General features: G+C 70.9%; 103 protein-coding genes, 5 pseudogenes and 1 riboswitch (1 of these 109 cut by a window edge). Of the genes and pseudogenes, 49 read left to right on the top strand and 59 right to left on the bottom strand.

Translation table 11 applies throughout. The features are described 5' to 3' along the window. Window positions 1-113: 113 nt before the first annotated feature. Both ACWDAG_RS29795 and ACWDAG_RS29790 read right to left on the bottom strand, forming a co-directional pair. Entirely contained in the window at window positions 114-680 is a 567-nt protein-coding gene (locus ACWDAG_RS29795; protein WP_450698637.1) for an SMI1/KNR4 family protein, read from the bottom strand. Then, window positions 677-1,591 (bottom strand): IS5 family transposase, encoded by a 915-nt coding sequence (locus tag ACWDAG_RS29790; protein WP_450698643.1) that lies wholly within the window; start codon window positions 1,589-1,591, stop codon window positions 677-679. The genes ACWDAG_RS29795 and ACWDAG_RS29790 overlap by 4 nt, the downstream gene beginning before the upstream one ends. A 230-nt stretch (window positions 1,592-1,821) precedes the next feature. Here ACWDAG_RS29790 and ACWDAG_RS29785 point away from each other — a divergent pair, with 230 nt between their 5' ends. Together ACWDAG_RS29785 and ACWDAG_RS29780 are read left to right on the top strand one after the other, a co-directional pair. Further along, on the top strand, window positions 1,822-2,985 hold the full coding sequence (locus ACWDAG_RS29785; RefSeq protein WP_450698636.1) for an exonuclease SbcCD subunit D: 1,164 nt from the start codon (window positions 1,822-1,824) through the stop codon (window positions 2,983-2,985). Then, on the top strand, window positions 2,982-6,359 hold the full coding sequence (locus ACWDAG_RS29780; protein WP_450698635.1) for an AAA family ATPase: 3,378 nt from the start codon (window positions 2,982-2,984) through the stop codon (window positions 6,357-6,359). The genes ACWDAG_RS29785 and ACWDAG_RS29780 overlap by 4 nt, the downstream gene beginning before the upstream one ends. Here ACWDAG_RS29780 and ACWDAG_RS29775 read toward each other — a convergent pair. Beyond that, window positions 6,353-6,799, bottom strand: coding sequence for an Lrp/AsnC family transcriptional regulator (locus ACWDAG_RS29775; RefSeq protein ID WP_450698634.1), 447 nt, complete (start codon window positions 6,797-6,799; stop codon window positions 6,353-6,355). The two genes, ACWDAG_RS29780 and ACWDAG_RS29775, sit on opposite strands and share 7 nt — an antisense overlap. 127 nt (window positions 6,800-6,926) lie before the next feature. Here ACWDAG_RS29775 and ACWDAG_RS29770 point away from each other — a divergent pair, with 127 nt between their 5' ends. The 3 genes and pseudogenes from ACWDAG_RS29770 to ACWDAG_RS29760 all read left to right on the top strand — a co-directional run. Next, window positions 6,927-7,409 carry a rhodanese-like domain-containing protein gene (locus tag ACWDAG_RS29770; RefSeq protein WP_450698633.1) on the top strand — a complete coding sequence of 161 codons (483 nt, stop codon included), beginning with the start codon at window positions 6,927-6,929 and terminating at the stop codon, window positions 7,407-7,409. A gap of 71 nt (window positions 7,410-7,480) precedes the next feature. Further along, entirely contained in the window at window positions 7,481-7,999 is a 519-nt protein-coding gene (locus ACWDAG_RS29765) for an immunity 21 family protein (RefSeq protein ID WP_450698632.1), read from the top strand. A gap of 181 nt (window positions 8,000-8,180) precedes the next feature. Then, window positions 8,181-8,333 (top strand): annotated as a pseudogene (locus ACWDAG_RS29760) (SDR family oxidoreductase); the annotation flags it as partial. Between the two features lie 11 nt (window positions 8,334-8,344). Here ACWDAG_RS29760 and ACWDAG_RS29755 read toward each other — a convergent pair. The 4 genes from ACWDAG_RS29755 to pdxR all read right to left on the bottom strand — a co-directional run bounded on the left by ACWDAG_RS29755 (window position 8,345) and on the right by pdxR (window position 15,026). Further along, window positions 8,345-10,036: a DUF885 domain-containing protein gene (locus ACWDAG_RS29755; protein ID WP_450698631.1), complete on the bottom strand. Its 1,692-nt coding sequence runs from the start codon at window positions 10,034-10,036 to the stop codon at window positions 8,345-8,347. Between the two features lie 140 nt (window positions 10,037-10,176). After that, window positions 10,177-11,613: a GNAT family N-acetyltransferase gene (locus ACWDAG_RS29750; protein ID WP_450698630.1), complete on the bottom strand. Its 1,437-nt coding sequence runs from the start codon at window positions 11,611-11,613 to the stop codon at window positions 10,177-10,179. A 196-nt stretch (window positions 11,614-11,809) separates the two neighbouring features. Then, window positions 11,810-13,390 (bottom strand): alkaline phosphatase D family protein, encoded by a 1,581-nt coding sequence (locus tag ACWDAG_RS29745; RefSeq protein WP_450698629.1) that lies wholly within the window; start codon window positions 13,388-13,390, stop codon window positions 11,810-11,812. 172 nt (window positions 13,391-13,562) lie between these two features. Further along, window positions 13,563-15,026, bottom strand: a complete 1,464-nt coding sequence (gene pdxR, locus ACWDAG_RS29740) for a MocR-like pyridoxine biosynthesis transcription factor PdxR (protein ID WP_450698628.1) — start codon at window positions 15,024-15,026, stop codon at window positions 13,563-13,565. On the opposite strand from pdxR, the pseudogene ACWDAG_RS29735 reads away from it, so the two are divergent. Beyond that, window positions 15,017-15,430: pseudogene (locus ACWDAG_RS29735) on the top strand (hypothetical protein); the annotation flags it as partial. The gene pdxR and the pseudogene ACWDAG_RS29735 sit on opposite strands and share 10 nt — an antisense overlap. Window positions 15,431-15,955: 525 nt before the next feature. Here ACWDAG_RS29735 and ACWDAG_RS29730 read toward each other — a convergent pair. Further along, window positions 15,956-16,786, bottom strand: coding sequence for an alpha/beta fold hydrolase (locus ACWDAG_RS29730; protein WP_450698627.1), 831 nt, complete (start codon window positions 16,784-16,786; stop codon window positions 15,956-15,958). A 112-nt stretch (window positions 16,787-16,898) separates the two neighbouring features. Continuing rightward, a complete protein-coding gene (locus ACWDAG_RS29725) occupies window positions 16,899-17,552 on the bottom strand; it encodes an NADPH-dependent F420 reductase (RefSeq protein WP_450698626.1) in 654 nt (217 codons plus the stop codon). A 112-nt stretch (window positions 17,553-17,664) separates the two neighbouring features. Here ACWDAG_RS29725 and ACWDAG_RS29720 point away from each other — a divergent pair, with 112 nt between their 5' ends. Both ACWDAG_RS29720 and ACWDAG_RS29715 read left to right on the top strand, forming a co-directional pair. Continuing rightward, window positions 17,665-18,549: an RNA polymerase sigma-70 factor gene (locus tag ACWDAG_RS29720; RefSeq protein ID WP_450698625.1), complete on the top strand. Its 885-nt coding sequence runs from the start codon at window positions 17,665-17,667 to the stop codon at window positions 18,547-18,549. Between the two features lie 190 nt (window positions 18,550-18,739). Beyond that, window positions 18,740-19,501, top strand: a complete 762-nt coding sequence (locus ACWDAG_RS29715; protein ID WP_450698624.1) for a GntR family transcriptional regulator — start codon at window positions 18,740-18,742, stop codon at window positions 19,499-19,501. Between the two features lie 70 nt (window positions 19,502-19,571). Here ACWDAG_RS29715 and ACWDAG_RS29710 read toward each other — a convergent pair whose 3' ends face one another. The 3 genes from ACWDAG_RS29710 to ACWDAG_RS29700 all read right to left on the bottom strand — a co-directional run bounded on the left by ACWDAG_RS29710 (window position 19,572) and on the right by ACWDAG_RS29700 (window position 22,723). Beyond that, the gene (locus ACWDAG_RS29710) at window positions 19,572-20,729 is read right to left on the bottom strand and encodes an ROK family transcriptional regulator (RefSeq protein WP_450698623.1); all 1,158 of its coding nucleotides are present in this window, start codon (window positions 20,727-20,729) and stop codon (window positions 19,572-19,574) included. A 159-nt stretch (window positions 20,730-20,888) separates the two neighbouring features. Beyond that, a complete protein-coding gene (locus ACWDAG_RS29705; protein ID WP_450698622.1) occupies window positions 20,889-21,551 on the bottom strand; it encodes a response regulator in 663 nt (220 codons plus the stop codon). Window positions 21,552-21,565: 14 nt separating this feature from the next. Continuing rightward, a complete protein-coding gene (locus ACWDAG_RS29700; protein ID WP_450698621.1) occupies window positions 21,566-22,723 on the bottom strand; it encodes a sensor histidine kinase in 1,158 nt (385 codons plus the stop codon). 108 nt (window positions 22,724-22,831) lie between these two features. On the opposite strand from ACWDAG_RS29700, the gene ACWDAG_RS29695 reads away from it, so the two are divergent. From ACWDAG_RS29695 to ACWDAG_RS29685, 3 genes are read left to right on the top strand one after another with little or no spacing between them, the layout of a single operon-like run. Then, a complete protein-coding gene (locus ACWDAG_RS29695) occupies window positions 22,832-23,752 on the top strand; it encodes an ABC transporter ATP-binding protein (protein WP_450698620.1) in 921 nt (306 codons plus the stop codon). A 2-nt stretch (window positions 23,753-23,754) separates the two neighbouring features. After that, window positions 23,755-24,477 (top strand): ABC transporter permease, encoded by a 723-nt coding sequence (locus ACWDAG_RS29690; protein ID WP_450698619.1) that lies wholly within the window; start codon window positions 23,755-23,757, stop codon window positions 24,475-24,477. A 41-nt stretch (window positions 24,478-24,518) separates the two neighbouring features. Continuing rightward, on the top strand, window positions 24,519-24,914 hold the full coding sequence (locus ACWDAG_RS29685; RefSeq protein ID WP_450698618.1) for a hypothetical protein: 396 nt from the start codon (window positions 24,519-24,521) through the stop codon (window positions 24,912-24,914). Between the two features lie 4 nt (window positions 24,915-24,918). Here ACWDAG_RS29685 and mug read toward each other — a convergent pair whose 3' ends face one another. The 8 genes from mug to ACWDAG_RS29645 form a co-directional block, all read right to left on the bottom strand. Then, window positions 24,919-25,464 carry a G/U mismatch-specific DNA glycosylase gene (gene mug / locus ACWDAG_RS29680; RefSeq protein ID WP_450698642.1) on the bottom strand — a complete coding sequence of 182 codons (546 nt, stop codon included), beginning with the start codon at window positions 25,462-25,464 and terminating at the stop codon, window positions 24,919-24,921. Further along, complete coding sequence (purB, locus tag ACWDAG_RS29675) at window positions 25,461-26,903, bottom strand: adenylosuccinate lyase (RefSeq protein ID WP_450698617.1); 1,443 nt, start codon at window positions 26,901-26,903, stop codon at window positions 25,461-25,463. Before purB ends, mug begins: the two co-directional genes overlap by 4 nt. Window positions 26,904-27,187: 284 nt before the next feature. Further along, a complete protein-coding gene (locus ACWDAG_RS29670; protein WP_450698616.1) occupies window positions 27,188-27,970 on the bottom strand; it encodes an SGNH/GDSL hydrolase family protein in 783 nt (260 codons plus the stop codon). Between the two features lie 67 nt (window positions 27,971-28,037). Then, window positions 28,038-29,060: a hemolysin family protein gene (locus ACWDAG_RS29665; RefSeq protein ID WP_450698615.1), complete on the bottom strand. Its 1,023-nt coding sequence runs from the start codon at window positions 29,058-29,060 to the stop codon at window positions 28,038-28,040. Further along, window positions 29,057-30,403: a hemolysin family protein gene (locus ACWDAG_RS29660; RefSeq protein ID WP_450698614.1), complete on the bottom strand. Its 1,347-nt coding sequence runs from the start codon at window positions 30,401-30,403 to the stop codon at window positions 29,057-29,059. The genes ACWDAG_RS29665 and ACWDAG_RS29660 overlap by 4 nt, the downstream gene beginning before the upstream one ends. 168 nt (window positions 30,404-30,571) lie before the next feature. Continuing rightward, entirely contained in the window at window positions 30,572-31,060 is a 489-nt protein-coding gene (locus ACWDAG_RS29655) for a GNAT family N-acetyltransferase (RefSeq protein WP_450698613.1), read from the bottom strand. 50 nt (window positions 31,061-31,110) lie between these two features. Next, window positions 31,111-32,763, bottom strand: coding sequence for a serine/threonine-protein kinase (locus ACWDAG_RS29650; RefSeq protein WP_450698612.1), 1,653 nt, complete (start codon window positions 32,761-32,763; stop codon window positions 31,111-31,113). Between the two features lie 151 nt (window positions 32,764-32,914). Continuing rightward, entirely contained in the window at window positions 32,915-34,000 is a 1,086-nt protein-coding gene (locus ACWDAG_RS29645; protein ID WP_450698611.1) for a DUF5937 family protein, read from the bottom strand. A 102-nt stretch (window positions 34,001-34,102) separates the two neighbouring features. Between ACWDAG_RS29645 and ACWDAG_RS29640 the strand changes: the two genes are divergently transcribed. After that, window positions 34,103-35,338: an MFS transporter gene (locus ACWDAG_RS29640; protein ID WP_450698610.1), complete on the top strand. Its 1,236-nt coding sequence runs from the start codon at window positions 34,103-34,105 to the stop codon at window positions 35,336-35,338. Between the two features lie 158 nt (window positions 35,339-35,496). Then, entirely contained in the window at window positions 35,497-36,462 is a 966-nt protein-coding gene (locus ACWDAG_RS29635; RefSeq protein WP_450698609.1) for a hypothetical protein, read from the top strand. Between the two features lie 40 nt (window positions 36,463-36,502). On the opposite strand, the gene ACWDAG_RS29630 is transcribed toward ACWDAG_RS29635, so the two are convergent. From ACWDAG_RS29630 to ACWDAG_RS29615, 4 genes and pseudogenes are all read right to left on the bottom strand, one after another. Then, the gene (locus ACWDAG_RS29630; protein WP_450698608.1) at window positions 36,503-37,144 is read right to left on the bottom strand and encodes a hypothetical protein; all 642 of its coding nucleotides are present in this window, start codon (window positions 37,142-37,144) and stop codon (window positions 36,503-36,505) included. 137 nt (window positions 37,145-37,281) lie between these two features. Then, window positions 37,282-37,431: pseudogene (locus ACWDAG_RS29625) on the bottom strand (LLM class F420-dependent oxidoreductase); the annotation flags it as partial. Between the two features lie 110 nt (window positions 37,432-37,541). Continuing rightward, window positions 37,542-40,109, bottom strand: a complete 2,568-nt coding sequence (locus ACWDAG_RS29620) for an ABC transporter permease (protein ID WP_450698607.1) — start codon at window positions 40,107-40,109, stop codon at window positions 37,542-37,544. A gap of 4 nt (window positions 40,110-40,113) precedes the next feature. Beyond that, window positions 40,114-40,899, bottom strand: a complete 786-nt coding sequence (locus tag ACWDAG_RS29615; RefSeq protein ID WP_450698606.1) for an ABC transporter ATP-binding protein — start codon at window positions 40,897-40,899, stop codon at window positions 40,114-40,116. 205 nt (window positions 40,900-41,104) lie between these two features. Here ACWDAG_RS29615 and ACWDAG_RS29610 point away from each other — a divergent pair, with 205 nt between their 5' ends. Both ACWDAG_RS29610 and ACWDAG_RS29605 read left to right on the top strand, forming a co-directional pair. Next, window positions 41,105-41,344, top strand: a complete 240-nt coding sequence (locus tag ACWDAG_RS29610) for a toxin-antitoxin system HicB family antitoxin (RefSeq protein ID WP_450698605.1) — start codon at window positions 41,105-41,107, stop codon at window positions 41,342-41,344. A 4-nt stretch (window positions 41,345-41,348) separates the two neighbouring features. Beyond that, window positions 41,349-41,723 (top strand): fic family toxin-antitoxin system, toxin component, encoded by a 375-nt coding sequence (locus ACWDAG_RS29605; protein WP_450698604.1) that lies wholly within the window; start codon window positions 41,349-41,351, stop codon window positions 41,721-41,723. 9 nt (window positions 41,724-41,732) lie between these two features. On the opposite strand, the gene ACWDAG_RS29600 is transcribed toward ACWDAG_RS29605, so the two are convergent. Both ACWDAG_RS29600 and ACWDAG_RS29595 read right to left on the bottom strand, forming a co-directional pair. Beyond that, the gene (locus ACWDAG_RS29600; RefSeq protein WP_450698603.1) at window positions 41,733-42,428 is read right to left on the bottom strand and encodes a class I SAM-dependent methyltransferase; all 696 of its coding nucleotides are present in this window, start codon (window positions 42,426-42,428) and stop codon (window positions 41,733-41,735) included. A 91-nt stretch (window positions 42,429-42,519) separates the two neighbouring features. Further along, a complete protein-coding gene (locus ACWDAG_RS29595) occupies window positions 42,520-43,206 on the bottom strand; it encodes an esterase/lipase family protein (RefSeq protein WP_450698602.1) in 687 nt (228 codons plus the stop codon). 115 nt (window positions 43,207-43,321) lie between these two features. Between ACWDAG_RS29595 and ACWDAG_RS29590 the strand changes: the two genes are divergently transcribed. The 9 genes from ACWDAG_RS29590 (at window position 43,322) to ACWDAG_RS29550 (ending at window position 50,844) form a co-directional block, all read left to right on the top strand. Next, entirely contained in the window at window positions 43,322-43,834 is a 513-nt protein-coding gene (locus ACWDAG_RS29590) for a hypothetical protein (RefSeq protein WP_450698601.1), read from the top strand. A 127-nt stretch (window positions 43,835-43,961) separates the two neighbouring features. Beyond that, a complete protein-coding gene (locus tag ACWDAG_RS29585; protein WP_450698600.1) occupies window positions 43,962-45,713 on the top strand; it encodes a LuxR C-terminal-related transcriptional regulator in 1,752 nt (583 codons plus the stop codon). A gap of 214 nt (window positions 45,714-45,927) precedes the next feature. Further along, window positions 45,928-47,067 carry a PQQ-dependent sugar dehydrogenase gene (locus ACWDAG_RS29580; RefSeq protein ID WP_450698599.1) on the top strand — a complete coding sequence of 380 codons (1,140 nt, stop codon included), beginning with the start codon at window positions 45,928-45,930 and terminating at the stop codon, window positions 47,065-47,067. Between the two features lie 46 nt (window positions 47,068-47,113). Beyond that, window positions 47,114-47,254 carry a pyrroloquinoline quinone precursor peptide PqqA gene (gene pqqA / locus ACWDAG_RS29575; protein WP_450698598.1) on the top strand — a complete coding sequence of 47 codons (141 nt, stop codon included), beginning with the start codon at window positions 47,114-47,116 and terminating at the stop codon, window positions 47,252-47,254. Window positions 47,255-47,262: 8 nt separating this feature from the next. After that, window positions 47,263-48,162, top strand: coding sequence for a pyrroloquinoline quinone biosynthesis protein PqqB (gene pqqB / locus ACWDAG_RS29570; RefSeq protein WP_450698597.1), 900 nt, complete (start codon window positions 47,263-47,265; stop codon window positions 48,160-48,162). Then, the gene (pqqC, locus tag ACWDAG_RS29565; RefSeq protein ID WP_450698596.1) at window positions 48,159-48,926 is read left to right on the top strand and encodes a pyrroloquinoline-quinone synthase PqqC; all 768 of its coding nucleotides are present in this window, start codon (window positions 48,159-48,161) and stop codon (window positions 48,924-48,926) included. Before pqqB ends, pqqC begins: the two co-directional genes overlap by 4 nt. Continuing rightward, window positions 48,923-49,195, top strand: coding sequence for a pyrroloquinoline quinone biosynthesis peptide chaperone PqqD (gene pqqD, locus ACWDAG_RS29560; RefSeq protein WP_450698595.1), 273 nt, complete (start codon window positions 48,923-48,925; stop codon window positions 49,193-49,195). The genes pqqC and pqqD overlap by 4 nt, the downstream gene beginning before the upstream one ends. Continuing rightward, window positions 49,192-50,346, top strand: coding sequence for a pyrroloquinoline quinone biosynthesis protein PqqE (pqqE, locus tag ACWDAG_RS29555; RefSeq protein ID WP_450698594.1), 1,155 nt, complete (start codon window positions 49,192-49,194; stop codon window positions 50,344-50,346). The genes pqqD and pqqE overlap by 4 nt, the downstream gene beginning before the upstream one ends. Before the next feature lie 27 nt (window positions 50,347-50,373). Then, window positions 50,374-50,844: an SRPBCC domain-containing protein gene (locus ACWDAG_RS29550; RefSeq protein WP_450698593.1), complete on the top strand. Its 471-nt coding sequence runs from the start codon at window positions 50,374-50,376 to the stop codon at window positions 50,842-50,844. Between the two features lie 18 nt (window positions 50,845-50,862). On the opposite strand, the gene bioD is transcribed toward ACWDAG_RS29550, so the two are convergent. From bioD to bioB, 3 genes are read right to left on the bottom strand one after another with little or no spacing between them, the layout of a single operon-like run. Then, a complete protein-coding gene (bioD, locus tag ACWDAG_RS29545; RefSeq protein ID WP_450698592.1) occupies window positions 50,863-51,579 on the bottom strand; it encodes a dethiobiotin synthase in 717 nt (238 codons plus the stop codon). Between the two features lie 7 nt (window positions 51,580-51,586). Continuing rightward, window positions 51,587-52,867, bottom strand: coding sequence for an adenosylmethionine--8-amino-7-oxononanoate transaminase (locus tag ACWDAG_RS29540; protein ID WP_450698591.1), 1,281 nt, complete (start codon window positions 52,865-52,867; stop codon window positions 51,587-51,589). Further along, window positions 52,860-54,053, bottom strand: a complete 1,194-nt coding sequence (gene bioB / locus ACWDAG_RS29535) for a biotin synthase BioB (RefSeq protein WP_450698590.1) — start codon at window positions 54,051-54,053, stop codon at window positions 52,860-52,862. The genes ACWDAG_RS29540 and bioB overlap by 8 nt, the downstream gene beginning before the upstream one ends. Before the next feature lie 147 nt (window positions 54,054-54,200). Here bioB and ACWDAG_RS29530 point away from each other — a divergent pair, with 147 nt between their 5' ends. After that, entirely contained in the window at window positions 54,201-55,337 is a 1,137-nt protein-coding gene (locus ACWDAG_RS29530) for an 8-amino-7-oxononanoate synthase (RefSeq protein ID WP_450698589.1), read from the top strand. Between the two features lie 90 nt (window positions 55,338-55,427). On the opposite strand, the gene ACWDAG_RS29525 is transcribed toward ACWDAG_RS29530, so the two are convergent. Next, window positions 55,428-55,655, bottom strand: a complete 228-nt coding sequence (locus tag ACWDAG_RS29525; protein WP_450698588.1) for a DUF397 domain-containing protein — start codon at window positions 55,653-55,655, stop codon at window positions 55,428-55,430. Between the two features lie 9 nt (window positions 55,656-55,664). Further along, window positions 55,665-56,525, bottom strand: coding sequence for a helix-turn-helix domain-containing protein (locus ACWDAG_RS29520; RefSeq protein ID WP_450698587.1), 861 nt, complete (start codon window positions 56,523-56,525; stop codon window positions 55,665-55,667). Between the two features lie 213 nt (window positions 56,526-56,738). Here ACWDAG_RS29520 and ACWDAG_RS29515 point away from each other — a divergent pair, with 213 nt between their 5' ends. After that, window positions 56,739-57,197 (top strand): ATP-binding protein, encoded by a 459-nt coding sequence (locus ACWDAG_RS29515; RefSeq protein WP_450698586.1) that lies wholly within the window; start codon window positions 56,739-56,741, stop codon window positions 57,195-57,197. Window positions 57,198-57,331: 134 nt separating this feature from the next. Here the strand turns inward: ACWDAG_RS29515 and ACWDAG_RS29510 are convergent, their stop codons facing one another. The 3 genes from ACWDAG_RS29510 to ACWDAG_RS29500 all read right to left on the bottom strand — a co-directional run bounded on the left by ACWDAG_RS29510 (window position 57,332) and on the right by ACWDAG_RS29500 (window position 59,310). Next, entirely contained in the window at window positions 57,332-57,805 is a 474-nt protein-coding gene (locus tag ACWDAG_RS29510; RefSeq protein WP_450698585.1) for a C40 family peptidase, read from the bottom strand. A gap of 3 nt (window positions 57,806-57,808) precedes the next feature. Then, a riboswitch (cyclic di-AMP (ydaO/yuaA leader) is annotated at window positions 57,809-57,942 on the bottom strand. A gap of 416 nt (window positions 57,943-58,358) precedes the next feature. Next, the gene (locus tag ACWDAG_RS29505) at window positions 58,359-58,667 is read right to left on the bottom strand and encodes a hypothetical protein (protein ID WP_099927190.1); all 309 of its coding nucleotides are present in this window, start codon (window positions 58,665-58,667) and stop codon (window positions 58,359-58,361) included. 7 nt (window positions 58,668-58,674) lie between these two features. Beyond that, window positions 58,675-59,310 carry an ATP-dependent Clp protease proteolytic subunit gene (locus ACWDAG_RS29500; RefSeq protein ID WP_450698584.1) on the bottom strand — a complete coding sequence of 212 codons (636 nt, stop codon included), beginning with the start codon at window positions 59,308-59,310 and terminating at the stop codon, window positions 58,675-58,677. 270 nt (window positions 59,311-59,580) lie between these two features. Between ACWDAG_RS29500 and ACWDAG_RS29495 the strand changes: the two are divergent. Further along, window positions 59,581-60,121 (top strand): annotated as a pseudogene (locus tag ACWDAG_RS29495) (transposase); the annotation flags it as partial. A gap of 632 nt (window positions 60,122-60,753) precedes the next feature. On the opposite strand, the gene ACWDAG_RS29490 reads toward ACWDAG_RS29495, so the two are convergent. The 3 genes from ACWDAG_RS29490 to dacB form a co-directional block, all read right to left on the bottom strand. Continuing rightward, window positions 60,754-61,029, bottom strand: coding sequence for a hypothetical protein (locus tag ACWDAG_RS29490; protein ID WP_450698583.1), 276 nt, complete (start codon window positions 61,027-61,029; stop codon window positions 60,754-60,756). A gap of 39 nt (window positions 61,030-61,068) precedes the next feature. Then, window positions 61,069-61,434: a hypothetical protein gene (locus tag ACWDAG_RS29485; RefSeq protein WP_450698582.1), complete on the bottom strand. Its 366-nt coding sequence runs from the start codon at window positions 61,432-61,434 to the stop codon at window positions 61,069-61,071. Between the two features lie 517 nt (window positions 61,435-61,951). Further along, window positions 61,952-63,280, bottom strand: coding sequence for a D-alanyl-D-alanine carboxypeptidase/D-alanyl-D-alanine endopeptidase (gene dacB, locus ACWDAG_RS29480; protein WP_450698581.1), 1,329 nt, complete (start codon window positions 63,278-63,280; stop codon window positions 61,952-61,954). A gap of 1,249 nt (window positions 63,281-64,529) precedes the next feature. Here dacB and ACWDAG_RS29475 point away from each other — a divergent pair. Next, a protein-coding gene (locus tag ACWDAG_RS29475; protein WP_450698580.1) for an IS630 family transposase occupies window positions 64,530-65,596 on the top strand; the annotation gives its coding sequence in 2 pieces (ribosomal slippage) (window positions 64,530-64,973 and window positions 64,976-65,596; 1,065 coding nt in all). Between the two features lie 28 nt (window positions 65,597-65,624). Here ACWDAG_RS29475 and ACWDAG_RS29470 read toward each other — a convergent pair. Then, window positions 65,625-66,497, bottom strand: a complete 873-nt coding sequence (locus ACWDAG_RS29470; RefSeq protein WP_450698579.1) for an SDR family oxidoreductase — start codon at window positions 66,495-66,497, stop codon at window positions 65,625-65,627. Between the two features lie 144 nt (window positions 66,498-66,641). On the opposite strand from ACWDAG_RS29470, the gene ACWDAG_RS29465 reads away from it, so the two are divergent. Continuing rightward, window positions 66,642-67,046 carry a winged helix-turn-helix transcriptional regulator gene (locus ACWDAG_RS29465; RefSeq protein ID WP_067253666.1) on the top strand — a complete coding sequence of 135 codons (405 nt, stop codon included), beginning with the start codon at window positions 66,642-66,644 and terminating at the stop codon, window positions 67,044-67,046. Between the two features lie 101 nt (window positions 67,047-67,147). On the opposite strand, the gene ACWDAG_RS29460 is transcribed toward ACWDAG_RS29465, so the two are convergent. Further along, a complete protein-coding gene (locus ACWDAG_RS29460) occupies window positions 67,148-67,351 on the bottom strand; it encodes a hypothetical protein (protein WP_450698644.1) in 204 nt (67 codons plus the stop codon). A gap of 69 nt (window positions 67,352-67,420) precedes the next feature. Between ACWDAG_RS29460 and ACWDAG_RS29455 the strand changes: the two are divergent. From ACWDAG_RS29455 to ACWDAG_RS29435, 5 genes and pseudogenes are all read left to right on the top strand, one after another. After that, window positions 67,421-67,577, top strand: a pseudogene (locus ACWDAG_RS29455) (IS30 family transposase); the annotation flags it as partial. Between the two features lie 438 nt (window positions 67,578-68,015). Next, window positions 68,016-68,189, top strand: coding sequence for a hypothetical protein (locus tag ACWDAG_RS29450; RefSeq protein WP_450698578.1), 174 nt, complete (start codon window positions 68,016-68,018; stop codon window positions 68,187-68,189). Window positions 68,190-68,600: 411 nt separating this feature from the next. Then, on the top strand, window positions 68,601-69,542 hold the full coding sequence (locus tag ACWDAG_RS29445; RefSeq protein WP_450698577.1) for a terpene synthase family protein: 942 nt from the start codon (window positions 68,601-68,603) through the stop codon (window positions 69,540-69,542). A 60-nt stretch (window positions 69,543-69,602) separates the two neighbouring features. Beyond that, a complete protein-coding gene (locus tag ACWDAG_RS29440) occupies window positions 69,603-69,815 on the top strand; it encodes a hypothetical protein (RefSeq protein WP_450698576.1) in 213 nt (70 codons plus the stop codon). A 174-nt stretch (window positions 69,816-69,989) separates the two neighbouring features. Further along, complete coding sequence (locus ACWDAG_RS29435; RefSeq protein WP_450698575.1) at window positions 69,990-70,277, top strand: type II toxin-antitoxin system Phd/YefM family antitoxin; 288 nt, start codon at window positions 69,990-69,992, stop codon at window positions 70,275-70,277. Window positions 70,278-70,346: 69 nt separating this feature from the next. On the opposite strand, the gene ACWDAG_RS29430 is transcribed toward ACWDAG_RS29435, so the two are convergent. Further along, window positions 70,347-71,360: an ABC transporter permease gene (locus ACWDAG_RS29430; protein ID WP_450698574.1), complete on the bottom strand. Its 1,014-nt coding sequence runs from the start codon at window positions 71,358-71,360 to the stop codon at window positions 70,347-70,349. A gap of 115 nt (window positions 71,361-71,475) precedes the next feature. Between ACWDAG_RS29430 and ACWDAG_RS29425 the strand changes: the two genes are divergently transcribed. From ACWDAG_RS29425 to ACWDAG_RS29390, 8 genes are all read left to right on the top strand, one after another. Further along, complete coding sequence (locus ACWDAG_RS29425; RefSeq protein ID WP_450698573.1) at window positions 71,476-72,126, top strand: TetR/AcrR family transcriptional regulator; 651 nt, start codon at window positions 71,476-71,478, stop codon at window positions 72,124-72,126. Between the two features lie 87 nt (window positions 72,127-72,213). Continuing rightward, entirely contained in the window at window positions 72,214-72,516 is a 303-nt protein-coding gene (locus ACWDAG_RS29420; protein WP_010355509.1) for an urease subunit gamma, read from the top strand. A 10-nt stretch (window positions 72,517-72,526) separates the two neighbouring features. Then, the gene (locus ACWDAG_RS29415) at window positions 72,527-72,838 is read left to right on the top strand and encodes an urease subunit beta (RefSeq protein WP_450698572.1); all 312 of its coding nucleotides are present in this window, start codon (window positions 72,527-72,529) and stop codon (window positions 72,836-72,838) included. Further along, entirely contained in the window at window positions 72,831-74,552 is a 1,722-nt protein-coding gene (locus ACWDAG_RS29410; RefSeq protein WP_450698571.1) for an urease subunit alpha, read from the top strand. Before ACWDAG_RS29415 ends, ACWDAG_RS29410 begins: the two co-directional genes overlap by 8 nt. Before the next feature lie 43 nt (window positions 74,553-74,595). Beyond that, entirely contained in the window at window positions 74,596-75,270 is a 675-nt protein-coding gene (locus tag ACWDAG_RS29405) for an urease accessory protein UreF (RefSeq protein ID WP_450698641.1), read from the top strand. A gap of 165 nt (window positions 75,271-75,435) precedes the next feature. Next, complete coding sequence (gene ureG, locus ACWDAG_RS29400; protein WP_450698570.1) at window positions 75,436-76,113, top strand: urease accessory protein UreG; 678 nt, start codon at window positions 75,436-75,438, stop codon at window positions 76,111-76,113. Beyond that, the gene (locus tag ACWDAG_RS29395; protein WP_450698569.1) at window positions 76,101-76,868 is read left to right on the top strand and encodes an urease accessory protein UreD; all 768 of its coding nucleotides are present in this window, start codon (window positions 76,101-76,103) and stop codon (window positions 76,866-76,868) included. Before ureG ends, ACWDAG_RS29395 begins: the two co-directional genes overlap by 13 nt. A gap of 130 nt (window positions 76,869-76,998) precedes the next feature. Then, window positions 76,999-78,603 carry an alpha/beta hydrolase gene (locus tag ACWDAG_RS29390; protein WP_450698568.1) on the top strand — a complete coding sequence of 535 codons (1,605 nt, stop codon included), beginning with the start codon at window positions 76,999-77,001 and terminating at the stop codon, window positions 78,601-78,603. A gap of 75 nt (window positions 78,604-78,678) precedes the next feature. Here ACWDAG_RS29390 and ACWDAG_RS29385 read toward each other — a convergent pair whose 3' ends face one another. From ACWDAG_RS29385 to ACWDAG_RS29360, 6 genes are all read right to left on the bottom strand, one after another. After that, entirely contained in the window at window positions 78,679-79,410 is a 732-nt protein-coding gene (locus ACWDAG_RS29385; protein WP_450698567.1) for a lysophospholipid acyltransferase family protein, read from the bottom strand. Window positions 79,411-79,670: 260 nt separating this feature from the next. Continuing rightward, complete coding sequence (locus ACWDAG_RS29380) at window positions 79,671-80,900, bottom strand: PP2C family protein-serine/threonine phosphatase (protein ID WP_450698566.1); 1,230 nt, start codon at window positions 80,898-80,900, stop codon at window positions 79,671-79,673. A gap of 69 nt (window positions 80,901-80,969) precedes the next feature. After that, window positions 80,970-83,432 carry a SpoIIE family protein phosphatase gene (locus ACWDAG_RS29375; RefSeq protein ID WP_450698565.1) on the bottom strand — a complete coding sequence of 821 codons (2,463 nt, stop codon included), beginning with the start codon at window positions 83,430-83,432 and terminating at the stop codon, window positions 80,970-80,972. Between the two features lie 120 nt (window positions 83,433-83,552). Beyond that, the gene (gene rocD / locus ACWDAG_RS29370; protein ID WP_450698564.1) at window positions 83,553-84,773 is read right to left on the bottom strand and encodes an ornithine--oxo-acid transaminase; all 1,221 of its coding nucleotides are present in this window, start codon (window positions 84,771-84,773) and stop codon (window positions 83,553-83,555) included. Next, window positions 84,770-85,582: a dimethylargininase gene (gene ddaH / locus ACWDAG_RS29365; protein ID WP_450698563.1), complete on the bottom strand. Its 813-nt coding sequence runs from the start codon at window positions 85,580-85,582 to the stop codon at window positions 84,770-84,772. Before ddaH ends, rocD begins: the two co-directional genes overlap by 4 nt. A 154-nt stretch (window positions 85,583-85,736) precedes the next feature. Then, window positions 85,737-86,222 (bottom strand): Lrp/AsnC family transcriptional regulator, encoded by a 486-nt coding sequence (locus tag ACWDAG_RS29360; RefSeq protein ID WP_450698562.1) that lies wholly within the window; start codon window positions 86,220-86,222, stop codon window positions 85,737-85,739. 78 nt (window positions 86,223-86,300) lie between these two features. Here ACWDAG_RS29360 and ACWDAG_RS29355 point away from each other — a divergent pair, with 78 nt between their 5' ends. The 4 genes from ACWDAG_RS29355 to ACWDAG_RS29340 all read left to right on the top strand — a co-directional run bounded on the left by ACWDAG_RS29355 (window position 86,301) and on the right by ACWDAG_RS29340 (window position 90,475). Beyond that, window positions 86,301-87,050, top strand: a complete 750-nt coding sequence (locus ACWDAG_RS29355) for a LytR/AlgR family response regulator transcription factor (protein WP_450698561.1) — start codon at window positions 86,301-86,303, stop codon at window positions 87,048-87,050. A gap of 2 nt (window positions 87,051-87,052) precedes the next feature. After that, entirely contained in the window at window positions 87,053-87,415 is a 363-nt protein-coding gene (locus tag ACWDAG_RS29350) for a hypothetical protein (RefSeq protein ID WP_450698560.1), read from the top strand. After that, on the top strand, window positions 87,412-89,139 hold the full coding sequence (locus tag ACWDAG_RS29345; RefSeq protein ID WP_450698559.1) for a sodium/solute symporter: 1,728 nt from the start codon (window positions 87,412-87,414) through the stop codon (window positions 89,137-89,139). Before ACWDAG_RS29350 ends, ACWDAG_RS29345 begins: the two co-directional genes overlap by 4 nt. A gap of 121 nt (window positions 89,140-89,260) precedes the next feature. Then, complete coding sequence (locus tag ACWDAG_RS29340; RefSeq protein WP_450698558.1) at window positions 89,261-90,475, top strand: sensor histidine kinase; 1,215 nt, start codon at window positions 89,261-89,263, stop codon at window positions 90,473-90,475. Window positions 90,476-90,496: 21 nt separating this feature from the next. On the opposite strand, the gene ACWDAG_RS29335 is transcribed toward ACWDAG_RS29340, so the two are convergent. From ACWDAG_RS29335 to ACWDAG_RS29305, 7 genes are all read right to left on the bottom strand, one after another. Next, window positions 90,497-90,667 carry a hypothetical protein gene (locus tag ACWDAG_RS29335; RefSeq protein WP_030928253.1) on the bottom strand — a complete coding sequence of 57 codons (171 nt, stop codon included), beginning with the start codon at window positions 90,665-90,667 and terminating at the stop codon, window positions 90,497-90,499. A 13-nt stretch (window positions 90,668-90,680) separates the two neighbouring features. Beyond that, window positions 90,681-92,522, bottom strand: a complete 1,842-nt coding sequence (locus ACWDAG_RS29330) for a protein kinase domain-containing protein (RefSeq protein WP_450698557.1) — start codon at window positions 92,520-92,522, stop codon at window positions 90,681-90,683. 28 nt (window positions 92,523-92,550) lie between these two features. Continuing rightward, window positions 92,551-93,930 carry a DUF6777 domain-containing protein gene (locus tag ACWDAG_RS29325; protein ID WP_450698640.1) on the bottom strand — a complete coding sequence of 460 codons (1,380 nt, stop codon included), beginning with the start codon at window positions 93,928-93,930 and terminating at the stop codon, window positions 92,551-92,553. 85 nt (window positions 93,931-94,015) lie between these two features. Next, window positions 94,016-94,966, bottom strand: a complete 951-nt coding sequence (locus tag ACWDAG_RS29320; protein ID WP_450698556.1) for a cytochrome c oxidase assembly protein — start codon at window positions 94,964-94,966, stop codon at window positions 94,016-94,018. A 121-nt stretch (window positions 94,967-95,087) separates the two neighbouring features. Continuing rightward, complete coding sequence (locus tag ACWDAG_RS29315) at window positions 95,088-96,113, bottom strand: 6-phosphofructokinase (protein ID WP_450698555.1); 1,026 nt, start codon at window positions 96,111-96,113, stop codon at window positions 95,088-95,090. A gap of 180 nt (window positions 96,114-96,293) precedes the next feature. Beyond that, entirely contained in the window at window positions 96,294-97,022 is a 729-nt protein-coding gene (locus ACWDAG_RS29310) for a type 1 glutamine amidotransferase (RefSeq protein ID WP_450698554.1), read from the bottom strand. Between the two features lie 16 nt (window positions 97,023-97,038). Beyond that, window positions 97,039-98,277, bottom strand: coding sequence for a MurT ligase domain-containing protein (locus ACWDAG_RS29305; protein ID WP_450698553.1), 1,239 nt, complete (start codon window positions 98,275-98,277; stop codon window positions 97,039-97,041). Between the two features lie 113 nt (window positions 98,278-98,390). Here ACWDAG_RS29305 and def point away from each other — a divergent pair, with 113 nt between their 5' ends. Further along, entirely contained in the window at window positions 98,391-98,945 is a 555-nt protein-coding gene (gene def / locus ACWDAG_RS29300; protein WP_450698552.1) for a peptide deformylase, read from the top strand. 80 nt (window positions 98,946-99,025) lie between these two features. On the opposite strand, the gene ACWDAG_RS29295 is transcribed toward def, so the two are convergent. Beyond that, on the bottom strand, window positions 99,026-99,670 hold the full coding sequence (locus ACWDAG_RS29295; protein ID WP_099927154.1) for a TetR family transcriptional regulator: 645 nt from the start codon (window positions 99,668-99,670) through the stop codon (window positions 99,026-99,028). A 175-nt stretch (window positions 99,671-99,845) separates the two neighbouring features. Between ACWDAG_RS29295 and ACWDAG_RS29290 the strand changes: the two genes are divergently transcribed. Further along, window positions 99,846-101,075 (top strand): acyl-CoA dehydrogenase family protein, encoded by a 1,230-nt coding sequence (locus ACWDAG_RS29290; protein WP_450698551.1) that lies wholly within the window; start codon window positions 99,846-99,848, stop codon window positions 101,073-101,075. Between the two features lie 67 nt (window positions 101,076-101,142). Here ACWDAG_RS29290 and ACWDAG_RS29285 read toward each other — a convergent pair whose 3' ends face one another. Genes ACWDAG_RS29285 through ACWDAG_RS29275 form a run of 3 tightly spaced genes read right to left on the bottom strand, consistent with a single transcriptional unit; the run spans window position 101,143 to window position 104,018 of the window. Further along, window positions 101,143-101,664, bottom strand: coding sequence for a cupin domain-containing protein (locus tag ACWDAG_RS29285; protein ID WP_450698550.1), 522 nt, complete (start codon window positions 101,662-101,664; stop codon window positions 101,143-101,145). A 7-nt stretch (window positions 101,665-101,671) separates the two neighbouring features. After that, window positions 101,672-102,886, bottom strand: a complete 1,215-nt coding sequence (locus tag ACWDAG_RS29280; protein ID WP_450698549.1) for a cytochrome P450 — start codon at window positions 102,884-102,886, stop codon at window positions 101,672-101,674. Between the two features lie 7 nt (window positions 102,887-102,893). Then, window positions 102,894-104,018 (bottom strand): type III polyketide synthase, encoded by a 1,125-nt coding sequence (locus tag ACWDAG_RS29275; protein ID WP_450698548.1) that lies wholly within the window; start codon window positions 104,016-104,018, stop codon window positions 102,894-102,896. A 124-nt stretch (window positions 104,019-104,142) separates the two neighbouring features. Between ACWDAG_RS29275 and ACWDAG_RS29270 the strand changes: the two genes are divergently transcribed. Further along, window positions 104,143-104,805, top strand: coding sequence for a thiaminase II/PqqC family protein (locus ACWDAG_RS29270; protein ID WP_450698547.1), 663 nt, complete (start codon window positions 104,143-104,145; stop codon window positions 104,803-104,805). 89 nt (window positions 104,806-104,894) lie between these two features. Here the strand turns inward: ACWDAG_RS29270 and ACWDAG_RS29265 are convergent, their stop codons facing one another. Beyond that, a complete protein-coding gene (locus ACWDAG_RS29265; RefSeq protein ID WP_450698546.1) occupies window positions 104,895-105,131 on the bottom strand; it encodes a DUF6213 family protein in 237 nt (78 codons plus the stop codon). Window positions 105,132-105,156: 25 nt separating this feature from the next. Next, a protein-coding gene (locus ACWDAG_RS29260) for an NADP-dependent succinic semialdehyde dehydrogenase (RefSeq protein WP_450698545.1) crosses the window boundary here: on the bottom strand, window positions 105,157-105,443 show its 3' portion. Its footprint extends 1,108 nt past the window's final position; the window shows 287 of its 1,395 coding nt (coding positions 1,109-1,395); its start codon lies off the right edge, out of view — the gene reads right to left on this strand; its stop codon occupies window positions 105,157-105,159.

The raw sequence follows: 105,443 nt of genomic DNA, 5'->3' as shown, positions 1-105,443 counted from the left end.
TTCACGCGCCCACAACCCGACACCAGCGTGGCCCCCACCCATAACCAGACCAACGAGCGAACTGGCCAACAGTCACGACAAGCACCGTTGCAGTATTAGACCGTGTTTGAGATCTACTGGGATGCCAGCCATGCGGTGTACCACTCGCGAAAGTCTGGTCCTGGGGTCAGACCACCCCACACGCGGTCATCAAGCCATACTTGTCCGGCATTGCTCCCCGTGATGACCAGGCGGGAGAAGGTGCCGCAGCCAGACTCGCCGAGGACTAGTGTCCCTGCGACGGAGTAGTCAGCGTTGCCTTCCCGGCCTGGTCCCGGCCATTCGGTGGTGTGCACGAACGCGCTTGCCAGGAAGCCCACATGCAGACACGCTGCCCGAAGGTCGTGCAGGGCCTCTTCCTCGTCTACTTCTTCTGCCAGGCCCAAGAGCCCGTAGTCCGGCCCTGCTCCACCACCGGCGACGGTACTCAGGAAGCTTCGGTAGGCAGCAGGAAGAGTGATGCCGTGCAGCTGCTCGAAGTGTCGGATCGTCTCCTCCGCCAGGGGCGCGTGAAGCCGGTACCCGTGGTGCGAAGCGCCGAAGCGGCGACGCTCGGGGTCTTCCAGGGCCATCGCGGCAACACGCGAGCGCACCGAGGCGCCGTTCCAGGTCCCCCTTGGGGCAGCAGCATCACTGGTCACGCCTGGACAGTACCGGTGTACGGCCTCACCTGGATCAACGGCTTGGGGCCAGGCCGCGCGGCGGGACAGCCGCGGGTGAGTCGGCGGACCATGATGCCGATCATCGCCCAGCGGATCATCGTCTCCGAGTGGGCAGGGCTGGTCTCGTAATCCCTGGCGAGGCGCCGGTGAGCGGTAAGCCACGCGAAGGTGCGTTCCACCGCCCAGCGCTTGGGCTGAACCTGGAAGCCGCGCTGGTCAGGATCCTTGCGGACGATCTCCAGCTCGCGGCCGAGGATTTGGGTGGCCCAGTCGACCAGACGGCCGGCGAAGCCCTGGTCTGCCCAGACCTTACGGACCCCGGGGTGGTCGAGCCTGGTCCACAGCAGCGGCCGCTTCGCGCCGTCGCGGTCCTGGACGCTCGCCGCGACGACGTGAACGGCCAGGAGCAGGCCGAGGGTGTCGGTGACGATGAACCTCTTGCGGCCCTTGACCTTCTTGCCCGCGTCGAAGCCCCTGGTGGCGGCGGGGACGGTATCCGCGGTGCGGACGGACTGGGAATCGATCAGGCCCGCGCTCGGCTCCGCGTCGCGGCCGTCAGCTTCACGGATCTTGCTGCGCAGGGCGTCATGGACGCGCTCGACGGCGCCGTCGTCGTGCCACCACGTGAAGTACCAGTACACCGTCGGCCACGGCGCGAAGTCCTTCGGCAGCTGCCGCCAGGAACACCCGGTCCGCACCACGTAGAAGATCGCGTCGAGGATCCGCCGTCGCGGGTGCTTCTCCCGTCGACCACCTTTCGGGCCCACCCGCGCTGGCGGGAGCAACGGCTCCACCAGTGCCCACTGCTCATCCGTCAGGTCCGACGGATACCCACCCCCAACACTGCTCACCGCGAGCTCAACGAGCGCCTCAGTAACGAGACACGGCAGATCTCAAACACGGTCTTAGCTCGTCAGTGGCCTCGCAAGGCGAGAACTTCCGGGACGTCAGCAACGAGCGAAGGTCCATTTCCGCCACCCTTTCCTTCCGCCGCCCGACTCGCGGTACCGGACTGGAGAGCGGCATGCGTTAGCGTGGCGGGTGTTAACGGCGAGCCCGTGCTGGTTCGTGCTGGTTTTTGAGGTGCAGTGGGGGTAGACGTGCAGGTCAGAGCGATTTCATGAAATTGCTGCACACTTCCGACTGGCATCTGGGCCGGGCGTTCCATCGGGTGAACATGCTCGGGGCCCAGGCCGAGTTCATCGGTCACCTCGTCACGACCGTGCGTGAGCGCGCTGTGGACGCGGTGGTCGTGTCGGGGGACGTGTACGACCGGGCGGTGCCGCCGCTGGCCGCGGTCGAGTTGTACGACGACGCGCTGCACCGCCTCGCCGACCTGGGCGTGCCCACGGTGATGATCTCCGGGAACCACGACTCGGCCCGCCGGCTGGGCGTCGGCGCCGGCCTCATCGGGCGGGCCGGCATCCATCTGCGGACCGAGCCGTCGGCGTGCGGGACACCGGTGGTGCTCTCCGACGCCCACGGTGACGTGGCCTTCTACGGGCTGCCGTATCTCGAACCGGCCCTGGTCAAGGACGAGTTCGGCGTGGAGAAGGCGGGACACGAGGCGGTGCTCGCAGCCGCCATGAACCGGGTCCGCGCCGACCTCGCGACACGCGCGCGGGGCACGCGTTCCGTCGTCCTCGCGCACGCCTTCGTCACCGGCGGCGAGGCCAGCGACAGCGAGCGGGACATCACCGTCGGCGGGGTCGCCGCCGTGCCCGCCGGGGTCTTCGACGGTGTGGATTACGCAGCACTCGGCCATCTGCACGGCTGCCAGACGATCACCGAGCGGGTGCGCTACTCCGGCTCCCCGCTGCCGTACTCCTTCTCGGAGGCCGACCACCGCAAGACCATGTGGCTCGTCGATCTGGGCGCGGACGGCTCCGTCACAGCCGAGCGCGTCGACTGCCCCGTGCCGCGACCGCTGGCCAGAATCCGGGGCACCCTGGAGGATCTGCTCGGCGATCCCGGGCTCGCACGGCACGAGGAGGCGTGGGTCGAAGCCACTCTCACCGACCCGGTCCGCCCGGCCGATCCCATGGCCCGGCTCACCGAGCGCTTCCCGCACACCCTCAGTCTCGTCTTCGACCCCGAGCGGGCACCGGACGACCCGGACGTGTCGTACGCCAGGCGGCTCGCCGGCCGCAGCGACCAAGAGATCGCCGAGGACTTCGTCGCCCATGTGCGCGGCGCGGGGCCCGACGAACGCGAACAGGCCGTGCTGCGGGACGCTTTCGACGCGGTGCGTGCCGACGAGGCCGTGCGGGAGGTGGCCCGATGAGGCTGCACCGGCTGGACATCACGGCGTTCGGGCCGTTCGGCGGCTCGCAGACCGTCGACTTCGGGGAGCTGTCGGCCGCCGGACTGTTCCTGCTGCACGGACCGACGGGAGCGGGCAAGACGTCCGTCCTCGACGCCGTGTGCTACGCGCTGTACGGCTCCGTCCCCGGCGCCCGCCAGAGCAGCCAGGGCCTGGCCCTGCGCAGCGACCACGCGGCATCCGGTACGCGCACCGGGGTGACCCTCGAACTGACCGTCGCCGGACGCCGATTGGAGGTCACCCGGCAGCCGCCCTGGGAGCGCCCCAAGAAGCGCGGCTCGGGCACGACGCTGGAGAAGGCCCAGAGCTGGCTGCGCGAGTACGACGCGACGGCCGGCGCCTGGAAGGACCTCAGCCGCTCGCACCAGGAGATCGGCGAGGAGATCACCCAGCTGCTCGGCATGAGCCGCGAGCAGTTCTGCCAGGTCGTCCTGCTGCCCCAGGGGGATTTCGCCCGCTTCTTGCGCGCCGACGCCGAGGCGCGCGGCAAGCTGCTGGGCCGCCTCTTCGACACCCAGCGCTTCGCCGAGGTCGAGAAGCGGCTCGCGGAGCGCCGCCGCGCGGCCGAGGCGCAGGTGCGGGAGGGGGACGCCGCACTGCTGGCCGATGCACACCGCATGCAACAGGCGGCGGACGGCGCCCTGGAACTGCCTCAACTGGCGCCGGGGGAGCCGGGGTTGGCGGAGGCAGTCCTCGGTGCCGCGGCCGTCGCCCGCAGCACCGCGCGGGAACAGTTGACCGTCGCCCACTGCCGCCTCACGGCCATGGAATCTGTGCAGGCGGCCGTCGAGCGCACGCTGAGCGACGTACGCGAGGTGGCCCGGCTGCAGCAGCGGTTCGCCGAGGCGCGCGAGCGCGCCGCACGGCTGGAGGAGCGGGCCGTCGCGTATCGGGAGGCACAGGCGCGCATGGAGCGGGCCCGCAAGGCCGAGGCGGTGGCGCCCGCGCTGGAGCTGCGGGAGGCCGCCGAGGCGGAACACCGGCGCGCCGCGCAGGCGGAGACACGCGCGCGTGCACTGCTGCGGGAAGCCCTCGATGCGGGGCACACGGACTTCCGGGCGGGGAGCGCGTGGCCGCGAGATGCCCTCGAAGAGGGCGAAGTGACCGGGCTCGCGGGGCGGCGGGACGACGACGGCGACAGGGGCGCGGGGAACTGCGCGACCAGCCATGACAAGCCCGCACCCGGCACACATCGCGCACTCCCCTCTGCTCCCCCCGATGCGGCCGGGATTGCCGGGCCGCGCGAGGGGTTCGCGACCGGCGATGAGGCCGGTGCTCCGCAGTCGCGACACGCTGTTGCCGAAGCTGCCGCCACCGGACTCGCGGGGCCGCGGGACGCGGTCGCCGAACCCGGCACACGAGAGGAGCTGCCGGGCGCGCGTGGCGACACCGCCCCCCGCGAGGAGCCGTGCGGTGCTCTCGCCGACGCCGCTGCCGCGGGGCTGGCCGCGGCCGCACGCCGGACCGCCGAGGAGCTCGGTGGCCTGGAGTCCGCCCGGCGCGCCGAGCAGCGACTGGCCGAACTCGTCGCGGAGCGTGCCGGCCTGGACCGGCAGGAGCGCGCCGACGAGGACGTACTGCAGGAGGCCGAGGCCTGGCTCGCGGACTGGGAGACGACCCGCGCCGGACTACAGGCCCGTATCGAATCCGCGCAGGAAGCCGCGACCAGGGCCGAGCAACTCGGCGTGCAGCGCGAGCCCGCACAGCGCAGGCTCGGCGCGGCCCGCCAGCGCGACCAGCTCGCCCGCGACACCGACGAGGCTCAGGTGCGCGTGCTCGCCGCCCGCGAAGGTTCCACCGAGGCTCGCGCTCACTGGCTCGACCTCAAGGAACAGCGTCTGAACGGCATCGCGGCCGAGCTGGCCGCGGGCCTCACCGACGGCGAGCCGTGCGCCGTCTGCGGAGCCACCGAACACCCCGCGCCCGCGCGCAAGGTCGCCGGGCACGTCGACCGCGAGGCCGAGGAGCGCGCCCTCGCCGACTTCCAGCGCGCCGACGAACAGCGCGCCGAGGCCGAGCGGCGACTCGGCGTCGTACGAGAGGCACTGGCCGCCGCCACCGCCGAGGCTGGCGACACGCCCACGGCCCGACTCGCCGAAGAGGTGGAGGAGCTGGAGCGGCTGTACGTACAGGTGCGCGGCGCCGCTTCCGACCTGCACCCGGCGAGCGAGCAGCTGCGGCGGGCCGAGCAGGAGCACGAGCGGCGGCGGGCGGTGCGGCAGGAGGCGGCGGTCAGAGTCGCCTCGCGGGTGGGCCACCGCGAGCGGCTCGACCGCGAACGGAGCGACCTGGAAGGGGAGTTGGTACAGGCGCGCGGCACAGCGGGTAGCGTGGCCGCGCGGGCCGCGCAGCTGGAGCGGCAGGTCGCGCTGCTCACCGAGGCCGCCGAGACCGCGCGGGTGGCCGAGGACACCGCCCAGCGGCTCAAGGACGCGGACGCCCGGCTCGCCGACGCCGCCTTCCGCGCCGGCTTCGAGACCCCGCAGGCCGCGGCCGCCGCACTTCTGGACGACGCCGCGCACCGCGAGCTCCAGCACCGCCTCGATGCCTGGCAGTCCGAGGAGGCCGCCGTACGCGCCGTTCTCGCCGAGGCGGACACCGCGGCCGCCGCCCAGCAGCCACCCGCCGACCTCGCCTCGGCGCAACGTGCCGCCGCCGTCGCAGCCCAGCGGCTGCGCGACGCCGCCTCCGCACGCGACACGGCCGCCCGCCGCTGCGCCGAACTCGACCGGCTCTCCGCCCGGTCCACCGCGGGCGTACGACGCCTGGCCCCGCTGCGCGAGGAGTACGACCGGGTGGCGCGCCTGGCCTCCCTCGCCGCGGGCACCTCTGCGGACAACGAGCGGAAGATGCGCCTGGAGTCGTATGTGCTGGCGGCCCGCCTGGAACAGGTGGCCGCCGCCGCGACCGTGCGGCTGCAGCGCATGTCGTCCGGCCGCTACACCCTCGTCCACTCCGACGACCGGACCGGACGCGGCCGCAGTGGTCTGGGACTGCACGTCGTCGACGCATGGACCGGGCGCGAGAGGGACACGGCGACGCTCTCGGGCGGCGAGACGTTCTTCGCCTCCCTGGCGCTCGCCCTCGGTCTCGCGGACGTCGTCACCGACGAGGCCGGCGGAGTCCGCCTGGACACACTCTTCATCGACGAGGGCTTCGGCAGCCTCGACGACCAGACCCTCGACGAGGTCCTCGACGTGCTCGACTCCCTGCGTGAGCGCGACCGCAGCGTCGGCATCGTCAGCCATGTCGCCGACCTGAGACGCCGTATCCACGCACAACTGGAGGTCGTGAAGGGGAGATCGGGCTCGGTGGTCCGGCAGCGAGGTCAGTGACCGAGGGGCCGCCGGGGCAGCGGGGACGAGTAGACGACGCTCGTGGTCACCGAACCGAGCGCGCCGATCTTGCCCGACACCTCCTCCAGGTGGCGCATCGAGCGGGCGGCGACCTTGATGACGAAGCAGTCGTCGCCCGTCACATGGTGGGCTTCCAGGATCTCGGGCGTGACGGCGACGAGGTCGTGGAAGGGCTTGTAGTTGCCGTTCGGATAGCGCAGCCGTACGAACGCGAGGATCGGCAGCCCCAGCCGCTCGGGGTCCACGACGGCCGCGTACCCCTGGATGACGCCCGCCTCCTCCAGGCGGCGCACCCTTTCGGTGACCGCGCTCGGCGACATGGAGACGGCGCGTGCCAGCTCGGCGAAGCTGGCCCGGCCCTCGCGCTGGAGGACGTCGAGGATGCGCCAGTCGGTGGCGTCCGGGGAATACACGGTCATGACGGAGAGATAGCAGGGGAATCCCCGGCCGGGCAAGGAACAGGCCGGGGAATGCCCCTTCTGGGAGGTCATCGGCGGCCATAGATTTCTGGCGGTAGCGACAACGTCGGAGAAAGCAGGCCAGATCATGAGCAGCACCGCGACCACCGTCAGCCCAGTCCTGCGTGTGGCCCCGGCGGCCCCGGCCGAGGCCGCCGCCTACTTCCGCGCGAGCCTCGCCTTCCACGCCGACGTGTCGGACGTCGCCTCCGCACTCGCCTCCGACGGCGACCCCGGCTTCGTCGTCCTGGACTCCCGCTCCACCGAGTCCTGGGACCAGGGCCACATCCCCGGTGCGGTTCACCTGTCGACCGCCCTCATCCCCGAGCAGGCCGAACAGCTCCTCGACAAGTCGGTTCCGGTGGTCACGTACTGCTGGGGCCCCGGCTGCAACGGCGCCGCCCGCGCCGCGCTCGCCCTCGCCGAACTCGGCTACCAGGTCAAGGAGATGCTCGGCGGCTTCGAGTACTGGGTGCGCGAGGGCTTCGAGTACGAGACCTGGCAGGGGCGCGAGCGCCGCCCCGGCGACCCGCTGACGGTCCCGGTGGCGGCGGAGGACTGCGGCTGCTGAGCCGAACCGCCACGGGGAGGGACGGGGGACGGCGGAGTCACGCGTTCCGCAGCCGTGTACGGTTCTGCGACATGGTGCGATACGCGGAACCCGGTGCGCTGGAATGGGTCGAGTCGGGCGGCGGTCCGCTCATTGCGGTGCCGGAGACTGTGCTGCCGTTCTGGGCGGGTGCCGACGGTGAGGAGACCGCCTCCGACTACGACCGGGCCTGCGAGGTCGACGGTTTCGTGGGGCTGCTTCCGGTCGGCGACTCGGCCGCGCTGGTCCTGGGCGACGAACCCGCCTCCACCGCCTTCCTGCCCGAGCACGCCACCTTCATACGGTGGTGGGCGGCGAACTCGGAGGCCGAACTCCTGGCCGGTGTCCCCGCGGCCCTCGCCACGGCGGACTGGGGGCACGAGGTGCGCTGGGAAGTGCCCGGACCGGTCGTGCTGTTCGACTCGGCCTGGCCCGGACCCGAAACCGAGCGGACCGACTGCCTCCGTGTCGCGCTGGAGCCGGGCCGGTACGCCGTGCGCGCGGCCAATGTCCAGCCGGGGCCGGAGACTTGGCTGGGTCTCGTACAGCTGCGGCGTATCGAGCGCGGATAGTCGAGTGCGGGCGGTCGGGCGCGGGCGGTCGGGGTACGGACAAGTGCGTGCGCCGGGTCGAAGCGCTGACCGTCTGGTCATTCGTGCCCTGGCTTCCGCATCCCGCCCGCGAGACCTGGGCCGTGAGTTGCTGCCTCCGTGTGGTCGTGCCGCCCTGGTGACCAGGGCCGGCAGACGTGGCGGCATCGGATACGAGGCGATCGCCTCCCGTTTTCCGTCCAGGCGTTGGGGCATGCCCGGCGACCCCGCCCGCCTCATCGCGTGGCTCGCCACGGACGAGGCGGACTGGACCGCCGGCCAGGTGATCGACTCGGAGAGCGGCTTCCGCCGCTGACCTGCCGGGCGTCAGAGCTGGGCGAGCTCGTCCACCAGGTCGTCCAGGCCGAGCGAGCCCTGCGAGAGTGCCGCCATGTGCCATGCCTTGAGGTCGAACGCGTCGCCGTGCCGCTCGCGTGCCTTCTCGCGGCCCTGCAGCCAGGCCCGTTCGCCGAGCTTGTAGCCGATCGCCTGGCCGGGGATGGTCAGGTAGCGGGTCAGCTCGCTCTCCACGAAGTCCGCGGGCCGGCTGCTGTGGGCGCCGAAGAACTCCTGGGCCAGCTCGGGAGTCCAGCGCTCGCCGGGGTGGAAGGGGGAGTCCGCGGGGATGTCCAGTTCCAGGTGCATGCCGATGTCGACGATGACCCGGGCCGCCCGCATCATCTGTGCGTCGAGGTAGCCGATCCGCTGCTCCGCGTCCGTGAGGTAGCCGAGCTCGTCCATCAGCCGCTCCGCGTACAGCGCCCAGCCCTCGATGTTGGCGCTGACCCCGCCGATGGTGGCCTGGTAGCGGGAGAGGTCCGCGGCGATGTGCGCCCACTGCGCGAGCTGCAGGTGATGACCGGGGACGCCTTCGTGATACCAGGTCGAGACGAGGTCGTAGACCGGGAAGCGGGTCTGCCCCATCGTCGGCAGCCAGGTGCGGCCCGGACGGGAGAAGTCCTCCGACGGGGGCGTGTAGTACGGGGCTGCCGCGCTGCCGGGCGGGGCGATGCAGGACTCCACCTTCCGTACTCGCTCGGCGAGTTCGAAGTGTGTGCCGTCGAGTTCGTCGATCGCCTGGTCCATCAGGCCCTGCAGCCAGTCGCGGACCTCGTCGACGCCGTCGATGTGCTTGCCGTGCTGGTCGAGGTGCGCGAGCGCCACCCAGGGCGTCTCGGCGCCGGGAAGGATCTTCTCGGCCTCCTGCTTCATCTCGCCGAGCAGCCGGTGGAACTCGGCCCAGCCGTACGCGTACGCCTCGTCCAGGTCGAGGTCCATGCCGTTGAAGTAGCGCGTCCAGCGCCCGTACCGCTCACGGCCGACGGTGTTCGGCGCGTCCTCGATCGCCGGCGCGTACACGTCGCGCATCCAGTCGCGCAGCTCCACGACGGCCGCGGTCGCTGCGCGGGCCGCCTCGTCGAGCTCCGCGCGCAGCGATTCCGGGCCCGCCGACGCGAAGTCCTCGAACCAGCCGCGGCCCTTGCCGTCCGTGTCCGACCATTCGGTGAGCTGCTCGACGAACGTGGCCGTGGGACGCGGAGCCGCGTACAGCTTGCGCTCCAGACCGAGGGAGAGGGACTCGCGGTAACCGGCGTACGCGGCCGGCACGGCACGCAGCCGCTCGGCGATCGCCGCCCAGTCCTCCTCCGACTGGTTCGGCGTCACGGTGAACACCTCGCGCACCGAGTGCGCGGGCGTGGCCATGTTCCCGACGCGGCACAGGCCCTCCTCGGCCTCATGCACGGCCAGTTCGGCGGTCAGCCGCTCACGCAGCAGCCGACCGCAGCGGCGCTCGATGTCACTGTCGGCGCCAGGTCGCCGCTCGGCCTCGTCGAGCCGCGCCAGTGTCCGCCGTGCCAGTTCCGCGAGCGCCTCCTGGCCCGCGGGCGAGAGGTCGGGCAGCTTGCTCGAACTCTCCTTCACACCGAGGTACGTACCGGTCACCGGGTCGAGGGCGATGAGCTCGTCGACGTATGCGTCGGCGACCTCGCGGGGCAGCGGGTTCGTGGTCTGTGGCATGCGGTCCATCCTCATACGAGTGGCCGCCGCACGTCACCCGGATTGAGCCGAGGGCGTAGGACGTCCGCCCGGGTGGCATCCCGGAAGCCGGACGGCCCGGCGTTTCCGCCGGGCCGTCCCCAGGTGTCCTGTGCCGGGAGCTAGTCCCGTGCGATCCGCTCGCCGACCTGCTCCTGCGCCGCCTCGTACGGCAGTCGGGAGCCGGCCTGGCCTGCCTGCAGGCGGGCCGTGATGACCAGCGTGCCCTCCTCGATCTGGTAGTCGAGGGGGAGCCCCAGGCCGCGCATCGCCGCGACCATGCCGGTGTTCGAGGCCTGGGTCACGGCGTACACGCTCTCGCAGTTCGCCTCGGTCGCCATCGCCACCAGCCGCTCCAACAGTTCACCGCCGATGCCGCGGCGCTGCCACTTGTCCTCGATGAGCAGCGCGACCTCGGTCTCGTCGCCGTCCCACAGCAGGTGGCCGAGGCCGACGAGGCGTCCCGACGCGGTCTGCACCGCGAGGGTGCGGCCGAATCGCGGGCTGAGCAGATGGTTCAGGTAACGGTCCGCGTCGCCGACCGGCCCGTGGTAGCGCATGCCGAGCGTGCGCGCCGAGCACCGCTCGTGCATCGCCTTCGCGGCTTCCAGGTCGCGTACGTCGGCCCGGCGCACGGTGATCTCGTTGCCCTCGGGCAGCGTCAGCACGTCCTGGCTGTGCGGCACGCGCGGGCCGAGCCGGGCGTCCAGCTCCACCAGCGCCCGCGCCCGGGCGAACTCGGTCGGGGTGAACGGCAGATACGGCCGCTCCACGGTGATCACTCCGCCTTCCGGCGCCCGCAGTCGCATCACGGTGTCCTCCAGCGCCCCCTCCACGGGCACGCCTGCCGGACCGCGGCCACCGCCGACCGGCGTGGCGGGCAGCTGACGGATGGTGCACCGGCCGAGCAACTGCCGTAGCGCGAGAGGCAGTTCGGCCGCGTCCAGGGCGGTGCGGGCGGCCAGGCCCAGGACCCGGGTGGGGGCGTCCACCAGATCGTGGGCGTCGGCCCGCTCGATCCAGGTGTCGGCGCCCCCGGCCAGCGAGACCACCTTGGTGAGCTCGGACGCCATCAGGCCGCCGGGAGCCCGCAGCAGGAACTCGTCCACCGTGCCGTCGGCCAGTGGATGCGTCTGCAGGCTCAGGATGTCGACCTGCCGCCCGGCCAGCGCCGTGCACAGCGCGGCCAGCGACCCCGGTTCGTCCTTCACCGTCGTCCGCATCCGCCACAGCGCGCTCTGACCGGGCACGGTCTCCGGCGTCGCCGACGACTCGGCGGACGGCCCGGCCTGCTGCTCCTGCGGCAGCGACCGGGCGTCGGTATCGCCGGCCGGAGGTGCATGACCGTGGCGGCGTGTCCACCATGTGTGGAACCCCGCGGTGGCGGCGAGGGCGACCGCCGAGATCGCCAGCAGCGCCGGGCCGTCGGGTCCGTGCCCGACCAGGTTCGCCACGCCGTCGGCCACGGCGACGGACGTGAACAGGGCGGCGAGTTCCACGACGTCGCGCCGCCAGTGGTGCACGGGACGGCCGTGCCTCGCACGGGTCACATCAGACATTTCTCGACTCATGCAACCACTGTGGAGGAAACGTGTTGCGTGATCACGAACGCCTTGTGACTGATCGGTAAAGTGTGCTTATGCTCCTTTTGTAGCCGCGTAAACGCTTACGGGGCAGGCGGGCTCGCGGCCTCGGAGCGGCACCGCGCACCGGGGGATGACGCCGGTGCGCGGCCCACGGGAAAGGGTACGGGAGTCACTGGCCGACCCGGCCCGGCTGCAGCACCTGCGTGAACAGTACGGTGCCGTCGTATTCGCGCAGCCGCACCGTCAACTCGCCGCTGTCCCCGTCGATGTCGACCTCGCCGAAGAACTGGTAGCCCTGGGCCGGCGAGACGTTCGCGGTCGTCGGCGCCTTCACGAACACCCGGTCGGGTCCGAACGTGTTGTCGAGAGCGTTGGCCGGGAAGGCGCCGGCGTTGAGCGGGCCGGACACGAACTCCCAGAACGGCGCGAAGTCCTTGAACGCGGCCCGTGACGGGTCGTAGTGCTGGGCGGAGGTGTGGTGCACGTCGGCCGTCAGCCACACGGTGCCGGTGATCCGCCGGTGCTTGATGAACCGCAGCAGTTCGGCGATCTGCAGCTCGCGGCCCAGCGGGGCGCCCGGGTCGCCCTGGGCGACGGCCTCGAAGTTCGGCTTGCCCTCGACGGGGTCGGGCACGACCAGTCCGAGCGGCATGTCGTTGGCGATCACCTTCCACACCGCGCGGGACTTGGCGAGTTCCCGCTTGAGCCACTCCAGCTGCTCGCGGCCGAGGATGCCCACCGGGTCGGTGGTCTGGTTGTCCGGCGAGTTGGCGTTGCGGTAGGTGCGCATGTCGAGCACGAACACGTCCAGCAGCGGGCCGCGGCTGACCTTGCGGTAGATCCGGCCGTCCGGGCGGCCGCTGATGGTGGAGATCGGGAAGTACTCGGAGAAGGCCTGCCGGGAGCGCAGGGCCAGGTCGTCCAGCTTCGTGCCGGCCGGGTAGGGCGTGCCGGTGCCGATGACCTCGCCCGGGTACCAGTTGTTGCGGACCTCGTGGTCGTCCCACTGGATGATGTTCGGCACCTGGGCGTTGAAGCGGCGCAGCGCCTGGTCGAGCAGGTTGTAGCGGAAGTTGCCCCGGTAGTCGTCCAGGGTGGTCGCGACGTGCGACTTCTCCTCGGTGGTGATGTTGCGGTACAGGCTGCCGTCGGGCAGCGCCTGCGTGGCGGAGATGACGCCGTCGGCGTAGATGTTGTCGCCGCTGCACAGGAAGAAGTCCGGGTCGACCTTCGCCATGGCGTCGAAGATCCGGTAGCCGCCGATCGACTCGTTGATGCCCCAGCCCTGTCCGGCCAGGTCGCCGGACCACACGAACTTCACGCCCTGGCGGCGCTTCGCCGGGGCCGTACGGAAGGTGCCGGTCACCGGTTCGCCGGTGCGGCGCGGGTCGTCCGGATCGGCCAGCAGCACGCGGTAGTGGATCTGCTCGCCGGACGGCAGTCCGCGCAGCCGGGTGGTGCCGGTGAAGTCCGAGTCCGCGCCGAGCAGCGGGCCGTGCCATCTGTGCGGGTTGCGGAAGGACTCGGTCGCGGACGTCTCGACGATCATCCGGGCCGGACGGTCGGAGCGCACCCACACCAGACCCGAGTGGCAGGTCACGTCTCCCGCCTGCACACCCCAGTTCGCGCTGGGCCGGCCGGACAGGGCGAACGCCGGTGCCGCGCCGAGGGAGGTGGGCAGGGTCAGGGCCGCGGACGCGGCGAGGGAGCCGCGCAGGACGCTGCGACGACCAGGGAGTGAAAGGGACATAGGGGGCCTCCAGGACGGGATCCGGCCAGTGTGCGGTGCCACAACTACTCGGGCGCCGCAGCGCACACGGAAACCACAAGTGAACAACTGACCACTGAGGCAAGGGAACTGGTGTGCGGTATCAGTGGCTCCGTCGGCGCAAGGGTTGAGCCATCTGCCGGTCAGCCGATGGTCAGACGGCGGTGGCCCGGGCCATCAGTCGTATGCCGTCCTGGATTCGTGCGGGTGGCTGATGCGCGTACCCCAGAACCAGTTGCACGTCCCCGGTCTCGACATGCCTGTGCGTGTAGTCCGCCAGCCCGCGTACGGACACTCCGGCCGCCGTCACCCGATCGAGGAACCGCTCCAGGGGGCCATACCGTTCCGGCAGCCGGGCGATGACGTGGAGTCCCGCCGCGATCCCGGCGACCTCCGCGCCCGGGAAGTGCTCCCGCAGCGCGGCCACGAGCGCATCGCGCCGTTCCCGGTACGCCCGCTGGCAGCGGCGGAGCTGGCGGTCGTAGTCGCCCCGCTCCACGAAGCGGGCGAACAGCGCCTGGTCGATGGTGGGATGGCCGAGGTCCATGGTGCGCTTGCGCTCGACGACCTCCTCGGCCAGCGCCTCGGGCACCAGCAGCCAGCCCAGCCGCAGGCCCGGGGCGAGTGACTTGCTGACCGAGCCCGTGTAGGCCACGTGTTCCGGGTCCAGCCCCTGCAGTGCCCCCACGGGGGCACGGTCGTAGCGGAAGTCCCCGTCGTAGTCGTCCTCCAGGACGAGCCCGTCCACGGACCGCGCCCAGTCGAGCAGTTCGGTGCGGCGGCGCGCGGAGTAGGCGATCCCGGTGGGGAACTGGTGGGAGGGCGTCGTCACCACGGCCCGCACGCCCGAGTCCCGCAGCGCTCCGACGACGATGCCCTCGCCGTCCAGGGGCAGGGGCACGGTGGTGACACCGGCCGAGGCGTACAGGTCGTCGTGCTGGGGGCTGCCGGGATCCTCGACGCCGACCGTGCGCAACCCGCGCGCGTGGAGCGCGAATCCCAGCAACGTCGTCGCCTGCGCCACCCCGGAGACGACCACGATCCGCTCCGGGTCCGCGACCACGCCCCGGCGGCGCGCCAGCAGCTCCGCCAGGGCGGTACGCAGCCGGGGCAGCCCCCGCGGGTCGGGGTAGCCGAGGTCCTGGTGGGGCAGTTCGGCCAGGACCGCGCGCTGCGCCGCGGCCCAGGCGGCGCGCGGGAACAATGACAGATCCGGTGTGCCGGGCACGAAGTCGGCGCGGGCACCGGGAAAGCGCGGGGCGAGATCACGCGCGCGTGGCGGCGCGGCCCGCACGGCACCGCCCACCCAGGTGCCCGCCCCTCGGCCGCTGCGCAGATAGCCCTCCGCCGTCAACTGCTCGTACGCCTCGGTGATCAGCCCCCGCGACACCCCGAGATCGGCGGCGAGATCCCGGCTCGACGGCAGCCGGGTGCCCGGCGCCAGCCTCCCCGTGCGCACCGCCTCGCGCAGCGCCGCCTGCAGCGAACGTCCACGCGTGCGTGCGGGCGCGGAGGCAGCCGGCAGGAGCAGCTCCCAGGCGGGCGAACCCGCGTGACCGGGCCCCGCACCGCCACCCGGCTCAGGAACCCCGTCCCGATTGGTCTCCGATGACGTCATGGAAATGGACCTTAAACCGGACCGCACCGCTGCCTAGCGTCGCTGCCATGAACGCCACCACCACCCGCGCAGCGCTCCTCGCCGCACTCGCCTGTGTCCTCGTCGGTGGGTCCTTCACCGCGAACAGCGTGCTGGGCCACTACCCGTACGCCGGCGGCCAGTTCCTGCGCTACGGCCTCGCCTGTCTGCTGCTGCTCCCACTGACCGGGGCAGGCGCGTCCGGGCGTCTGCGGCTGCTCGCGCCCCGGCAGTGGGCCCGCCTCGCCCTGCTCGCCGCCGTCGGCATGGTCGGCTTCAACCTGGCCGTCATCGCGGCCGAGCGCTCCGCGGAACCGGCGGTACCCGGCGTCTTCGTGGGATGCGCGCCCGTGGTGGTGGCCGTCGTCGTGCCCCTCCTGGAGGGCCGTCGACCTCAACGCCGGGTCCTGTACGGGGCGTTGCTGGTCGCCTGCGGCGCCTTCACGGTTCAGGGGTGGGGGCGTACGGACGGCACGGGGATCGCCTTCTCGGCCTGCGCGCTGGCCGGCGAGGTCGGTTTCGCCGTACTCGCCGTGCCCGTTCTGCCGCCCCTGGGGCCCCGGCTGCTGTCCGCCACGGTGTGCGGCCTGGCCGCGGTCGAGTCCGCGGCGGCCGGACTGCTCGCGGACGGTACGGCGTGGCTGAGGCGTCCCGACACGACCGAGACCGCCGCGCTGCTGTGGCAGGCGGCGGTCGTCACCGTTGTCGGATTCGTGTGCTGGTACATGGGCATGCAGCGGCTCGGCGCCGAGCGCGCCACGCTGTTCTCCGGCCTCATCCCGGTCGCCGCCGCCTGGACGGCCCCGCTCGTCGCAACGGGCTCCTACGGGGCCGTCCAGGCCGTCGGCAGTGCTCTGGTCGGCGCTGGAGTCGCCCTCGGATCGGGCGCGTCGACCTTGAGGCGTGCCGGGTCAGCGGCTGCCGTCGAGGATGACGCGGGCGACCAGCGCCGGGTCGTCGTTCATCGGGCAGTGCCCGCAGCCGGGCAGCCGCACCAGCCGGGCACGGGGGACGATCTGCTTGGCACGCACCCCCTGGCGGCGTACGAGCAGCATGTCCCGGGTTCCCCAGGCCACGGTGACCGGGACGGTGGGGATGTCGTCGGTGAACCGGACGGTGCTGCCGGCCCGGAGGGTCGCATCGAAGCCCGTCGCCTGCGCCAGGGCCAAGGTCTCGGCGACCACCGCCTCGGGTGACCGGCGGCCCGGGCGGGCGTAGATGGTGCTGGTCAGCATGGTGCGCCCGGCCGCCGAGCGGGACAGCCGCTCCACCAGGGGCAGTGGCAGCCGCCGGGAGATGTGCCGCATGGTGAGCAGCACGCCGAAGGCGTAGCGCCGCTCGGCCTCGGACCAGAACCCGGCCGGGGACAGAGCGGTCACCGACCGGGCGAGCCGCTCGTGGCCGAGCTTCAGGGCGAGCAGACCGCCCAGCGAGTTGCCCGCCACATGCGGACGGTCGAGCTCCAGCGCCTCGCAGAACGCGCCGAAGACCGCCGTCGTCGTGGGCAGGTCGTAGGCGAGCCCTTCCGGCAGAGCCGGGGAGGCCCCGAAGCCGGGCAGGTCCACGGCGATCACGTCGCGCTCGGTCGCCAGGATGTCCACCACCGGGTCCCAGGCCTGCCGGTGGTGACCGATGCCGTGCAGCAGGAGCAGCGGTTCGCCGCTGCCCACGCGCGCGTAGGAGACGGTCACGGGCTGCGGGCCGCGTGGAGAGGGGACCTTGAAGGAGACGGTGGCGGACATGGGGGTGCTCCTCGTCTGGGGCTCGCTGACGGACGCCGTGTAGACAGCTTGTCAGCAATTGCTACCGACGGGTAGCCCCTCGGGGGTCGTTCGCCTGGCGGTCGTACGCCTCTCAGTGCCCCCTGCGCACCTCCAGGTTGAAGTCCGCGTGCCCGACATGTCGGAAGAGGTCGAGCCACAGCGGCAGCAGCATCTCCACGCTGCGCGCCGACCGGATGCCGCCCAGGTCGAGCACCCGGTGCGGCGGCCACCCGAACTCCCCGAGCAGAGCGGTGACCTGCTCCTTGGCGCCCGCGTCCGCACCGCACACGAAGACGTGGTGCTCGCCCGGTACCAGCGCGGGATCCACCATCACCTTGCAGTTGACCGTGTTGAGCGTCTTCACCACGCGCGCGTGCGGGAAGGCACGCTGGATCTGCTCGCCCACGCTGTCCGACTCGACGGGGGACAGCCGCATCTCCCCGTCCTCGAACGCCATCGGGTTGGTGACGTCGACGACGACCTTCCCGTCGAGATTCGCCGCCCCGGCCGCCTCCAGCGCGGCGAGCGCCACCCGCCCGCCGACGGCGACCACCACCACCTCGGCGGACGAGGCCGCCTCCGCGAACGTGCCGGCCCGCGCTCCCGCGCCGACGCCGCGCGCCCACTCCAGGGCTGCGGGATTGTCCTTCGTGCGCGAGCCCAACGTCACCTCGTGGCCCAGCTGCGCCAGCCTGCCGCCGAGCGTGCGGCCGACGTCGCCCGTGCCCAGAACCGCGTACCGCATGGCCACCTCCGCATGTCCGGCCGCCGACCGCCGGCGCGCCCGCGGGTCATTCTGCTCCGGGACACGCGGATTTCTCCTAGACATGCCCGGACGCGTCGCATGGGATTAGGGCGTGACCACCGACACCGAGACCGACGTCTTCGAGGAGCACCGCCCCGTCCTGCTGGGCGTCGCCTACCGCATGCTGGGGCGGGTGGCCGACGCGGAGGACGTGGTCCAGGAGGCCTGGTTGCGCTGGTCCGGCGCCGACCGCAGCGACGTGCGCGAACCGCGCGGCTACCTGGTGCGCATCACCACGCGCCTCGCCATCGACCGGCTGCGCCAGGTCAAGGCGCGGGGCGAGACGTACGTCGGCCCGTGGCTGCCCGAGCCCTATGCGACCGACTTCGGGGACACCGTCCCGGACACCGCCGAGCGGGCCGTGCTCGCCGACTCCGTCTCGCTGGCCGTCCTCGTCGTCCTGGAGTCGCTGTCACCCCTGGAGCGGGCGGTGTTCGTGCTCCGCGAGGCCTTCGGCTACCCGTACGCGGACATCGCCGCGATGCTCGATCGCGGTGAGCCGGCGGTGCGCCAGCTCGCCGGGCGGGCCCGCAAGCACGTCGAGGAGCGGCGCCCGCGCTACGAGGTCGATCCCGGCCGGCGCCGGGAGCTGACCGAGCGGTTCCTCGCCGCCGCGGCGGAGGGGGATCTGGAAGGTCTCATGGCGCTGCTCGCGCCCGATGTGCGGCTGGTGGGCGACAGCGGTGGCAAGTCCAGGGCGCCGCTGCGGGTCCTGGAGAGCGCCGACAAGGTGGGCCGCTTCCTCGTCGGCGCGGCCCGGAAGGGCGTGCCGGACCAGTCCTTCCGCTTCATGGAGCTCAACGGCGGTCTCGCGGTCGTCGTCCTGTCCGCGGGCAAGCCCGACAGCGTCTTCCAGGTGGATGTCTTCGAAGGGCGCATCCAGTCGCTCTACATCATCCGCAACCCGGACAAGCTGCGCTCGCTGGACTCCGCGTAGGCGACGAGGACGGTCCCGTACGAACACCTTGTGAACCCTGCGCGGCGAGCGCCCTGTGTCGCGCCCATGGGATCCAGGATTGGTCTTGACCAAGGGTTTGGGCCGCCCTATGGTCGCAGATAAGTGCAACAACCTTTAATAAACAAGGGCGCTAAAACGCCGCCGGACCACGGCGATTGCGGAGGACAGGGTGGGGACCACGCAGTTGGAATCGGTGCCGGAACCGAAGTACTGGCATCTCAAGACCGTGCTCAGCGAGGCACTGGACTCCGAGTTCTCCGTGGGCGAGATCCTGCCCAACGAACGCGACCTGGCCGCCCGCTTCGGCGTCGCGCGTGCCACGCTCCGGCAGGCCCTGGAGCAGCTCGAACTGGAAGGCAGGCTGCAGCGCCGCCGCGGTGTCGGGACGACCGTCGCCCCGCCGCGCGTGGGCGTCGCGGTCGGCACCGAGCAGCAGGACTGGCCGGGGGCCTCCGGGGACGTCTGGCAGGCCGTCGACTGCACGGCCGCGGCCCCGCCCGCGGCGATCGCGGCCGCACTGGAGACGGGCCCGGAGGACACCGTGTACACGGTGCGCCGCTCCCGCGTCTCCCAGGGGCAGCCCGTCGCCGCGGAGCTGCTCTACGTGCCGGAGTCGTCGGTGCCCGAGCTCTCCGCCATAGACGCGCCGTCCGGACCGGCACGCGCGCGTGCCGTGCTGCGTGAGCTGCAGCGCCTGGAGCTGGAGGGCCGGGACAGCGCCGTCGAGCTGGGCTCCGCCCGCGCGGACGACGCCAGGGAACTGGACCGCCTCCCGGGAGCGCCGGTCCTCGTCGTCACGACCCGCTTCCTCGCCGACGGCCGCACGGCGGCGCTCTCCGTCGCCACCTATCGTGCGGACACCTGCCGTCTGACCTTCGGCGACTCGGGCGGCGTGGAGATCCACCAGGGGCCCGAGCGCCAGGCCTCCTGAGCGCCGGCCCCGCCGGACCTGCTGTGCCCCGGAACTCCTCCGGGGCACAGCGCGTTGTGGCGCCGATGGCTCAGCGCCGCGCCGTCACCGTGCCCTCCACCGCGAACAGCTGCTCCTCGACGTGGTCCAGGGCGAGCCGCAGCGCGCCCGTCGCCACCGCCGCCTCGCCCAGCAGTGACAGGGCCACCTTCGGCGGGCGCAGGCAGTAGCGCGCCAACTCGCTGCGCAGGGGCTCCAGCACGCCGTCCAGGCCGGTCGCCCAGCCGCCGACGACGACGAGTTCCGGATCGAGCGCCAGGACCAGGGCGGCCACGTCGTGGACGAGCCGCTGGATGAAGCGGTCGACGGCCGCGCGAGCCCGCTGGTCCCCCTCGCGGGCCTGTGCGAAGACCTCGGCGACGGCCTGTTCGTCGAGCGGGTGCAGCGGCTCGTCCGTGGTGGACAGCAGCGTCTCGGGCGTCACCTCGCGGCCCAGCAGATGCAGCGCGCCGATCTCGCCCGCCGCCCCGCCGTACCCACGGTGCAGCTGCCCGCCGATCAGCGAACCGGCTCCCGGGCTCAGTCCGGCAAGCACGAACACCACGTCGTCGGACTCGGTGGCCGCGCCCTTCCAGTGCTCGGCGACGGCCGCGGCGTTGGCGTCGTTCTCGACCAGCACCGGGCACTTGAAGGACCGGCTCAGTCGCTCGCCGAGACGCAGCCCCGTCCACTCGGGCAGCGCCGCGCACAGCCGCACGGTGCCGTCGGCCTCGACGATGCCGGGGGAGGCGACCCCCACGGCCCGCAGCGAGTCGCGTGCGACCCCGGCGCGGCGCAGCAGTTCGGCCACCGCGGTGCGCAGCCGCTCCAGGCGCTCGTCGGCGGGGGCCGTCTCGTCGACGTCCTTGGCCACCGAGCCCAGCACCCGGCCGTCCAGGTCGGCGAGGAGTGCGGCGACCCGGTGGGAGCCGATGTCCAGGCCCAGCAGATGCCCGGCCTCGGCCCGGAACCGGAAGCGCCGCGCGGGCCGCCCCTGCCGTCGGACCTCGCTCTCGTCGGCTGCCTTCTCGACGACGTAGCCCGCCTCGATGAGCCCCTCGACGACGCCTTCGACGGTCGGCCGGGACAGCCCGGTCACGCGGGTGATCTCCGTCAGTGTCGCCGCGTCCGTGGCACGCAGCGCGTGCAGCACCACCGCGGAGTTGATCCTTCGCAGCAGCGAGGGATCCCCGCCGGTCAGCCGCCCCAACGTCTCGTCCTCCCAGCTCGTGCGCGTGTTGGCCGGATCGTACCGGGTCGCTCCGCTGGGTTGGGCCGCTTGGTAGTGCCGCCATGGGTCGTCTTTTGTCTGGCGCGCCGTCGTGGCCGGTCACGCAGTTCCCCGCGCCCCTTTGGGGGCGCGCTGCGCTCACCCCGGTGCCACGAAACCCGACTCGTACGCTGCGATCACCGCCTGCGTGCGGTCCCGGGCTCCCAGCTTGGCCAGTACAGCGCTGACGTGGGACTTCACCGTCTCCGTGCCGACGATCAGGTGGGTGGCGATCTCGGCGTTCGACAGGCCCCGGGCCATCAGTCGCAGGACCTCGGCCTCCCGGTCGGTCAGGCGAGCCCGGTCCATCGCGGCGCGGGCGGCGCGGTTTCCGCCGCCTGTGCCGTATTCGGCGGCCAACTGCCGTACGGAGGCCGGGAACAGCAGGGACTCGCCCTCGGCGACCAGGCGCACCGCGTGCACGATCTCGGCCGGACGGGCCCGCTTGAGCAGGAACCCGTCGGCGCCCGCCCGCAGTGCCTCGTACACGTACTCGTCGTTCTCGAACGTCGTCACCACGAGGATCTTCGGCGGCTCGTCGACCGTCCGCAGCACCGCGCGCGTGGCCTCGATGCCGTCCATCAGCGGCATCCGTACGTCCATGGCGACCACGTCCGGTCGCAGCTGCCGCACGAGGGGGATCACAGCTGCCCCGTCGGCTGCCTCCCCCACGACCTCGATGTCGGGCTGTGCCTCCAGGACGGCCCGCAGACCGGCGCGTACGAGGGGTTCGTCGTCGACGAGGAGAACGGTCACCGGCATCCGGCCAGCGTAGATCAACTCAACGGCAGCTCTACATGTACCTGCCAGTCGCCTTCGTCCGGGCCGGTTCGCGCGCGACCCCCGAGCAGCGCCGCGCGCTCGCGTATCCCGCGCAGCCCGCTGCCCCGTCCGGGCCCCGCTATGTCGGCGGTCAGCGGGTTGCGGACTTCCAGGGTGAGCGCGCTGCCCGTGACCGCGATGCGGACGCGCACCGGGACGGACCCCGCGTGCCGCAGCACATTGGTCAGGGCCTCCTGGAGGATGCGATAGCCCTCCCGTGAGACCGGGCCGGGTATCGACTCCAGCGCGCCGGACACCTCCGTGTCGATCTTCGCTCCGGATGCGCGCGCGGACTCCAGGAGCCGGTCCGCCTCGGCCAGCGTCGGACGGCTGCTCACCGGGCGCTCCGCCTCGCGCAGTACGCCGAGCACGCGCTCCAGGTCCTCCAGCGCGGCTCGCCCGGTGTCCTCGATGGCACCCAGGGCCCGGTCGGTGAACTCCGGGTCGCCCGCCGCACGGGCCGCGCCCGCCTGCACGACCGCCACCGTGAGGGCATGGCCGATGGAGTCGTGCAGCTCGCGGGCGATGCGGTTGCGCTCCAGGAGCTGATCCGTGCGCTCCTCCAGAGCCGCGAGACGCTCCGCCGCCGACGGGCCGAGGAGTCGGCGCGCGACGGCGGTGATCAACTCGCCCAGGCCGACCACGGCCCCGTAGAGCGCGAGCAGCGGCAGTGGCACCAACAGGGCGTAGGTCCAGTGCGGTTGGGCCTCGCTCAGCAGCGGGAAGCCGTTGCCCGGCGCGTGTCCGAGCGCGATGCGGACCAGATCGTAGACCAGGGCCGGCAGCCAGACGCAACTCGCCATCGCCACCGCGCCCAGCCCCATCCGCACCTCGAGCCACAGCACGGTGCGCAGTCGGTCGCGCCATGTCGCGGACGGGTTCACGGAGATCCCCGAATCCTGCTCGCCCGGCGTCAGCAACAGCCGCGCCTGCACGCCCTCGCCCATCCGCACGGCAGGGATGAGCCCGACCGGAACCAGGACAGCCGCAGGCACCCAAGGCGTCGACATGTCGATGAACAGCCACACGCTGACGACGAGCATCGGCACCCAAAGGTGCAGCAGACGTGTGTACGTAGTCCCCCGGAGCAACGGGCGCAGAAGGCGGGCCATTTCGTCATCGTGCCAGCCGCCACTGACAACGGACCTCCCCCGCGTGGGGGAGCCGCTCTCCACCGGCGGGGGAGGAGATGACCCTGCCCGAGCGGCGACGCTGCTCTCATGACCAGCATCGACGTCCAGAACCTGACCAAGGAGTACGGCGGCAGGCGCGCCGTGGACGACCTGACCTTCAGCGTCCGCCCCGGCCGTGTCACCGGCTTCCTCGGCCCCAACGGCGCCGGAAAGTCCACCACCATGCGGCTCGTCCTCGGTCTCGACCGGCCCACCTCCGGCTCCGCCACGATCGGCGGCCGCCCCTACGCCGCGCTGCACGAACCGCTGCGCCACGTCGGCGCCCTGCTCGACGCACGGGCCGCGCACGGCTCCCGTACCGGCCGCGACCACCTGCGCCTGCTGGCGGCCGGCAACCGCATCCCGCAGCGCCGGGTGGACGAGGTGCTCGCGGAGACCGGGCTCGCATCGGTGGCGCGGCGCCGCGTGAAGACGTACTCCCTCGGTATGCGCCAGCGCCTGGGCATCGCCGCCGCGCTGCTGGGCGAGCCCGAGGTGGTCATGCTGGACGAACCCTCCAACGGCCTCGACCCCGAGGGCATCATCTGGATCCGCGCGTTGCTGCGCCGGCTCGCGGGCGAGGGCCGTACGGTCCTGGTCTCCAGCCATCTCATGAACGAGACCGCGTCCTTCGCCGACCACCTCGTCGTCCTGGGGCGCGGACGCCTGCTGGCCGACACCCCGATGCGGGAGTTCATCGACGCGCGCGTGCAGCCGCGCGTACGGATCCGGACGACGGACCCCACGGTGCTCAAGAGCACGCTAGCCCGGCACGGCCACGACGCCGTCGAGCACGAGGACGGCCACTGGATCGTCGATCACGCACGCGTGGACGACATCGGACGCCTCGCCTCCGCCGCCGGTGTGCCGCTCCTCGAACTCGCCACGGAGGAAGGCACGTTGGAGCAGGCCTATCTGGAGCTCACCGGCGCAGAAACCGAGTTCACCGCACAGACCCAGGAGGCCTGACCATGGAATTCACGCCCGTACTCCACTCGGAGTGGCTCAAGATCCGTACGCTGCGCTCGCTCGTCGGCACTCTGGCCGCCGTCCTGCTCGCCACCACCGCGTTCTCGGCCCTCGCCGGAACCGACACCGAAGGAGCGGACTTCGACCCGCTGTTCTCGGTGTTCTTCGGCGTCAGTTTCGGGCAGATCGCCGCGATCGCGTTCGGCACGACCGCCGTGTCGTGCGAATTCCGGGGCGGGGCCCTGCACGTCACGCTGGCCGCGGTCCCGCGGCGTGGCCGGTGGTTCGCTGCCAAGACCGTGACGATCGCCGCCTCCGTGCTGGCGGTGGGTCTGGTGACGGGAGTGATGAGCCTCGCGGTCGGCAAGGCGGTTCTCGGGGCGAAGTCGGACGGGCTGACCTGGGGCGAGGAACTGCGTGGAGTCGTCGGTTGCGCCGTCTATCTGACGCTGATGGCGCTGCTCGCGGCGGGCTTGACGGCCGTGCTGCGCAGCGGCGTCGCCACGCTGAGCATCCTCATCCCGTTCCTGCTCATCGTGTCCTTCGTCATCGGGGACATGTCGGGCTCCGTGGCGGACGTGCTGCCGGACCGGGCGGGGCAGGTGGTGTTCCACGAGACGTGGGACGGCGCGCTCGGTCCGTGGACCGGGCTCGGGGTGACGGGGCTCTGGGCGGGGACGGCGTTGCTGGCGGGGCTGTGGAGCGTGCGGCGGAGGGACGCCTGACAGCCCGCCAATTGTCAGTGGCAGGCGGAATACTGGATCACATGGACATCGCGAAATGCCTCGACCTCGTCGACGAACTGTGGTCCCGGGACGTGGACGGGCCGGGTCACGACATGGTCGTGTTAGGGGCGGGCAACGGTGACTGCCCGGAGGGCCACCTGACAGCGGATGACGTCTATGCCCTGGAAGGAGCACTCACGGAGCAGTTGACCGCCCGGGGAGGAGCGCCGGTCCGTTGGGGGACGGGGACCTTCCAGGAGCGCATGAGCCGGGGGGAGGAGATACCCGAGCCCTGGGCGCGTCTCGCCGTCGAGGCCGTGGAGCTTCGGGGCTGGGAGAACGCCACCGGGCGCTGGCTCATCGTCGCCGTGGCCGACGCGGACCCCGAGGCCGAGGTCCGCCTGCTCCTCGCCGCCACGAACGTCGCCCCGGTCTGACTCGTCACCCTTCCGCCGCCACCCTCAGCCGCCCGAACTCCTCCGCCATCGTCTGCGCGGTCCAATGCGCGTTCAGCCCACTCGGGTTGGGCAGCACCCACACTCGCGTGTCCCCGATCACCCGCTGCTGCGGCCCCACCTGGGCCTTGCGGTCGTCGAATGCGACCCGGTACGCGGTGACCCCCACGACCGCCAGCCACCGTGGCTTCAGCCGGGCCACCTTGAGCGTCAGCTGCCGCCCGCCCTCGCGGTACTCCTCCGCACTCAGCTCGTCGGCCCTCGCGGTCGCCCGGGCCACCACGTTCGTGATGCCGAGCCCGTGCGACGGCAACTCCAGCTGTTCCGACGGCTTCATGAGCCGCGGTGTGAAGCCCGACAGGTGCAGCACCGGCCAGAAGCGGTTGCCCGGCCGGGCGAAGTGATGGCCGGTCGCCGCCGTCATCAGACCGGGGTTGATGCCGCAGAACAGAACATCGAGGCCGTCCGCGACCACGTCCGGGACGAGGCGGTCGCGGGCGGCCTCCAGTTCCGCCGGGGTGAAGCGGGTCAGAGGATCGCCCCCGGCGTGTAGCCCGCGGCCTCCGGGTGCTGCTTGACGATCTCCTCGATGCGGCCGACAACCGTGGCGACCTGGTCGGCGGCGGCCCCCGTGAAGGACAGCTTGTCGGCCATCAGCGCGTCCAGCTGGGCGCGGTCGAGCGGGATGCGCTCGTCGGCGGCCAGCTTGTCCAGGAGCTCGTTGCGCTCGGCGCCCTGCTCACGCATCGCGAGGGCGGAGGCGACGGCGTTCTCCTTGATGGCCTCGTGCGCCAGTTCACGGCCGACGCCCGCACGCACCGCGCCCATCAGCACCTTGGTCGTGGCCAGGAAGGGAAGGTAGCGGTCCAGTTCGCGGGCCACGACCGCCGGGAACGCGCCGAACTCGTCGAGCACCGTCAGGAACGTCTCCAGCAGACCGTCCAGTGCGAAGAACGCGTCCGGCAGCGCCACCCGGCGCACCACCGAGCAGGACACGTCGCCCTCGTTCCACTGGTCGCCGGCCAGCTCGCCGGTCATCGACGCGTAGCCGCGCAGGATGACCATCAGGCCGTTGACGCGCTCGCAGGAGCGGGTGTTCATCTTGTGCGGCATCGCCGAGGAGCCGACCTGACCCGGCTTGAAGCCCTCGGTCACCAGCTCGTGCCCGGCCATCAGACGGATCGTCTTCGCGAGCGAGGAGGGGGCCGCCGCCAGCTGCACCAGGGCGGTCACGACCTCGTAGTCCAGCGAGCGCGGGTAGACCTGGCCGACCGAGGTGAAGGCCTGCGAGAAGCCGAGGTGCCGGGCGATCCGGTTCTCCAGGTCGGCCAGCTTGCCCGCGTCGCCGCCCAGCAGGTCCAGCATGTCCTGCGCCGTGCCGACCGGGCCCTTGATGCCGCGCAGCGGGTAGCGGCCCAGGAGCTCCTCGACCCGGCCGTACGCGACGAGCAGCTCGTCGGCGGCGGTCGCGAAGCGCTTGCCGAGGGTGGTGGCCTGCGCCGCCACGTTGTGGGAGCGGCCGGCCATGACCAGCTCGCCGTACTCGCCCGCCAGCTTGCCCAGGCGCGCCAGGACCGCCACCGTACGGTCGCGCATCAGCTCCAGCGAGAGCCGGATCTGCAGCTGCTCGACGTTCTCGGTGAGGTCGCGGGAGGTCATGCCCTTGTGGACCTGCTCGTGGCCGGCGAGGTCGTTGAACTCCTCGATCCGGGCCTTCACGTCGTGGCGCGTGACCTTCTCGCGCTCGGCGATGGAGGCCAGGTCGACGGTGTCCAGGACACGCTCGTAGTCGGCGATCGCCGCGTCCGGCACCTCGATGCCGAGGTCCTTCTGGGCTCGTAGCACGGCGAGCCAGAGCTGCCGCTCCAGCTTCACCTTCTGCTCGGGGGACCAGAGCGTGGCGAGCTCGGCGGAGGCGTAGCGTCCGGCGAGGACGTTCGGGATGCGGGGCTTGGCGGGCGCAGAAGTCACGTGTACGGATTCTACTGGCGAATCGTGCAGGCCAGCGCCGTGGGTGCGTTCGGTGGAACCTACGAATGTTCTCGCCCCCGCCGCCCCTTCCCGTCCCGTACCGGGGGCCAGCCCCCGGACCCCCGCTCCTCAAACGCCGGAGGGGCTGGATTTTGCCGGGCGGGGCTTGATCTATTCAGCTCGTCCGGCGTTTGAGGACGAGGCCGTTCAGGCCGAAAGCGGGGGTCTGGGGGCGGCAGCCCCAGGGACGGGACGGGAAGGGGCGGCGGGGGCGAAACCCCCTCTTACGCCGCCGGCCCCTCATACGGCAGCAGTTCCGGCCGCTTGGCCGGGCGGCCGTCGCCCGAGGAGCGGCCCGTCAGGCGGCGGCCGATCCACGGGAGCAGGTGCTGACGGGCGAAACGGACGTCCGCCACCCGTCGCGCGGCCCACCCCGGAGGCGGGGTCGCCGCCATGGGCGTGTGCCACTCGGCGTCCTCGGGGTCGTAGCCCAGCGTCTGCCAAACGGCCTCGGCGACCCTGCGGTGCCCCTCCGCCGTCAGGTGCAGCCGGTCGACGTCCCACATGCGCGGGTCGGCGAGTGAGGGGGCCCCGTACAGGTCCACGACCACCGCGCCGTGCTGTGCGGCGAGCTCGTCGACGGTGGCGAAGAGTTCTTCCATGCGCGGCCGGAAGCGGTCCAGGACCGGTCCCTGCCGACCGGGGCTGCGCATCAGCACCAGCTGCTTGCAGGCCGGAGCCAGCCGCTCCACGGCCTCGGTGAGCAGACTCCGTACCCGCCCCATGTCGCACTTCGGCCGCAGGGTGTCGTTGAGGCCGCCCACCAGCGTGATCACGTCGGGCTGCATGGCGGCCGCCACGTCGACCTGCTCGTCGACGATCTGCCCGATCAGCTTGCCGCGCACCGCGAGGTTGGCGTACCGGAACCCGGGGCTGACCGCGGCCATCCGCCCGGCGAGGAGATCGGCCCAGCCCCGGTAGGAGCCGTCGGGCAGCAGGTCCGACATGCCCTCGGTGAAGGAGTCGCCGACCGCGACCAGGCTGGTGTGTATGGGGTTCTTCTGCATGGCGGAAGAGATGGTATCCCGGCTCCATACCCGTCGGTCGGTCGGCCCTGCTCGCTCGCGGGAAGGCTCAGGTCCGCTGTCCGAACAGCTCCTGCAGCACGTCCTCCATGGTCACAAGACCGGCCAGCCGGCCGTCGCCGCCGAGGACGGCCGCCAGGTGCGTGCGGCTGCCGCGCATCGCCGTGAGCACGTCGTCCAGGGGTGTGCCTTCCCGTACGCGCGCGATGGGCCGCATGTCCCGCACCCGGAACGGCACGTCCCGGCCGGGGGCGTCCAGGGCGTCCTTGACGTGCAGATAGCCGACGATGCGACGGCCCTCGTCCACCACCGGGAAGCGGGAGAAGCCCGACTGGGCCGACAGCCGCTCCAGCTCCTCCGGGGTGACGCCCACGCGCGCGTAGACGACGCCTTCCAGCGGGAGCACCACGTCGCGCACCGGGCGCCGGCCCAGCTCCAGTGCGTCGTGCAGCCGCTCCAGCGCACGGTCGTCGATCAGCCCCGCCTCGCCCGAGTCCCGCACGATCCGGGCGAGCTCGGCGTCCGAGAAGGTGGCCGCGACCTCGTCCTTGGTCTCCACCCGCAGCAGCTTGAGCAGGGCGTTCGCGAAGGCGTTGATCGTGAAGATCACCGGGCGCAGCGCCCGCGCCAGGGCGACCAGCGGCGGCCCGAGCAGCAGCGCGCTGCGCACCGGCTCCGCGAGCGCGATGTTCTTCGGCACCATCTCGCCGAGCAGCATGTGCAGATAGGTCGCCAGGGTCAGCGCGATCACGAAGGACACCGCGTGTCCCGCGGACTCGGGCACGCCCACGGCGTGGAACACCGGCTCCAGCAGATGCGCGATGGCCGGTTCCGCGACCACACCCAGGACCAGCGTGCACAGCGTGATGCCGAGCTGCGCGGCTGCCATCAGGGCGGACACGTGCTCCAGGCCCCACAGCACGCTCTTGGCCCGCCGGTCGCCCTCCGCGTCTCCTTCCACATACTGCTCGATCTGCGAACGCCGTACGGAGATCAGCGCGAACTCGGCGCCGACGAAGAAGGCGTTGACGACGAGGGTCGCAAGGCCGATCAGCAGCTGTACCGCGGTCACTTCGCGCCCTCCCGGTTCGTCGTCCCGTCCGTCTCGTCCTCGAAGGGGGCGTGCATCAGCACCCGTGCGGCCCTGCGTCCCGAGGCGTCCACCACGTCCAGCCGCCATCCGGTGACCTCGACGGAGTCGCCCACGGCCGGGATGTGGCCGAGCTCCGTCGCGACGAGACCGGCCAGCGTCTCGTACGGCCCCTCCGGCGCCCTGAGGCCGACACGCACGAGCTGGTCCAGCCGGGCCGAGCCGTCGGCCGAGTACAGCGCACGGCCCGCGTCGTCGCTGCCAGCGGGGGCCAGGTCGGGCGTCTCGTGCGGGTCGTGCTCGTCCCGCACCTCGCCGACGACCTCCTCGACGATGTCCTCCAGGGTGGCGACGCCCGCGGTGCCGCCGTACTCGTCGATGACGACGGCCATGGTGCGCTTGCCGGACAGCCGGTCGAGCAGCCGGTCGACCGTCAGGGTCTCGGGGACGAGGAGCGGTTCACGCATCAGCTCGGAGACGTGGGTGTGCCTGCGGCGGTCGGCCGGTATCGCCAGGACGTCCTTGATGTGCGCGGTGCCCACGACCGAGTCGAGACTGCCGCGGTAGACCGGGAAGCGGGACAGCCCGGTCGCCCGGGTCGCGTTCGCCACGTCCTCGCAGGTGGCCTGGACGTCGAGGGCGATGACCTGGACGCGGGGCGTCATCACGTTCTCCGCGGTCAGGTCGGCGAGGTTCAGGGTCCGTACGAACAGCTCCGCGGTGTCCGCCTCCAGGGCGCCCTCCCTGGCGGAGTGCCGGGCCAGCGCGGCCAGCTCCTTGGGGCCGCGCGCCGAGGCCAGCTCCTCGGTGGGCTCCAGGCCGAAGCGGCGCACCACGCGGTTCGCCGCGTTGTTGAGGTGGCTGATGAAGGGGCGGAAGACCGCACTGAACAGTCGCTGCGCGTTGCCGACCCGCTTGGCGACGGCCAGTGGGGAGGAGATGGCCCAGTTCTTGGGGACCAGCTCGCCGACGACCATCAGGAAGACGGTCGACAGGGCCGTGCCCAGCACCAGGGCGAGCGAGCTCGCCGCCGAGGGCGAGATGCCGAGTGCCTCCAGCGGGCCCGCGATCAGCTTGGCGATCGACGGTTCGGCGAGCATGCCGACGACCAGGTTGGTGACGGTGATGCCGAGCTGCGCGCCGGAGAGCTGGAACGTCAGGCTCCGGACGGCCTTCAGGGCGCCCGCCGCGCCCCGCTCGCCGCGCTCGACGGCCCGCTCGAGCTCGGCCCGCTCGACCGTGGTCAGCGAGAACTCGGCCGCGACGAAGGCGCCGCAGGCGAGCGAGAGCAGGATCGCCACCAGCAGGAGGAGCACTTCGGTCATCGGGTCACCTCCGTCCCATCGTCGGACAGGGGCGGGAGGAACGCGCGATGTCGTGTACTGCGCGCACTACTGGGAGGCTCGCCCATGGGCGGACGCTCACACCTTTCATTGGAGGACCGGAACGGATCCGTATGCGGTCCTCCAATGGTAAAGGATCGGCAAAGGTGGTCAGCGTGTGAGGTGCTTCACCCAGCGCCGCCAGTGTTCCTCCGGCGCGTACCCGGCCGACCGCCAGGCATGCTGCCCGGTCTCGTTGTGCACCAGCACCATGGCGTCCCCGCGCCGTCCCCCGAGCCGTACGAACCGTTCCTCGGCCGCGGCCAGCAGTGCCGAGCCGATGCCCTGGCGGCGGCGGTCCGGGTGTACCGCCAGCCGGTACAGATGGCAGCGCCAGCCGTCGAAGCCCGCGATCACCGTGCCCACCAGCTGCCCGTCCCGCTCGGCCAGCAGCAGCGCCTCGGGGTCGCGCGCCACCAGCCGCTCGACCCCGTCCCGGTCGTCACTGATGCTCGTGCCCTCGGCGGCCGTCTTCCAGAAGGCCAGGACGTCGTCGACGTCGTCCGGGGTCGCGCTACGCATGCGAAGATCACTCATGGGGCGAGCCAAGCAGAGGATTCGCCTCTCTGGCGAACGGATTCTGTGCCGGGGACTCGACATCCTGACGCCTGGTCCTTCGGATTGCCGACTCGGTCGGTGCCGGCCGTGGATCAGGACGAACGGGTCAGCCGCGAGGGTGCGCCCGCCGTCTGGCTGCCCTCGTCGCCCAGGGACAGGGTGTTCGCGCCTGTTTTCGTCAGGGTGTAGATGTTGCCCCGCACGCACAGCACGGCGTTGGACGGGTCCGTAGGAGTGCTCGTGGCCGCCTCGAAAACCATGGACGACGGGTGCGTCTCCCGCAGGCGCAGGGTCTCGGTGCAGCCGATGTCCTGGCCGCTGTCGGCGTCGGTCACGTGGCTGACCTGTCGGCCGACGATGTCGCCCCGGGACGCCGCGTGCAGGGTGGCTGTCACGGACACCTTGTTCGTGCGCGCGTTCACGACACCGTCGCCGGAGGCGCTGCCGGGGCCTGTTCCCTTCCAGGTGCCCACCCAGGAGGCGGGCAGGGCGTCCGTCGCGGTCGCGGCGGACGAGGACGGAGCGGGGGATGTCGGTGCAGAGGTGTGCCCGCCGCCGCCCGTCCCGTCGTCGGTGCCGTGCGGCCAGGCCAGGGCGGCGACGACGGCTGCGGTCGCCGCCACGCCCGCGGCCACGGCGGCCGTGCGCAGCCGTGCGGCACGCCGACCGGACGCGGGGGCGGCCCCAACTGGGGCGAGGCCATGAGCGGTTCCGGCCCCAGAGGCCGGGAGGTGCATGTGGGCGGCGGGCGGCCCGTAGGCAGCGGGTGACGGGGAACCGATGCCCTCACCGGGCGGTCCGAACCCGGCCGGTGGTGCGGGGTGCGGGGGCGACGGCAGCAACGGGCGCTGCAGCACCGCCTGCGCTGCGGTTTCCCTCGCGGCGATGTCCGCGGACAGATCCGACGGCAGGGCCGCCGTCCAGCCGCCGGGGGAGGCGCCGACGCGGTCCCACAGCTCGTCCGCGGTCGGGCGGGCCTGCGGCGACTTGTTCAGACAGGCGGCGAGCAGCGGCGCGAGCGTCGGCGGCACGCCGTGCAGCGTCGGCTCCTCGTGCACGATCCGGTACAACAACTGCGCCGCCGAGGGGTTTTCGCCCGGATGCAGGAAGGGGCCGACGCCGGTGGCGGCATACACCAGCGTCGCCCCCAGCGAGAAGACGTCGCCAGGCTCGGCCGATGTCCCGCCGGTCGCCTGCTCCGGCGCCATGTACCCCGGCGACCCGATGACACCGCCCGTGCCGGTGTGGCGGGTGTCATCGGCGGCACGGGCGATGCCGAAGTCGATGAGCAGGGGGTGACGGCGGGCCAGGAGCACGTTGGAGGGCTTCACGTCACGGTGGGCGAGGCCGGCCCGGTGCACGGCCCGCAGCCCTTCGGCGAGTTCCGCGGCCAGGGCTCGGACGGTGCCTTCGGACAGTGGGCCCGTTCGCTCGACCCAGTCGGCGAGGGAGGGTGCGGCGACGTACTCCGTGGCCAGCCACTGCGGGCGCTGCCCGGCGGGGCTGTAGTCGACGACCGACACCGTCCAGGCGGAACGCACTTGGTCGCTGCTGGCGATCTCGCGGGCGAACCGCTTTTCGAAGCCGGGGTCCAGGCCGAACTCGGGCCGCAGTGTCTTCAGCGCCAGCAGCCGCCCGGAAGCCGTACGGGAAAGGAAGACCCGTCCCATGCCGCCGGCGCCGAGCAGCGCCAGCAGCGGGTAGCCGCCGACGGCCGACGGGTCCCCGGGATCCAGGGTCCTCATGTTGTCTCCGGGCGGTACTCGGGCCGCAGCAGGGCGGGACATCTTGGGCGGAGAGCACACGAACCCGCCCCGTACCGCCGTGAGTTTAAGCCACGCGTGACACGTTCACATCAGTTCGGATGCGGCGGGCGGAGCGGGCCCGACCGGTCGGTCAGCGCAGTACGGCCGCCAGCAGGTCGGCGCCCAACGTCGCCAGATCGGGGAGGTTGAGGGTGTACCGGACGTAACGGCCGTGCCGCCGAGTCGTGAGCAGCCCCGCGCGGCGCAGGACGGCCAGGTGGCGTGACACCTCCGGGGGCGAGAGCTCCCAGAAGTGGGCCAGCTCGGCGGTGGTGTGCGGGCCGCGCGCCAGAGTGCGCAGCAGCCGCAGCCGTACCGGATGCGCCAGCGCCTCCAGCCGGAGGGTGACCGTCTCCAGAGAGACGGGCTCGGTCGGACTCGGCTCGGCGACGGGGTACTGCACCACCGGATGCCACCCGGGGGCGTGCACCGCCACCAGGTGCGGGCGGCCGAAGACGCTCGGGATGAAGGTGACCCCGGCGCCCCGGGCGGCGGTCGACTTGTCCTGCACCTTGTCCACGATGATGCAGTCGCCGTCCGGTGCCAGAGTGACCGCGCCGGAGACCGAGGCGAGTGCCGCCCCGAGGCCGTGCCGGCGGAGCAGTTCGTTCTTCAGTCGCAGATCGGTGGCGAGCTGTACCGCGACGCCCGCCCATGCGTCGTCGAAGAAGGCCTCGGAGCATTCTTCGAGGGTGTGGCGCACCCGCGCCCGGACCGTGGCCGGGTCCGCGAGCAGCCGTTCCGCGAAGGCCTCCTGCGCCGCGCCGCGGGCCTGGGCCACGTCCAGGGCCCGCTCGCGCGCGGTCACGTCGGTCAGCGGCGACGCGCCGGGGAAGTGGACCCGGTTGCTGCCGCACGTGGTGACGAGCGCGGCGGTCACGTACGTCTCGTCATCGATCCGGTCCACGTCGTCCAGCTCCTCGGAGAGGGTCTGCCGGGGCCGCGCGGGGATCAGGAAGTCGGCCTGTGAGGAACGCCAGAGGAACTCCGCCTCCCTGAGCCGCTCGGCCAGCTCCGGCCGCAGCCCGGCCCAGACGCCCGCGGCCCAGCCGGCGAACTGCGGATGGTGACCCGGTTCGGCCAGCACATGCAACACCGCGGTCAGCTCGGCCAGCGGGGAGGCGGCGAACCGCACTCGTTCGGACGGCACCCCGCTGATGTCGATCCTCAGCGTCATCCCCCCATCATCACCGCCCGAACAGCCGGGCGAGGGCGTCGATTGACGAAGTGCGTCAACCGACGTGCCCTGCCCCAGCGGCCGAACACACCGTCTGACGCCATGGCAACCATCACGAGAATCCGGCCCCGCGCCCTCGTCCGCGCCTCCGGAGGCCCCCGCTATGCCGTCGCCCTGACGGTGGACGCGCTGGGCACCGGCCTGCTGCGGCCTTTTCTGCTGCTCTACGGCGTGACGGTACTGAGGCTGTCCGGACCGGTCACCGGTGCCGCCATGACGGCCGGCATCGTCGCGGGCCTGGTGTGCATGCCCGCGGTGGGCCGCTGGCTGGACCGTGGTGCACGCAGCACGGTCGTGGCGGCGTCGATGCTGGTGCGGGTGCTGGGCGTGGCGCTGCTGCTGGCCGCTCCAGCGGGACACGTCCGGCTTTTCGCGACGGCGGCACTCTTCCTCGGCATCGGCAACCAGGCATGGCCCGCCGCCCACGCCGCGCTCGTGGCCACGGTCGCCCACGGCCGGGAACGCGACACCGCCCTCGCAGGGGCCCGCGCACTGCGCAACGCCGCCCTGGGCGTCGGAGCACTCCTCGCCACCGTGTGCCTGGCAGGCGGCACCACTGCACTGCGGGCGCTGGCAGCCGGCACAGCGCTCGCCTACCTTGCCGCGGCCGCCCTGGCATGGTCGGTCCATGTGCACGCAGATCCGGCGGAGACCGCCCAGGCCGAGGACCGGGACGACGAGCCCGCACCCCGGATGCTCGCGCTGCTTTCCGCCAACGTGATCTACGTCTTCTGCCTCAACGTCCCCGAGATCGCGCTCCCGCTGGTCCTGGTGACGCAGTTGCACGCGTCGCCGGTGTGGTCGGCAGTCGTCTTCGTGGCCAACACGGCGCTGGTCGTCACCTTGCAGGTGCCGGTGACCGTCTTCATGTCCCGCTTCCCCCGACGGACCGTGCTGGCCCTCTCCGGCGTGGTGCTGGCGGCGTCCTACCTCGGCTTCCTCGCGGCCACCTCACTGGGGCACGACTGGGGCGCCCCGGCAGTGGCCACGGTGTCCGTGGTCTGCACGATCGGCGAGATCATCTACGCCGGCAGCGCCACCGCGCTCGTCACCGCACTCGCCCCGGCCCATGTCCTGGGACGCGCCCTCGCTCGCTTCCAGCTCTCCACGGGCTTCGGCCTCGCCGTCTCCCCGGCGGTCATGACCGCTCTCGCACCGCTCGGCCCGGCCGCGCTCTGGGGCAGCCTCGCGGCTGCGACGCTCCTGTCCGCGTCCGCCGTCGCCACCGAGAAGGACCAAGGACCGCGGCCCGGTGTCCGGGCATGTCGCGCGGGCTGACGATCACGTGCTGTGGGGTCCTGTTGCTGCGCCGGCACCGAACCGCCGGCCTCATGGACCGCGACAAATCCCGGGCGCTGTCGCGGCGTTGCCGACCCGGGCAGCCGACCCGTAACTTCGCCCGGAGGGAACACGGGCGTACCGGGTGTTCCGATGGCGTGCCGAACGAGGAGGGTGTGCCCGTGATGTCCGACGGCGGAGCCGGGGTGCTGGACCTGCGATTCGAGTCGGAGCAGCCGGCCGGTGTCCTCGCAGGGCACGCCGTGATTGTCGTGCGGCCCCCGGCCGACCTCGCCCCCGCGTCCGAGACCGCTCTGCGGCTGCGGCTGCGGCTGTTCCGCGCTCGTATCACCTCACTGCGTCGCCGGTTGCCACCTTCGTCGGCTCTGCCGCCAGGTGGCCGGTGGGAGGACATGACCCCACACGGGCGTGCGGAGTCGTCACACGTCCTCCATCTGCCGCTCGAAGCCGGGTCAGCTGCGGACGACGCGTTGGAGTATCACCTTTGGTGGGACATGGATCCCTCGGAACGGGATGCCGGGGCCGAGGGGGAGGTGCGGGCTCTGTTCGACGTTCGCCTCCTGGCCCGCCGTCGCGACGCCGACGACACGGTCCTGGCCGCCGGACACATCACAGCGGCCTGGGAGGCACCCCATCCCGTCAGGGACCTCCTGCAACTGGCCCACCTCGCTGCGCACGGCCATCTGCCCCGGCCGCTGGCCGACGCCATCGCGGACCTGGTCCGCGCCAACGGGGAACTGGTGCCCTGGTGCCGGTGCTGCGCGCTGTGCCGGGAGTTGGAGGTGCTGAGGTACGCCGATCGCGTGCGCGGTCTGGCCGAGCACCACGACGCAACGGACGTCGCCCTCCTCCTGGCCCGATGGGATCCGGGCACGGACCATCCCGACCGGTTGCGCTACCGCCCTTGCCGCTGCCAACGTCTTCGAATGGGGGCACAGCCGAACGCAGCGGAGGAGCGGCGGGTCGAGACGGGCGAGGCATGGTGGGAGGAGAGCCAGGACCCGACAGCCCGAGAGCGTGTCGAGGCCCGATTGCGGGAGCAGGTCGAGGTCGCCCGGTTGCGGCACGTCGCGCACCGGCACCGGACTCTCGGCGGCAGCTGACACGGGCGCCCGGAAACCGGCCGCCGCGGCGCCGCGCGGCTCACAGGGCGTGAACGGAACAGTCGCCGACCGGCAGGGCCACCATACGGCTGGTCTGAGCGACGTCGATGCGTACGCCTGCCGTCGACCTGTCGAAGTGGACGTACGCTGCGTATCCCTCGCCCTGAGAAGTTCCGGTGCGGTAGAACTCGATTTCTGCGACCGGCTCGACGGCGACGAATGACGCGAGAAGCCCTTCCAGGAGGCAATGGGGGCATTCTTCCGTCACACGGAACCGGCGCCGCGCCGACCGGCCGTTCAGGTTCGTGGTGACCAACAGGTCGCCACCGGTGTCGAGTTCCAGGCACATCCAGCGCAGCCGAGGTTCGTCGGACAGGCGGTGCAGCTCCTGCTCCACCCCGGTTCTGTCGGACTCCTCGGGCGGTGTCAGCGCCCAGATTCTCTCCACCAGCCGGTCCACCCGCTCGGGGCTGTTCAGGAAGCGCAGTATCAGCAGCATCGCGACCAGGTCGACGAGATACCACGCCATGCGCCAGCCGTGCATGTCGTCGTTGGCGTAGAGCAGCACGCCGACCAGGGCGTACAACGCCGACACCAGGATGCGCCAGCGGCGTTGCCGGGCCACGCCGTAGTAGGTGGCCAAGGGCACCACGGCCAGACCCAGCAGCTCCAGCTCTCTCATCCCCACCCCTCCCCCCGCGCGGCACTCGCCAACCCGGGCTGATGATATGGCCAGTTGGCGTCGGTGCACCCGCTCCACCAGCGGCCGGACCGCCGCCGCGCGATGGTCGGTCACGATCACCTGCTGGATGAGCAGGACAGCGGCACCCGCTGCGAGTGGGGGAGTTCGTCGGAGCCGAGCAGCCGGTCCAACTCCTCGATCGTGCGCTGCAGATGGTCCGCGCGCTCCCTCGGGGAACCGAACGGCAGCCCGGCCTTGTCGTGTTCGGCCTGTATGCAGCCTGTGCCACTCCTCGGCGGGTTCGGGCGCGAGGTCGGGCAGGTTGACGCCGAAACGGAACGGACGCGGCAGGAACTCTCCTCACCGATACGGGACTTGAGCTCCCGCCGCGATTCCGTCACTCGTGCGCGATGGCTGCCAGGACATTCATGCGGGATGCGCGCAACGCGGGCAGCAGTGCCGCCACGATGCCCACCACCGCCGAGCCGATCACCACCGCCACGATGGTGGTCCACGGGATCGCGAGCGCCTTCATGCCCTGCAGCGCCAGCACCTGCTGCGTGCACACGCCCCACACCAGACCGAGCGCGAGCCCGAGGACCGCCCCGAACACCGCGATCACCACCGACTCCAGCCGGATCATCCGGCGCAGCTGCCGCCGGGCCAGTCCGATGGCCCGCAGCAGCCCGATCTCCCGGGTCCGCTCCACCACCGACAGGGCGAGGGTGTTGACGACGCCGAGCACAGCGATGATGATCGCCAGCCCCAGCAGCGCGTACACGAGGTAGAGCAGCACGGCGATCTGGTCGTGCACCAGCTTCTTGTAGTCGGCCTGGTCGCGGGCCTGGACCTGCGGGAACGGCTTGAGCGACCGCTCCAGGCTCTTGCGCAGCTGGTCGGCGCTCGTGCCGGAGGCCTTGTTGACGTACAGCGCGGAGTCCTGCCCGCCGGGCACGTACTTCTCGACCGTCGCGATCCCGAAGAACAGCCCGCCCTGCATGCCGAAGCCCTCGGCCTGGTCCTGGTCGGTGAGGGCGCCGACCCTCAGCTCGGTCTTCCGGCCGGCCGGGAACTCGACGGGGAGGGTGCTGCCGATCCTGACGTCGTGCTTCTTCGCGAACTTGACGTCCATGCCGATGCTGCCGCCCGCCAGCGCCGCGGCCGTGTTCCCTGCCGCGTACGTCACGTGCGCGACCTCGTCGACTCCGTCGTCGTAGCCCGCGGCGGTCGTCTCGATGCGTTTGCCGTCCGGGAGGCGTACGGCCACCGGTGCGAACCGCTGCCGTACGACGAGGCCGACGCCCGGTGTGGAGCGCACCTTGTCGGTGACCTCCTGGTTGAAGGGCACGAAGTTGGTGTTCTGGACGATGAAGTCGGCGCCCAGCGTCTTGTCGATCTGCTGGTCGAAGGACTTCGACATGGAGGCGCTGGCCACGGACATGCCGCCGACCAGGGCGAGGCCCACCATGAGGGCGGCCGCGGTGGCGCCGGTGCGGCGGGGGTTGCGCAGGGCGTTGCGCTGGCTCATGCGGCCGATCGAGCCGAACAGGGCAGGGAAGGCCCCGCCCAGGACCCGGATGACGGGGCGGACCAGCAGCGGGCCCGCGATCACCGTCGCGATCAGGGTCAGGACGACGCCGAGCCCCAGCAGCGAGGCCGACGAGGCCGTCTTCGTCGCGGTGGCACAGCCGACGAGGGCCGCTGCGCCGAGCACCCCGACGACCGAGCCGACGACGGCCCGCACCCGCAACGGCTTTCCGATCCCGGCGATCTCGGCGTCCGCGAGCGCGGCCATCGGGGAGACGCCCGCCGCGCGTCGGGCCGGAAGATACGCGGCCACGAACGTGACGCCGACGCCCACGACGTACGCCGCCACGGGAGTTCCCCACCCGACGACCATCTCCGTGGTCTTGAGGTTCATCCCGAACACGCTCATCAGCTTGATCAGCCCGGCCGCGAGCCCGATGCCCGCCGCCAGACCCAGCGTCGAGCCGACCAGGCCGAGCAGGATCGCCTCGGTGAGCACGGACCGCCGCACCTGCCGCCGGTCGGCGCCGAGGGCCCGGAGCAGGCCCAGCTCCCGGGTGCGCTGGGCGATCAGCATGGAGAAGGTGTTGACGATCAGGAAGATGCCGACGAGGACGGCGATCCCGGCGAAGCCGAGCATCACGTACTTGATGACGTCGAGGAAGCCGCCGAGGTCCGACGCGGCCGACTTGGCCTGCTCGTCGGCGGTCTTGACGTCGTAGGTGCCGGTGTCGACCACGGCCGCGACACGGCTCTTCAGCTGGGCGTCGCTCACGCCTTTCGCCGCGTCGGCCTGGATGCTGGTGGCCTTGTCGGCCGAGCCGAGCAGCTGGGCCGCGGCCGTCCTCGGGTCGAGGAAGACCAGGGCAGCGCCCGGGTTGGTCGTGGTGAAGGTCGCGATACCGACGACCCTGACCTTGAAGGTGCCCGGCTGGGCGAGCACGGTCAGGGTGTCGCCGATCTTGACGTGCTTCTTGTCGGCGGTGTCGGCGTCCAGGAGGGCCTCGCCGCCGCCCTGCGGGGCGTGGCCCGAGGTCAGCTTCACGGGGCTGCGGTCGGTGAGGTACCAGTCGGAGGCGATGGTGGGCGCCCCGGTGGTGGGGCCGACCGACTTGTTCCTGCTGTCGACGACGGTGATGTTCTGGACGCTGACGTCCGCGTGGGTCGAGGCGACCCCGTCGACCTTCGCGACCCGCGCCGCGAGCGAGGCGGGCACGGTCTCGGCCGCCCCCGTCGGCACCTGGGACTTGAGGTCCTGCTTCGGCTCCACGGTCACATCGGCGGAGGTGGAGTGGAATAGCCGGTCGAAGGTGCGGGTGACCGTGTCGGAGAAGATCAGACTGCCCGCGACGAACGCCACGGACAGGATGATCGCCAGCGCGGAGAGGAGCAGCCGCCCCTTGTGGGCGAGGAAGCTGCGGAGCGTCGCCTTGAGCACGGTGTCAGTCCTCCTGGGCGGGAGCGGTGCTCTCGTCGAACTGGCTGCGGATCACGTCGAAGCGCTTCATTCGTTCCAGAACCGCCTCCGCCGTCGGGTGCTCCATCTCGTCGACGATCCGTCCGTCGCCGAGGAAGAGCACCAGGTCGGAGTGGGCGGCGGCGCCAGGGTCGTGGGTGACCATGACGACGGTCTGGCCGAGGCTGTCGACCGCCTCGCGCAGGAAGGCGAGCACCTCGAGGCCGGCCCGCGAGTCGAGGTTGCCGGTCGGCTCGTCCGCGAAGATCAGCTCCGGCCGGGAGGCCAGCGCCCGCGCGCACGCGACGCGCTGCTGCTGACCGCCGGACAGCTGGGAGGGCCGGTGCTTGAGCCGATCCCGCAGCCCCAGCGTGTCGATGACCTGGTCCAGCCACTTCTCGTCGGGCTTCTTGCCCGCGATGTCCATGGGCAGGGTGATGTTCTCGGCCGCGTTCAGTGTCGGGATGAGGTTGAAGGACTGGAACATGAAGCCGATCCGATCCCGGCGCAGCCGGGTCAGCTCGCGCTCCTTGAGCCCCGTGATCTCGGTGTCGCCGAGCCACACCTGGCCGGCCGACACCGAGTCGAGCCCCGCCAGACAGTGCATCAGCGTGGACTTCCCGGAGCCCGACGGCCCCATGACCGCGGTGAAGCGGCCGCGCGCGATGTCCACGTCCACCGAGTCCAGGGCGAGCACGGTGGTCTCGCCCGATCCGTACGCCTTGGTCAGACCGCGGGCGCGGGCCGCGCCCCGCGCTGCAGATGTGGACAACGCTGCCTCCTCGGTGGTCGGCCACTCGTGGGTGCCAAGCTAGTGTGACCGACCGCACACCCGGTATCCCCCATGGGGCCGAGGCGGTCTCCACCACAGGTCGTGCCCCTGATATCGGTGTAAGGGACACTCTCCACCCTCTGGTTGAGCTTCGCCCCTTGGACGGCCTCTTGCCGTGCTAGCACTTCAGCGCTAGCTTCTGAGTATGGCGAAGACCCAGCTGAACGTGAGAGTGGACGAGGGCACGGCCCGTGCCGCCCGCGAGCGCGCTCTGGCCCGCGGTATGAGCGTCAACCGCTACATCGAGGAACTCGTGAGACAGGACACCGGGGAGGTCGGCCAGACGTTCGTCGAGGCCGCCGCCGACTTCATGAAGCAGTACGAGGCGGTCTTCGCCGAGGAGTTCGCCGGCGAGGACGAGAGCACGCGCGAAGGTCGCCGCTGATCCCTTGAGCAACCTCAGCATCGATCTCGCCTGGCTTCTCATGCTCGCCGAACAGAAGACGCCCGGAGACCCCCAGGTCACCGACTGGGGTGCCCTCGTGGCGGCCGTCGCGCGCCACGAGGCCGAGATATTCGACGTCCCCGTCTACGACGACCCGCACGTACGCGCGGCGGCTCTGCTCCAACTCCTCATCCACATCCCCGCCCTGGAGCGCTCGAACGCCCTCTTCGCCTCGGCTGTCGCGTACGCCTACCTCGTCGCCAGCGGCCTGAGGGTCACCACGTCGCCGGTGCAGGTGCGCGACCTGGCCCGTCTGGTCAAGAAGGGCAACGCCACGGTGTACGACATCGCGGCGGAGCTGCGCGGCTGGACCATGTGAGCCGGGCGTTCAGTCGGCCGTCCCGGCGGACTCCGGCCGCCACGCCGTGCCCAGCACGCAGTACGAGGTGGGCAGCCTCGGCCCCGTCTGAGGCATCAGCATGCGCCGGTACGGGCCGAGTTCGAACCCGGCCTCGCGCAGCGCGGCGATCGGGTCGCGGGCCAGATGGCAGCCGCCGTTGAGGGGCGGCCACAGCGTGCGGTCCAGGGCGCGCTGGGTGAAGGTCATCGCAGGTCCGCCGCCGCGTCCGTGCTCGAAGAACCGCACCACGCCGCCGGGCCGCAGCACCCGCCGTATCTCCGCGAGCGCGCGCGGCACGTCCCGCACACTGCACAGCACCAGTGAGATCACCACCGCGTCGAAGGCCTCGCTCTTGACGGGCAGTGCCTCCGCGGCACCCGGAGCGACATCCACCGGCACCTCGCAGTGGCGGGCGGCGTCGAGGGCCAACTGCCGCAGCCGGCGCTCCGGTTCGATCGCCACGACCTCCGAGACGGTCCTCGGATAGTGCGCGAAGTTCAGTCCGTTGCCCGCGCCGATCTCGATCACCCGCCCGGACAGTCCGGACAGCAGCCGGTCGCGGACGCCGCCCATACCCAGCCGGGTCTCGGCGGCCACGCTGATCCGTGCGTAGTAGCGGGCGAACAGCGGATGGTGCACGGGATCCCGCGCCGGCTTGGCGGCGCCGGGGGGCCGTAGCGGCATGAGGACCTCCTCGACAGGACGGGCCTACCGCGATTCTCCCCCGTACGGGCCCCGCGCACCCCCGCTGGTTCAGGCGTGGCTCACGCCGGGCTCATACGATGAAGTCCCGCACCTGCTCGTACACGCCGTGGTCGTTGTTCATGTCGGTGTGCGAGACACAGCCGACGTCCACGTTGGTCGCGCCGCTCAGGAGCGCCGAGCTGTTCGGGACGACCGCTTCGTCGCAGTCCGACCAGTAGCTCGCGTAGGACACGGCACCCGGTGTCTCGTCGCCCGAGTTGAGAGCGGTCAGATAGGAGCTGCCGATCTGCATCTCCTTGCAGGACGTGTACAGCCACGCGCACCAGGAGGCGACGGACGTGCCGTGGTTCACCCCGGCGACCGAGACGAAGTCGTCGACGTACGACGTTCCGCCGAGGTTCTTGAGGTAGTAACGGGAGCTGAGCACACCCATCGAGTGAGCGACGATGTCGACCTTGGACGCACCGGTCTTCGCCAGCACGTTCTTGATCTCGGTGGCCAGCTGCTGCGCCGTGGTGGCGTTGGACTGCCCCCAGTCGTACGACCACGCGTACAGCTCGGAGGACGAGTAGCCGTCCGCCTCGAAGTCCGCGACCCAGTCGTTCCAGCTGCTCGAGTCGCCGCTCAGGCCGTGCACGAACACGATCGGGTTGTGGGTCGCCGCCCGAGCGGGGGCGGCGGAGAGTGAGAGGGACAGCAGGAGCGATGCGACCACGGCCGAGAATGCCGTGGCGATACGACGCTTGTGGCGCTGCATGGTGCCTCCTGACACGGGTGGGGTCGCCAGGAGTGTCGGCTCGGGTCTACGCGCGACGCATCGGCGAAGTCGCCGGTCTTTACGGTTCAATTAACTCGCCAGTAACGTCAGTTGAGTGGTGACTCCGGTGAACCCCCCTCCTCTTAACCGCACTTCGCCACCGCCGCGCACGACCTCCGGACTTTCCGAGGGCGTCCGCGTACGGGTCCTGCACGCCGTCTACGGTGATCCGCGCGCCGCCGCCGAACTCGTACCGCTGCTGACCGACCGCCAGTCGGCGGGCCTCGACCCGCTCCCCACGGAACCGTCCGCACTCGCCCCCGGCCTGCTGTGTGCGCACCGCGCCGAGATCCGGGCCCTCCCGGACGACACCCGTCTGCTCCTGCTGCTCGCGGCCGCGGACCAGTACCCGGTCGCCACCCATGCCTTCCTGCGCGCCGTCGCGGCCGTCCGCCTGGACACCCGCCCGCTGGAGGCCGCCGAGGCGGCCGGAATCGCACAGGCGGGAGCGGGGGGGCGTCGTCTTCCGGGACGCCTGGACGAGGATCGCCGCGTACGAGACCGGCTCCCCGGCGGACCGCCGCGACGTCCACCGCCTGCTGGCGCGCGTCCTGCACGGCGCCGGTGAAACACCCCGCCGCTCCTGGCACCGGGGCGCGGGCGCCCTCGGCCCGAGCGCCCGTCTGGCGGCGGAACTGCGCGCCGCAGCAGAGCAGGCCCGCGCCGCGGGCCAACTCACACTGACCCGGGCCCTGTTGGAACGCGCCGCAGCTCTCTGCCCCACCCCGTCCGAACAGTCCCGCCTCCGCGCCCGCGCCGCCACGGCCGCCTGGCACTCGGGCGACGCGGACCGCGCCCGCCGCCTGGCGGCCACCGCGACCCCCGACGACGCACTGACGGGTCTGCTCGCACTCCGCGCGGGGAACGCGACGGAGGCCTTCGACTCGCTGCTGACGGCGGTTGTCGAGGCCGGTGATGGGGAGGACGGCCAGGGGAGCGGGACGGGACTTCAGGGCGCCCCGAAGAAGCCGCGGCGCGCCGGAGGGGTGGAGGGCGCGCGCGGTGGTGACGTCGGGGCAACGCCGGGACGCGGAGAGCGCGACGGCGCCGGTGCACCGGGACGGACAGAGCAGGCCGGCCGGGGAGTGCGCCGGTCCGCGGAAGTGGCGGACGGTGCGGGAGCAGTTCATGGGCGTGCGGCCGGCGACTCCGCGCCCGACCCCCACCTCCTCGCCCGCGCCACCGAGGCCGCCATCTACACCGGTGACCTGCGGCGCTGCCGGGAGGCCGCCGTGGTGGCCGGGCAGCTGGGGATCGGGGTGCCCGGCACGTTGGGCGGGCTCGTCGCTGCCTTCGAGGGGCGGTACGAGGACGCGCGGGATCTGCTGGAGGCGGCAGCCGGGCGATGCGAGCCGGGAGGGGACCCCACCCTGCTCGTGCACGCCGGTATCGCCGCGCTGATGCTCGGTGACCACACCCGGGCCGCCACCGCCACCGTGCGGGCAGCCGCCTCGGCCCGGGCGCGGGGCGCCGCCGCCACCGTGGCACAGGCGCTGGAGTTCCGTGCCTACGCCGACTTCTGGACCGGGCGCCCACAGGTCGGCGCTGCCACCGCCACGGACGCCCTGCGGCAGGCGTACGCCACCGGGCAGGACAACGGCGCCTGCCATCTGCAGGCCGCCCTCGCCATGTTCGCGGCGGTCACCGGCGACGCAACCACCTGCCGCGAACGCGCCGCAACCGCACGCTCCTACGCCCTCGCCCGCGGCCTCGGCCTGCCCGCCGCGCTCGCCTTCCTCGACCTCGCCGACGGCCGCTACGCCGGCGCGGCGGCCCGGCTGCGCGCCCTCGCCGGCTTCGGCCCGGGCCACGGCCACCGCGCCATCCGCCACCTGGCCACCCCGCACTACGTCGAGGCCGCCGTACGCACCGGCGACACCCGCGTCGCGCGGGCCGCCCACGCCGACTACCACCGTTGGGCGCGTGCCGTGCGCAGTAGCGACGACCTGGCGCTCAGCGCCCGCTGCCGCGCGCTGCTCGCGCCCGGCGCGGAGGCCGTCGAGCACTACCGCACGGCACTCGACCTGCACGCGCAGGGCGACCGCGACTTCGAACGCGCCCGAACGGAGCTGCTGTTCGGCAGTGCCCTGCGCCGACTGCGCCGCCGCACGGAGGCCGGCGACCGGCTCCACAGCGCCCTGGAGGCCTTCGAGTACTTCGGTGCCCCGCACTGCGCGACACAGGCCCGCGCTGAACTCCGCGCGCTGGGCGCTCCCGCCACCTCCGCGCGCGGCCGCACCGACGACCCCGTCACACGCCTGACGGCCCAGCAGCTCCTGATCGCCCGCATGGCCGCCGACGGCGCCACCAACCGTGAGATCGCCGCCCGCCTCGCCCTCAGCCCCCGCACGATCGACCACCATCTGCGGGGCGTGTTCAGCCGGTTGGGCATCCGCTCACGGATCGACCTGGTACGGCTGCTGGGCGACGGCGGGCACGCGCAATGACGGCTGCGCCGCGGCGGGGCGCCCGTCAGCGACCCGTACGCCACCGCCGTCGCCGGGCCTCGTGCCGACGGTTCATCCGAATAGCAGACATGCTGCCAATTGTCATGATTTCAATACAGGCTGTAGCTATGTCCGCGAAATACGCTGCCCTTCGCGAGCGTGTGGACACGCCGCGTCACGACGGTTGACTCGAGGAACGACGAAGGGCGTCGACATGACAGACCCAGGCCGCTCCGTGCGGCGTCCATCCCGGATCGTTCTGGGCTCGCTCGCCGCTGCGGCCGCACTGCTCGCGGCCGGTCTGCCGCAGTCGGCGCCCGCGGCCGCGGCGCCGGGCACCGCCGCCGCGGTCACGGCTGCCGCCGCGGACGGCGGTGCTCCGACGGACGACGTCAGCACGCTGTCCACGGGATGGCAGACGCCCTGGGAGATCAAGTTCATGCCGGACGGACTCTCGGCGCTGGTGACCGAGCGGCTCACCTTCCAGGTCTACCGCCTCGACCGGGACGGGACCAAGACACTGGTCGGCGAGGTGCCGAACACGGTCCCCGAACCCTATGACGACGGCCCAGGCGGCCTGTTGGGTGTAGCTCCGTCCCCGACCTGGAACGGCACGACCGACAAGCAGGTGTTCTTCGTGCACACCACGAGGACCCGGACCCAGGTCGTCAGCATGGACTACGACGGCAGGTCGCTCTCCAACTACAAGGTGGTCCTCGGCGGAATCAAGCGGGTGGGCAACCACAACGGCGGCCAGATCGCCTTCGGCCCCGACGGCTACCTCTACGTCTCCACCGGCGACGCCTACCAGCCCAAGCTCGCGCAGGACAAGAAGTCGCTCAACGGCAAGATCCTCCGTATCACCAGGACCGGGGCCGCGGCCCCCGGCAACCCGTTCGGCACCCGCGTCTACAGCTACGGCCACCGCAACCCGGAGGGCCTGGCCTGGGACCGCAACGGCCGCCTGTGGGAGACGGAGGTCGGCGATCAGACCTGGGACGAGATCAACCTGATCAAGCCGGGCGCCAACTACGGCTTTCCCGCCTGTGAGGGCGGCTGTGACGTCAAAGGCATGACCACCCCGAGGGTCGTCTTCCACCCGGAGTGGGGCGTGCCCGCCCAACTCGCCATCGTGGACAACGTCATCTACGTGACGTCGCTGCGCGGCAAGCGGCTGTGGCGCATCCCGATCGACGGGGACAGCGAGTTCACCGGCACGCCGGTCGACTTCTACCCAGGCCGGCTCGGTCGCCTCCGGGCCATTGCCAAGGTGCCCGGCGCGGACGAACTGTGGGTGGGCACCAGCGACCTCGGATACGGCAAGGACAAAATCCTCCGCGTCTCCCTCAAGTGACCCTCCCTGCACACCCAGAAAACCCACCGGAGAGGACGTATCACCCATGAACGAAGCCACGGAGCAGCTCAAGCCGGTCGAGCAGATCGCCTCGCAGGACACGGACAGGGCCACCTGGCAGGCGCCCTCCTACGAGGTCGTCGACACCGCGCTTGAGGTCACCGCCTACTCCCTCAGCTCCCGCTAGCCGGCGCCATGCTGCTGCTGGTACTCGGCACGGCCGCCGGCGGCGGCATCCCCCAGTGGAACTGCGCGTGCTCCGGATGCTCCGGGGCACGCGCCCACCCGGGCCGACGCCGCCGTCACGCCTCCCTCGCCGTACGCACCGACGACGGCCGCTGGTACATCGTCAACGCGACACCCGACATCGGCGACCAGATCGAAGCCCGGCCCGAACTCCACCCAGGGCCCGGCCCCCGGCAGACCCCGATCGCCGGACTGGTCCTCACCGACGCCGAACTCGACCACACCCTGGGCATCGCACGGCTGCGCGAGGCGGACGCCCTCCAGGTGATCACCACGGCACCGGTCCGGCGGGCGCTCCTCGACCGTCTGCATCTCGGCGACGTACTGGCGCCGTACACCTCCATCACCTGGCGGGAGCTGCCGTCGCGCGGAGCCGAACCCCTGGACCGCGGTACCTCGGGCCTCCAGATGAGCGGCATCCCGGTGTCGGGCAAGCGCCCGCGGTACGCCGCCGATGCCCCGGACGACGACGCATGGGTCGTGGCGCTGCGCCTGTACGACCCGGCCTCCGGGTCCACCGCGCTCTACGCCCCCGCCCTGGCCGCCTGGCCCGACCGCTTCCAGCAGGCCGCCACGGAGGCCGACTGCGTCATCGTGGACGGCACCTTCTGGGACGACGAGGAGCCCCGCAGCACCGGCATCTCCGAACGCACCGCCACCGGCATGGGCCACCTGCCGATCGAGGGACCGGACGGAACCGCCGAGCGCCTCGCCCGCCTCTCCGCCCGCTGCCTCTACACCCACCTCAACAACACCAACCCCCTCGTCGACCCGGCCGCGCCCCAGCACAAGCGGCTCGCACGGCTGGGCCTCGAGGTGGCGTACGACGGGATGGTGATCGACCTATGAGCACGACCGCACTGAATACGACAGCACTGAATACGACAGCCCTGAACACGGCACCCGACCCGCTCGCGGAGCCCTGGCGCCCCGCGGAGTTCGAGGCACGACTGCGCGCGGTGGGGGAGGAGCGGTACCACGACAGCCACCCCTTCAACCTCCGTATGCACAGCGGCGATCTCAGCCAGGACGAGCTGCGCCGCTGGATCGTCAACCGCTTCCACTACCAGCGCCACATCCCCGTCAAGGACGCCCTGATCACGGCCAAGCTGGACACCCCGGTGCTGCGCCGGATGTGGCTGCGCCGCATCCAGGACCACGACGGTCAGCAGGACCGCGAGGGCGGCCTCGACCGGTGGCTGCGGCTCGCCGAGGCGGCCGGCCTGCCCCGTGAGACGCTGCTCGCCGGCGACGGCGTGCTGCCGGGCGTACGGCTGGCGGTCGACGGATACGTCAACTTCTGCCGGCTGCGCACGCCCCTCGAAGCCGTTGCCGCGTCACTGACCGAACTGTCCGCCCCGGATCTGATGCGCACCCGCATCGAGGCCTTCCAGCGCCACTACCGGTGGATCGAACCCCAGGGCCTCGCCTACTTCCGCACCCGGGTCTCCCAGGGCCGGCGCGACAGCCGCGAGGCACTCGACCTGGTCCTCGGCTGGGCCCGCACCCGGGACCAGCAGGAACGCGCCTTGGCCGCACTGCGCTTCAAGTGCGATGTCCTGTGGTCGCTGCTCGACGCCGTGGACCAGGCGGGCCGCCGGGAGCAGGGGTGAGGGCGACGTCGGTGACCGACTGGCGGCCCGTGCCGGCCCCCGCCGTTGTTCTGCGGCACGACCACACCCGGGACACGGACCTGCTCCTCCTTCCCGAGCGTGTCGTCGTGCTGCGGGGCGGGGCCGGCACGGTCGTCGGCCTGTGCGACGGCGCCCGCAGCGTGCGCGACATCGTCGACGAACTGTCGGCACGCTTCCCCGGCGCCCCCGTGGCCACCGACGTCCCTCCCTTCCTCGAACGGCTGCGCAAGGAGGGCTGGCTGCGATGACCCTCACCGATCCGACCCGCCCCGCCGCTCAGTCGCCCGCCCCCGCCCGTCCCTGGGCGCTGCTGGCCGAACTCACCCACGCCTGCCCGCTGCACTGCGGGTACTGCTCCAACCCGCTGGAGCTGACACGGCGTTCACGCGAACTGACCACCGCGCAGTGGACGGACGTGATGCGCCAGGCCGGCGAGTTCGGCGTGGTGCACACCCATCTCTCGGGCGGTGAGCCGCTGCTGCGCCGGGACCTGGAGCAGATCGTCGCCGCGGCCGAGGCCGCCGGGATCTACACCCAGATGGTCACCAGCGGTGTGGGCCTGGCCCGGGAGCGGCTCTGCGCGCTCGCCGCCGCCGGGCTGCGCAGCGTCCAGCTCTCCGTCCAGCATGCCGACGCGCGCGCCTCGGACCGGATCGCCGGACGCCGTTCCTTCGGCGACAAGGAACGCGCCGCCGCACTGGTAAGGGCCGCGGGCCTGCCCCTGGGGCTCAACGTCGTCCTGCACCACGAGAACCTCGACGCCCTCGACGCCGTCGTCGAACTGGGCCTGTCCTGGGGCGTGGACCGCATCGAACTCGCCAACGCGCAGTTCTACGGCTGGGGTCTGCTCAACCGCGCCGCCCTGCTCGCCACGCGCGACCAGCTAGCCCGCGCACGGGACGCCGTCGAGCGGTGGCGGGAGCGACTCGCGACGGACGGACCCGAGCTGGTCTGGGTCGTCCCCGACTACTTCGACGGCGTGGCCAAGCCGTGCATGGGCGGCTGGGGCGCGATCTCGCTCACCGTCGCCCCGGACGGCACCGTCCTGCCCTGCCCGGCCGCGGCCTCGCTGCCGGATCTGGACCCGCCCAACATCCGGGACAATCCGCTGGCCTGGATCTGGGACCATTCCCCGGCGTTCAGCCGCTACCGGGGCACCGACTGGATGCCCGACCCCTGCCGCAGCTGTTCCCGCCGCGAGGAGGACCACGGCGGCTGCCGCTGCCAGGCCTACGCGCTCACGGGTGACGCATCCCGCACGGACCCCGCCTGCCGGCTCTCCCCCGACCACGCCCTGATCCGCGCACTGACGGACGACAGCACCAACGGCCGACCGCCCATCAGGCGGCGGGCACCGGTCCGACCAGATCGCGCGGCAGCTGCCGTGATCGAGGCGTGAGCACGGGCCGGCGACTATGTTGACCCCATGTACTCGGCGCAGGTCTCACGACATGTGCACGCCCCGCCTTCGGCGGTCTACCGGGCTCTGCTGGACGCGGACGCGATCGCCGGATGGCGCGTGCCGGACGGCATGAGCAGCCACGTGCACGAATTCGAGGCGCGCGAAGGCGGGCGCTTCCGCGTCTCGCTCACCTACGACGCGCCGGTCGGCACCGGCAAGTCGGCCGCGCACACCGACACCTACCACGGCCATTTCGCGAAGCTCGTACCGGACGAGCAGGTCGTCGAGGTGCTCGAGTTCGAGACCGCGGACCCCGCGCTGCGGGGCACGATGACGATGACCACCACGCTCACCGCCGCGGACGGCGGCACCGACGTCCTCGTCGTGCACGAGGGGATCCCCGACGCCGTGCCCGCCGCCGACAACGAGACCGGCACGCGCATGGCCCTGGCGAACCTCGCGCGGCTCGTCGAGGCGGACGAGCGCTCCGGCTGAATCAGCGGGTCAGCGGCTCTACGGCGCCTCCCGGCCCCGGAACGCCTCCGCGTCCCACGCCCCGTCCAGCCGCGGTGCCAGCCAACCCGGCGCATTCTCACGGAAGTCGGCGGGTGCCAGCGAGCCCGCTCCGGCGGGCAGGGCACCCAGCAGCGGTGCGCCCGCCACATCCGGCAGATCCGCCACGTTGCAGCGGGAGGCGAGGTCGGGGGAGCCGGGCCAGCTGCCGATCACGATCCCGGCCAGGTCGAGCCGACGGGAACGGAGTTCACGTGCCGTCAGCTCCGTCGTGTTCAGCGTGCCCAGGCCCGCCGACGCCACCACCAGCACGGGCGCCTTCAGCAGCTCCGCCGCGTCCGCCAGCGTCCCGCCCTCCGGGTCGAAGCGGACGAGCAGCCCGCCGGCCCCCTCCACCAGCACCAGGTCGTGCTCGGCGGCCAGCTTGGCCGCGGCCTCGGCGACGTCCCGCGGGCGTACCGGGGGCATACCGGCCCTCCGGGCGGCCGTCCCCGGCGCCAACGGTTCGGGAAAACGGGCGAGTTCGGCCGCCGTCACGCCACCCGCCAGCCGGGCGACCTCGGCGGCGTCCCCGGGCTCGTCCGGCCCCACGCCCGTCTGTGCGGCCTTCAGCACGGCCACCGACCGGCCGGCCGCCAGGGCACAGGCGGCGACCGCAGCGGTCGTGACCGTCTTGCCGACCTCCGTACCGGTGCCCGTGATCACCAGGATCGTCATGCCGTGCTCATCCCTCCCGCGCCGCCGCGCACACCGCGCGCGCGATCAGTGCCACGTCGGCGTCCCCGGTGACGTACGGCGGCATCGTGTAGATCAGGTCGCGGAACGGCCGCAGCCACACGCCCTCGCGCACGGCCGCGTCCGTCGCCGCCTTCATGTCGACGGCATGGTCCAGCTGCACGACTCCGATGGCGCCGAGGACGCGTACATCCCGCACGCCCGGGAGCTCGAGAGCCGGTGCCAGCCCCTCCCGCAGCCCCGTCTCGATCCGCTTGACCTCGCCGAGCCAGTCCTGGCCGAGCAGCAGCTCGATCGAGGCGCAGGCGACCGACGCGGCGAGAGGGTTACCCATGAAGGTCGGGCCGTGGGCCAGGACCGGCACCTCGCCCTGCGAGATGCCGTCGGCCACGCGGGAGGTGCACAGCGTCGCCGCCAGCGTCATGTAGCCGCCGGTCAGCGCCTTGCCCACGCACATCACGTCCGGCGTCACGGCCGCGTGGTCGGCCCCGAACAGGGCGCCGGTGCGGCCGAACCCGGTCGCGATCTCGTCGAACACCAGCAGCACGTCATGCGCGTCGCACGCCTCGCGCAGCACCCGCAGATACGCGGGGGAGTGGAAGCGCATCCCGCCGGCGCCCTGCACCACCGGCTCGACGATCACCGCGGCCAGTTCGTCGGCGTGCCGCTCGATCGCCGAGCGCAACTGCTCCGCGTACGACTCCTCGTACTCGGCCGGGGGCGCGTCCACGAACACCTGGCGCGGCAGTACCCCGCTCCACAGTTCGTGCATCCCGCCCTTGGGATCGCACACCGACATGGGCTGCCAGGTGTCGCCGTGATAGCCGCCGCGCCAGGTCAGCAGCCGCTGCTTGCCGCCCCGGCCCAGCGAACGCCAGTACTGCAGGCACATCTTGGCCGCGACCTCGACCGACACCGAACCGGAATCGGCGAGGAAGACATGCTCCAGACCGTCGGGTGACATGTCGACAAGGTGCTTTGCGAGCCGGACGGCGGGCTCGTGGGTGAGCCCGCCGAACATCACATGGCTCATCCGGCCGAGCTGAGCACGCGCGGCCTCGTTGAGCACCGGGTGGTTGTAGCCGTGGATGGCCGACCACCAGGACGACATGCCGTCGACCAGCTCGCCCGAGCCGTCCGCGAGCCGAAGCCGCACCCCGCTCGCCGACTCGACGACGAGCGGTTCGACCCGGCCGGGCATGGGCCCGTACGGATGCCAGACATGCCGTCGGTCGAGCTCCAGCAGCTCGGAGACGGGCAGGTCAGGCATTGGGCGCGAGATCCGTTCCGACACCGCGGTGGCGCATGGCGACCAGGTCGGTGCGGGGCTCGGCCGAGGGCACAGCGGCAGCCGTACCGCAGACACCGCCGTCCTCGTGCGACCCGCAACCGCCGTCCTGGTGGGAGCCGCAGCCGGCCCCGGCGTGCGAGCCGCAGCCGCCGCCCGACGTGACGCGGTGCTCCGGCAGCGTCACCTCGCCGGCGCCCTCCACCTCGAAGCCGGCGTCCGCGATCATCTCCAGGTCGGCCTTGCCTGCCTGGCCCTCGCTGGTGAGGTAGTCGCCGAGGAAGATCGAGTTGGCCAGGTTCAGCGCCAGGGGCTGCATGGTGCGCAGGTGCACCTCGCGGCCGCCGGCGATGCGGACCTCGACGTCCGGGCACACGAACCGCACCATCGCCAGGATCCGCAGGCAGCGCTGCGGGGTGAGGTGCCACTCCTTGGCGAGGGGGGTGCCCTCCATCGGGATCAGGAAGTTCACCGGCACCGAGTCCGGGTCCAGCTCGCGCAGCGAGAAGACCACGTCCACCAGGTCCTCGTCGCTCTCGCCCATGCCCGCGATCAGACCGGAGCAGGCGGACAGACCGGCCGCGTGCGCCTTGGTCACCGTGTCCACCCGGTCGGCGTACGTGTGGGTGGTCGTGATGTCCCCGTACGTCGCCTCGGACGTGTTCAGGTTGTGGTTGTAGGCGTCCGCACCCGCCTCGCGCAGCCGCTCCGCCTGGCCGTCGGAGAGCAGACCGAGACAGGCGCACACCTCGACGCCCTCGTTCTGCTCCTTGATCGCCTTGATGGTGCCGGCGACCCGGTCCACGTCCCGGTCCGTCGGCCCTCGCCCGGACGCCACCAGGCACACCCGCTTGGCGCCACCCGCCAGTCCGGCCGCCGCGGCCTTCGAAGCCTCGTCCGGCTTGATCCAGGTGTACTTCAGGATGTCGGCCTTGGAACCGAGCCGCTGGGAGCAGTAGGAGCAGTCCTCCGGACACAGTCCGGACTTCAAGTTGACGAGGTAGTTGAGTTTCACCCGTCGGCCGAACCAGTGCCGACGCACCTTTCCGGCCGCGGCCACCACATCGAGCACGTCGTCGTCGGAAGTGGCGAGGACGGCCAGCGCTTCCTCGCGGGTCGGCAGCTCGCGCCGAAGCCCCTTGTCCACCAGCGTGTTCAGCAGGTCCATGAGAGCCGATCCTGTCCTACGGAAGCGCTCCCGGCCAAGGAGAGAATGAACAACAGGGGCACTTCGTCGTGTGTGTATTGCCACACCATGGGGTGCGGCCCGTCCGGCTAGTGTCTGTCCACTGCCTACAAAAGCCCCGGAGGAGCCATGGCGTTCGGCTGGATCGACGAACAGGCGCAGCTGCGCCGCCGCGCCGGACTCGTACGGACCCTGCGCCCGCGCCCGGCCGACTCCCCGCTGCTGGACCTCGCGAGCAACGACTACCTGGGCCTGACCCACCACCCCGAGATCGCCGAGGGCGCCGCCCGGGCCGCGCGGACCTGGGGCGGCGGCTCGACCGGTTCTCGACTGGTCACCGGTACCACGGAACTCCACACCGAGCTGGAGCGCGAACTCGCCGACTTCTGCGGCTTCGAGGCGGCACTCGTCTTCTCCTCCGGCTACGCGGCCAACCTCGCGGCGGTCACCGCGCTGGCCCCGCACGGCTCGCTGATCGTCTCCGACGCGGGCAACCACGCCTCCCTCATCGACGGCTGCCGGCTGGCCCGGGGCACCACCCAGGTCGTCGGACACGCCGACCCGGAGGCGGTGCGCAAGGCGCTGCAGACGCACGAGGACGGCGCGGCCACAGCGGTCGTCGTCTCCGACACGGTCTTCTCGGTCGACGGCGACGCCGCCCCGCTGACCGAACTCGCCGCCGCCTGCCGGGAGCGCGGCGCGGGACTGCTGGTCGACGACGCGCACGGGCTCGGGGTCCTCGGTGACGGCGGTCGCGGCGCCGCGTACGCGGCGGGCCTCGCGGGCGCCGACGACGTGGTCGTGACCGCCACGCTGTCCAAGTCGCTCGGCAGCCAGGGCGGCGTGGTGCTCGGCCCCGCCCGGGTGGTCGACCACCTCGTGAACGCGGCCCGCACCTTCATCTTCGACACGGGACTCGCCCCCGCCGCTGCGGGGGCGGCCCTGGCGGCCCTGCGGCTGCTGCGCCGAGAGCCGGAGCGTGCGGCACGCGCGCGTGCGGTCGCCGCCGAACTGCACGCACGGCTGACCGCCGCGGGTCACGAGGCGGTACGCCCGGACGCCGCGGTCGTCTCCGTGCGCGCGCCGTCCCCGGAGGGGGCCGTGCAGTGGGCGGCCGACTGCCGTACGGCAGGCCTCGCCGTGGGCTGCTTCCGTCCTCCTTCCGTGCCCGACGGCATCTCACGGCTGAGGCTGACCGCCCGCGCGGACCTCTCCGAGGCGCAGATCGAACGCGCTGTACGTGTGATCGGCGAGACGCGACCATGAGTCGGCGTGACACGGCCGTGTGCCGCACGATGCGGAACCGATCGAGACTGATCGGGGCTAGTCAGTACTGATCAGGGTCGATCGCACTGATCAGTACTTGAACGCGGCCGTGAAGTCCGTCCAGCTCTCGGGGGAGAGGAGCAGGGCGGGCCCGGCCGGGTCCTTGGAGTCGCGCACGGCGAGCAGCCCGGCCCAGGGGCCGGAGCGCGGCCGCGCCGTCTCGACGCAGTTGTTCGCACCCGTGCTGTAGCTGCTGCGCTGCCACCGCACGCCGTGCAGATCGGTACTGGAAGGTACGTTCCGAGGCAGTGCTGACATGGTGCCTCCTTACGCGCCGTCACCTATCCCGGCGATGTAATCCAACGAGTCCTCGGGCGAAAGGGCGTGGATCTGAAGGGCGTTGAAGGCCTCGGTATAGGCCCGGAGGTCTTCTTTCCGTTCGAGGTAGAGGCTACTCGTCAAGTGGTCGAGAACAACCACATCCAGATCGGAAGTGCTCGAAAATGAGAAGATTACGAAAGGGCCGGTGACACCGACATGTGCCCCGGCAGCGAACGGCAGTACCTGAAGCCGTACTTGAGGCAGACGCGCCGCCTCCAGGAGTCGTTCGAGCTGCTGCTCCATGACGCCGGGGCCGCCGATCTCCCGGCGCAGCACCGCCTCGTCCAGTACCGCGCTCAGCTCCAGCGGCGGATCCGAACGCAGCACGTCCTGCCTGGCCAGCCGTACCTCGACCAGGGCGTCGAGCCGTTCGTCGTCCAGTCCGCCGACCGCTGCCCGGGTCACCGCGCGTGCGTATGCGGGCGTCTGCAGAAGGCCGGGCACGACAGACGTCTCCAGCGTGCTCATCGCGCTCGCCTGGGATTCCAGACTGATGAAATCGCGGTAGGTCGGCGGTAGTACCCCGCGATAGGCGTGCCACCAGTGATGTCGGCCGCCTCCCTCGTCGGAGCCCGCCAACACCAGCAGCAACTCACGGAGTTGGGCGTCCGCCACGGCGTAGGCGTCCAGGAGTAACCGCACATCGGCCGGTTTCACCCCGCTGGCGCCGGTCTCGATCCGGCTCACCTTCGACTGGTGCCAGCCCACGAGCCGGGCGGCCTCACCACTGGTGAGCCCCGCGCTCGTGCGTAACGCACGCAGTTCGGCGCCCAGTTTCCGGCGGCGCACCGCGGGACCGTGTTGCATGCGCTTCTCCTTACTCCTTCCGTGCCACCCAAATACGGTCTCTCGTCGCAGAGTTCACCGCTTTGAGCGACAGATATATGCATATCTTGGTGGATCGCCACCCGTGACGGGCGCGGTAATGGCAGTCTGGCGACGAAGCACCAGTCCGGGACCGTACTCGAACCATCCGCTCCGTGTCGGACTCCGGTCCCGTGGGAAAGGGACGACCGCGCCATGGCAGACCATTTGGAAGCATCCGTCACTCTGCCGAGCGATCCCGCCTCGGTCTCCGCGGCCCGCGGCTTCGTGGTCGGCACGCTGGCCGAGTGGGGGCTGCCGGCGGACACGGAAGCCGCCGAGACCATCCGCCTCATCGTCTCCGAACTCGCCACCAACGCCGTACAGCACACCTTCGGTCAGTCGCCCACCTTCACGGTGGACATCGACCTCCACCGTGACGAGCAGCTCCGCATCGGTGTCACCGACAGCCACCCGCGGTTCCCGAAGCGCCTGCCCGCCGCCGTGCAGCAGGACAACGGCCGGGGCATGGTGATCATTCGCTGGCTGGCCGCCGAATGCGGTGGCCGACTGCATGTCCGCCCCACCCGCGAGGGCGGCAAGACGGTCACCATCGAACTCCCGTGGACGGTACCGGCCCAGCCCATGACGGCGGCGGGGCAGCAGGAGCCGTAGTCGCTCAACCGTGCCGCGCGACAGCGCCCGGGGCGCGTTTGCCGTCGATACCCAGCGGTGCCGGGGCTGTGATGCCGTGTCAGGCCCCGCGGGGGCGACGGCATGGCAAGGTCGCCGTCGCCCCCGCGGGAGAGTCAGCTGACCCGGCCGTACCAGACGCTGGAGGTCCAGATCTTCTGCAGCTTTACGACGTCCCCGGTCTTCGGGGCGTGCCAGATCTTCCCCTTCCCGGCGTAGATGCCGACGTGGTAGACGTTGGAGCCCGAGTGGAAGAACACAAGGTCTCCGGCCTTCCGGCTCTTCGCGGAGATGTGCCGGGTCTTGTTGTACTGCTGGGCCGCCGTACGGGGCAGACTTTTGCCCGCCTTCTTGAACGAGTACAGCGTGAGCCCTGAGCAGTCGAACCGGCGCGGTCCCGTGGCGCCCCACTTGTACGGGGAACCCTTTTTGGAAGCCGCGATCTCGAGTGCCTTCGTCGCCAAGGGGGCCGCCGAGGCGTCGGAGGCGACACCCGGGACCACGATGGAGCCGCCCACGGCGGCGAGGGTGAGAGCCGAGGCCGTACCGGCCCGGACCATCAGCGACGGGACACGATTGAGCGCAGTCATGCGCAACCCTTCGTCAGCCGCCTGTGAAGGATGACCTGTCGGATTCGGGCTGGCGAAGTTGCCCGGCCGCTGCTGCGGCTTCACCCCAAGGGCTGCTCGACCCGGTCATGGCGTGACCGTTCCGGCGACCCGTCTAGCTTGGGTCCTCCACTCCTGCCGATCCACTCCTGTCGACCGGTCATCCGGGCGGCGGCAGGACTCGGCGTCCGCACGGATCGCCCCGCCGCTGCGGCGGGGGCTTGTCGTCAGACAGGGATCTTCACCCATACAAGTCCGAAAATCCCAATGGAACCGGGGGTTTGTGTCGTTACTCACCACTCACCCGTTCGGGTGGACACCCCTGTGTTCGAGGGAGTGTTGGGGGGTCCGAGGAGGCTCGGACCAGCACCGGAGCACGATATTCCGCTCTTCGGGCAGGCGCGTTGCGCAACCCTGACGGTCGCGAAAAAGGAGCCGCGACTACGCCGAATGGGGGTACCTCATCTGGTCCGTTTCAACTCCGGTCCGGACGCTCCGCCGACAGGGCGGAGGGCCCGGACCGGTCGTACGTGCGTCAACTGTCGGACTGCGGGGGCACCGTGACCCGGGCGGTGCGCCGCTCCCCGTCGAGCACCCGCAGAGCGCGCCCCAGCGTCGGAGCGTGCAGTTCGGTCTCGCCCCGCTGGTGCATCAGCGCCAGGGCGTCGCGCAGCTGGGCCGCCTTGCTCACCAGCGCCTGCGCGGCCCGCAGTCCGCGATAGGTGTCGCCGTGCTGCGCCGGGTTGATGCGGCCGAGCAGGTCGACCACGTCGAGGTAACGGTCGATCAACTCGCCCTCGGCGCGAGTGAGGGCGGGCAGCGGCGGAAGTTCGGGTGGGAGCACCGGCCGCTCACCGCCCGGTGGGCGGGGCGAGGGTGGACTTGCGGCTCGGGACGATCCGGTCCACCAGGCCGTAATCCACGGCTTCCTGGGCATTGAGGATCTTGTCCCGTTCGATGTCCGCGCTGACTTGCTCCGGGCTGCGTCCCGTGTGCCGCACGAGCATCTCCTCCAGCCGGGCCCGCATCCGGCCCAACTCCTCGGCCTGGATGGCCAGATCGCTGGTCTGTCCCTCGATGGGCTCGGCCAGGAGCGGCTGATGGATCACCACGCGGGCACCCGGCAGCGCGAACCGCTTGCCCGGCGTGCCCGCCCCCAGCAGCACCGCGGCGGACGAGCCGGCCTGCCCCAGGCAGATCGTCTCCACGTCGCAGCCGACGTATTGCATCGTGTCGTAGATCGCCGACATCGCGGTGAACGAGCCGCCGGGGGAGTTGATGTAGAGCGAGATGTCCTGGTCCGGAGCCTGGTACTCGAGGTGCATGAACTGGGCCATCACATCGTTCGCCGAGGTGTCGTCGATCGGCGTCCCGAGAAAGACGATCCGCTCCTCCAGCAGCTTGGAGTACGGATCCATCGTCTTGGTGCCGGAGCTCGTGCGCTCGGTGAACTCGGGCAGGACGTAACGGGCGGACGGTCGGGTCATCGGTACCCCTCCTTCTGCGTCTGTAAAAAATGTACAGGACGTACATGACGTTGCGATGGGGGCGGATTCTGGTGATCAAGCCAAATGCCCAGGTCGGAGGCGGTTTTCGCTGTTCGCCGAGGGCGGATCTCTCACAACTTTCTCTACGAACTTTCGTTTGGCTGGCCGGGCGGACCAGGGGAAAATGCCTGTGATGTGAAGTCCGGTCGGGTGGATGGTTGCGGTCGTCTCGTAGCGGGTGGCGCTCATTCGCTCGTGGCCATGGGCAGTGTCGCCATCCCCAAGCTCAGGTCGGGGAGTTACTTCCCGCACTGGCTGCTGGAGCGGCGCCGGCGGGCCGAACAGGCCCTCATCTCGGTGGTCGCCACCGCCTGCCTGCTGGGCGTCTTCACCCGCCGAGTCGAGAAGCTCGCCGAGTCCCTGGGCGTCACCCAGCTGTCGAAAACCGCCCTCTGGATGCCGGCCCCTACGCGTTCGCCCCGGTCGATGCCCTGCCCCAGAAGGTCCGTGAGGGCGGCCGCATCATCAACGTCCACGCGCTCATCGCGGTGGGCGTCAACACGGACGGACACCGCGAGATCCTCGGCCTGGACGTGGCCACCGCCGATGACGGCGCAGGCTGGCCGGCCTTCCTACGCTCCCTGATCGCCCGCGGCCTGTCCGGCGTCCAACTGGTCATCTCTGACGCGCACATGGGCCTGGTCGACGCGATCGGCGCCACCCTGCCCGGCGCGAGCCGGCAGCGATGTCGTACTCACTGCGCCCGCGTGCTGCTGAGCCAGTGCCCAAGTCGGCCCAGCCCTGGGTGCGGGGGAACGAGTCATGCCGAGCGCGCAGGCCAGCGGTCCTCTTGCAGGACCGCGGAAAACATAACGGGGGGCCGGCGTGATCCGGTCCATCGATCCTGCGCCAGTGACCCCCATGATCGTGAGGGCAGCGCCCGTATTCCATCCTGCACGCGCCGCGCCAACTCGCCGATCAATACGGCCTCGCTCTTGAGGAGTTGTGCCCGTCCGGGCGACTGCCGTCGCTGCCGGAAGTGGTCCGGGCCGTGCCGGACCTCGAACATCGCACCTGGTCACGTATGCCTGGCGGGATGTTGCTCGGCGTGGTCGCCTGCGCCATGCGGGATCACGCAGTGTCTCCTCTTGCAAAGCCCGGCGCCGGTCGCGGACGGCCGTTCTCGGCCACGCACTTGGACGGGTCGCCATGCAGTCGTGACGTCCAACGACAGGTGGCCACGGACAGCAACAAGACCGCCGGTGAGCAGGGTGTGTTCAATGACGGTCGGCCAGTTCGCTCAGAGACGGTCGGCCACTGCAGCCCCGACTTCGTCGCGAGCGTGGAGCCGCCGCCTGGCACGGGTCGAATGTTGCCGACTGCGGCTCTCGGCAGCGGCTCGGGCAGGAGCTGAGGAACCTTGGGGCCGTTGCCGCAGGTACGTCATGTCCGAACGTCGTCGGGCCTCTGCGTGGGCTTGTCGGTCGTCTTCGTGGCCAGCCGGTCTGCGGCACCCAGGTAGGCCGCCCATGCAAGGAACAGGATCTCGACGCCCGCGGCGATGCCCGCGGTCCGGAAGTTCCCTGAACCTGTCGAAGGAGTGCCCAGCAGCACCGGGATCTCCCCCCGGGGATCGACAGTGACGGTGACGGTCTGGCCGGTCTTCAGGCCGTCCCCGGACACCTTGCCCGGCAACGGCTGTCCCGACGGATCGGCCAACTGCGCGACGTGAGATGGCGGATCGGCACCCTGGTCGACTCAGTACACGTCGGTCACCGTCGCCCGCTCCTGCCGGCCTCGGGCGTGCAGCGCCCTCTCGTCCAGGCCCGAGCAGGTCTGGTACGTCACGACCACCGCAGCGATGGGCACCACGATCATCGCCAGGACGCCCCAGCCCTTGGACCAGCCCTCAAGCTCCTCCATGTCCGGCACCATCAGCGCGAGGAGAAGGAACGCCAGGAGATAGAGCACGGGATACACGAGCAGCGCCAGCCAGATGCTCTGCGTGACGTGCAGCAGGATGCCACCGCCACCCTCAAGGCCCAGGAACACGACCGTGGAGCCCACCAGGAACAACGTGGCCAGGCCCAGCAGGCGCGCCCGCCTCGGTATTCGCCCGGCCACAACACCCCCACCACCGAAATGTTCCGCGTCACCGCGCCACCCAGAGGCGCGATCGACTCCCTTTCGCGTCCCTCGTTCAACGTCACTCGAACAGTGCGCCATCGACCCCGGTGGCATCAAGTGGATTCGACTCAGGGGCCCATGGCGAAGGCGCCCCGCACTGGCCAACCATCATCGCGAGTGGCAACTATCACTGCGAGTCACGGCAGTCACAGACACGCTAGATGCGGACGCATCACCGAGTTGCGTGATGCTGAAGAGGCTCCGGTGCAGTTGCCGTGCGATTTGCCGGATTGGCGCGAGACAGTGAGTACTCGCACCGGGCTTCGGATCGCGCTGCCCGCCGGGCTCGCCGCGCGACCTTTACGGCTCTGTACACCGGGCTGCAGAGAGAATGCGCAGAATGCGGGAACGGCACAGTGCCCGTTGTACAGCTCTGTCGGCCGAGGGGCACGAGAGGCCGACGGGATACGGAGAACGGGCGGGCCTTTCGGGCCCGCCCGTCGGATGTCCTTGGTCAGGCCCAGCAGCCGTTGACGGTCGCGGCGAGGCCGTCTTCTGCGTGGCGGATGTCGGTCGTCTTGGCGGTGGAGCCGTTCTCGATGAAGGAGAAGATCTTCCACTGGCCGTCGGAGCCCCGGGTGAGCCCGCTCAGCGCTATCGCGCCGGTCAGGGTGCCGGTTTTGGCCATCACCTTGCCGACGGCGCACTTGGAGTCCGGTGTGTCGAAGCGGTCCAGCGCGGTGTCGAGCGTGGAGCCCGCCTCGCCCGCGACCGGCAGGCCGTCGATGACGGGCTGCAGGATCATGCTGTTTCGGGGGTCGGCGTCGGTCTCCAGGATCTGGGCGACGGTCTCGGCGGAGATCCGGTCCTCGCGGGAGAGCCCGCTGCCGTCGTAGAGCTTGAAATTCTCCAACGAGATGCCGTAGTTCCGCAGCACCTCGGTGACCACCTCGGAGCCGGCCTCGAAGGTGGCGGGGCGGCCCGTGTGCAGGGCGGTCATCCGCAGCAGGGACTCGGCGATCTGGGCGTCGCTCTTCTTGAGCATCCGGTGGACGGTGTCAGCGACCGTCGGGGACTGGTGGACGGCCAACGGGAGGGCCTGGCCGGGGTGGACCGTACCGCGAGTGATGCTGCCGGTGACGGTCAGGCCGTTGGCGGTGAGCTGCTTGGCGAAGACCTGGCCCGCGTCGAGCGAGGTGTCCTGGGTGAAGTTCTCGTCGACCGAGAGCGCGCGCACCGGCGGGATGACATCGGTGAAGTAGCTCGGATCCCAGCCCTGGGCCAGGGCGGGCTCCGGGAAGAGGCTGTCGTCCACCTGCACCTGGACCGACTTCACCCCGGCGTACTGCAGGTGGGAGACCACGTCGGCGGCCATGGAGGTCAGGTCGGCGGTGCTCAGCAGCCGGTCGCCGCCGCCCACAAGCGTGACGACGCCATCGTTGTAGAGGGCCCTGGTAGTGAAGCGGTGGTTCGGGCCGAGGACGGTCAGCGCGGCGGTGGCGGTGGCCAGCTTGGCGTTGGAAGCCGGCATCAACACGGTGTCCCCGTTGTGGTTCCACACCGTCTTGCCGCTCGCCTCGTCGATGACGAGACCGCTGAACGTCGAGTTGGTGAAGGCTGCGTTCTGGACGCGGGTGTCCAGGTTCTTGGCTATCTGCTCGTCCGCGGAGTCGGCGATGTGGTCGGGGGCCGTTGCGGTCGTCGGCTGATCGGCGGCGAAGGCGGAGCCCTGGCCGAGGAGCATGGCGGTGGCGACCGGCGCGCTCGCAGCGACGACGAGGGCACGGCGTACCGCCACGCCGGCGGGCTTGGGCTTACGGTGACGGCCTGTGGAACTGGACACGTGGAATCTTCCCGAAGTGGAGTGGGGGGATTGGCGGTTGAGCAGACAGTCAGGTTGAACTCATCGAGTCTGCGAACAGTACTTGACTGTTGAAGTACGTTGTCCTGCGGTACTTGCATGGAGGCGGGCCGCCCCCAAGGGGCAGGTGATGCGAGGGCGGGTGCGGGCACTGCCGCGCAGGAACCGTCCGTATCCCGCTCGATCTGCGGGGCCGCGACCTGGTCGGCCGTCGAGTCGTTGCGGTGGGAAACCCGTGAACAAATGTGATTGCCCTGACCCGGAGGGGCCCGTGTCGGCAGGTTCACGAATTCGAAGGGAACCGTTGCTTCCAAGGGGCCCGTTATACCGACCGGCGCGGCCGCAAAAGCCAAGGGCGCTGCCGCAAGACGGCAGACGGTCAAGGGTGTGCGCAGAACTCCTGGTGCGATGGCGCGACGGCATGTGCACGCAGTTTTTCCTCTCTTGCAGATGAAAAGTGCCGTCCGATGCTGCCGGCCGTTCCTGATTGCCCCTTTCGGGGGCATCTGATAAACGTCGGGCATCTCCTCGCGAACGCGAGTCCGCCCCCGGCCATACGTCGAGGCACCTGGACGAGCCAGGGCCTGCTGCCATCTACGATGACAGGCGGAGGGTTGATTTCCACCCCACTTCATGGCTGCAATCAATCTCAGTGCATGCCTGAGAGTGCCGTGGGCATATAGTGAGACAGTGGACCAAAGCGGACATTCGGCATCGTGGTCGTGGTCGAAGGCCTTCCATTCGTTGTGAGCTTGGGCCGGCCCTGCGGAGGTCGGCCCGCGCAGGGCGGGATATCCAGTTTTCTGCGTGCACGGATTATTTGAGCCGAAAGGTTGCGCGTGTTCGTCACGACGTGAGCTCATTCTCCCGTTCGGTGGATAAACCGGCCGGAGGGTAAGCACTTCTTTCGTCCACGAAATTGACGCTCCTTAATCTCGATCGTTCGTGAGTCCTCGTCGGTGTGCTGACGGGGACTTCATGTTTGCGAGGTGTGGTCATTTCGGGGCTGGGGCAGGTTGATGGCCCGGTCGATTGCCCGGGTGATCTCGTCGGTCGAGGGCCATTGCGTGGTGAAACGGAGCCGGCGGCGGCGACCGTGTTCACGAGCTGAGCGGCGGCGGAGAACAGCCGCGGGAGGAGCTTCTTGGGTTCCCGTCTCGGTGTCTACTGAGGTTGAACTCGTGGTGTCGTAGGGGCTGATGGCTCGTCGCCCATGCGGTATCACCGGGGCATGCGGTATCCACAAGGAGGCGGGCTGACTGCCGAACGGCAGCAGTTCCGCGAGGAGTTACGACTCAAGGCGGCCGAGTGGTTCGCCCAGGGCGAGGCGAGCTCGGTCATCGCCAAGGCCCTGCGCGTCAACGTCCGCTCGGTACAACGGTGGCGGCAGAAGTGGGAGGAGGGCGGTCCGCGGGCCCTGTGGTCGCAGGGCTCAGCATCGCTGCCGAGGCTGAGTCAGGAGCAGTTCGCGCAGTTGGAGGCGGAGCTGGCCAAGGGGCCGGCCGCGCACGGCTGGGAGGACCAGCGCTGGACACTGGCGCGGATCAAGACGGTGATTGGTCGGCGCTTTCACATGGCCTACACGATCCAGGGCGTGCGGAAACTGCTGGCGCGTAACGGCTGGTCCTGGCAGGTCCCGGCCCGACGGGCCATGGAGCGGGACGACGGGGTGGTGGCCGGGTGGGTCAAGGAGGTGTGGCCCTGCGCGGAAGACTCGCGGCGGCCTGTGGAGCCTGGCTCGTCTTCGAGGACGAAGCCGGATTCTCCATGACGCCGCCGCACGCGAAGACCTGGTCGCAGCGCAGCCGGACCCCGGTGGTGCGGGTCCGCGGCCGCTCCCGCAGACGGATCTCCATCGCCGCGCTGACCTGCTACAAACCCGGTCGCCGCTCCAGGCTCATCTACCGGCCCCGCCATGACGACGGCCGTCGCGATGGGCGCAAGAGCTTCTCCTGGCGCGACTACCGGGACCTGTTGATCGCAGCACACCAGCAGCTCGGCGGCCCGATCGTGCTCGTCTGGGACAACCTCAACGTCCACAAGGCCGCCGACCTGCAAAAGTTCGCCGAGGCCCGGGACTGGCTGACCATCTACTACCTGCCGCCCTACGCACCCGACCTCAACCCCGTCGAGGGGATCTGGTCCCTCCTGCGACGCGGTTGGCTCTCCAACGTCGCCTTCAGCACCCCCGAACACCTCGTCCAGTGCATCCGGCGCGGCCTACGGCACATCCAGTACCGCAGCGAACTTATAGACGGCTGCCTCGCCGAGACCGGCCTGACGATCAGACCCACCTGAGCAACCCGGCCACATCACAAGTTCAACCTCAGTCATGCAGGGCGACCGCGAGTGCCTCGGCCAGGGTCACGGGCGGGCGGCCGATCAGGCGGCGCAAGTCGCCAGAGTCGGTGTACATCTCGCCGCGGTTCATACCGCGGTCAGCGTCAGCGAGGACCTCCGCCAGCTCGGCGGGTAGGCCCGCGGAGGCCAGTACCTGAGCGAAGTCGGCCACTGGGAGGTCAACGTAGGTAACCTGCTTTCCGGCCGCAGCGGAGATCGCGGCGGCGAGCTCAGTCAGGGTGAAGGATTCGTCGCCGCCGAGCTCGTACACGGCGCCGGTGTGGCCTTCAGCGGTGAGGACGACCGCTGCGGCCTCGGCGTAGTCGGCGCGGGACGCAGCGCTGATCCGCCCCTCGCCTGCGGCGCCGACGACCGCGCCGTTCTGCAGGATCTGCGGCAGTTGGCTGGTGTAATTCTCCAGGTACCAGCCGTTGCGCAGCAGCACGCTGGGGATTCCGCGGTCCCGCAGATACTCCTCGGTCTCGCCGTGCGTGGCACCGATGACGGTGGTGGCCGTGTCCGCGTGCGTCGTGCTCGTGTACGCCACTAGCGACACGCCTGCGGACGCCGCGGCGTCGATCACGCGGCGGTGGTTGGCGACCCGCTCGCTCACGGGGACCGAGGCCGAGATCAGCAGCAGCCTTTCCGCCCCCGCGAATGCCTCGGCCAGGCCGTCGGTGTCCGCGAAGTCGGCGCGGCGTACCGTGATGCCTCGGTCGGCCAAATCCTTGATCCCGGCGATGTCCCGGCCGGTCGCGATGATGTCCGCGGCCGGGATCCCGCGCCGCAGCAGTGCCTCGACGGTGAGCCTGCCCAGCTGGCCGGTGGCTCCGGTGACGACGATCGGCATGATGGTCATTCCTTCCTTCCGCGCGTGCCTTGCACGCCTGCCGCGGTCGGTCCGCGGCGGGATGGAACACAGAATGACCTGGACACTCTCTGTTGGGGAGTAGCCACTTCTTGGTAGGGTACTTACCGCAGCGAAAGCATTGAGGTGAGCCGTATGGCTGCTGTCGAGAACGTGACCGGGCCCATGCCTTCATTCGATCCGTACGAGCGCGGCTGCCCGTCGCGGGACCTGCTCGACCAGATCGGCAGCAAGTGGGCGGTCCTCGTGCTGGGCGAACTCGGCCGGAACGGGACCTCCCGGTTCGGTCATCTCCGGCAGGCGCTGGCGGGCGTGAGCGAGAAGATGCTCACCCAGACGCTGCGCACCCTCGAACGCGACGGGCTGGTCAGCCGGACCGTCTACCCAGAGGTGCCGCCGCACGTGGAGTATGAGCTGACCGCGCTCGGCCAGACGCTACGGGAACCGCTGAAGGCGCTCACGGAGTGGTCCGTGCTGCACATCGAAGAAGTCATCACCGCCCGCGAAGAGTACGACGACCGCACTGAGCGCACCAGGTAGTCAGCGGCGGCCAGCGGTCTGGGTCATAGACGGCCGCCTCGCCGAGACCGGCCCGACAATCAGACCCACCTAAGCCACCCGGCGACATCACGAGTTCAACCTCAGTAACCGGCAGCCGGGATGGTGTCTTGTGAGAGTGGTTCGTACTCGATGGGGGTGCGGTAGCCGAGCGCTGAGGGCTCCATCATCGCGTTGTCCAGGCCGTCCCCGACGGTGCCGAACGACGCCAGAAGGTCGGCGGAGCGGATCCGCTCGCCGAAGACCCAGGAAGTGAACTGTCCGGATTCAACCAGTCGTAGCAACATGCCCGATCAGCGAGGTGTGTTGTGGGACGACCAGCGGGTTGGGTGACGGAGTTGACGGGGTGATCGCCGATGAAGGCGCCGGGCCGGCCCTCGATCCGGCGGGAGATCGAGCGGCTGTTCTGGGGGTGAGATCACCAAGGGGCTGAGCAGTGAGGACGCGGCGGTCACCGTCGGAGCGGCCCCCGCGGTGGGGTCCCGATGGTTCCGACCTGCCGGCGGGATGCCGTAGATCAACCTGACTGTCTCGGGCCGCTACCTCTCGTTCCCCCGGTTGTGGGCGCGAAGTGGCTTGGCAACGGGCTCGCGGGTGTTGGGGTCCCACAGCCGGACGAGCCCGTAGCGGCCACGCTGGCGAGGAGAGTGCGGCCGTCGGCGCCAGGTATGGCACGCAACGCCTCGACCCGGTTGAAGTCGAGATCGCCCATCACGTCGCGATCCGCACCGACTCGTGTGCCCGCGACAGCAAGAGCACCGGCGCACGTAGCACGAGACGCCGAAGCACCTATGGCCACGGCGGCCCGCCCCACGGCATCGGCCAGTTGCCCGCGCCAGCTTCAGTAGGCAATCTTTCCGGCGCTTGACCCGCAAAATTTGAACATGTTCAATTGTTGGGGTCGGGAAGGCGCTGCCGTCGTCCGCGCGGCACATCTCACGAGGAGGCACGGTGGGTTCGGGTGCGGGGGTCATCGCATACGCCTTTCTGATCTACACCGTCCTGATGGCGCTGTTCTGCGTCTTCATCGGGTCCAAGACCTCCTGGAGGATGGGCTTGCTCATATCAACTCCAGTGATCTTCGCGCCCTGGGGCTTGGTGCTGGTCGAGTTCGCCACCCACTGACCGGCCCCGGCGGTCGGGACTGGGACGGCGCCGACCAGCGGTGGGGCAACTCCGGTCAACGGCGTCATCGCCGGTCTACGGCGCACGATGTACCAACGGTTGGTACTGGCTCAGCACTCCAGATCCGGCGCTCACCACAGAGAGCCCCCGATGTGCCTATTGGCCGACCGCGCGGCCTGATGTACTGGTCGCAGCCGAACCCGCAGGTCCGCTGCGCACCCTGGCCGCATGCGAGCCCTCCGTGCGGTTTCGGCCCCGCAGGAGGAACCCCTTGTCCACGCAACAGGACCAGGACGGGGCGGCTCCGGCCGGGAAGCGCACACGGCAGACACGCCGAAGAACGGATGACGGGATCTGGATGCCGATCCCGCCCGAGCGCCATCCCGAGGCTGCCGCAGCCACATCGCATGGATGCGCCGGACCGGACTGCTGGCCGGCGAAACGAGTGTCGCGCGCTACCGCCGCTGGCACCCCGAAGACGTCGCCGCCCGCTGGTTTCACGCCTGCAGCAGCCCGGACCTGGACCTGGGGTGCAGCTTCGTGGGCTGGTTCTGCACCTTCGACGACCAATTCGACGGTGCGCTGGGCCGCGACCCGCAAGCCGTCCAGGCCCACATCGAGACCCTGCGCGAGCTGGTGCACTCGGCACCCGGCACCCCCCTGCGCGGGGCATCCCCCGTCGCGGTCGCCTTCGCCGACCTGTGGGCCCGCGAGCAGGACGGGATGTCTCCCGCCTGGCGTTCCCGTGCAGCACGACACTGGGACCAGTACCTTCAGGCCCAAGTCCAAGAAGCCCTCCATCGCCGTGACGCTGTCGAGCCCGACGTGGAGGAATATCTGCAACTGCGTTACGCCAGCGGGTTCATGCCACCCCTATGGGATGCGGTCGAACGCATCTGGCGCTGCGAGGTTCCCGCCACCGCGTACAACGCCCCCCTGCTGCGCACTATGCGGGACGCCGCCAACCAGAACATCAACATCGTCAACGACGTGTACTCCCTCGCCAAGGAAGAAGCCCACGGCGATCACCACAATCTCGTCCTCGTCCTGGAACGGCAGGAAGCCTGCAGCCGTCCAGAGGCGCTGAGGATCACGAATCGCATGATCAACAACTGGATGCAGGAGTTCCTGACAGCCGAGGCACAACTGCCGCTGCTGTACGAAACCCTCGGAATGCCCGCTCACGCTCGCACCAACGTTGCCCGGTTCACCCAAGGGATGCGGGCTGCCATCCGCGGCAACTACGACTGGTGTTCCCGCACCGCCCGTTACCACGGCGCCCTCGACTCCTCAGATCGCGCCGCCGACAGCATCGCCGGACCGGTGATCAATTGCGGGTCAGCCTTCAGCTGATACCCCGAGCCGCTACCGTGGCGCGTGCATTGAGTTTGTGGCCGGGGCGGGACTGACGGTGTGTATCTCGGCGAGACCGGTGGTGATGGCGGCGTCGGTGTCTTGACGGGCTTGGTCGATGGCGTGCTGCTGATCAGTAACCTGCTGCCTGAGTGCGGCGAGGTCGGTTGTGAGCTGGTTGAGCTGGTGGCCGACCTGCCGAAGAAGTTCTCTGTCCGCACTGCCGAACGGCACCTTTCCCCCTCTGATCGTCAACTGACCGGGAAAGGGTGAAGGCGGAACTACCTGCCGACAAGGTTGCGAATTGGACAACAGGCGCCAGGCCATCGCCCGCCGGGCGGGATCACGGCCTGGGTGTGAGACGGCGGCCGCACCGCCCCTGACCTGGACTTTTCCCGTACACAGTGGATCTCACGGACGGGACGGACGGCCCGTAAGCTAGGGGGTATGGCCTACGAGATTCCGGTGACGCAAGCCAGGGCTGAGCTCGCCGATCTGATCAACCGGGTGGTGTACGGCGGTGAGCGCGTCGTCGTGACCCGGCACGGAAAGCCCCTCGTCGCCCTGGTCTCCGCCGCTGACCTGGAGCGACTGGAGGCGCTGCAGGAACCCCCGGAGCCCGCCGAGGAGCAGGTGATCAGCTCGGTCTCCACCGTCCGCGAGGTGGCGTCCGCTCCTCGCGAACAGCAGCGCTTCGGCATCGCGGCACACCATCGGGGAACCGGCGCCTCGTAGAAGACGCAAAGACCGTGCACCCCCCTCCGCTACGGCGGGGGTGCACGGTCGGTTCGGCGCGAGGGCGGGTCAGCCGACGGGGGCGAGGTTCCGTTCGGCGGCGGGCTCGGTGGTCCGCGCCCGCGCCTTGAGCGCATGGCCCAGCAGTACGGCGCCCAGGCCCAGAAGGGCCCACCACGTGAGGGTCAGGGCGGGGCCGGTCGCTGCCGCGCCGTCGAAGAACGACACCGAGCGGAGCAGGGTCGTCCCCGCGCCCGGCGGCAGCCACTGGCCGATCGTGCCGACCGGCTCGGGCAACATCCGTGGGGCCGAGGACGCGCCGGAGAAGGGGTTGCCGAACAGCATCACGGTGCCCGCGGCGATCCCGATGCCGGCCCGGCCGAACAGGGCGGCGAGTCCGGCGACCGCGGCGCTCACGGCCAGCGTCGCCAGGCCCAGTACGCCGGCCTCCGCCCACCAGTTGCCGGTGAGCGCGCCGAGCCAGCTGTGCGCGAGGCCGGCCGCGGACGCGCCGACCAGCGCGGCGGCCCCGATCAGTGCGGCGACGGCGCGCAGGCCGCGCAGTCCGGCCATGCTCACCACCGAGCCCGCGGCGATCCCGGCCAGAGCCAGTGGCAGCACGCTGGCGTTGAGGGCGGCGCCGCGAGGGTCGTTCTCCGGGGCGGCTACGACGTCGACCGTCCTGACCTGCGTGCCGTCGGCGGATCCCGGCCGGGCCACCGCCTGCTGCAGCATCTGTGCCACGACGGGGCTTGCGGCCGACGCGGTCAGCAGCTCGGGGCCCTGGGCGGTGACGACGATCGCGCCGTATACGGTCCGGTCCTCGATGGCGTCGCGGGCGGCGGCCTCATCGGCGTAGCGGTGAATCTCGAACGCACCACGGTGTTGCGCCAGCTGCTTCTCCACCTGGACAGTCGCCGCGGCGGGCCCGGCCACGCCGAGCGGCAGATCGCGGGGCGCGGTGCGGGCGGCGGGCCAGGCGAAGGCCCACAGCGCCAGGGCGGCGAGCAGCGGGACGAGGGCGACGACCGCGATCAGGCGGCGGGTCTGTGTCCTTGCGGGGGTAGCGGACGTGGCGGACATGGCTTCCTCTCCGGACGGGAGTCAAAAAGAAGGATCGTTCGTTTTAGGTGTGTCACCACCGTCCTGCCGTCCGTGGGTGCTTGTCAAGAAGGAACGTTCGTTTTACTTTGGGGTCATGGCCCGTGTATCCCAGGAACACCTCGACGCCCGCCGCCGTCAGATCCTCGACGGCGCCGCGCTGTGCTTCGCACGCAACGGCTTCCATGCCACGTCCATGCAGGACGTGCTGAAGGAGGTCGACCTCTCCGCGGGTGCCGTCTACCGCTACTTCAGCGGCAAGGAGGAGCTGATCGCCGCGATCGTCGCCGAAGTGCTCGGCCAGGTCCATCAGGGCTTCGAGGAGGAGGCCGACAGCAGCCCGCCCCTGCCTCCGGACCTCCTGGTGTCGTCGGTGCTCGGCCGCGTCCTCGCGACCAAGGAGTCGTTGACCGTGGACGGGCGGCCCGCCTTTCCCGGGCTCGTCATCCAGGTGTGGGCGGAGACCCTCCGCAACGACCGGCTCGCGGCCCTGCTGCGCGAGGGGTACGGCGCGGTGCGGGAGACCTGGGGGCGGATCGCCGAGGCGTACCAGGAGGCCGGGATGATGCGGTCGGACGTGTCCCCGGACGACGTGGCCCGCACGATGATGGCCGCCGCGATGGGCTTCCTCGCGCAGCAGGCCCTGTTCGGGCCCGCTTCGAGTGACGTCCTGCGAGATGGTCTACGGGCGTTGATGAGCGTGCAGGATCACAGCTCGGTTAACTTGCTTGAAACTCGGTCCAACTAGCCTGCCGATCCACGCCACCAGGGACTTTGCCCCGTGGCTGCGGCAACCGGACCCCGCACGGTCCGGGTGAGGACTGTGAGGTGGGACGTGCAACTGACCCCGCACGAGCAAGAGAGGCTGCTCATCCATGTGGCGGCCGACGTCGCCGAGAAGCGCCGGGCCCGCGGGCTCAAGCTCAACCACCCCGAGGCGGTCGCCCTCATCACGTCGCACATCCTCGAAGGCGCCCGTGACGGCCGTACGGTCGCCGAGCTCATGGCCTCCGGGCGCAAGCTCCTGACCCGGGACGACGTCATGGAGGGCATCCCCGAGATGATCCACGACGTCCAGGTCGAGGCGACCTTCCCGGACGGCACCAAGCTCGTCACCGTCCACGACCCGATCGTCTGAGGGGACCTCCATGATTCCAGGCGAGATCCTGTTCGCGGACGAGCCCGTTGTGTACAACGAGGGCCGCGAGGTCACCCGGCTGACCGTCCTCAACGCCGCCGACCGGCCCGTCCAGGTCGGCTCCCACTACCACTTCGCCGAGGCCAACCCCGGCCTGGACTTCGACCGTGCCGCCTCCCGTGGCAAGCGGCTCAACATCCCCGCGGGTACGGCCGTGCGCTTCGAGCCCGGGATCCCCGTCGACGTCGAACTCGTCCCGCTCGCGGGCGCCCGTGTGGTGCCCGGGCTGCGCGGGGAGACCGGAGGTGCCCTCGATGCCTGAGATCTCGCGTGCCGTGTACGCCGACCTGTTCGGCCCCACCACCGGTGACCGTATCCGGCTCGCCGACACCGATCTGATCGTCGAGATCGAGGAGGATCGTTCCGGCGGGCCCTCACTCGCCGGTGACGAGGCCGTGTTCGGCGGCGGCAAGGTCATCCGGGAGTCCATGGGCCAGTCGCGTGCCACGCGTGCGGAGGGCACCCCGGACACCGTCATCACGGGTGCGGTGATCATCGACCACTGGGGGATCGTCAAGGCCGACGTCGGCATCCGCGACGGACGGATCACCGGGATCGGCAAGGCGGGCAATCCGGACACCATGGACGGCGTCCATCCCGACCTGGTCATCGGTCCCGAGACCGAGGTCATCGCGGGCAACGGGCGGATCCTCACCGCCGGCGCCATTGACGCGCACGTCCACTTCATCTGCCCGCAGATCGCCGACGAGGCGCTGTCCGCCGGCGTCACCACACTGGTGGGCGGCGGCACCGGACCGGCCGAGGGCTCCAAGGCCACCACGGTCACGCCCGGTCCCTGGCACCTAGCCCGGATGCTGGAGGCGATGGAGCAGTACCCGCTCAACATCGGCTTCCTGGGCAAGGGCAACACCGTCTCGCACGAGGCGATGCTGTCGCAGATCCGCGGCGGGGCGCTGGGCCTCAAACTGCACGAGGACTGGGGCTCGACGCCCGCCGTCATCGACGCCTCGCTGACCGTGGCGGACCAGACCGGCATCCAGGTCGCCATACACACGGACACGCTGAACGAGGCCGGATTCGTGGGCGACACCCTCGCCGCGATCGGCGGGCGCGGCATCCACGCGTACCACACCGAGGGTGCAGGCGGCGGGCACGCGCCGGACATCATGACCGTCGTCTCCGAGCCGCATGTGCTGCCGAGTTCGACGAACCCGACGCGGCCGTTCACCGTGAACACCGCCGAGGAACACCTCGACATGCTGATGGTGTGCCACCACCTCAACCCGGCGGTGCCGGAGGACCTGGCGTTCGCCGAGTCGCGGATCCGGCCGTCCACCATCGGCGCGGAGGACATCCTGCACGACCTGGGCGCCATCTCCATCATCTCCTCCGACGCCCAGGCCATGGGACGCGTCGGCGAGGTCGTCATGCGGACCTGGCAGACGGCGCACGTGATGAAGCGGCGGCGCGGGGCGCTGCCGGGCGACGGGCGCGCCGACAACCGGCGGGTGCGGCGGTACGTGGCCAAGTACACGATCAATCCGGCGCTCGCGCAGGGCCTTGCCCGGGAGGTCGGGTCGGTGGAGACCGGCAAGCTGGCCGACCTCGTGCTGTGGGAGCCCGCGTTCTTCGGGGTCAAGCCGCACCTGGTCGTCAAGGGCGGGCAGATCGCCTACGCGCAGATGGGCGACGCCAACGCGTCCATCCCGACACCGCAGCCGATCCTGCCGCGGCCGATGTACGGGGCGATCGGGCGGGCGCCCGCGTCGAACTCCTTCAACTTCGTGGCACCGCTCGCCATCGAGGACGGGCTGCCGGAGCGGCTCTCGCTCGGGAAGCGGTTCGTCGCGATCGACTCGACGCGTGGGGTGACCAAGGCCGACATGAGGGAGAACGACGCGCGTCCTCGGGTGCAGGTCGATCCCGACAGCTTCGCCGTGCACATCGACGGGGAGCTCGTCGAGGCGACGCCGGCCGCCGAACTGCCCATGGCCCAGCGGTACTTCCTGTTCTGATGACGCTTCCTGTACTGATGACTCTTCCGATGGCGTGGTCGTGATGTCGAGGGCAGCTCTTCTCGTTCTGGCCGACGGGCGCTTTCCCGCCGGAGGGCATGCGCACTCCGGCGGGGCCGAGGCGGCCGTGAAGGCCGGGCGGATCAGTGGGGCCGCGAGCCTGGAGTCCTTCTGCCGGGGGCGGTTGCACACGGCGGGGCTGGTCTCGGCCTCACTGGCGGCCGCCACCGTGCTCGGCGTGGACCCCGTGGCGTTGGATGCGGCCGCGGATGCGCGGACGCCGTCGCCTGCGTTGCGGGTGGCTGGGCGGAAGCTGGGGCGGCAGTTGATGCGGGCCGCTCGCGCTGCGTGGCCCTCGGGCGAACTCGACGCCCTGGCACGGGAGTTCCCGAAGGGGGCGCATCAGCCGGTGGTGCTCGGGGTTGCCGCTCGGGCGGCGGGGCTGGAGGCCGTGGATGCGGCGTATTGCGCGGCTTACGAGAGTGTGAGTGGGCCGGCGAGTGCGACGGTGCGGTTGCTGAGTCTTGATCCGTTCGATGCGACGGGGGTGCTGGCTCGGCTGGCGCCGGAGGTGGATCGTGTTGCGGATCGGGCGGTGGAGGCGGCGCGGGTCGTTGTCGACGAGGGGGTCGATGCACTGCCTGCGGCTTCCGCGCCCTTGTTGGAGATCTCTGCGGAGGTGCATGCCGCCTGGGCTGTGCGGCTGTTCGCGTCGTAGGGCCCGCGGCGGAGCCGCTGATGGATGCCGCGCCCCCGCCGCCCCTTCCCGTTCCCGACCCTGGGGGCTTTGCCCCCAGACCCCCGTATCGGCCTGAACGGCCTCGTCCTCAAACGCCGGACGGGCTGAAATGGTTCCGGACGGGCTGAAATAGGAGCCACAGCTATGCATCTGGACCACAACCACGACGGCCCCGCCGCCGTCAGTGCCGACGCCCGTCGTCCCGACGGCTCGCGGCGGGCCCTGCGGATCGGGCTCGGTGGGCCCGTCGGGTCGGGCAAGACCGCCACCGTTGCGGCGTTGTGCCGGGCCTTGCGCGACGAGCTCTCCCTCGCCGTCGTGACCAATGACATCTACACCCGCGAGGACGCCGAATTCCTGCTTCGGGAAGCTGTGCTGCCTCCTGAGCGGATCACCGCTGTGGAGACGGGGGCTTGTCCGCACACCGCGATCCGGGACGACATCTCCGCCAACCTGGAGGCGGTGGAGGATCTGGAGGACGAGGTCGGGCCGCTGGATCTGATCCTGGTCGAGTCCGGTGGGGACAATCTCACCGCGACCTTCTCCAAGGGGCTTGTCGACGCGCAGATCTTCGTCATTGATGTGGCGGGTGGTGACGACATTCCGCGGAAGGGCGGGCCGGGGGTGACCACGGCCGATCTGCTCGTCGTCAACAAGACCGACCTCGCGCCGTATGTCGGCTCCGATCTCGGGCGGATGGCCGCCGATGCGAAGGCGCAGCGGGCCGAACTGCCTGTCGTCTTCCAGTCGCTCCGGAGCGAGGGCGGGGTCAAGGACGTCGCCGGGTGGGTGCGGGCGCAGCTCGGCGCGTGGACGGCGTGACCGTGAGCGGGGTGCGGGCCACCGCTCGGATCGTCGCCCGGGACGATGGGAGAGGCGGTACCGCTCTGCCCGTGCTTCAGGGGGAGGGGCCGCTCGCGCTGCGGCGGACGCGGGGCAGCGGTGCCGAGGCACGGGTCATGCTCGTCGGGGCGATGAGCGGGCCGCTCGGCGGGGACCAGTTCGCCGTCCGGGCCGAGGTGGAGAGCGGGGCACAGCTGCGGGTGGGGTCGGCGGCCGCCACCATCGCGCTGCCCGGGCAGGCCAAGGGCGAGGCGCGCTACGACGTGCGGCTCGACGTCGCCGACGGGGGCGAACTGGAGTGGCTGCCAGAGCAGTTGATCTCCGCGCACGGGAGCGACCTGTATGTCAGGACGCGGGTCGAGCTCGGCGGTGCCGCTCGGCTCGTGCTGCGCGAGGAGCAGGTGCTCGGTCGGGCCGGGGAGGAACCCGGGCGGCTGACCAGTCGTCTTACGGTGTGTGTCGAGGGGCGGGTGCTTCTCGACCAGGAGCTGGCCTGCGGGCCCGGAGCGCCGGGCGGGTGGGACGGTCCGGCCGTGCTGGACGGGCACCGGGCCGTGGGGCAACTGGTCGTCGTACGGCCCGAGTTCGCGGTGGAGCCCGTCGCGGCCCGGGTGGTGGGGGAGAGAGCCGTGGTGATGCCGCTCGCCGGGCCCGCCGTGCTCGTCAGTGCCGTGGCGGCCGATGCCCTGCGGCTGCGGCGGGTGCTGGACGAGGCACTGGCCGCCGTGGCGTGAGGTTCCGCTGAGCGGGACACGGGTCTCCGTTTATCGGATTGGTAAAGAAGGTCAACGACCCCTGTTCTCGGCATGTCCACAGCCGAAAGGATCCCTCTGACAATCGCAATGATGTTGGGGGAGGTCCCACTTGAGGGATATCAGACGAAATAAGCGGGCCACCGCGCTCGGCTCGGCCGGAGTGCTCGCCGCGGCGACGCTCATAGCCGGCGCCGTCGCGGCGCCGAGTGCCAGCGCGACCGGCGGCACGCGGCACGGGCAGGACCGCGAGGCCCGCGGTGCCGCCATCGCGGCCGAGCGGGCCGCGAAGGCCGGGATCGACTGGCAGGACTGCCCGGCCGACTGGGGTTTTGAGAAGCCCATCCAGTGCGGGTACGTCAGCGTCCCGGTCGACTACGCGCATCCGTACGGCAAGCAGATCAAGCTGGCCGTCGACCGCATCGGCAACACCGGGACGAAGGAGGAGCGCCAGGGTGCGCTCGTCTACAACCCGGGTGGCCCCGGCGGTTCCGGCATGCGTTTCCCGCGTCGGGTCACGACCAAGAACCCGGTGTGGGCCAACGTGGCCAAGGCGTACGACTTCGTGGGCTTCGACCCGCGCGGTGTCGGCCACTCCGCGCCGATCTCCTGCATCGACCCGCAGGAGTTCGTGAAGGCGCCCAAGGCCGACCCGGTGCCGGACTCCGAGGCCGACAAGCTGGCCCAGCGCAAGCTGGCCGCCGAGTACGCCAAGGGCTGCGCCGAGCGCACCGGCAAGGCGATGCTCTCGCAGATGACCACGCCCAACACCGTGCGCGACCTGGACGTCATCCGTGCCGCGCTCGGCGAGAAGAAGCTCAACTACCTGGGCGTCTCCTACGGCACCTACATCGGCGCCGTCTACGGCACCATGTTCCCCGGCCATCTGCGCCGCATGATCGTGGACAGCGTCGTCAACCCGTCGAAGTCGAAGATCTGGTACCAGGCCAACCTGGACCAGGACGTCGCCTTCGAGGGCCGCTGGAAGGACTGGGAGGACTGGGTCGCCGCCAACGACGCCACCTTCCACCTCGGCACCACGCGCGACGCCGTCCAGGCGAAGTGGCTCGAGCTGCGCGCCACCGCCAAGAAGAGCCCCCTCGGCGGGGTCGTCGGCCCGGCCGAGCTGATCTCCTTCTTCCAGAGCGCCCCGTACTACGACTCCTCGTGGGTTCCGGTGGCGACGGCCTTCAGCAAGTACTTCGCCGGTGACACCAAGGCGCTGGTCGACGCGGCCGCCCCCGACATGTCGAACACCGCGGGCAACATCACCGCGGAGAACGGCAACGCCGTCTACACGGCCGTCGAGTGCACCGACGCCAAGTGGCCCACCAGCTGGAAGAAGTGGGACAAGGACAACACCGAGCTCAACAAGAACTACCCGTTCATGACCTGGGCCAACGCCTGGATGAACCTGCCGTGCGCCACCTGGCCGGTCAAGCAGCAGCGCCCGGTGAACGTCAAGACCCACAAGGGTCTGCCGCAGGTCATGATTGTGCAGTCCACGCGTGACGCCGCCACTCCGTACGACGGCGCCGTCGAGCTGCACAACCGCTTCAAGGGCTCCCGCCTGATCACCGAGAAGGACGCGGGCTCGCACGGCGTGACCGGCCTGGTCAACCCGTGCATCAACCAGAAGGTGGACGACTACCTCCTGAGCGGCAAGCTGGACGCCGCGGACGTGACCTGCACCCCGCACGCCACGCCCAAGCCGTAACCGGCAGCCTTACCAGTACGAAGTGAGGGGCGGCCCGGAACACTCCGGCCGCCCCTTCCTCGTACTCGACCCGTCCTAACCCAGCGGCATCCGCGGGAAGCGGCGCTCCTTCTCCGCGGCACCGGCCGCCTCCGTCTGCTGTGCCTTGACGACGGCCGCGTACTCGTCGACGTACTCCTGCTCGGACAGCGAGAGGATCGCGTACATGATCTCGTCCGTGATGGCGCGCAGGATGGCCTTCTCGTTCTCCATGCCCGCATAGCGGGAGAAGTCGAGGGGCTTGCCGAAGCGGATGACGACGGGATGGATGTTCGGGATGACCTTGCCGGGCGGCTGGGCCTCGAAGGTGCCGATCATCGCGCAGGGGATGACGGGCACCTGGGCCCGCAGGGCCATCACCGCCACCCCGACCTTGCCCTTGTAGAGGCGGCCGTCGTGCGAGCGGGTGCCCTCCGGGTAGATGCCGAGCAGTTCGCCCTTGCTCAGCACGCCGAGGCCCTCGCGGATGGCGGCCTGGCCCGCTTCCTTGCCGGTGCGGTCGACCGGGATCTGCCCGGCGCTGCGGAAGAAGGCCGCCGTCAGGCGGCCCTTGATGCCGGGGCCCGTGAAGTACTCCTTCTTGGCGAGGAAGGTGATGCGGCGCTTGAGGATCGCGGGCATCAGGAAGTGGTCCGAGAAGGACAGATGGTTTCCGGCGACGATCGCCGGGCCTTCGGCCGGTACGTGTTCGAGGCCTTCGATGCGAGGCCGGAAGACCAGTCTCAGCAGAGGTCCCAGCAACACGTATTTGAGCACGTAGTAGAACAAAAGGTCGCTCCTCACTCCGGCGGATCGCCTGTGCCGCCGCGTTCCAGCAGGTCAACCGGCGTGTCGTGGGATCGCCAGTGTATGTGCAGGCGCAGTTCGCCGGAACACGGCGGACGCCGCGTCGCGCGCGTGGGGACAACTGCCGCACCAGCCTCCAGTTACCGGCTGGTAGACAGCAACCTGATGACACATCATGGCGCGATCGCGCTCAACTGCTGGCGGATGCCTGGCCCTTGCGGCGCGCCGCCGCGTCTGCTCGCTCACAGCCGCACGATGACCAGGGCGGTGTCATCGGTCGCGCCGCCCGGCGGCAGCAGCTCCAGCAGGACCGAGTCCGCCAGCCGTTCGGGGTCCTCCGTACGGTGGCGGCCGAGGGAGTCGGCGAGGCGGGCCAGGCCGGTGTCGATGTCCTCGCGTCTGCGTTCGATCAGGCCGTCGGTGTAGAGGACGAGGGTGGCGCCCTCGGTGTACGGCGTGCAGGCCTGGGGTCTGGGGATCGGGTCGGGGCGGGCGTCGAGCGGCGGGTCGGTGGCCTGGTCGAGGAACTCGATGCGGCCGTCGGCGTGGACGAGGACCGGCGGTGGGTGCCCGGCGCTGCTGTAGGTGATGGTGTGCTCGTCGAAGTCGATGAACGTGGTGACGGCGGTGGCGGATTCCGCGCCGTCGACGACGTGCGCATACCGACCCAGCACGTTCAGCGCCTCGGCCGGGCCCTCGGCGACGCGGGAGGCGGCGCTCAGCGCGCTGCGCAGCTGGCCCATGACCCCGGCGGCCGCGAGACCGTGCCCGACCACGTCGCCCACCGCCACACCGATGCGGTGGCCACCCACCAGATCGACCAGGTCGTACCAGTCCCCGCACACGTTGAGTGAGCCGACGGCGGGCCGGTAGCGCACGGCGGCGTGCTGGTGGCCGGCCTGGCGGCGGGCGGGCAGCATCGCCTCCTGCAGCGCGATGGCCACCTCGCGCTCGCGGGCGTGGGCCTGCCGCAGCCGCTCGTTGAGCTCCTGCAGTTCCCGCGCGCGGGTGTACAGCTCGGCCTCGAGCACCCGGGCCCGGCTGCCGCGCGGACCGCCCCGGGCCTTGATCAGCTCGGTGACCTCCTCGACGCGGTGCACCAGCAGCACCACCTTGCCGTCCGGGCCGAGCACCGGCGCGTTGACCGGGCTCCAGTAGCGCTCCTCCCACTCGCCCGGCCGGTCGGGGCACTCCACGTCGTAGCGCTGCAGAGCCATGGCATCGCGCTCGCCGGTCTCCAGCACCCGCTGCAGCGAGGCCGCCAGATTGCGCATGCCGGAGGCGGTGGAGTCGTTCGGGTTGTCGGGGAAGACGTCGAACAGATAGCGGCCCACGACCTTCTCGCGGGTGCGCCCGGCATTGCGCAGGAACTCCTCGTTGGCGTCGGCGAACACCAGCTCGGGCGTCAGTAGCGCCACCATCCCCGGCAGGCACTGGAACACTGCCGCGTAGTCGATCGCCCCATCGTTCATGGCTGCCGCCTCATCACCGGGTTCACGCCATTTTCCCACGTGATGCGGCGTATGTACGGTATCCGTGTGTCAGTCCGGGGGTTCCGTCAGGGACTGCTCGGCCCAGATGACCTTTCCCTCGGGCACGAAGCGGGTGCCCCACCGCTGGGTGAACTGGGAGACCAGCAGCAGCCCGCGGCCGCCCTCGTCGGTGGTGCGCGGATGACGCAGGTGGGGTGCGGTGGCGCCGCCGTCGGAGACCTCGCAGATCAGGGCGCGTTCCCTGATCAGGCGGAGCCGGATGGGGCCTTCGGCGTGCCGGATGGCGTTGGTGACCAGCTCGCTGACCACGAGTTCCGTGGTGAAGGCCAGCTCCTCCAGGCCCCACTCGGTCAGCTGCCGGGTGGCTTCCTTGCGGGCGTCGGCGACGACGGCAGGGTCGGCGGGCAGGTCCCAGTCGGCGACCTGGTCGGCGCCGAGGAGTCTGGTGCGGGCCATCAGCAGCGCCACGTCGTCGTCCGGGCGGTCCGGGATCAGCGCATCCACCACGGCCCGGCAGCGCAGGTCGAGGGAGGGCGTGATCCGCTCCAGGGCCCGGCGCAGCCGGTCGCGGTCCGCGTCGACCGGCCGGTCGACGTCCTCGCGGGCCAGCAGCCCGTCGGTGTGCAGCGCGAGCATGCTGCCCTCGGCGAGGGCCAGTTCCACCGCCTCGAAGGGCCGCCCGCCCACGCCGAGCGGCGGCCCCTGCGGCAGGTCCACGAAGCTGACGGTGCCGTCGGGCAGGACGACGGCGGGCGCCGGATGGCCCGCGGCGGCCATCGTGCACTGTCCGTCGACGGGGTCGTAGATGACGTAGACACAGCCGGACCCGGCGACCTGCACGTCGATGCCGTCCGGAGCGTCCGGATCGCCGCCCTCCTCCCGGCCGGTCTGCGCGACCAGGTCGTCGAGGTGCGCGAGCACCTCCTCGGGCGGCAGATCCAGCGCCGCCAGAGTGCGTACGGCGGTCCGCAGGCGTCCCATGGCCGCGGCGGCGTCGATGCCGTGCCCCGGTACCTCGCCGACCACGAGGGCGACGCGGGCGCCGGACAGCGGGATGAGGTCGTACCAGTCGCCGCCCAGGCCGGTCAGCTCGTCGGCCGGCCGGTAGCAGGCAGCCACCTCCACGGCGTTCGAATCGGGCAGCCGGCGGGGGAGCAGGCTGCGCTGCAGCACCAGAGCCGCATTGCGTTCGCGGGCGTAGCGGCGGGCGTTGTCCACACAGACCGCCGCCCGCGAGACCAGGTCCTCGGCCAGGCTGAGGTCGTCCACGTCGAAGTGCTCCTGACGCCGCCGCCGGAAGAACGTGGTGACCCCCAGGGTGACGCCCCGCGCGCGGATCGGCACGATCATCACGGTGTGCATCCCCAGCTCCAGGAAGGTGGCTGTCCGGTCACCGGGCAGGTCGGTGGCCCACTCCCGGGCCAGCGGGTCGAGCCGCTCCTCGCGCCAGGACAGGCCGGTGGCCAGGCAGCGGATCGGGGGCGATCCGGGCAGATAGGTGACCACCGCGCCGATCTCGACGACGGCTTCGGGGACTCCGGGGTTCACCGACTGCTGTCCGGCCCGCCGAAGCGGCACCGCCTCCGTGGGGCTGAGCGGTCCGGCCGGGGGCTCCGCTCCGCGCAGCACCCACTCCAGCAGGTCGACGCAGACGAAGTCGGCGCAGCCCGGCACGGCCACGTCGGCCAGCTCCTGCGCGGTCCGCACGATGTCCAGGCTGCGTCCGATCTGCTCGCCGGCCCGGTCGAGCAGGGCCAGCCGCTGCCGGGCGCGGTGCCGCTCGGTGATGTCGACGACCGTGTAGTAGACGCCCATCGGGTGGCCGTGGTCGTCGTCGAGGCGGGTGAACGACATCATGTGCGCCGTCTCCCGGCGCGGTGCGGAGCGCACATGGCCGACGTGCTCGTACCCGACCACCGGCCGCCCGGTCTCCAGCACGCGCCGCATCTGTGTCTCGATGCCCTCGGAGTCGATGCCCGGCTGGATCTCCGCCAGCCGCCGCCCCAGCCGCTCCCCGGGAGAGCCGCCGCCGAACCGCTCCAGGGCCGCGTTCGACCAGACGCACCGCAGCTGCGCGTCCACGATCGCTATGCCGACGGGGGAGCCGGTCACCATCTGCTCCAGCACCGCACGGCTCATGTCCCAGCCGCGTGCCCCGGCCATGTCGGAGAGCAGCACCAGCCAGTGTGCCCCGCCGCCCGGCCCCACCGCCGGAGTGATCCGGACCATCACCCGGACCTGGTGCCCGTCCTTGCGCCGGGCGGTCAGCAGCCCCGCCCAGCCGCCGTCCCGGCGGCACCGTTCGGCCACCTCGGGCACCCGTGCGGCGTCCTCCGTGGCCAGCAGGCCGGTCACCGGGGTGCCCACCACCTCGGACGCGGTGTAGTCCAGCAGCCGCCGGGCGTCCCGGGTCCAGCTCGTCACCACTCCCTGGGCGTCGAGCAGCAGAGGCGCGGCATCGGCCACGTCGAACCGCTGCCGGGCAGCGTCCTGCTCCTCGTCAGTGCCCACGGCCGACCTCTCTGTCGCTGAGAGTGGTCTACCACCTCTTGTCCCCATCTTCACCCTCCGGGCAACCGGTGAGGACGCAGAGAAAAGTGGGGGGCGGGGTCCGGGCGCCCCCCACCCCCGTCAGGAACCCAGGACCCTCTCCAGCGCCCCGAGCGCGGACTCCAGCTCCTCGCCGGTGATCGTCAGCGGCGGCGCCAGCCGGATGGTGGAGCCGTGGGTGTCCTTGACCAGCACCCCCTCGCGCTGAAGGCGTTCGCTGATCTCGCGGCCGGTGCCGATGGCCGGGTCGACGTCGACGCCCGCCCACAGGCCGCGGGCGCGGAAGCCGGCGACGCCCTTGCCGACCAGCGCGGCCAGGCCACCACGCAGGACCACGCCCAGCTCGGCGGCCCGGCGCTGGTACTCGCCCGTCTCCAGCAGCTCCACGACGGCCGTGCCGACCGCGGCGGCCAGCGGGTTGCCGCCGAACGTCGAGCCGTGCTCGCCGGGACGCAGTACGCCGAGCACCTCCCGGCGGGCGACCACCGCGGAGACCGGGACGATGCCGCCGCCCAGCGCCTTGCCCAGCAGCAGGACGTCCGGGACGACGCCCTCGTGCTCGACGGCGAGGGTGCGGCCGGTGCGGCCGAGGCCCGACTGGATCTCGTCCGCGATGAACAGACAGCCCTTGCGCCGGGTCAGCTCACGCACCCCGGCCAGGTAGCCGTCGTCCGGGATGACGACACCCGCCTCGCCCTGGATGGGCTCGATCAGCACCGCGGCCGTGGTCTCGTCGACCGCCGCCTCCAGCGCCGCCAGGTCGTTGTACGGCACGATCCGGAAGCCGGGAGTGAAGGGCCCGAAGCCTGCCCGGGCCGTCTCGTCCGTGGAGAAGCTGACGATCGTCGTCGTACGGCCGTGGAAGTTCTCCGCCGCGACCACGATCGTCGCCTGGTCGGCGGGGACGCCCTTGACCTCGTACGCCCACTTGCGGGCCACCTTGATGCCGGACTCGACCGCCTCGGCGCCCGTGTTCATCGGCAGCACCATGTCCAGACCGGTCAGCTCGGCCAGCCGCTCCGCGAACTCGGCCAGACGGTCGTTGTGGAAGGCACGGGAGGTGAGGGTGAGGCGGTCCAACTGCCGGTGGGCCGCCTCGATCAGCGCCGGGTGGCGGTGGCCGAAGTTGAGGGCCGAGTAGCCGGCCAGCATGTCGAGGTAGCGGCGGCCCTCGACGTCCTCCACCCAGGTGCCCTCGGCACGGGCGACCACCACGGGCAGCGGGTGGTAGTTGTGCGCCAGGACCGGTTCCTCGGCGCGGATCAGCTCGACGGACGAACGGGTGGTCGCGGGAGCGGTCATGAACGGATCTCCTGAGTGCAGCACTTGATGCCGCCGCCTGCCTTGCGGAACTCGGACAGGTCGACGGGCACGGGGACATAGCCGCGGTCGGCGAGAGCGGTGGCGAGGGACTCGGCCTGGGGCGCGATGAAGACGTTGCGCCCGTCGGAGACCGAGTTGAGGCCGAAGGCCAGCGCGTCGTCCAGGGTGGCGAGCACCGCGTCCGGGTACAGCCGCGCCAGCACCTCCCGGCTGCCCGGGGAGAACGCCTCCGGGTAGTAGGAGATGTTGTCGTCGTCCAGGACGAACAGCGCGGTGTCCAGGTGGTAGAAGCGCGGGTCCACCAGCGTCAGGCTGATCACCGGGTGGCCGAAGAACTCCTGGACCTCGCGGTGCGCCTCGCGGGTGGTACGGAATCCGGTCCCGGCCAGGACGTAGCGGCCCGTCCAGACCAGGTCGCCCTCGCCCTCGCAGACGGCCTCGGGACGGTGGACGTCGAAGCCGGCCGCCTTGAACCACGTGTCGTAGTGCGTGGACTCCGGGCGCCGCTCGGGCGCGTGGAAGAGGGCGCCGAAGACCCGGCCGTCCACGACGACCGCCGAGTTCGCGGCGAAGACCATGTCCGGCAGGCCGGGGGCCGGCTCCAGGGTGTCGACGGTGTGGCCATGGGCCCGATAGGCGCCGATCAGCGCCTGCCACTGCTCGTGGGCCAGGTCCACGTCGACGCGGACGTCGGGTTGCATCCAGGGATTGATCGCGTACTGCACGGCGAAATGTCTGGGTTCGCAGACGAGAAACCGCCGCCGGCGCGGCACACGGGAATCGGACACAGAGGGGTTCCTCCGCTTCCTGCGGTGTCGAGGGTGGGTTGACACCAAGGTAGGAAGTGACGGAGCCGGGCGACAAGGAACGAGAATTGCGTGTCCGCGCAGGAATGCTGCGTCTTCAGCCGGTTCTGCGCAGCGCTGCTGCGTGCTCGGACGTTTATTCGGGAGCCGGTTGGGTGGCGCCCGCCTCCGGGCTCTCCGGGAGCAGATGGGACAGCACCATCACGCTGATCGTCTTCCGGATGAAGGGCTCGATGCGGATCCGCTCCAGGACCTCCTCGAAGTGGTCCACGTCCCGCGCCCGTACATGCAGCAGCGCGTCCGCGCCGCCGGTCACCGTCATCGCCGCCGTGATCTCCGGATGGTTGCGCACCACCTCCGCGAGCCGCCGGGGCGGGGCCGCGCCCTCGCAGTACACCTCGACGTACGCCTCGGTGCGCCAGCCCAGCGCCGCCGGCTGCACGGTGGCCGTGAACCCGGTGATCACGCCCGTCTCGCGCAGTCGGTCCACCCGCCGCTTGACCGCCGTGGAGGACAGTCCGACGGCCGCACCGATCTCGGCGAAGCTCGTCCTGGCGTTCGCCATCAACGCGGTGATGATCTTCCGGTCGAGATCGTCGAAGGGGGCCGGCCTGCTGTTCATGTCGGCACTGTATCCAGCACGAACGCCCACACCACGGCACATGTCCACACGTGCGGATTCCACCTACACTCCGGGTTCATGCTGCGCGCCCTCGCCGTCGACGACGAACGCCCCTCCCTGGAGGAACTGCTGTATCTGCTGAACGCGGACCCCCGCATCGGCAGCGCGGAGGGCGCGGGCGACGCGACCGAGGCACTGCGCCGTATCAACCGGGCCCTGGAGTCCGGTCCGGGCGGTGCCGAAGCGATCGACGTCGTCTTCCTCGACATCCAGATGCCCGGCCTCGACGGACTCGACCTGGCCCGGCTGCTGACCGGTTTCGCCGAGCCGCCGCTGGTCGTGTTCGTCACCGCACACGAGGACTTCGCCGTGCAGGCCTTCGACCTCAAGGCCGTCGACTACCTCCTCAAGCCCGTCCGCAAGGAACGCCTCGCGGAGGCCGTCCGCCGGGCCGCCGAACTCACCGACACCACCCCGCCCATCCCCGTGCACGAGCCCGACCCCGACCACATACCGGTCGAACTCGGCGGCGTGACCCGCTTCGTCGCCGTCGACGACATCACCCACGTCGAGGCCCAGGGCGACTACGCCCGCCTGCACACCGACAAGGGCAGCCATCTGGTACGGATCCCGCTGTCCACCCTGGAGGACCGCTGGCGCTCCCGTGGCTTCGTCCGCATCCACCGCCGCCACCTGGTCGCCCTGCGCCACGTCGGCGAACTGCGCCTGGACGCGGGCACGGTGAGCGTCCTGGTCGGCGCCGAGGAGTTGCAGGTCAGCCGGCGCCACGCACGCGAACTGCGGGACCTGCTGATGAGGAGGCCTTGACCGTGCCCAGCCAGGACCCCGCCGAGCGGCGCGTCGTCGTCACCGGCCCGCCCCGCCGCACCCGGCGCGCCTCCGGCTACTACCGCCCGCGCACCGAGATCGACGAACAGACCACCCTCGGCCACACCTACGTCCGGTCCCTCATGCGCACCCAACTCCGCGCCGCCCTCGCGGTGTTCGCGTTCCTCGGCCTGCTGATCGGCCCGCTGCCCCTTGTCTTCGCCGCCACACGGGACGCCCGCCGCCTGGAGTGGGTGATCCTCGGCTTCTGCCTCTATGCCCCGATGGTCCTGCTCGCCCTGTGGTACGTCCGCCGTGCCGAACGCAACGAACGGGACTTCGTGCGCCTCATAGAGGACCGATGAACTCGAGCTACGCCGTCCCGGCGGTGGCCCTGGTGGTCGTGGCGACCGTCCTGGTCGGCGCCTTCGGCCTGCGCATCTCGCGTACCACCTCCGACTTCTACGTCGCCTCCCGCACCGTCGGCCCCCGCCTCAACGCGGCCGCCATCAGCGGCGAGTACCTCTCCGCCGCCTCCTTCCTGGGCATCGCGGGCCTGGTCCTGGTACAGGGCCCCGACATGCTCTGGTACCCGGTCGGCTACACCGCCGGCTATCTGGTCCTGCTGCTGTTCGTCGCCGCCCCACTGCGCCGCTCAGGCGCCTATACGCTGCCCGACTTCGCCGAGGCACGGCTGGCCTCGCATGCGGTACGGCGGCTGGCCGGGGCGTTCGTGGTCGGCGTCGGCTGGCTGTATCTGCTGCCCCAACTCCAGGGTGCCGGGCTGACGTTGACCGTGCTGACGGGCGCGCCCGACTCGCTCGGCGGGCTGATCGTGGCCGTCGTCGTGGTCGCCACGGTCGCCGCAGGCGGGATGCGCAGCATCACCTTCGTACAGGCCTTCCAGTACTGGCTCAAGCTCACCGCCCTGCTGGTGCCCGCCCTGTTCCTGGTCCTCGCCTGGCAGGGCGACGGCGCGCCCCGCCACGCCTTCGAGGAGCCGTCGACCTTCCGCGAGCAGCGCGTCGTACGCGTCGACGACAGCCTCGACCTGAAACTGGACCGGCCGCTGACCGTCACCGTGACCGGCACGGTCGACGGCCGCACACACGACGGCCGGCGGATCAGACTCCCCTCCGGCACCCACCACATCGAGCGAGGCACCCGGCTGACCTTCGCCAAGGGCACCACCGTCCCGGCCGCCGACCGCGGCACCAACGGCGGCATGTCGACCTCGCTGGCCTCGAGTCGCGAGGAACGCCCGCTGTACGCCACCTACGGACTGATCCTCGCCACCTTCCTCGGCACCATGGGCCTGCCGCACGTCGTCGTCCGCTTCTACACCAGCCCGCACGGCGTCGCCGCCCGCCGCACCACCGTGGCCGTGCTCGGTCTGATCGGCGCCTTCTACCTTCTGCCGCCCCTGTACGGCGCCCTCGGCCGCCTCTACACCCCCGAACTGACCCTCACCGGCGACGCGGACGCCACCGTCCTGCTGCTGCCCGACCGCATGATCGGCGGCGTGGGCGGGGACCTGCTGGGCGCGCTGGTCGCGGGCGGGGCCTTCGCCGCGTTTCTGTCCACGGCGTCCGGGCTGACCATGGCCGTGGCCGGGGTGCTCACCCAGGACGTCCTGCCGACGCGCGGTGTACGGCACTTCCGGCTCGGCACGGTGCTCTCCATGGCGGTGCCGCTCGCCGCCAGCGTCATCGTCGGCGGGCTACCGGTCGCCGACGCCGTCGGGCTGGCCTTCGCCGTCTCGGCCTCGTCCTTCTGCCCGCTGCTCGTCCTGGGCATCTGGTGGCGGCGGCTGACCCCGCCGGGCGCGGCCGCCGGGATGCTGATCGGCGGCGGATCGGCGTTCGTGGCGGTGGCCGCGACGATGGCGGGCTTCCCGGGCACGGGCCCGTTGCACGCTTTACTGGCCTGGCCCGCCCTCTGGTCGGTGCCGCTCGGTTTCCTCACGATGGTCCTGGTGTCGTTGGCCACCCCGGGGCGGGTACCGGGCGGGACGGAGGCGATCCTGGCCCGGTTCCATCTGCCGGAGGAACTGAGTGCTCCGCTTAGCGCTCCGCTGAGGGCACGGTGATCAGCCTGCGGGCCGGTGGGGGCTTGTCGCGCCCCGCGGTGGAGCCGCACATCGATACAGCCCCGCGCCCCTATCGGGGCGCGGTACAGCACCGGGTTTTCCTGTCGGCGGAGGTGAAGGCATGAGCGGATTCCTCGCCGGGCTGTGTGTGGCCGTGCTGCCGCTGCTGGCCGCCGGGTTCTGGCTCGGTAGACGCACCGCACGCCCCGAGAGCCTGGCCGGTCTCGGCACCCCCGTCGAGCACGCCACCTTCCAGACTTTGCACACCGCCTCCCTGGCCGCGCCCCCGCTGCGGGCCGGGCTGACGGAGGAGACCGCCCGCAAGTCCGCCCGCCGGCTGCGCACCCTCCTCGGCACGGACGCCCTGTGCCTGACGGACCAGAAGGAGGTGCTGGTCTGGGACGGCGTCGGCGGCCACCACCGAGGCGAGATCATGGAACGGCTCGCCGGACCGCTGGAGACCGGCCGAGGCGAGGCCTTCCGCCTCAAGTGCCCCGACCCTGACTGCCAGGTGCGCTGGGCGGTCGTCGCCCCGCTCACCGTCGACGACCGGGTGCACGGCGCACTGGTCGCCTGCGCGCCGCGCGAGTCCGCCGTCCTCGTCCGGGCCGCCGGGGAGGTCGCCCGCTGGGTGAGCGTGCAACTGGAGCTGGCCGATCTCGACCAGTCCCGTACCCGTCTGATCGAGGCCGAGATCAAGGCACTGCGGGCCCAGATCTCCCCGCACTTCATCTTCAACTCGCTCGCGGTGATAGCGAGCTTCGTCCGCACCGACCCCGAGCGCGCCCGCGAACTCCTTCTGGAATTCGCCGACTTCACCCGCTACTCCTTCCGCAGGCACGGCGACTTCACCACCCTCGCCGACGAACTGCACGCCATCGACCACTACTTGGCGCTGGTCAGGGCACGCTTCGGTGACCGCCTCTCCGTCACCCTGCAGATCGCCCCGGAGGTGCTGCCGGTCGCCCTGCCCTTCCTGTGCCTGCAGCCGCTCGTCGAGAACGCCGTCAAGCACGGTCTGGAGGGCAAGGCGGCGCCCGTCGGCAAGAGCCACATCAGCATCACCGCGCAGGACGCCGGCGCCGAGGCCCTGGTCGTCATCGAGGACGACGGCGCCGGAATGGACCCCGACCTGCTGCGCCGCATCCTCGCCGGCGAGGTCAGCCCCTCCGGCGGCATCGGACTGTCCAACGTCGACGACCGGCTCCGCCAGGTCTACGGCGACGACTACGGGCTCGTCATCGAGACCGCCGTGGGAGCGGGCATGAAGATCACCGCCCGGCTGCCGAAATACCAGCCGGGGGTGCACTCGGCCGGGCGGCTGAGCGAGGAATGAGCGGCACGTGGTGCGGATGCGTCACGTGCTGCGGGAGGCGACCATCCCGAGGGTGAGCAGGCCCAGCACGACCCAGCCGAACCACAGCCAGCCGTTGGAGCCGAGGGCCACCGTGTAGGCGGTCACGACGACGAGACCGCCGACCGTGATCGCACCCATTGCCTTCGTAGAACCGTCCGTGGAACCGGGCATCGCAACACCCTCCTCAGGATTCGTTCCCCTCCATGGTGCCCCCGTTCTGCTTGCGTACGGTGCAGACGACGAAATGCGTGCCCGACTTCCAGGCGCCCTGGCTGCTCCAGGAGCCGGAGGTGTAGACCGACGGGTCGAAGCCGTAGTCCTGCGGCGGCACGTCCTTCGCACAGGCCGCATCCGACTGCGTACGGGCCTCGGTGAGCGTGACGTCCCTGCCCAGCCGGGTGAAACCGAGCACCTGCTCGTCGTGCGGGCCGCCGCAGGACACCAGCCGGGCGTCCCGGTTGGAGCGGGTACCCAGACAGTCACGGCGCTGCATGTTCGCCGTGTCGGTGAAGTCCGAGCCGACCTTGCGCCGATCGCCGAGCGGCCCGTACACCGGCCCGTGCGCGCCCAGCACCAGACAGGCGGTGCGCCGTCCCGCCGCCTCGAACCCGGCCCCGGTCGGTACGACGGCGACGCTGCGGACGTCCGCCAGCCGCTCCCGGATCTCCTGCGTCCGCTCCTCGCACCGGGCAGGCCCCAGCTTGCCCGCCTCGTCCGCGGAGGCGGCCGTCACGAACGCCATCACCTGCCCGTCGGGAGCCTTGTCCCGGCAGGACGGATCCGGCGTCAGCCGCGGCACCCCCTGGAAACGCTCGCCCGGCCAGTCGGCGAGCACGCACTCCCCGTCCTTGAGCGGCGCGGAAAGCCCCACGGCCGAGCCGTACGGCGCGGCCGCGTCGTCGCCGCCGCTCTTCTGGTGCGCCATGGCGTACCAGACACCTCCCAGGGCCAGCACCAGACCGAGCGAGACGGCGAGAACCGCCCGCAGCGCCCGCGGGAGCTCACGGCGACGGTGGGCGGGGCCGGCCCCGGACGCGACGACCGGCCCGAAGCCGTCCGTCCCGGAGCCGGGCGGAGGGGGAGCGGGCGCAGCGGCCACCCCGGCCCAGGGCGGCTGCGAGCCGAGGTCGGTCCGGGTACGGGTGTACGAGTCGGCCTGCGGCGTGACGATCCGCGACAGCGCCGCCTCCGCCTCCGTCGCGGACGGCCGCCGCCCGGGATCCTTCACCAGCAGCGCCTGCAGTACGGGCCCCAGCGCACCGGCACGCACCGCCGGACGCGGCTCCTCCATGACCACCGCGGTGACCTCGGCGAGGTGCGACTCGCGCTCGAAGGGGCCGTGGCCCTCGACGCCGTGGTAGAGCGTGCAGCCCAGCGAGAACAGGTCGGCGGCCGGGGTCGGCGGCCCGCCCGTGGCCCGCTCCGGCGCCAGATACCCCGACGTCCCCACCAGCACGGACGCCAGCGTGTACCGCGTCTCGCCGGCGTCCGGCTGCACCGAGATGCCGTAGTCCGTGAGCAGGATGCGCCCGTACGGCGCTCCGGAGCGGTCCGGCGCGAGCAGGATGTTCGCCGGTTTCACGTCCCGGTGCAGGACGCCCCGCTCGTGCCCGGCGGTCAGCGCGTCCAGCACGGCCAGCCCGACGCGGGCGCACTCCGCGGGCGCGAGCGGGCCGCGCGTCTCGACCAACTCCTTGAGGTCGACGGCGCCCGCCACGTACTCCATGACGATCCACGGCAGCCCCTCGTGCTCCAGTACGTCGTGCACCGTGACCACATGCGGATGGCCGCGCAGCCCCGCCGCGTGCCGGGCCTCCGCGCGCGCCCGGGCGACCCGGGCCTCCCGCTCGTCGCCGGTGGGGTCCGGATCGCGGAACACGATCTCCTTGAGCGCGACCTCGCAGGCGAGTCTCTGGTCGTGGGCGAGCCACACATGGCCCATGCCACCGCTGCCGAGCCGGTTCAGCAGCAGATAACGGCCGGCGATGACCCGGCCCACTCCCGACGTAGGTGATCCTGAATGCATCCGGTGACTCCCGGGTTCTGCGGAGGCGCTACGTGATCGCGATCGAGGCGGCCCCGGAACTCGCGGGCTCACTCGTGGCGGGTGCGCTGCTCACCGGCCCGCTGGAGGCCGGAGCGCTCGTGGTCTCGGGCGGCGGGGCGCTGGTGGTGACCGGTTCACTGGGCGGGGGCGCGCTGCTCGTCACCGGTTTGCTCGGTGGCGGGGCGCTGCTGGTGACCGGGGCGCTGGTCGCGGGCGAAGCGGTCGTCGACGGCGAACTGGGCGGCGCACTGGACGGGGGCGCCTTGGAACTGGGCGGCGCGCTCGACGTCGGCGCGGAGGACGACGGCCCTGGGCCGCTGCTGGACGGCGACGACGGCGAGGACGGCGACGCTGGTGAGGAGCGGGACGACGACGGCGAGGACGGGGGCGCAGTGGACGGTCCGGACGTCGAGGGCGGCGGGGGAGCGGTGGACCCGGGGGACGTCCCCGCGGCCACGCTCAGCGTCACGTATGCCCCGAACCCCAGCTTGCTCCCGGCCGGCGGGTCGGACGCCGTCACCTGCGCGTCGTCGGGCGGTCGCGCCTTCCCGGCGTACCCGGCCGCGAGCCCCGCGTCGGCCAGCCGTCGGCTCGCGTCCCCGAACGTCGTCCCGGCGAGCTGGGGCACCGCCCGTTCCTCACGTGTGTCGAAGGTCTTGTCGTGCGCGCCCGTCGTGCCGACCGGCCGGTCGATGCCCAGGGCGGGATCGCCGACGTCGACCAGAGCGAGCCGCTGTATTTTCCGGGGCGCCGGCTGCACGGCCACCACGGAGGAACGCTGATATCCCCGCCACTTCTTGTTCCCGTCCTCGAACTTGACCGAAATCCTGTTCGTGTCACCCGTGAAGGGGCGCAGTGGATTTCCGCACGAGCACTTCACAGCCGGAAGTCCCTGTTCATCGACGAGTACGGCGATTCCCGCCTGCAGCAGGGAGTTGAAGGGAACGGCCTTTCCCTTCTTGTAGTCGTGATTCTGCACGAGCGTGTCGTGACGCAGGAGAACTGGAGTGAGCCGGTCGAGGTATCCCGGAATCTCATCCGTGGTGATGTTCAGCGCGGTCGCCCACGCCTGCGCCTTCTGATGATTCCTGGGGTCCGTGAGGAATGCCTTGAGCTGCTTGACGTCGCAGATGGTCGGCTCCCTCGTGCCCCCGTACAGTCCGGGAGTGTCCCCTTGCTGCAGACTGCCGTGCACCGTCTGCGGCCTGATCGCGGCGTCGTGGCCCAGCCCGCTGCCCTCGTCGAAGAAAGGCGCCAGAGAGGGAACTCCCGCGGCCACCGCCTTCACGACGAGCAGCGGCGTACTTCGATCACAGCCGCTGAGCGCCACCACGAAAACGAGCAGGACGGCGATCCTGCGAATCGCGGATTTCCCGGCTCCTTGCATAAATGCGCGAAGTGTCATCACCGCTCCCCCCGGCGGTTCCCCCAATGCACTTCATGCTACTGAATGCTTCCGAATGGCGAAGCCTTCAACGCCCGCGTGCGTTCAATGAGGCCAAATAGGCGTTGTATGCCTCGAGTTCCTTGTCGCCGTCACGGTCGGCGGCGCGGTCCTTGCGCCGGGCCTGACGCTGCTCGGAGCCGTACCACTGGAACAGCAGGGCGATCAGCACCAGCACGGAGGGAATCTCACTGAACGCCCAGGCGATGCCGCCGGCCGCGGTCTGGTCGGAGAGAGCTTCGATGCCGAGCGAGGCGGGCGGGTTCTTGAACGTCTCCACCATCGGCGTCGACGCCATCATCAGCGCGATGCCGAAGAACGCGTGGAACGGCATGCCCGCGAACAGCTCCAGCATCCGCATCAGATAACCCGGCCGCTGCGGCCCGGGGTCCACCCCGATGATCGGCCAGAAGAACACGACGCCCACGGCGAGGAAGTGCACCATCATCGCGATGTGCCCCGCCTTGGAGCCCATCAGGAAGTCGAAGATCGGGGTGAAGTACAGCGCGTACAGGCTCGCGATGAACAGCGGAATGGTGAACGCGGGATGCGTGATGATCCGCATGTACCGGCTGTGCAGCAGCATCAGCAGCAGCTCGCGCGGACCCTTGCGGCCCTTGCCGGCGGTCGGCAGTGCGCGCAGGGCGAGCGTGACGGGGGCGCCGAGCAGGATCAGGATCGGCGACAGCATGCTGATGACCATGTGCTGGACCATGTGCACGCTGAACATGATCATGCCGTAGTCGTTGAGCTTCGTGCACATCACCAGCCCGATGGTCAGCACACCGATGACGAACGACACCGTCCGCGCCGCCGACCACTTGTCACCGCGCCGCCGCAGCCGCAGCACGCCGTACGCGTACAGCCCGAGCCCCACCAGGCAGGCCACGAGGAAGAACGGGTCCGCCGACCACTGAAGACCCCGCCCCAGCGTGAACGGCGGCAGATCCATGGTCATGCCGTGCCCGCTGTGATCCATTACGCCGGCTCCTGATTCGTGGGGGGTTGTGCGATGTGTCCGCCCCACAGACTAGAACCGCCCCCGGCGAACATCGTCACCGGGGGCGATTCTTTGATGCCGTACTGGATCGGTTTGTGCGCTAGAGCACGCACTCCGCCTCGTCGTACCGCTCGGCGGGAACCGTCTTCAGCGTCTCCACCGCCTCCGCCAGCGGGACCATCACGATGTCAGTCCCCCGCAGCGCGGTCATGTTGCCGAACTCGCCACGGTGCACGGCCTCCACCGCATGCCAGCCGAAGCGGGTGGCGAGCACACGGTCGTACGCGGTCGGCGTGCCGCCCCGCTGGACGTGCCCCAGGATGACCGGCCGTGCCTCCTTGCCGAGCCGCTCCTCCAGCTCGATGGAGAGCTGGCGGGCGATACCGGCGAAGCGCTCGTGGCCGTAGATGTCCTTGCCGCCCTCGTCGAACTCCATGGATCCGGCCCTGGGCTTGGCGCCCTCCGCCGCCACGACGATCGCGAACCGCTTGCCGGCCTCGAACCGCTCGCCGACCCGCCTGGCCAACTCCTCGATGTCGAAGGGCCGTTCGGGGACGACGATGGCGTGCGCGCCGGCCGCCATGCCGGAGTGCAGCGCGATCCAGCCGGTGTGCCGGCCCATGACCTCCACGACCAGGACGCGCTGGTGGGACTCGGCGGTGGTCTTCAGCCGGTCAAGGGCCTCGGTCGCGACACCGACGGCCGTGTCGAAGCCGAAGGTGACGTCCGTGACCGCGATGTCGTTGTCGATGGTCTTCGGGACGCCGACGATCGGCAGCCCGCTGTCGTACATCAGCCGGGCCGCCTTCAGCGTGCCCTCACCGCCGATGGGGATGATCGCGTCGAGGCCGAGCTCCTCGACATGGCCCCTGGCCCGTTCCACGCCGTCGCGCAGGTGCGAGGGCTGGACCCGGGAGGAGCCGAGGATCGTGCCGCCGCGGGCCAGGATGCCGCCCACCGCGTCGAGGTCGAGCTTGAGGTAGTCGCACTCCAGGAGACCTTTCCAGCCGTCCCGGAAGCCGATGACCTCGTCGCCGTGGTCGACGACGGCGCGGTGCACGACGGACCGGATGACGGCGTTCAGGCCGGGGCAGTCGCCGCCGGACGTGAGGACACCAATGCGCATAGCCCGAAAGAACCTTCTCAACGTGGGCCGGGACCGGACCACGTCGTCCGGCACGAACCCCGCCACCCTAGCGGCAGGAGGGGGCGGGGCCGAAGCATGCGTCCGCCTGCTGGACGACCCCGCTCACCTGTGCGGACGGGGCGTCAGACGGGCTGGTGGAGCGGAGCTTGAATCCAGGTGTCAGGCGGGCTGCTGGGCTGCTGAGATGCGCTCGTTGCGCAGGGCCTCGTACCAGCGGTCGTCGGTCGGGGGCAGCGCGTTCACGTCGAGCGCCAGCTTCAGCAGCAGGTCGGCGATCAGCGGGTTCCGGGCCAGCACGGGCCCGTGCATGTACGTACCGAAGACCGTGTCGTTGTACGCGCCCTCCGTGCCGTCACCCGTGCCGTTGCCGTTGCCGAGCTTGACCTGGGCGAACGGCCGGGCCGTCGGTCCGAGGTGGGTGACGCCCTGGTGGTTCTCGAACCCGGTCAGCGGGGGCAGGCCGAGGCGCGGGTCGATGTCGCCGAGCACGTCACCGACGCAGCGGTCGCCCTCACCCCGTACCGAGACCACGTCAAGGAGCCCGAGTCCGGGCTCGCGCTGGCCGAGGTCGTTGATGAACTCGTGGCCGAGGATCTGGTACCCGGCGCAGACCGAGAAGACGATCGCGCCGTTCTCCACGGCCCGGTACAGACCGCCGTCCCGACGCAGCCGCTCGGCCGCGAGCCGCTGCGGACGGTCCTCGCCGCCGCCGATCAGGTAGATGTCGCCCGAGGTCGGGATCGGCTGGTCGCTGCGCACGTCGAGGCGCGCCACGTCGAGGCCGCGCTGCCGGGCCCGGCGCTCCACGACGAGGACATTGCCCTGGTCGCCGTATGTGCTGAGCAGGTCGGGGTAGATCCAGACGACCCGCAGGCTGTTGTCGCTCACAAATGTCCCCTGAGTGTCAGTTGCCGACGCGGCGGCGCAGGTCCTGGAAGGCGGTGTAGTTGGCGATGACCTCGATCCGGCCCGGCGGGCTCATCTGCACCGCCTGGTCGAGGTCGTCGCAGACCTGGAACTGCTGGTTCGCGACCTCCAGACGCACCGCGAGGTCCAGCTTGCGGTCACCGATCACACAGATCGGGTGGCCGGTCAGACGCGTGTAGTCGACGTCCCACAGCCAGGAGGTGTCGGTGCCGTCGGCGCTGCGCGCGTTCACCGAGAGGATCACCGGGGTGGGCGGAGGATCGATCAGGCTGAACGTTTCGAGCCAGCCCGCCGGGTTCTTCGCCAGCAGCAGCCGCAGGTCGCGCTGTTGGAACTGCACCACGTCGTAGCGTCCTGCGACGGCCTGCACCTGGTACATGCGTTCCAGGGCGACCTGCGGCGGCACACCGAAGACGGCGGCCACGGCGGCGGAGCTGGCCGCGTTGGCCTTGTTGGCGCGGCCGGGCAGCTGGAGGTGGATCGGCCAGGCGGACCCGTGCGGGTCGAGCACGTGGTCGCCGGAGAGCGCCCAGCTCGGCGTGGGCCGGCGGAAGCCGCACTCACCGCAGAACCAGTCGTCGCCCGGGCGCTGCATCACGCCACCGCACGACGGGCAGGACCAGGCGTCGTCCTTCCACATCTGCCCGGCGGCGACCCAGATCACATTGGGGGAGGAGGACGCGGCCCACACGACCAGCGGGTCGTCGGCGTTGGCGACGATGACCGCCTTGGAGCCGGCCAGCCCCTCACGCCAGTTCTCCGCGAGCATGCGGGTCTCCGCGGCGCGGTCGAGCTGGTCGCGCGAGAGGTTCAGCAGGGCGATGCACTTCGGGTCGGTGTCGCGGGCGACCCCGGCGAGGTACTTCTCGTCGACCTCGATGACCCCGAACCGGGCGTCCGAGCTGCCCGCGAGGGCCGAGGTGATGCCGGCCGGCATGTTGGCGCCGAGCGCGTTGGAGACGACCGGGCCCGCGGCGCGCAGCGCCTCGGCGATCAGCCGGGTGGTGGTGGTCTTGCCGTTGGTCGCCGAGACCAGGGTGACGTCCAGGTTCTGGGCGAGCCGCGCGAGGAGGTCGGGGTCGAGCTTGAGCGCCACCCGGCCACCGATCACCGAACCGCTCCCGCGCCCCGCGGCGCGCGATGCCGCCGCGACCGCCTTGCCCGCGGTCACGGCCAGCTTGGCCCGCGGCGTGAGCGGGTCCGAGTTGCCTGCCATGAGTTCTCGATCCTCCTTGCGTACGCGCCGCGCCTCTGCCTGACGGCAACGTGGTGTGGACCTCAGCCTATCGAGATCCATTCGCAGTCCAGAACCGCCGTACCCTGACGGCCATGCGAAACAGCTCCATTCCGGGCGCCCGAGGGCGCGTCCGGCCCCTCACCCTGCTCGGGGACCCGGTCCTGCACACGCCGTGCGAGGAGGTGACCGACTTCGGCCCCGGACTCGCGGCACTCGTGGAGAACCTGTTCGCGACGATGTACGCGGCGCAGGGCGTCGGCCTGGCAGCGAACCAGATCGGTGAGTCTTTGCGTGTGTTCGTGTACGACTGCCCCGACGACGAGGATGTTCGTCACGTCGGCCATGTGGTGAACCCCCGGCTCGTCGAGACGGACGGCGTGGTGATCCGGGGCCCGGAGGGCTGCCTGTCCCTGCCGGGCCTGGAGGCGGGGACTGAGCGCTACGACCATGCGGTCGTCGAGGGGTTCACGGTGACCGGGGAGCCGGTCACGGTCCACGGGACGGGGTTCTTCGCGCGGTGTCTGCAGCACGAGTGCGACCACATCGAGGGCGGGGTCTACGCGGACAGGCTGAGCGGCTGGCGCCACCGCCGCTTGATGCGACAAGTGACGCGAGCATCGTGGCGCCGGACGAGTGTGCGTATGTAGGGGCGCGGGGCTGTCTCGATTTGCGGCTCCGCCGCGGGGGCGCGATCAACCCCCACCGACCCGCAGACGAAACACAACCCTCAGAACCCCGGACCACCTATCTTGTCGCCGGCGGCAGCCAGCCGACCCCACAGCAGATCAGCCAAGCTGCGGACCAACTCCGCCCGAGAGCAAGGGCGTTCGCCAAGCCACCAGTCCCCGGCGGCATGCATCATCCCGACTATCCCGTGCCCCCACACCCGGGCCAGCTGCTGACCGCCCGGCCCGAGGTCCAGCCGGTCCTCGATGACCTGCGCCAACTCCTCGCCCATACGCCGAAGCAGCGGAATCGAATGCTTGCCGACGTCGAAACCCTGCTCCCCGCCGGGGCTGCCCTCCGCCGGATGCATCAGGAACCGGTACACCTGCGGACGTGCCTCGATCGCCGCGAGGTACGTGTCGAGGGTGGCCTCGACCCGCTCCCGCCGGTCCGCCGGGGCGTCCAGCGCCGCCCGGAGCGAGTTCAGCAGCGCGTCGGTGTGCCGCTTGGCCAGTGCGGCGTACAGTCCGCTCTTGTCGCCGAAGTGCCGGTACAGGATCGGCTTGGTGATGCCGGCCTCCGCGGCGATGGCGTTCATCGAGGCCTGCGGTCCGTCGCGCAGCACCACCCTGTCGGCGGCCTCCAGCAGCTCGCGCCGACGTCGGTCGGCGGACCGCTGCTGCTCGGTCCGCTGTGTGGTGTCCATGAGCTCTCCCCACCCGTGCTTGTTCGGTGACGCCTGCGCAAACTAACACTCAACATGGCCCCTGCATCGAACGGGCTGCCGACCCGTCATCAGGAGTTGACTTTTCCTACCCGTGAGTAACACACTGGAGTTACCGCTAGTAACATGCAAGAGCACCGTCGCCGCTGGAGGGGACATGGCCGAGTTCACCATGGAGCTCAACGACGAACAGAAGGAGGTCCGGGACTGGCTGCACGGCTTCGCCGCCGACGTCATCCGCCCCGCGGCCGCCGAATGGGACGAGCGTGAGGAGACTCCCTGGCCGGTCATCCAGGAGGCCGCGAAGGTAGGCATCTACTCCCTCGACTTCTACGCCCAGCAGTACTTCGACCCCACAGGCCTGGGCATTCCGATGGCCATGGAGGAGCTGTTCTGGGGCGACGCGGGCATCGCCCTGTCGATCGTAGGCACTGGCCTTGCCGCCGTGGGCGTTCTCGCCAACGGAACCGAGGAACAGATCGGGACCTGGATCCCGCAGATGTACGGCGATCCGAACGATGTCAAGGTCGCCGCGTTCTGCTCCTCCGAGCCCGATGCCGGCTCCGACGTGGGCTCCATGCGTACGCGTGCCGTGTACGACGAGGCCAAGGACGAGTGGGTGCTCAACGGTACGAAGACCTGGGCGACCAACGGCGGCATCGCCAACGTCCACGTCGTGGTCGCGGTCGTCGACCCGGAGCTCGGCTCCAAGGGCCACGCGTCCTTCATCGTCCCGCCGAACACGCCGGGCCTGTCCCAGGGCCAGAAGTTCAAGAAGCACGGCATCCGCGCCTCGCACACCGCCGAGGTCGTCCTGGAGAACGTCCGCGTCCCCGGCTCCTGCCTCCTCGGCGGCAAGGAGAAGCTCGACCAGCGCCTCGCCCGTGCGCGGGAGCGGGCCAAGGCCGGTAACGGCGAGCGCGTGAAGAACGCTGCGATGGCGACGTTCGAAGCCTCGCGTCCGGCGGTCGGTGCGATGGCGGTCGGTACCGCCCGGGCCGCGTACGAGGTGGCTCTCGACTACGCGAAGACGCGGGAGCAGTTCGGGCGGCCGATCATCGACAACCAGGGTGTTGCCTTCCAGCTCGCGGACATGCGGACGTCGATCGACGCGGCGCGGCTGCTGGTGTGGCGGGCCTCGTGGATGGCCGTCAACGGCAAGCAGTTCACTGCTGCCGAGGGGTCCATGTCGAAGCTGTTCGCCAGCGAGACGGCCAAGAAGGTCACCGCGCAGGCGGTGCAGATCCTTGGGGGCAACGGGTACACCCGGGAGTACCCGGTGGAGCGGATGCACCGGGATGCTGCGATTTACACGATCTTTGAGGGCACGAGTGAGATTCAGCGCCTGGTCATCGCCAGGACGCTCTCAGGAATGTCTATTCGGTAGTACGCGGGCTGCGGGCATGTGGGGGCTGGTCGCGCAGTTCCCCGCGTCCCTTAAGGGGGCGCGTCCGTCACCGGTGTTTCAGAGGTGTGAGTTGCTCGATGTCATACCTCGCCCGCAGTTCCTCGATCGCCGCATGGTCCGGCGGGCCCCCGCCGCCCAGGATCTCCAGCAGCTCCTCGAAGTACCGCTCGTGATCGGGCGGTGGGGATGCCTGGAAGAACATCTTCGCGGGGGTGTCCGTCGGGTTGGCGAAGGCGTGCGGGCAGCCCGGTGGTACGACGATGACCGTGCCGGGGGTCGCCCGGACCACCCGGTTGCCCGAACTCGACTCCCAGCGCTGCCAGTTGTCGGGGGTCCGTACCCGCGGCTCGAAGGCGAGGACGTCCAGTTCGCCTTCGAGTACGTAGAACAACTCCTCGCTGCGGGTGTGGACGTGGGCGCCCACGTCGAAGCCTGGCGGTACCTCCACCTCGAAGGTGGACGCCGTGCGTGAGTGCGTGCCGGTCACCTTGAACGTCACGCGCTGGGCCGGGGTTTCGACGATCCGGCCGTGGCCCGGCGGTACCAGCAGGCCCTCCGTCGCCGTCACCGGCTGCTCACCACCTGACCGGCAGGGCTTCGGGACCGCGGATCAACGCCCCCTTCTTGAACGGCACTTGGCCGGGTGGTACGGCGAGCCTCAGGCCCGGAACCCGGTCCAGCAGAGCGTCGACGAGCAGCTGCGACTCCAGCCGGGCCAGCATGCCGCCCGGGCAGTAGTGCGGGCCGAAGCCGAACGACACATGAGGATTCGGGGCGCGGCTGAAGTCGATCGTCTCCGGGTCGGGGAAGACGTCCGGGTCGCGGTTGGCGGCCAGGTAGGAGACGTAGATCGGGTCGCCCGCGCGGATCCGTACGCCTCTGATCCGCACGTCCTCGGTCGCGATGCGGGAGAGGCCGACCGCGTTGCGGTGCGGGATGTAGCGCAGCAGTTCGTCGATGGCCTGGGGGCGGATCTCCGGCTCGGCGCGCAGCCGCTCGGCCAGGTCCGGGCGGGTCAGCAGCAGGTAGAACATCTGGCCGCTGTTGTTGGTGACCGCCTCGCCGCCGATCTGGAGGAGCACGGCAAGGCCCACGGCCTCCTCCAGGGTGATCTCCTCGCGGCCGACGGCGGCGCCGAGCAGGGACGCCACGTCCTCGCCGGAGCTGCCCTCCCGCAGGCCGATGAGATCGGCGAAGTAGGCACCCATCTCGTTCTTGGCCTTCTCGCTGACCTTCGCGCCGTGCGAGGAGGAAAGGATCAGCTGGGTCCAGGTGTGCATGCCGTGCCGGTCGGCGGCCGGTACGCCCATCAGCTCGCAGATCACCGCGATGGGGAAGGGGCTGAGGACGGTCGCCGTGAGGTCCGCCGGCGGGCCGTCCTGCAGCAGCTCGTCGACCAGTTCGTCCAGCAGCCGCCGGGAGCGCTCGCGTACCCGCTCCACGCCCTTCGCCGTGAACGCGGCGGCCACCGAGCGGCGCAGCCGGGTGTGGTCCGGCGGATCGAGGAAGCCGACCGCGCCGCGCTGCGGGATGAAGTGCGGGGCGAGCCGGGTGACCGGCTGGTCCATGACCGCCTCACGGCTGAAGCGGGGGTCGTTGGTCACCATGCGGACGTCGTCGTAGCGCGTGACCAGCCAGGCCCAGCCTTCGCCGTTGGGCAGCTGGATGCGGGTGACCGGGCCCTCACCCATCAGCTCGGCCAGCACCGGGTCGAAGTCGACGCCGGTCAGGTCGAGTGCCGGCCAGTGCCGGATCGGGGGGAGGGTCTCGGTGAGGGTCTCTTCAGTCATGCCGTACTCATGCCGTTCTGTCGTCGGGGCTGTGCCAGTGGCCCAGCGCCATCTCCGCGGTGATGCCGGGCCCGAACCCGGCCAGGAGCCCACGCGCCCGGTGTTTCGCGCCGCCCTCGTCGAACATCCGGCGCAGGGCGTCGAGGACGACGGCGCTGGCGATGTTGCCGTACTCGGTGAGCGTGGCCCGGCTGAACCGGAATGCGTGCGGATCGACCTGCAGAAACTTGCTGAGGTCGTCGAGAATGCGCGGGCCGCCGGCGTGGATGATGTAGAAGTCCAGGTCGGAGGCGTCCCAGCCGTGCTGTCCTGCCAGCTCCTGCAGCGCCGGCGCGAGCGGCTCCATGGTGCCCGGCACCCGCTTGTCCAGCAGGAAGTGGAATCCGGTGGCCCGGACGTCGTACATGATCCACTCTTCGGTCTTCGGGATCAGGTACGAGCCGTTGCGCACCAGCTCGATGCCCTCGCCGCCCCGTCCGCGCACCACCGCGGCGGCGATCCCGTCGCCGAACAGACCGTTGGAGAGCAGGGACCCCACGCCCAGGTCGGTGGGCTGGTAGCACAGCGAGCAGAACTCGCAGGCCACGATCAGGGCATTGGCGTCGGGGTAGGCGGAGCAGAAGTCGTGCGCCCGGTTGATCGCGGCTCCGCCCGCCGCACAACCGAGCTGGGCTATGGGTATCTGGCGGGTGGTGCTGTCGAAACCCATCTCGTTGATCAGCCAGGCCGTGAGCGAGGGCATCATGAAGCCCGTGCACGACACATAGATGATCACGTCGATGTCCTTGGTGAGGAGCTCCGCGTCGTCGAGCGCCCGCTGTATGACGGCGGGGACCCGGGCCTTCGCCTCGGCTTGATAGACCTTGTTGCGCTCCTCGAAACCGGGATGCTTCAGCGTTTCTTCGATGGGCTGCACGATGTGCCGGGTGCGAACGCCGGTGTTCTCGATCAGCCGGAGGGCCAGCGGCAGTTGCGGATGGTCGGCGTGGCGGGAGCGAGCCAGCTCCAGCGTCTCCTCCATCGTGATCACATGCTCTGGGACGGACACCGAGGGTCTGCACAAAGTCGCCATGAACCGTCCTGCTTTCGCCGTCCGGAAGGCTTTCGGCCCCCCGGGTCGAAACGGGTTCACCTCTGGGGGTGGTTCACCCACGATCACCCGACGAGGCGACGATCTCGCGCCGGACTACTCCGTATCGGGGACCCCGTGCCAAGGTCGATGCAGGAGCCCCACATCCGACCGCATGGAGGACGCGATGACGCGTACGGCCACGGAACTGCTGGAGACGACCACCGCCAAGCTCGCCCCGGACCCGCAGGCCAACCCGCTCGTCCCCCTCATCGCCCGGGGCGAGGCCTCCCGCGACACCCTCGCCACGCTGGCTCTGGAACAGCACTGGGTGATCCCGGCGGACCGCCGTGCGTTCCTCCATCTGGCGCAACGCGCCACCGAGGAACCGGAGGCCGCCGCGTTCTTCGAGATGCTCGCCGACGGCGAGGCACTGGCAGCCGAACGGCTGCAGCCGTTCGCGGCAGCCTGCGGCATCGACGAAGCAAGGACGAGCGCCTACGAGCCCCTGCCGGGCTGCCAGGCCTACCCGTCCTACGTCGCCTGGCTCGCGCTCAACGCCTCCCCGACCGACGCGGTCCTGGCCATCACAGCCAACTTCTCGGCGTGGGGCGGCTATTGCGCCACCATCGCCCAGGCGCTACGCGTCCACTACGGCTTCCAGGACGAGTCCTGCGCGTTCTTCGACTTCTTCGCCCAACCGGCCCCGGAGCTGGACGAGAGGGCAACAGCAGCGGTCCAGGCAGGCCTGGACGCGGGTTTCCTCAACGAGGAGCAAGCACATGGTTATGGCCGCCTGCTCCAAAGCTACGAGGCCCTTTTCTGGTCCACGTTGCTGCAGCTGGCCTAAAGGGGCGCGGGGCTGTTTCAATGTGCGGCTCCGCCGCGTGGGCGCGAGCAACCACACACAACCCGCACCCGGCAACGAACCAACAACCCCTACGGCGCAGTCCCACTGCTATGTGCAATGCACGCCACATCAATCCGATCGGCGAGCTTCGCAAGCTCAATCGTCAACGCCGCAACCGTGTCCTCATCGAGCCCGACCTCCCCCGCCTCCACAAGATGCAGCCACCGCCCACCCACCGTCCGCAGAAGCTTGCTCACATCAGCCGCAGCCACCTGCAGGACACCGCGGTCATCGACGATCAGAGGCAGAGTCACTTCGCGGTTCACAACCGGGATGTTAGCCGCGCAGCCCTCACGCACCGTGCCAAACCGTCGTGATGTTGCAGAACTCCCGGATTCCGTGCCCGGACAGCTCACGCCCGTAACCGGACCGCTTGACCCCGCCGAACGGGAACGCCGGGTGGGAGGCGGTCATCCCGTTGACGTACACGGCGCCCGCCTCCAGGTCCCTCACGAAGCGGTCCACCTCCGCCTCGTCCCGCGTCCACACGTTCGAACTCAGCCCGAACGGCGAGTCGTTGGCGATGAGCACGGCCTCGTCGAGGTCGGACGCGCGATACAGCGTGGCGACGGGCCCGA

The sequence above is a fragment of the Streptomyces sp. NPDC001157 genome, from assembly GCF_053598255.1.
Note: the sequence above shows the minus strand (reverse complement) of the source record. Positions and strands in the feature narration are given on the sequence as shown.

Coding starts and splice junctions, on each gene's coding strand:
- ACWDAG_RS29785 (WP_450698636.1), top strand. CDS start 1,822: ATGAAATTGCTGCACACTTCCGACTGGCATCTGGGCCGGGCGTTCCAT.
- ACWDAG_RS29780 (WP_450698635.1), top strand. CDS start 2,982: ATGAGGCTGCACCGGCTGGACATCACGGCGTTCGGGCCGTTCGGCGGC.
- ACWDAG_RS29775 (WP_450698634.1), bottom strand. CDS start 6,799: ATGACCGTGTATTCCCCGGACGCCACCGACTGGCGCATCCTCGACGTC.
- ACWDAG_RS29770 (WP_450698633.1), top strand. CDS start 6,927: ATGAGCAGCACCGCGACCACCGTCAGCCCAGTCCTGCGTGTGGCCCCG.
- ACWDAG_RS29765 (WP_450698632.1), top strand. CDS start 7,481: ATGGTGCGATACGCGGAACCCGGTGCGCTGGAATGGGTCGAGTCGGGC.
- ACWDAG_RS29755 (WP_450698631.1), bottom strand. CDS start 10,036: ATGCCACAGACCACGAACCCGCTGCCCCGCGAGGTCGCCGACGCATAC.
- ACWDAG_RS29750 (WP_450698630.1), bottom strand. CDS start 11,613: ATGTCTGATGTGACCCGTGCGAGGCACGGCCGTCCCGTGCACCACTGG.
- ACWDAG_RS29745 (WP_450698629.1), bottom strand. CDS start 13,390: ATGTCCCTTTCACTCCCTGGTCGTCGCAGCGTCCTGCGCGGCTCCCTC.
- pdxR (WP_450698628.1), bottom strand. CDS start 15,026: ATGACGTCATCGGAGACCAATCGGGACGGGGTTCCTGAGCCGGGTGGC.
- ACWDAG_RS29730 (WP_450698627.1), bottom strand. CDS start 16,786: ATGTCCGCCACCGTCTCCTTCAAGGTCCCCTCTCCACGCGGCCCGCAG.
- ACWDAG_RS29725 (WP_450698626.1), bottom strand. CDS start 17,552: ATGCGGTACGCGGTTCTGGGCACGGGCGACGTCGGCCGCACGCTCGGC.
- ACWDAG_RS29705 (WP_450698622.1), bottom strand. CDS start 21,551: ATGCCGGTGACCGTTCTCCTCGTCGACGACGAACCCCTCGTACGCGCC.
- ACWDAG_RS29700 (WP_450698621.1), bottom strand. CDS start 22,723: ATGGCCCGCCTTCTGCGCCCGTTGCTCCGGGGGACTACGTACACACGT.
- ACWDAG_RS29695 (WP_450698620.1), top strand. CDS start 22,832: ATGACCAGCATCGACGTCCAGAACCTGACCAAGGAGTACGGCGGCAGG.
- ACWDAG_RS29690 (WP_450698619.1), top strand. CDS start 23,755: ATGGAATTCACGCCCGTACTCCACTCGGAGTGGCTCAAGATCCGTACG.
- ACWDAG_RS29685 (WP_450698618.1), top strand. CDS start 24,519: ATGGACATCGCGAAATGCCTCGACCTCGTCGACGAACTGTGGTCCCGG.
- ACWDAG_RS29670 (WP_450698616.1), bottom strand. CDS start 27,970: ATGCAGAAGAACCCCATACACACCAGCCTGGTCGCGGTCGGCGACTCC.
- ACWDAG_RS29660 (WP_450698614.1), bottom strand. CDS start 30,403: ATGACCGAAGTGCTCCTCCTGCTGGTGGCGATCCTGCTCTCGCTCGCC.
- ACWDAG_RS29655 (WP_450698613.1), bottom strand. CDS start 31,060: ATGTCGAGTCCCCGGCACAGAATCCGTTCGCCAGAGAGGCGAATCCTC.
- ACWDAG_RS29650 (WP_450698612.1), bottom strand. CDS start 32,763: ATGAGGACCCTGGATCCCGGGGACCCGTCGGCCGTCGGCGGCTACCCG.
- ACWDAG_RS29645 (WP_450698611.1), bottom strand. CDS start 34,000: ATGACGCTGAGGATCGACATCAGCGGGGTGCCGTCCGAACGAGTGCGG.
- ACWDAG_RS29640 (WP_450698610.1), top strand. CDS start 34,103: ATGGCAACCATCACGAGAATCCGGCCCCGCGCCCTCGTCCGCGCCTCC.
- ACWDAG_RS29630 (WP_450698608.1), bottom strand. CDS start 37,144: ATGAGAGAGCTGGAGCTGCTGGGTCTGGCCGTGGTGCCCTTGGCCACC.
- ACWDAG_RS29610 (WP_450698605.1), top strand. CDS start 41,105: ATGGCGAAGACCCAGCTGAACGTGAGAGTGGACGAGGGCACGGCCCGT.
- ACWDAG_RS29600 (WP_450698603.1), bottom strand. CDS start 42,428: ATGCCGCTACGGCCCCCCGGCGCCGCCAAGCCGGCGCGGGATCCCGTG.
- ACWDAG_RS29595 (WP_450698602.1), bottom strand. CDS start 43,206: ATGCAGCGCCACAAGCGTCGTATCGCCACGGCATTCTCGGCCGTGGTC.
- ACWDAG_RS29580 (WP_450698599.1), top strand. CDS start 45,928: ATGACAGACCCAGGCCGCTCCGTGCGGCGTCCATCCCGGATCGTTCTG.
- pqqA (WP_450698598.1), top strand. CDS start 47,114: ATGAACGAAGCCACGGAGCAGCTCAAGCCGGTCGAGCAGATCGCCTCG.
- pqqB (WP_450698597.1), top strand. CDS start 47,263: ATGCTGCTGCTGGTACTCGGCACGGCCGCCGGCGGCGGCATCCCCCAG.
- pqqC (WP_450698596.1), top strand. CDS start 48,159: ATGAGCACGACCGCACTGAATACGACAGCACTGAATACGACAGCCCTG.
- pqqE (WP_450698594.1), top strand. CDS start 49,192: ATGACCCTCACCGATCCGACCCGCCCCGCCGCTCAGTCGCCCGCCCCC.
- ACWDAG_RS29550 (WP_450698593.1), top strand. CDS start 50,374: ATGTACTCGGCGCAGGTCTCACGACATGTGCACGCCCCGCCTTCGGCG.
- bioD (WP_450698592.1), bottom strand. CDS start 51,579: ATGACGATCCTGGTGATCACGGGCACCGGTACGGAGGTCGGCAAGACG.
- ACWDAG_RS29540 (WP_450698591.1), bottom strand. CDS start 52,867: ATGCCTGACCTGCCCGTCTCCGAGCTGCTGGAGCTCGACCGACGGCAT.
- bioB (WP_450698590.1), bottom strand. CDS start 54,053: ATGGACCTGCTGAACACGCTGGTGGACAAGGGGCTTCGGCGCGAGCTG.
- ACWDAG_RS29530 (WP_450698589.1), top strand. CDS start 54,201: ATGGCGTTCGGCTGGATCGACGAACAGGCGCAGCTGCGCCGCCGCGCC.
- ACWDAG_RS29525 (WP_450698588.1), bottom strand. CDS start 55,655: ATGTCAGCACTGCCTCGGAACGTACCTTCCAGTACCGATCTGCACGGC.
- ACWDAG_RS29520 (WP_450698587.1), bottom strand. CDS start 56,525: ATGCAACACGGTCCCGCGGTGCGCCGCCGGAAACTGGGCGCCGAACTG.
- ACWDAG_RS29515 (WP_450698586.1), top strand. CDS start 56,739: ATGGCAGACCATTTGGAAGCATCCGTCACTCTGCCGAGCGATCCCGCC.
- ACWDAG_RS29510 (WP_450698585.1), bottom strand. CDS start 57,805: ATGACTGCGCTCAATCGTGTCCCGTCGCTGATGGTCCGGGCCGGTACG.
- ACWDAG_RS29500 (WP_450698584.1), bottom strand. CDS start 59,310: ATGACCCGACCGTCCGCCCGTTACGTCCTGCCCGAGTTCACCGAGCGC.
- ACWDAG_RS29470 (WP_450698579.1), bottom strand. CDS start 66,497: ATGACCATCATGCCGATCGTCGTCACCGGAGCCACCGGCCAGCTGGGC.
- ACWDAG_RS29465 (WP_067253666.1), top strand. CDS start 66,642: ATGGCTGCTGTCGAGAACGTGACCGGGCCCATGCCTTCATTCGATCCG.
- ACWDAG_RS29460 (WP_450698644.1), bottom strand. CDS start 67,351: ATGTTGCTACGACTGGTTGAATCCGGACAGTTCACTTCCTGGGTCTTC.
- ACWDAG_RS29445 (WP_450698577.1), top strand. CDS start 68,601: ATGCGCCGGACCGGACTGCTGGCCGGCGAAACGAGTGTCGCGCGCTAC.
- ACWDAG_RS29435 (WP_450698575.1), top strand. CDS start 69,990: ATGGCCTACGAGATTCCGGTGACGCAAGCCAGGGCTGAGCTCGCCGAT.
- ACWDAG_RS29430 (WP_450698574.1), bottom strand. CDS start 71,360: ATGTCCGCCACGTCCGCTACCCCCGCAAGGACACAGACCCGCCGCCTG.
- ACWDAG_RS29425 (WP_450698573.1), top strand. CDS start 71,476: ATGGCCCGTGTATCCCAGGAACACCTCGACGCCCGCCGCCGTCAGATC.
- ACWDAG_RS29415 (WP_450698572.1), top strand. CDS start 72,527: ATGATTCCAGGCGAGATCCTGTTCGCGGACGAGCCCGTTGTGTACAAC.
- ACWDAG_RS29410 (WP_450698571.1), top strand. CDS start 72,831: ATGCCTGAGATCTCGCGTGCCGTGTACGCCGACCTGTTCGGCCCCACC.
- ACWDAG_RS29405 (WP_450698641.1), top strand. CDS start 74,596: ATGTCGAGGGCAGCTCTTCTCGTTCTGGCCGACGGGCGCTTTCCCGCC.
- ureG (WP_450698570.1), top strand. CDS start 75,436: ATGCATCTGGACCACAACCACGACGGCCCCGCCGCCGTCAGTGCCGAC.
- ACWDAG_RS29380 (WP_450698566.1), bottom strand. CDS start 80,900: ATGAACGATGGGGCGATCGACTACGCGGCAGTGTTCCAGTGCCTGCCG.
- rocD (WP_450698564.1), bottom strand. CDS start 84,773: ATGACCGCTCCCGCGACCACCCGTTCGTCCGTCGAGCTGATCCGCGCC.
- ACWDAG_RS29360 (WP_450698562.1), bottom strand. CDS start 86,222: ATGAACAGCAGGCCGGCCCCCTTCGACGATCTCGACCGGAAGATCATC.
- ACWDAG_RS29355 (WP_450698561.1), top strand. CDS start 86,301: ATGCTGCGCGCCCTCGCCGTCGACGACGAACGCCCCTCCCTGGAGGAA.
- ACWDAG_RS29345 (WP_450698559.1), top strand. CDS start 87,412: ATGAACTCGAGCTACGCCGTCCCGGCGGTGGCCCTGGTGGTCGTGGCG.
- ACWDAG_RS29340 (WP_450698558.1), top strand. CDS start 89,261: ATGAGCGGATTCCTCGCCGGGCTGTGTGTGGCCGTGCTGCCGCTGCTG.
- ACWDAG_RS29335 (WP_030928253.1), bottom strand. CDS start 90,667: ATGCCCGGTTCCACGGACGGTTCTACGAAGGCAATGGGTGCGATCACG.
- ACWDAG_RS29330 (WP_450698557.1), bottom strand. CDS start 92,522: ATGCATTCAGGATCACCTACGTCGGGAGTGGGCCGGGTCATCGCCGGC.
- ACWDAG_RS29325 (WP_450698640.1), bottom strand. CDS start 93,930: ATGCAAGGAGCCGGGAAATCCGCGATTCGCAGGATCGCCGTCCTGCTC.
- ACWDAG_RS29320 (WP_450698556.1), bottom strand. CDS start 94,966: ATGGATCACAGCGGGCACGGCATGACCATGGATCTGCCGCCGTTCACG.
- ACWDAG_RS29315 (WP_450698555.1), bottom strand. CDS start 96,113: ATGCGCATTGGTGTCCTCACGTCCGGCGGCGACTGCCCCGGCCTGAAC.
- ACWDAG_RS29305 (WP_450698553.1), bottom strand. CDS start 98,277: ATGGCAGGCAACTCGGACCCGCTCACGCCGCGGGCCAAGCTGGCCGTG.
- def (WP_450698552.1), top strand. CDS start 98,391: ATGCGAAACAGCTCCATTCCGGGCGCCCGAGGGCGCGTCCGGCCCCTC.
- ACWDAG_RS29295 (WP_099927154.1), bottom strand. CDS start 99,670: ATGGACACCACACAGCGGACCGAGCAGCAGCGGTCCGCCGACCGACGT.
- ACWDAG_RS29290 (WP_450698551.1), top strand. CDS start 99,846: ATGGCCGAGTTCACCATGGAGCTCAACGACGAACAGAAGGAGGTCCGG.
- ACWDAG_RS29280 (WP_450698549.1), bottom strand. CDS start 102,886: ATGACTGAAGAGACCCTCACCGAGACCCTCCCCCCGATCCGGCACTGG.
- ACWDAG_RS29270 (WP_450698547.1), top strand. CDS start 104,143: ATGACGCGTACGGCCACGGAACTGCTGGAGACGACCACCGCCAAGCTC.